107 protein-coding genes and 1 tRNA gene (2 of these 108 cut by a window edge) are annotated in these 112,480 nt (G+C 70.0%); 44 read left to right on the forward strand and 64 right to left on the reverse strand.

All coding sequences use genetic code 11. The features are described 5' to 3' along the window. From C8P66_RS04815 to C8P66_RS04835, 5 genes are all read right to left on the reverse strand, one after another. A protein-coding gene (locus C8P66_RS04815; RefSeq protein ID WP_111397017.1) for an ABC transporter ATP-binding protein crosses the window boundary here: on the reverse strand, positions 1-365 show its 5' portion. Its footprint begins 631 nt before the window's first position; only the first 365 of its 996 coding nucleotides appear in the window; it begins with the start codon at positions 363-365; its stop codon lies beyond the left edge, outside the window. Then, positions 358-1,326: an ABC transporter ATP-binding protein gene (locus C8P66_RS04820; protein ID WP_111397018.1), complete on the reverse strand. Its 969-nt coding sequence runs from the start codon at positions 1,324-1,326 to the stop codon at positions 358-360. The genes C8P66_RS04815 and C8P66_RS04820 overlap by 8 nt, the downstream gene beginning before the upstream one ends. Beyond that, a complete protein-coding gene (locus tag C8P66_RS04825; protein WP_111397019.1) occupies positions 1,326-2,228 on the reverse strand; it encodes an ABC transporter permease in 903 nt (300 codons plus the stop codon). Before C8P66_RS04825 ends, C8P66_RS04820 begins: the two co-directional genes overlap by 1 nt. 4 nt (positions 2,229-2,232) lie before the next feature. Next, positions 2,233-3,210: an ABC transporter permease gene (locus tag C8P66_RS04830; protein WP_111397020.1), complete on the reverse strand. Its 978-nt coding sequence runs from the start codon at positions 3,208-3,210 to the stop codon at positions 2,233-2,235. 112 nt (positions 3,211-3,322) lie between these two features. Next, positions 3,323-4,504 (reverse strand): AI-2E family transporter, encoded by a 1,182-nt coding sequence (locus tag C8P66_RS04835; RefSeq protein WP_245903213.1) that lies wholly within the window; start codon positions 4,502-4,504, stop codon positions 3,323-3,325. Between the two features lie 125 nt (positions 4,505-4,629). Here C8P66_RS04835 and otnI point away from each other — a divergent pair, with 125 nt between their 5' ends. The 4 genes from otnI to C8P66_RS04855 all read left to right on the forward strand — a co-directional run bounded on the left by otnI (position 4,630) and on the right by C8P66_RS04855 (position 7,978). Further along, on the forward strand, positions 4,630-5,409 hold the full coding sequence (otnI, locus tag C8P66_RS04840) for a 2-oxo-tetronate isomerase (RefSeq protein ID WP_111397022.1): 780 nt from the start codon (positions 4,630-4,632) through the stop codon (positions 5,407-5,409). Between the two features lie 20 nt (positions 5,410-5,429). Next, a complete protein-coding gene (locus C8P66_RS04845) occupies positions 5,430-6,068 on the forward strand; it encodes a nicotinamidase (RefSeq protein WP_111397023.1) in 639 nt (212 codons plus the stop codon). 35 nt (positions 6,069-6,103) lie between these two features. Continuing rightward, positions 6,104-6,985, forward strand: coding sequence for a 2-hydroxy-3-oxopropionate reductase (locus tag C8P66_RS04850; RefSeq protein WP_111397024.1), 882 nt, complete (start codon positions 6,104-6,106; stop codon positions 6,983-6,985). A 108-nt stretch (positions 6,986-7,093) separates the two neighbouring features. Continuing rightward, positions 7,094-7,978, forward strand: coding sequence for a helix-turn-helix domain-containing protein (locus C8P66_RS04855; RefSeq protein WP_111397025.1), 885 nt, complete (start codon positions 7,094-7,096; stop codon positions 7,976-7,978). Here C8P66_RS04855 and C8P66_RS04860 read toward each other — a convergent pair. From C8P66_RS04860 to C8P66_RS04905, 10 genes are all read right to left on the reverse strand, one after another. Beyond that, on the reverse strand, positions 7,964-10,555 hold the full coding sequence (locus C8P66_RS04860; protein ID WP_170141555.1) for a bifunctional acetate--CoA ligase family protein/GNAT family N-acetyltransferase: 2,592 nt from the start codon (positions 10,553-10,555) through the stop codon (positions 7,964-7,966). The genes C8P66_RS04855 and C8P66_RS04860 overlap by 15 nt on opposite strands. A gap of 59 nt (positions 10,556-10,614) precedes the next feature. Then, positions 10,615-11,766 carry an amidohydrolase gene (locus tag C8P66_RS04865; RefSeq protein ID WP_111397027.1) on the reverse strand — a complete coding sequence of 384 codons (1,152 nt, stop codon included), beginning with the start codon at positions 11,764-11,766 and terminating at the stop codon, positions 10,615-10,617. A gap of 8 nt (positions 11,767-11,774) precedes the next feature. Next, on the reverse strand, positions 11,775-13,985 hold the full coding sequence (locus C8P66_RS04870; protein ID WP_245903214.1) for a RelA/SpoT family protein: 2,211 nt from the start codon (positions 13,983-13,985) through the stop codon (positions 11,775-11,777). 71 nt (positions 13,986-14,056) lie between these two features. Further along, on the reverse strand, positions 14,057-14,455 hold the full coding sequence (rpoZ, locus tag C8P66_RS04875; RefSeq protein ID WP_111397029.1) for a DNA-directed RNA polymerase subunit omega: 399 nt from the start codon (positions 14,453-14,455) through the stop codon (positions 14,057-14,059). 53 nt (positions 14,456-14,508) lie between these two features. Next, on the reverse strand, positions 14,509-15,255 hold the full coding sequence (recO, locus tag C8P66_RS04880) for a DNA repair protein RecO (protein ID WP_111397030.1): 747 nt from the start codon (positions 15,253-15,255) through the stop codon (positions 14,509-14,511). 3 nt (positions 15,256-15,258) lie between these two features. Continuing rightward, positions 15,259-16,176 carry a GTPase Era gene (gene era, locus C8P66_RS04885; protein ID WP_111397031.1) on the reverse strand — a complete coding sequence of 306 codons (918 nt, stop codon included), beginning with the start codon at positions 16,174-16,176 and terminating at the stop codon, positions 15,259-15,261. 48 nt (positions 16,177-16,224) lie between these two features. Then, the gene (gene rnc / locus C8P66_RS04890) at positions 16,225-16,941 is read right to left on the reverse strand and encodes a ribonuclease III (RefSeq protein ID WP_111397032.1); all 717 of its coding nucleotides are present in this window, start codon (positions 16,939-16,941) and stop codon (positions 16,225-16,227) included. After that, positions 16,941-17,696 (reverse strand): signal peptidase I, encoded by a 756-nt coding sequence (lepB, locus tag C8P66_RS04895; RefSeq protein WP_111397033.1) that lies wholly within the window; start codon positions 17,694-17,696, stop codon positions 16,941-16,943. The genes rnc and lepB overlap by 1 nt, the downstream gene beginning before the upstream one ends. A gap of 53 nt (positions 17,697-17,749) precedes the next feature. Continuing rightward, the gene (acpS, locus tag C8P66_RS04900; protein ID WP_111397034.1) at positions 17,750-18,154 is read right to left on the reverse strand and encodes a holo-ACP synthase; all 405 of its coding nucleotides are present in this window, start codon (positions 18,152-18,154) and stop codon (positions 17,750-17,752) included. Next, a complete protein-coding gene (locus tag C8P66_RS04905) occupies positions 18,151-18,609 on the reverse strand; it encodes an isochorismatase family protein (protein WP_111397035.1) in 459 nt (152 codons plus the stop codon). The genes acpS and C8P66_RS04905 overlap by 4 nt, the downstream gene beginning before the upstream one ends. 301 nt (positions 18,610-18,910) lie before the next feature. On the opposite strand from C8P66_RS04905, the gene C8P66_RS04910 reads away from it, so the two are divergent. Continuing rightward, positions 18,911-21,100, forward strand: coding sequence for an anthranilate synthase component I (locus C8P66_RS04910; RefSeq protein ID WP_111397036.1), 2,190 nt, complete (start codon positions 18,911-18,913; stop codon positions 21,098-21,100). Here the strand turns inward: C8P66_RS04910 and C8P66_RS04915 are convergent. Next, positions 21,067-21,834, reverse strand: a complete 768-nt coding sequence (locus C8P66_RS04915; RefSeq protein ID WP_111397037.1) for a glucose 1-dehydrogenase — start codon at positions 21,832-21,834, stop codon at positions 21,067-21,069. The two genes, C8P66_RS04910 and C8P66_RS04915, sit on opposite strands and share 34 nt — an antisense overlap. A gap of 51 nt (positions 21,835-21,885) precedes the next feature. On the opposite strand from C8P66_RS04915, the gene C8P66_RS04920 reads away from it, so the two are divergent. From C8P66_RS04920 to C8P66_RS04930, 3 genes are read left to right on the forward strand one after another with little or no spacing between them, the layout of a single operon-like run. Further along, positions 21,886-22,827 (forward strand): 2-hydroxyacid dehydrogenase, encoded by a 942-nt coding sequence (locus tag C8P66_RS04920; protein ID WP_111397137.1) that lies wholly within the window; start codon positions 21,886-21,888, stop codon positions 22,825-22,827. After that, positions 22,824-23,867, forward strand: coding sequence for an L-idonate 5-dehydrogenase (locus tag C8P66_RS04925; protein ID WP_111397038.1), 1,044 nt, complete (start codon positions 22,824-22,826; stop codon positions 23,865-23,867). Before C8P66_RS04920 ends, C8P66_RS04925 begins: the two co-directional genes overlap by 4 nt. Before the next feature lie 57 nt (positions 23,868-23,924). Next, the gene (locus C8P66_RS04930; protein ID WP_111397039.1) at positions 23,925-24,785 is read left to right on the forward strand and encodes a c-type cytochrome; all 861 of its coding nucleotides are present in this window, start codon (positions 23,925-23,927) and stop codon (positions 24,783-24,785) included. A gap of 1 nt (position 24,786) precedes the next feature. On the opposite strand, the gene C8P66_RS04935 is transcribed toward C8P66_RS04930, so the two are convergent. Then, entirely contained in the window at positions 24,787-26,100 is a 1,314-nt protein-coding gene (locus C8P66_RS04935; RefSeq protein ID WP_111397040.1) for an NtaA/DmoA family FMN-dependent monooxygenase, read from the reverse strand. Positions 26,101-26,190: 90 nt separating this feature from the next. Here C8P66_RS04935 and C8P66_RS04940 point away from each other — a divergent pair, with 90 nt between their 5' ends. Continuing rightward, positions 26,191-27,648, forward strand: coding sequence for a M81 family metallopeptidase (locus C8P66_RS04940; RefSeq protein ID WP_111397041.1), 1,458 nt, complete (start codon positions 26,191-26,193; stop codon positions 27,646-27,648). 1 nt (position 27,649) lies between these two features. Here C8P66_RS04940 and C8P66_RS04945 read toward each other — a convergent pair whose 3' ends face one another. Beyond that, positions 27,650-28,642 carry a Bug family tripartite tricarboxylate transporter substrate binding protein gene (locus C8P66_RS04945; RefSeq protein ID WP_111397042.1) on the reverse strand — a complete coding sequence of 331 codons (993 nt, stop codon included), beginning with the start codon at positions 28,640-28,642 and terminating at the stop codon, positions 27,650-27,652. Positions 28,643-28,715: 73 nt separating this feature from the next. Next, the gene (locus C8P66_RS04950; RefSeq protein WP_111397043.1) at positions 28,716-29,720 is read right to left on the reverse strand and encodes a tripartite tricarboxylate transporter substrate binding protein; all 1,005 of its coding nucleotides are present in this window, start codon (positions 29,718-29,720) and stop codon (positions 28,716-28,718) included. A gap of 162 nt (positions 29,721-29,882) precedes the next feature. Here C8P66_RS04950 and C8P66_RS04955 point away from each other — a divergent pair, with 162 nt between their 5' ends. From C8P66_RS04955 to C8P66_RS04975, 5 genes are all read left to right on the forward strand, one after another. Continuing rightward, positions 29,883-31,661: a glucan ABC transporter ATP-binding protein/ permease gene (locus C8P66_RS04955; RefSeq protein WP_111397044.1), complete on the forward strand. Its 1,779-nt coding sequence runs from the start codon at positions 29,883-29,885 to the stop codon at positions 31,659-31,661. A 112-nt stretch (positions 31,662-31,773) separates the two neighbouring features. Then, positions 31,774-32,205: a CBS domain-containing protein gene (locus C8P66_RS04960; RefSeq protein ID WP_111397045.1), complete on the forward strand. Its 432-nt coding sequence runs from the start codon at positions 31,774-31,776 to the stop codon at positions 32,203-32,205. Positions 32,206-32,382: 177 nt separating this feature from the next. After that, entirely contained in the window at positions 32,383-33,384 is a 1,002-nt protein-coding gene (locus C8P66_RS04965) for a TRAP transporter substrate-binding protein (RefSeq protein ID WP_111397046.1), read from the forward strand. A 4-nt stretch (positions 33,385-33,388) separates the two neighbouring features. After that, complete coding sequence (locus C8P66_RS04970; protein WP_111397047.1) at positions 33,389-33,925, forward strand: TRAP transporter small permease; 537 nt, start codon at positions 33,389-33,391, stop codon at positions 33,923-33,925. Between the two features lie 5 nt (positions 33,926-33,930). Next, positions 33,931-35,235, forward strand: coding sequence for a TRAP transporter large permease (locus C8P66_RS04975; protein WP_111397048.1), 1,305 nt, complete (start codon positions 33,931-33,933; stop codon positions 35,233-35,235). Here C8P66_RS04975 and C8P66_RS04980 read toward each other — a convergent pair. Further along, complete coding sequence (locus C8P66_RS04980; protein WP_211314031.1) at positions 35,201-35,713, reverse strand: DUF1003 domain-containing protein; 513 nt, start codon at positions 35,711-35,713, stop codon at positions 35,201-35,203. The two genes, C8P66_RS04975 and C8P66_RS04980, sit on opposite strands and share 35 nt — an antisense overlap. Before the next feature lie 80 nt (positions 35,714-35,793). On the opposite strand from C8P66_RS04980, the gene mscL reads away from it, so the two are divergent. Continuing rightward, positions 35,794-36,267, forward strand: coding sequence for a large-conductance mechanosensitive channel protein MscL (gene mscL, locus C8P66_RS04985; protein WP_111397050.1), 474 nt, complete (start codon positions 35,794-35,796; stop codon positions 36,265-36,267). Here the strand turns inward: mscL and C8P66_RS04990 are convergent. Genes C8P66_RS04990 through C8P66_RS05010 form a run of 6 tightly spaced genes read right to left on the reverse strand, consistent with a single transcriptional unit; the run spans position 36,248 to position 44,324 of the window. Then, entirely contained in the window at positions 36,248-40,603 is a 4,356-nt protein-coding gene (locus tag C8P66_RS04990; protein WP_111397051.1) for a DUF4011 domain-containing protein, read from the reverse strand. The genes mscL and C8P66_RS04990 overlap by 20 nt on opposite strands. Further along, positions 40,596-42,173, reverse strand: a complete 1,578-nt coding sequence (locus C8P66_RS04995) for a Na+/H+ antiporter (RefSeq protein WP_111397052.1) — start codon at positions 42,171-42,173, stop codon at positions 40,596-40,598. Before C8P66_RS04995 ends, C8P66_RS04990 begins: the two co-directional genes overlap by 8 nt. A gap of 44 nt (positions 42,174-42,217) precedes the next feature. Further along, the gene (locus C8P66_RS24665) at positions 42,218-42,343 is read right to left on the reverse strand and encodes a hypothetical protein (RefSeq protein ID WP_281271333.1); all 126 of its coding nucleotides are present in this window, start codon (positions 42,341-42,343) and stop codon (positions 42,218-42,220) included. 26 nt (positions 42,344-42,369) lie between these two features. After that, a complete protein-coding gene (gene mobA / locus C8P66_RS05000; protein WP_111397053.1) occupies positions 42,370-42,978 on the reverse strand; it encodes a molybdenum cofactor guanylyltransferase MobA in 609 nt (202 codons plus the stop codon). Beyond that, the gene (gene fdhD, locus C8P66_RS05005; protein ID WP_111397054.1) at positions 42,975-43,856 is read right to left on the reverse strand and encodes a formate dehydrogenase accessory sulfurtransferase FdhD; all 882 of its coding nucleotides are present in this window, start codon (positions 43,854-43,856) and stop codon (positions 42,975-42,977) included. Before fdhD ends, mobA begins: the two co-directional genes overlap by 4 nt. A gap of 36 nt (positions 43,857-43,892) precedes the next feature. Next, on the reverse strand, positions 43,893-44,324 hold the full coding sequence (locus C8P66_RS05010) for a hypothetical protein (protein ID WP_111397055.1): 432 nt from the start codon (positions 44,322-44,324) through the stop codon (positions 43,893-43,895). Between the two features lie 130 nt (positions 44,325-44,454). Between C8P66_RS05010 and C8P66_RS23740 the strand changes: the two genes are divergently transcribed. From C8P66_RS23740 to C8P66_RS05035, 6 genes are all read left to right on the forward strand, one after another. Continuing rightward, on the forward strand, positions 44,455-44,604 hold the full coding sequence (locus tag C8P66_RS23740) for a hypothetical protein (RefSeq protein WP_158537100.1): 150 nt from the start codon (positions 44,455-44,457) through the stop codon (positions 44,602-44,604). 86 nt (positions 44,605-44,690) lie between these two features. After that, a complete protein-coding gene (locus C8P66_RS05015; protein ID WP_111397056.1) occupies positions 44,691-46,229 on the forward strand; it encodes an acetolactate synthase large subunit in 1,539 nt (512 codons plus the stop codon). Continuing rightward, the gene (locus C8P66_RS05020) at positions 46,226-47,005 is read left to right on the forward strand and encodes a short-chain dehydrogenase/reductase (RefSeq protein ID WP_111397057.1); all 780 of its coding nucleotides are present in this window, start codon (positions 46,226-46,228) and stop codon (positions 47,003-47,005) included. Before C8P66_RS05015 ends, C8P66_RS05020 begins: the two co-directional genes overlap by 4 nt. Positions 47,006-47,250: 245 nt before the next feature. After that, on the forward strand, positions 47,251-49,662 hold the full coding sequence (locus C8P66_RS05025) for a putative bifunctional diguanylate cyclase/phosphodiesterase (protein ID WP_456303633.1): 2,412 nt from the start codon (positions 47,251-47,253) through the stop codon (positions 49,660-49,662). Between the two features lie 83 nt (positions 49,663-49,745). Further along, entirely contained in the window at positions 49,746-50,483 is a 738-nt protein-coding gene (locus C8P66_RS05030) for an SDR family oxidoreductase (RefSeq protein WP_111397059.1), read from the forward strand. Between the two features lie 66 nt (positions 50,484-50,549). Next, complete coding sequence (locus tag C8P66_RS05035) at positions 50,550-51,977, forward strand: NAD(P)-binding domain-containing protein (RefSeq protein ID WP_111397060.1); 1,428 nt, start codon at positions 50,550-50,552, stop codon at positions 51,975-51,977. Positions 51,978-52,244: 267 nt separating this feature from the next. Here C8P66_RS05035 and C8P66_RS05040 read toward each other — a convergent pair whose 3' ends face one another. Together C8P66_RS05040 and C8P66_RS05045 are read right to left on the reverse strand one after the other, a co-directional pair. Then, entirely contained in the window at positions 52,245-52,922 is a 678-nt protein-coding gene (locus tag C8P66_RS05040) for an MlaC/ttg2D family ABC transporter substrate-binding protein (protein WP_245903216.1), read from the reverse strand. A gap of 11 nt (positions 52,923-52,933) precedes the next feature. Then, the gene (locus C8P66_RS05045; protein ID WP_245903218.1) at positions 52,934-53,698 is read right to left on the reverse strand and encodes an MlaA family lipoprotein; all 765 of its coding nucleotides are present in this window, start codon (positions 53,696-53,698) and stop codon (positions 52,934-52,936) included. 168 nt (positions 53,699-53,866) lie between these two features. Here C8P66_RS05045 and metF point away from each other — a divergent pair, with 168 nt between their 5' ends. Continuing rightward, a complete protein-coding gene (gene metF, locus C8P66_RS05050; RefSeq protein WP_111397061.1) occupies positions 53,867-54,817 on the forward strand; it encodes a methylenetetrahydrofolate reductase [NAD(P)H] in 951 nt (316 codons plus the stop codon). Next, positions 54,814-55,377 carry a DUF1643 domain-containing protein gene (locus C8P66_RS05055; RefSeq protein WP_111397062.1) on the forward strand — a complete coding sequence of 188 codons (564 nt, stop codon included), beginning with the start codon at positions 54,814-54,816 and terminating at the stop codon, positions 55,375-55,377. Before metF ends, C8P66_RS05055 begins: the two co-directional genes overlap by 4 nt. A 6-nt stretch (positions 55,378-55,383) precedes the next feature. Here C8P66_RS05055 and C8P66_RS05060 read toward each other — a convergent pair whose 3' ends face one another. Then, positions 55,384-56,310, reverse strand: a complete 927-nt coding sequence (locus tag C8P66_RS05060) for a hypothetical protein (RefSeq protein ID WP_245903220.1) — start codon at positions 56,308-56,310, stop codon at positions 55,384-55,386. Positions 56,311-56,390: 80 nt separating this feature from the next. On the opposite strand from C8P66_RS05060, the gene C8P66_RS05065 reads away from it, so the two are divergent. From C8P66_RS05065 to C8P66_RS05075, 3 genes are read left to right on the forward strand one after another with little or no spacing between them, the layout of a single operon-like run. Continuing rightward, positions 56,391-56,927, forward strand: coding sequence for a pentapeptide repeat-containing protein (locus C8P66_RS05065; protein WP_245903221.1), 537 nt, complete (start codon positions 56,391-56,393; stop codon positions 56,925-56,927). Then, complete coding sequence (locus tag C8P66_RS05070) at positions 56,924-59,098, forward strand: ATP-dependent helicase (RefSeq protein ID WP_111397064.1); 2,175 nt, start codon at positions 56,924-56,926, stop codon at positions 59,096-59,098. The genes C8P66_RS05065 and C8P66_RS05070 overlap by 4 nt, the downstream gene beginning before the upstream one ends. After that, positions 59,095-60,027 carry a 50S ribosomal protein L11 methyltransferase gene (locus tag C8P66_RS05075; protein ID WP_111397065.1) on the forward strand — a complete coding sequence of 311 codons (933 nt, stop codon included), beginning with the start codon at positions 59,095-59,097 and terminating at the stop codon, positions 60,025-60,027. Before C8P66_RS05070 ends, C8P66_RS05075 begins: the two co-directional genes overlap by 4 nt. On the opposite strand, the gene C8P66_RS05080 is transcribed toward C8P66_RS05075, so the two are convergent. Continuing rightward, complete coding sequence (locus C8P66_RS05080; protein ID WP_211314032.1) at positions 60,006-60,626, reverse strand: hypothetical protein; 621 nt, start codon at positions 60,624-60,626, stop codon at positions 60,006-60,008. The genes C8P66_RS05075 and C8P66_RS05080 overlap by 22 nt on opposite strands. Before the next feature lie 171 nt (positions 60,627-60,797). Here C8P66_RS05080 and C8P66_RS05085 point away from each other — a divergent pair, with 171 nt between their 5' ends. Beyond that, positions 60,798-62,429 (forward strand): GMC family oxidoreductase, encoded by a 1,632-nt coding sequence (locus C8P66_RS05085; RefSeq protein ID WP_111397066.1) that lies wholly within the window; start codon positions 60,798-60,800, stop codon positions 62,427-62,429. Here C8P66_RS05085 and C8P66_RS05090 read toward each other — a convergent pair. The 8 genes from C8P66_RS05090 to C8P66_RS05125 form a co-directional block, all read right to left on the reverse strand. After that, on the reverse strand, positions 62,426-63,214 hold the full coding sequence (locus C8P66_RS05090; protein ID WP_111397067.1) for an amino acid ABC transporter ATP-binding protein: 789 nt from the start codon (positions 63,212-63,214) through the stop codon (positions 62,426-62,428). The two genes, C8P66_RS05085 and C8P66_RS05090, sit on opposite strands and share 4 nt — an antisense overlap. A 10-nt stretch (positions 63,215-63,224) precedes the next feature. Beyond that, positions 63,225-63,899 carry an amino acid ABC transporter permease gene (locus C8P66_RS05095; protein WP_111397068.1) on the reverse strand — a complete coding sequence of 225 codons (675 nt, stop codon included), beginning with the start codon at positions 63,897-63,899 and terminating at the stop codon, positions 63,225-63,227. Positions 63,900-63,908: 9 nt separating this feature from the next. After that, positions 63,909-64,577 carry an amino acid ABC transporter permease gene (locus tag C8P66_RS05100; protein WP_111397069.1) on the reverse strand — a complete coding sequence of 223 codons (669 nt, stop codon included), beginning with the start codon at positions 64,575-64,577 and terminating at the stop codon, positions 63,909-63,911. A 55-nt stretch (positions 64,578-64,632) separates the two neighbouring features. Next, positions 64,633-65,523: a transporter substrate-binding domain-containing protein gene (locus tag C8P66_RS05105; protein WP_111397070.1), complete on the reverse strand. Its 891-nt coding sequence runs from the start codon at positions 65,521-65,523 to the stop codon at positions 64,633-64,635. Between the two features lie 86 nt (positions 65,524-65,609). Further along, a complete protein-coding gene (locus C8P66_RS05110; RefSeq protein ID WP_111397071.1) occupies positions 65,610-66,335 on the reverse strand; it encodes a transporter substrate-binding domain-containing protein in 726 nt (241 codons plus the stop codon). A 3-nt stretch (positions 66,336-66,338) separates the two neighbouring features. Continuing rightward, positions 66,339-67,403 carry a ketopantoate reductase family protein gene (locus tag C8P66_RS05115; RefSeq protein WP_111397072.1) on the reverse strand — a complete coding sequence of 355 codons (1,065 nt, stop codon included), beginning with the start codon at positions 67,401-67,403 and terminating at the stop codon, positions 66,339-66,341. A gap of 62 nt (positions 67,404-67,465) precedes the next feature. Then, entirely contained in the window at positions 67,466-68,812 is a 1,347-nt protein-coding gene (locus C8P66_RS05120) for an ABC1 kinase family protein (RefSeq protein WP_111397073.1), read from the reverse strand. Further along, a complete protein-coding gene (locus tag C8P66_RS05125) occupies positions 68,809-70,638 on the reverse strand; it encodes a M3 family oligoendopeptidase (protein WP_111397074.1) in 1,830 nt (609 codons plus the stop codon). Before C8P66_RS05125 ends, C8P66_RS05120 begins: the two co-directional genes overlap by 4 nt. 87 nt (positions 70,639-70,725) lie before the next feature. On the opposite strand from C8P66_RS05125, the gene C8P66_RS05130 reads away from it, so the two are divergent. After that, on the forward strand, positions 70,726-72,396 hold the full coding sequence (locus C8P66_RS05130; RefSeq protein WP_245903223.1) for an AMP-dependent synthetase/ligase: 1,671 nt from the start codon (positions 70,726-70,728) through the stop codon (positions 72,394-72,396). Positions 72,397-72,400: 4 nt separating this feature from the next. Here C8P66_RS05130 and C8P66_RS05135 read toward each other — a convergent pair whose 3' ends face one another. The 3 genes from C8P66_RS05135 to C8P66_RS05145 form a co-directional block, all read right to left on the reverse strand. Further along, positions 72,401-72,901, reverse strand: coding sequence for a pyridoxamine 5'-phosphate oxidase family protein (locus tag C8P66_RS05135; RefSeq protein ID WP_111397075.1), 501 nt, complete (start codon positions 72,899-72,901; stop codon positions 72,401-72,403). 56 nt (positions 72,902-72,957) lie between these two features. Next, positions 72,958-73,242: a DUF2312 domain-containing protein gene (locus tag C8P66_RS05140; RefSeq protein WP_111397076.1), complete on the reverse strand. Its 285-nt coding sequence runs from the start codon at positions 73,240-73,242 to the stop codon at positions 72,958-72,960. Between the two features lie 76 nt (positions 73,243-73,318). Next, the gene (locus C8P66_RS05145; RefSeq protein WP_111397077.1) at positions 73,319-73,780 is read right to left on the reverse strand and encodes a TetR/AcrR family transcriptional regulator; all 462 of its coding nucleotides are present in this window, start codon (positions 73,778-73,780) and stop codon (positions 73,319-73,321) included. A 123-nt stretch (positions 73,781-73,903) separates the two neighbouring features. Here C8P66_RS05145 and C8P66_RS05150 point away from each other — a divergent pair, with 123 nt between their 5' ends. Beyond that, positions 73,904-76,018, forward strand: coding sequence for a phytoene desaturase family protein (locus C8P66_RS05150; RefSeq protein ID WP_111397078.1), 2,115 nt, complete (start codon positions 73,904-73,906; stop codon positions 76,016-76,018). A 91-nt stretch (positions 76,019-76,109) separates the two neighbouring features. On the opposite strand, the gene C8P66_RS05155 is transcribed toward C8P66_RS05150, so the two are convergent. Next, positions 76,110-77,354 (reverse strand): Zn-dependent hydrolase, encoded by a 1,245-nt coding sequence (locus C8P66_RS05155; RefSeq protein WP_111397079.1) that lies wholly within the window; start codon positions 77,352-77,354, stop codon positions 76,110-76,112. A gap of 164 nt (positions 77,355-77,518) precedes the next feature. Between C8P66_RS05155 and C8P66_RS05160 the strand changes: the two genes are divergently transcribed. Beyond that, entirely contained in the window at positions 77,519-78,298 is a 780-nt protein-coding gene (locus tag C8P66_RS05160; RefSeq protein ID WP_111397080.1) for an aldolase, read from the forward strand. On the opposite strand, the gene C8P66_RS05165 is transcribed toward C8P66_RS05160, so the two are convergent. Continuing rightward, a complete protein-coding gene (locus C8P66_RS05165) occupies positions 78,295-78,474 on the reverse strand; it encodes a hypothetical protein (RefSeq protein WP_111397081.1) in 180 nt (59 codons plus the stop codon). The genes C8P66_RS05160 and C8P66_RS05165 overlap by 4 nt on opposite strands. Positions 78,475-78,566: 92 nt before the next feature. On the opposite strand from C8P66_RS05165, the gene C8P66_RS05170 reads away from it, so the two are divergent. From C8P66_RS05170 to C8P66_RS05190, 5 genes are read left to right on the forward strand one after another with little or no spacing between them, the layout of a single operon-like run. Next, positions 78,567-81,110 (forward strand): ligase-associated DNA damage response DEXH box helicase, encoded by a 2,544-nt coding sequence (locus tag C8P66_RS05170; protein ID WP_111397082.1) that lies wholly within the window; start codon positions 78,567-78,569, stop codon positions 81,108-81,110. Beyond that, complete coding sequence (pdeM, locus tag C8P66_RS05175) at positions 81,107-81,784, forward strand: ligase-associated DNA damage response endonuclease PdeM (RefSeq protein WP_111397083.1); 678 nt, start codon at positions 81,107-81,109, stop codon at positions 81,782-81,784. The genes C8P66_RS05170 and pdeM overlap by 4 nt, the downstream gene beginning before the upstream one ends. After that, on the forward strand, positions 81,781-83,160 hold the full coding sequence (locus tag C8P66_RS05180) for a cryptochrome/photolyase family protein (RefSeq protein WP_111397084.1): 1,380 nt from the start codon (positions 81,781-81,783) through the stop codon (positions 83,158-83,160). Before pdeM ends, C8P66_RS05180 begins: the two co-directional genes overlap by 4 nt. After that, positions 83,157-83,876 carry a metallophosphoesterase gene (locus tag C8P66_RS05185; protein ID WP_111397085.1) on the forward strand — a complete coding sequence of 240 codons (720 nt, stop codon included), beginning with the start codon at positions 83,157-83,159 and terminating at the stop codon, positions 83,874-83,876. Before C8P66_RS05180 ends, C8P66_RS05185 begins: the two co-directional genes overlap by 4 nt. Next, positions 83,873-84,328 carry a GNAT family N-acetyltransferase gene (locus C8P66_RS05190; RefSeq protein WP_111397086.1) on the forward strand — a complete coding sequence of 152 codons (456 nt, stop codon included), beginning with the start codon at positions 83,873-83,875 and terminating at the stop codon, positions 84,326-84,328. Before C8P66_RS05185 ends, C8P66_RS05190 begins: the two co-directional genes overlap by 4 nt. On the opposite strand, the gene C8P66_RS05195 is transcribed toward C8P66_RS05190, so the two are convergent. The 4 genes from C8P66_RS05195 to C8P66_RS05210 form a co-directional block, all read right to left on the reverse strand. Further along, the gene (locus C8P66_RS05195; RefSeq protein ID WP_111397143.1) at positions 84,329-84,556 is read right to left on the reverse strand and encodes a hypothetical protein; all 228 of its coding nucleotides are present in this window, start codon (positions 84,554-84,556) and stop codon (positions 84,329-84,331) included. 200 nt (positions 84,557-84,756) lie between these two features. Then, positions 84,757-85,395, reverse strand: coding sequence for an SCO family protein (locus C8P66_RS05200; protein WP_245903225.1), 639 nt, complete (start codon positions 85,393-85,395; stop codon positions 84,757-84,759). A gap of 91 nt (positions 85,396-85,486) precedes the next feature. Continuing rightward, entirely contained in the window at positions 85,487-86,527 is a 1,041-nt protein-coding gene (locus tag C8P66_RS05205) for a ribonucleotide-diphosphate reductase subunit beta (protein ID WP_111397087.1), read from the reverse strand. A 421-nt stretch (positions 86,528-86,948) separates the two neighbouring features. Then, complete coding sequence (locus C8P66_RS05210) at positions 86,949-88,814, reverse strand: ribonucleoside-diphosphate reductase subunit alpha (protein ID WP_111397088.1); 1,866 nt, start codon at positions 88,812-88,814, stop codon at positions 86,949-86,951. Positions 88,815-89,133: 319 nt separating this feature from the next. Here C8P66_RS05210 and C8P66_RS05215 point away from each other — a divergent pair, with 319 nt between their 5' ends. Then, a complete protein-coding gene (locus C8P66_RS05215; RefSeq protein WP_111397089.1) occupies positions 89,134-89,742 on the forward strand; it encodes a DUF938 domain-containing protein in 609 nt (202 codons plus the stop codon). Here C8P66_RS05215 and C8P66_RS05220 read toward each other — a convergent pair. The 10 genes from C8P66_RS05220 to C8P66_RS05265 all read right to left on the reverse strand — a co-directional run bounded on the left by C8P66_RS05220 (position 89,732) and on the right by C8P66_RS05265 (position 98,959). Beyond that, positions 89,732-90,283, reverse strand: a complete 552-nt coding sequence (locus C8P66_RS05220) for a pyridoxamine 5'-phosphate oxidase family protein (protein WP_111397090.1) — start codon at positions 90,281-90,283, stop codon at positions 89,732-89,734. The genes C8P66_RS05215 and C8P66_RS05220 overlap by 11 nt on opposite strands. A gap of 110 nt (positions 90,284-90,393) precedes the next feature. Then, entirely contained in the window at positions 90,394-90,642 is a 249-nt protein-coding gene (locus tag C8P66_RS24275; RefSeq protein WP_111397091.1) for a DUF2934 domain-containing protein, read from the reverse strand. 150 nt (positions 90,643-90,792) lie between these two features. Next, positions 90,793-91,989: a hypothetical protein gene (locus C8P66_RS05230; protein ID WP_111397092.1), complete on the reverse strand. Its 1,197-nt coding sequence runs from the start codon at positions 91,987-91,989 to the stop codon at positions 90,793-90,795. Further along, positions 91,986-92,924 carry a metal ABC transporter solute-binding protein, Zn/Mn family gene (locus tag C8P66_RS05235; protein WP_111397093.1) on the reverse strand — a complete coding sequence of 313 codons (939 nt, stop codon included), beginning with the start codon at positions 92,922-92,924 and terminating at the stop codon, positions 91,986-91,988. Before C8P66_RS05235 ends, C8P66_RS05230 begins: the two co-directional genes overlap by 4 nt. 102 nt (positions 92,925-93,026) lie before the next feature. Next, positions 93,027-94,451, reverse strand: coding sequence for an aspartate aminotransferase family protein (locus C8P66_RS05240; protein WP_111397094.1), 1,425 nt, complete (start codon positions 94,449-94,451; stop codon positions 93,027-93,029). A gap of 104 nt (positions 94,452-94,555) precedes the next feature. Beyond that, a complete protein-coding gene (locus C8P66_RS05245; protein WP_146422717.1) occupies positions 94,556-94,792 on the reverse strand; it encodes a hypothetical protein in 237 nt (78 codons plus the stop codon). A 72-nt stretch (positions 94,793-94,864) separates the two neighbouring features. Next, entirely contained in the window at positions 94,865-95,662 is a 798-nt protein-coding gene (locus C8P66_RS05250) for an ABC transporter permease (protein ID WP_245903227.1), read from the reverse strand. Between the two features lie 11 nt (positions 95,663-95,673). Then, positions 95,674-96,600 (reverse strand): ABC transporter permease, encoded by a 927-nt coding sequence (locus tag C8P66_RS05255; RefSeq protein ID WP_245903229.1) that lies wholly within the window; start codon positions 96,598-96,600, stop codon positions 95,674-95,676. Then, positions 96,585-98,249, reverse strand: a complete 1,665-nt coding sequence (locus tag C8P66_RS05260; protein ID WP_245903230.1) for a peptide ABC transporter substrate-binding protein — start codon at positions 98,247-98,249, stop codon at positions 96,585-96,587. The genes C8P66_RS05255 and C8P66_RS05260 overlap by 16 nt, the downstream gene beginning before the upstream one ends. After that, the gene (locus C8P66_RS05265; protein WP_111397097.1) at positions 98,246-98,959 is read right to left on the reverse strand and encodes an orotate phosphoribosyltransferase; all 714 of its coding nucleotides are present in this window, start codon (positions 98,957-98,959) and stop codon (positions 98,246-98,248) included. The genes C8P66_RS05260 and C8P66_RS05265 overlap by 4 nt, the downstream gene beginning before the upstream one ends. A gap of 54 nt (positions 98,960-99,013) precedes the next feature. On the opposite strand from C8P66_RS05265, the gene C8P66_RS05270 reads away from it, so the two are divergent. Further along, positions 99,014-99,946 (forward strand): mitochondrial fission ELM1 family protein, encoded by a 933-nt coding sequence (locus tag C8P66_RS05270; protein ID WP_111397098.1) that lies wholly within the window; start codon positions 99,014-99,016, stop codon positions 99,944-99,946. Here the strand turns inward: C8P66_RS05270 and C8P66_RS05275 are convergent. Genes C8P66_RS05275 through C8P66_RS05285 form a run of 3 tightly spaced genes read right to left on the reverse strand, consistent with a single transcriptional unit; the run spans position 99,924 to position 102,888 of the window. Then, the gene (locus tag C8P66_RS05275; RefSeq protein ID WP_111397099.1) at positions 99,924-101,165 is read right to left on the reverse strand and encodes a hydantoinase/carbamoylase family amidase; all 1,242 of its coding nucleotides are present in this window, start codon (positions 101,163-101,165) and stop codon (positions 99,924-99,926) included. The genes C8P66_RS05270 and C8P66_RS05275 overlap by 23 nt on opposite strands. After that, positions 101,162-102,088: a dihydroorotate dehydrogenase gene (locus C8P66_RS05280; protein WP_111397100.1), complete on the reverse strand. Its 927-nt coding sequence runs from the start codon at positions 102,086-102,088 to the stop codon at positions 101,162-101,164. Before C8P66_RS05280 ends, C8P66_RS05275 begins: the two co-directional genes overlap by 4 nt. Next, on the reverse strand, positions 102,088-102,888 hold the full coding sequence (locus C8P66_RS05285; RefSeq protein WP_111397101.1) for an iron-sulfur cluster-binding protein: 801 nt from the start codon (positions 102,886-102,888) through the stop codon (positions 102,088-102,090). Before C8P66_RS05285 ends, C8P66_RS05280 begins: the two co-directional genes overlap by 1 nt. Positions 102,889-103,023: 135 nt before the next feature. Between C8P66_RS05285 and C8P66_RS05290 the strand changes: the two genes are divergently transcribed. Further along, on the forward strand, positions 103,024-103,347 hold the full coding sequence (locus C8P66_RS05290) for a hypothetical protein (protein ID WP_111397102.1): 324 nt from the start codon (positions 103,024-103,026) through the stop codon (positions 103,345-103,347). On the opposite strand, the gene C8P66_RS05295 is transcribed toward C8P66_RS05290, so the two are convergent. After that, on the reverse strand, positions 103,344-104,408 hold the full coding sequence (locus C8P66_RS05295) for an alkene reductase (protein WP_111397103.1): 1,065 nt from the start codon (positions 104,406-104,408) through the stop codon (positions 103,344-103,346). The two genes, C8P66_RS05290 and C8P66_RS05295, sit on opposite strands and share 4 nt — an antisense overlap. A gap of 59 nt (positions 104,409-104,467) precedes the next feature. On the opposite strand from C8P66_RS05295, the gene C8P66_RS05300 reads away from it, so the two are divergent. Then, positions 104,468-104,776, forward strand: coding sequence for an ArsR/SmtB family transcription factor (locus C8P66_RS05300; RefSeq protein ID WP_111397104.1), 309 nt, complete (start codon positions 104,468-104,470; stop codon positions 104,774-104,776). 13 nt (positions 104,777-104,789) lie between these two features. Here C8P66_RS05300 and C8P66_RS05305 read toward each other — a convergent pair whose 3' ends face one another. After that, the gene (locus tag C8P66_RS05305; RefSeq protein WP_111397105.1) at positions 104,790-106,886 is read right to left on the reverse strand and encodes a hypothetical protein; all 2,097 of its coding nucleotides are present in this window, start codon (positions 106,884-106,886) and stop codon (positions 104,790-104,792) included. Positions 106,887-107,054: 168 nt separating this feature from the next. Beyond that, a tRNA-Gln gene (locus C8P66_RS05310) sits at positions 107,055-107,128 on the reverse strand. Positions 107,129-107,243: 115 nt separating this feature from the next. On the opposite strand from C8P66_RS05310, the gene C8P66_RS05315 reads away from it, so the two are divergent. Both C8P66_RS05315 and C8P66_RS05320 read left to right on the forward strand, forming a co-directional pair. Continuing rightward, the gene (locus C8P66_RS05315) at positions 107,244-108,269 is read left to right on the forward strand and encodes a Ppx/GppA phosphatase family protein (protein WP_111397147.1); all 1,026 of its coding nucleotides are present in this window, start codon (positions 107,244-107,246) and stop codon (positions 108,267-108,269) included. Between the two features lie 3 nt (positions 108,270-108,272). Further along, on the forward strand, positions 108,273-108,968 hold the full coding sequence (locus tag C8P66_RS05320; protein WP_111397106.1) for an RlmE family RNA methyltransferase: 696 nt from the start codon (positions 108,273-108,275) through the stop codon (positions 108,966-108,968). Positions 108,969-108,978: 10 nt separating this feature from the next. Here the strand turns inward: C8P66_RS05320 and C8P66_RS05325 are convergent, their stop codons facing one another. Further along, the gene (locus C8P66_RS05325) at positions 108,979-109,524 is read right to left on the reverse strand and encodes a transposase (RefSeq protein ID WP_158537102.1); all 546 of its coding nucleotides are present in this window, start codon (positions 109,522-109,524) and stop codon (positions 108,979-108,981) included. A 255-nt stretch (positions 109,525-109,779) separates the two neighbouring features. Here C8P66_RS05325 and guaB point away from each other — a divergent pair, with 255 nt between their 5' ends. The 3 genes in view from guaB to C8P66_RS05340 are tightly spaced (at most 3 nt apart) and all read left to right on the forward strand, a layout consistent with a single transcriptional unit that may run on beyond the window. After that, on the forward strand, positions 109,780-111,276 hold the full coding sequence (gene guaB / locus C8P66_RS05330) for an IMP dehydrogenase (RefSeq protein ID WP_111397108.1): 1,497 nt from the start codon (positions 109,780-109,782) through the stop codon (positions 111,274-111,276). 3 nt (positions 111,277-111,279) lie between these two features. Further along, on the forward strand, positions 111,280-111,951 hold the full coding sequence (locus C8P66_RS05335; protein WP_111397109.1) for a haloacid dehalogenase type II: 672 nt from the start codon (positions 111,280-111,282) through the stop codon (positions 111,949-111,951). Further along, positions 111,948-112,480 carry the 5' portion of an RsmB/NOP family class I SAM-dependent RNA methyltransferase gene (locus C8P66_RS05340; protein ID WP_111397110.1) on the forward strand. It continues 778 nt past the right edge of the window, so only the first 533 of its 1,311 coding nucleotides appear in the window; it begins with the start codon at positions 111,948-111,950; its stop codon lies off the right edge, out of view. The genes C8P66_RS05335 and C8P66_RS05340 overlap by 4 nt, the downstream gene beginning before the upstream one ends.

Raw genomic sequence — 112,480 nt, forward strand, 5'->3', positions numbered from 1 at the left:
TCGGCCACGATGTCCCGCACCCGCCAGCGCGGGTTGAGGCTGGCATAGGGGTCCTGGAAGATCATCTGCATGCGGCGGCGCTGCGCCGCCTGTCCGCGCGCCTCGGCGAGGTCGCGGCCGTCGAAGACGACCTCGCCACGCGTCGGGCGGTACAGCCCCACCATCATCCGCGCGATGGTCGATTTGCCGCAGCCGGATTCCCCGACCAGCGACAGCGTGGTGCCCTTGGGGATGGTGAAGGACACGCCATCCACCGCCTTCAACGTCCGCCGCCCCTCGCGCGCGATGAGGCGCTGCACCAGCGGGCGGGAGACATCGAAGTAGCGCGCGATGTCCAGCGCTTCGATGAAGCGCGCGTCAGACATTGTCGTAGAGCCAGCAGGCGGCCTGGGTCGGTCCCGCATCCATCAGATCCGGCCGGTCCCCAAGGCAGCGCCCGAACACCTTGGGGCAGCGCGGGTTGTAGGCGCAGCCTGGCGGGATCGCGGTCAGCCGCGGCATCGAACCGTCGATCTGCGCGAGGCGCTCCACCCTGCGGTCCAGCGGCGGGATCGAGCCCATCAGCCCCTGCGAATAGGGGTGGCGCGCATGCAGCACGACCTGCCGCACCGGGCCGATCTCGGCGATGCGGCCGGCGTACATGACGGCGACGCGATCGGCGGTTTCGGCGATCACCCCCATGTCATGCGTGATCAGCATCATCGCCGTGCCCTTGTCCCGTGCCAGCGTCTTCAGCAGCGCGATCACCTGCGCCTGGATGGACACGTCCAGCGCCGTGGTGGGTTCATCGGCGACGATCAGCTTGGGCTCGGCGCACAGCGCCAGCGCGATCACCACCCGCTGCCGCATGCCGCCGGAGAACTCATGCGGATAGGCATCGATGCGCTGGGCCGCGGCGGGAATGCCGACCTGCTCCAACCAGCCGATCGCGCGGCGGCGGGCCTCATCCGGGGTGATCGGCAGATGCGTGGTCATGGTCTCCACCAACTGCTGCCCCACGGAATAGAGCGGGTTCAGCGTGGTCAGCGGGTCCTGGAAGATCGCGCCGATCTCGCGGCCGCGGATGCGGCGCAGCTCGGCATAGGGCAGCGCGTCGATCCGCCGCCCGTTCAGCAGGATCTCGCCCCGCGCGATGCGCCCCGGCGGTTCCAGCAGGCCGATGATCGCGGCCCCGGTCATGGATTTCCCGGCGCCGGATTCCCCGACCACGCCCAGGATCTCACCGGGTTCGATGCTGAAGGAGACATCGTCCAGCGCCGTCAGGATGCCGCGCCGCGTCGGGAATTCGACGCGGAGATTGCGGACTTCGAGCAAAGGAGCGGCCATCAGCGCAGCCTCGGGTTCAGCGCATCGCGCAGCCAGTCGCCCAGCAGGTTCACCGACAGCACCAGCAACACCAGCGCCGCCCCCGGGAAGATCGTGATCCACCATTCGCCGGAGAACAGGAAGTCATTGCCGATCCGGATCAGCGTGCCGAGCGAGGGCTGCGTCGGCGGCACCCCCACGCCCAGGAAGGACAAGGTCGCCTCCGCCAGCACCGCGAAGCCGAGGTTGAGGGTTGCGATCACCAGCACCGGCCCGGTGACGTTCGGCAGCACATGCGAGAAGATGATGCGCGGCGAGGAGATGCCGATCACCCGCGCCGCCTGCACGTATTCCTTGTTGCGCTCCACCAGCGTCGAGCCGCGCACGGTACGCGCGAACTGCGGCCAGTTGCTGATCCCGATCGCGAAGATGACGACATAGAGCGCGATCTGGTCATGCACCTCGCGCGGCAATGCCGCGCGGACCACGCCATCGACCAGAAGTGCCACCAGGATCGAGGGGAAGGTCAGCTGGATATCCGCGATCCGCATCAGCGCCGAATCCACGAAGCCGCCGAAGTAGCCCGCGGCCAGCCCCACCACCACGCCGAGGCTGGTCGAGAACAGCACCGCCGCCGCCCCCACCAGCAGCGAGATCCGGGCGCCATACAGGATCGCCGAGAACAGGTCCCGCCCCTGGTCGTCGGTACCGAGCGGATACTCCCTGTCGCCATCGGCAGTCCAGGCCGGCGGCTTGAAGGCATCCATCAGGTTCAGGCTGGCGAGGTCGAAGGGGTTGTGCGGCGCCACCACCGGCGCCAGCACAGCGCCCGCGACCAGCAGGATCGCCACGATCGCCGAGACGATGGTCACCGGATTGCGGCTGAAGGAATACCAGAGGTCGCTGTCGAAGAAGCGGCGCATCGTCTCAATGACCCCGGCGGCCGACGCGCAGCCGGGGATCGACCGCGTAGTAGAGCAGATCGACGACCAGGTTGATCGTCACGAAGATCGCCGAGATCAGCATCAGATAGGCCGCCATCACCGGAATATCGGCCGAGCCGACCGATTGGATGAACAGCAGCCCCATGCCCGGCCATTGGAACACCGTCTCGGTGACGATGGCGAAGGCGATGATGGCGCCAAGCTGCAACCCCGCGACGGTGATCACCGGCACCAGCGTGTTCTTCAGCGCATGGCCGAAGTTGATGGCGCGGTTCGACAACCCGCGGGCGCGGGCGAATTTGATGTAGTCGGTGCGCAGCACCTCCAGCATCTCCGCCCGCACCAGCCGCATGATGAGGGTGAGCTGGAACAGCCCGAGCGTCACCGCCGGCAGCACCAGCGCCTTCCAGCCCGTGGCGGTGGCGAAGCCCGTGCTCCACCAGCCGAGCGACACGACATCCCCCCGCCCGAAGGACGGCAGCCAGCCGAGGTTCACGGCAAACACCAGGATCAGCAGGATGCCGATGAGGAAGGTCGGCAGCGACACCCCGATCAGCGAGAAGGTCAGGAAGAAGCGCGACAGCCAGGAATTGCGGTAGAGCCCGGTATAGACCCCCATCGGCACCCCGATCGCGATGGCGATGAAGGCGGCGCAGAAGGCAAGCTCCAGCGTCGCCGGCGCGCGCTCCGCGATCAGCTCCGCGACCGGCCGGCCGAGCCGGTAGGAGAGCCCGAACTCCCCCTGCAACGCATTGCCGACGAAGGTCAGGAACTGCACCAGGAAGGAGCGGTCCAGCCCGAGATTGTGGACCAGCGCGGTGCGCTGCGCCTCGGTGAAATCCTGCCCCAGCATGATCGAGACCGGATCGCCGACATAGGCGAACATCGCGAAGGAGATGAAGGCGACCACCAGCATCACCGGGATCGCCTGCAGCACGCGGGAAACGACGAAGGAAAACACGCGTGCGGGACTCCCAAGGCTCAGGACATGTGAATCAGGCGCAAAGCGTCCCGCTTTCCGGTCGGTTCCATGACAACCGACATACGGGCTGGCGCGGCGGCGCGGAAGGGGTTCAGCGGAGCATCGGCCCACCCAGGGCTTCGGCTTCGGCGCGTTCCTGTGCCGCCGCGGCCTTCACCGCCGCTTCCGCATCCGTCCCCATCATCCAGTCGCGCAGCATGGTGTAGCCCACCGCCAGCAGCACCGGCCCCAGGAACAGGCCGAGGAAACCGAAGGCGAAAACCCCACCCAGCGCGCCGAGCAGCGTGAGCAGCAGCGGCAGGTCGGCACCGCGGCTGATCAGCCAGGGGCGGATGAAATTATCCACAGACGAGATCCCAAGCGCCCCATAGAGCCCCATGAAGATGCCCCAGCCGATACTGCCCTGCCCCAGCAGCCACAGCGTCGCCGGGATCCAGACCAGCGGCGCGCCCACCGGCAGGATGGAGACGACGCCCGCGATCACCCCGAACAGCACCGGCTGCGGCACGCCCGCCAGCCACAGGCCCAAGGCGGTCATCAGCCCCTGGACCACCGCGGTGCCGAGCAGCCCATAGACCACGCCCCGCGTCACATCGCCGATCAGCTTGAACAGCCGCCGCGAGGCGGGGCCGGCCAGCCGGTCGGAGACGCGGCGCGCCGCATCCGCCAGCGCCGGCCCGTCCCGATAGAAGAAGAAGGCGAGCACCAGCGCCACCAGCAGCTCGGCGATGCCCGAGAGCACCGCCAGGAACAGCGACAGCCCCATCTGCGCGATCGAGCCCATATAGGGCTGCACCAGCTCGCCCAGGCTCGACAGGTCGGTCTGCCAATGCAGCCAATAGCTGTGCAGGGTCGGGCCGATCAGCGGAATGCTGGCGATCCAGCCGAAGTCCGGCAGGCCCCTGCCCACCAGCCCGCTCAGCGACTCGCGCAGCCCATCGATCGCCGTGCGGTCCTTGGGCGCGACCAGCACCAGCGGCAGCCCGATGACGAAGAACTCGGCCACCACCATGACCCCGGCCGCGACGCCGGGGGATAGCCGCAGCCGGGTCCGCAGCAGCACGAAGCCCGGCCAGGTGGAGAACACCAGGATCGCGGCCCAGAGCAGCGCCGAAATGAACGGCCGCAGGATCAGCAGGCAGCCGATCACCAGGCCCAGCAGCCAGAGCAGCCCGATCAGGCGGGTCGGGCTCATCCCTTCATTCCGCGCCTCCGGCACGGTGGTGGCCGCGACGATGGTGACGGTCGGGTGCGCGGCGGGCGGTTGATCCACGGGTCTATTCATCCTTCATACTCTGTGTCGGCTGCGGGCCAGTGTCTTGAGCCGCTGTCGCGGGCCTTGCCGTCCAGCCGGCACAACGCCAAAACACGGGCATTCGGGGAAGGAAAATTATCACCATGCCGCGCTTTGCCGCCAACCTCTCCATGATGTTCACCGAATTGCCCTTCCTGGATCGCTTCGCAGCGGCCGGCGCGCAGGGGTTCAAGGCGGTCGAGTTCCTCTTTCCCTACGACTTCCCCGCGGCGGAGATCGCCAGGCGGCTCGCTGACAATGGCCTCTCCCAGGTGCTGTTCAACGCGCCGCCGGGCGATTGGGCCAATGGCGAGCGTGGCACCGCCTGCATTCCCGGCCGCCGCGAGGAATTCCGCGAGAGCGTGAAGAAGGCGCTGGAGTATGCCACCGCCCTCTCCTGCCCGCGGCTGCATCTGATGGCCGGGCTCGCGCCCGCCGGCGTCGCGCATGACACGCTGACCGGCACCTATGTCGCCAACCTCGACTGGGCCGCCGACCTCTGCGCCGCCGCCGGGGTGAAGCCGGTGATCGAGCCGATCAATCATCGCGACATCCCGGGCCTGTTCCTCAACACCATGGACCAGGGGGCGGCGGTGATCGCCGCGGTCGGGCCGGAGCGCCTCGGGCTGCAATTCGACCTCTACCACTGCCAGGTGACCGAGGGCGATATCGTGAAGCGGGTGGAGAAGCACCTGCCGATCATCGCCCATATGCAGGTCGCCGACGTCCCCGCCCGCAACGAGCCCGGCACCGGCGAGGTCAATTGGGGCTTCGTGTTCCGCCGCATCGACGAACTCGGCTTCCGCGGCTGGATCGGCTGCGAATACCGCCCGGCCGGCGAGACCGTCGCGGGCCTCGGCTGGTTCGCACCCTGGCGGGGCTGACGCGGGTGGGCGGGATCGCAGTGAACGCGCAGGAGGACCTGCTGCTGGTCGTCGATCCCCAGCCCACCTTCATGGCGCTCTGCCCGGACGAGCTGCCGGTGCCGGGGGCGGAGGCGGTGATCCCGGCGATCAACCGCCTGCTCGCCGGCCCCTTCGCGCGCGCCGTCGTCACCCAGGACTGGCACGGCCCGGACCATCTCAGCTTCGCCTCGCAGCATCCGGGGCGCGAACCTTATGAGGTGCTGGAGATGGCCTATGGCCCGCAGGTGCTCTGGCCCGACCATGCGGTGCAGGGCAGCGCCGGGGCGGCGATCCACCCCGATCTGGACATGTCCCGCGTCGCGCTGATCCTGCGAAAAGGCATGCGGCGGGAGATCGACAGCTACAGCGCCTTTCGCGAGAACGACCGGACCACCGGGACGGGCCTCGCCGAATGGATGCGCGGGATCGGGGTGCGGCGGGTCTTCATCGCCGGCATCACCCGGCCCTATTGCGTGGACTGGTCCGCCGCCGATGCCGCCTATCTCGGCTTCGATGTCTTCGTGATCGAGGATGCCTGCGCCCGCCTCGGGCCGGGGCAGGCGCTCGACGAGAGCAAGCTTGCCCTGGAAGCCCAGGGCGTAGGTTTCATCACCACGGCCGATCTGCTCCCCGGCTGACACCCCTGCCCAACCAGCGACGAAGGACACGCCCCATGGACATCGGCTTCATCGGTCTCGGCATCATGGGGCGCCCCATGGCGCTCAACCTCGCCAAGGCCGGCCACACGCTCTTCGTGCCGGAGCGCGCCAGCCTGCCCGAGGACATCCGCGCCGCCGCCACCGTGCTGCCGGATGCGGCCGCCGTGGCGGCCAAGGCCGAGGTCGTCATCCTCATGCTGCCCGACACCCCGGATGTGGAGGCGGTGCTGTTCGGCGCCGGCGGCATTGCCGCCTCGCTCAAGCCCGGCACGCTGGTGATCGACATGTCCTCGATCAGCCCGACCGTCACCAAGGGCTTTGCCGAGACGCTCGTCGCCGCCGGCTGCGGCTGGGTCGATGCGCCCGTCTCGGGCGGTGAGGTTGGGGCCAAGGCCGCCAGCCTGACCATCATGTGCGGCGGCTCGGATGCCGATTTCGCCCGCGCCCTGCCGCTGTTCGAACTGATGGGCAAGAACATCACCCATGTCGGGCCGGCCGGCGCCGGGCAGACCTGCAAGGTCGCCAACCAGATCATCGTCGCCCTGAACATCGAGGCGGTGGCCGAGGCGCTGGTCTTCGCGACCAAGGCCGGCGCCGATCCGGCCCGCGTGCGGCAGGCGCTGATGGGCGGCTTCGCCTCCAGCAAGATCCTGGAAATCCATGGCGAGCGCATGATCAAGCGCACCTTCGCCCCCGGATTCCGAATCCGCCTGCATCAGAAGGACCTGAATCTGGCGCTCTCCGCCGGGCGGGACCTGGGCGTGGCGCTGCCGAACACCGCCTCGGCGCAGCAATTGTTCTCCGCCGTGGCTGCGATGGGTGGGGCGGATCTGGACCATTCCGCGCTGGTGAAGGCGCTGGAGACCATGGCGGCCCAGAAGGTCGCCGCGGACTGAGAAAGGTTCCTATTGCATCGCAGCAGTTCCCTTGGCAGTCTCCGCATGGCCTGAGACGTTTCTCGTAAAGAAATGCCTCTTCTCGCCAGATGATTGCCAGGGGGTTGCATGCAATTCGCCGATATTGGGCAGCAGTTGCGCGCCTACCGCCTCGAGTCCGGTTTGCGTGCCGAGGAAATCGCCGCGCGACTCGGGGTGTCCCGCGCCGCGCTCTATCGCTACGAGAAGGGCGAGGTCATCAAGCTGGACACGATCCGGCGGCTGGCGGAGCTGCTGAAAATCTCGCCGCTGTCGCTGCTCGGCATCGGCATCGAGTATTTCACCCGCCCGGCCGGTTTCCAGGAGCGCCTGCGGCAGGTCGAGGAACAGGCTGACCAGATTCTGCAGATCGGCGGCGCGGTCTGCTACCAGGTCGTCGGCGACAGCTTCGACGGTGCCATCGCGGAGGCCTTCACCGAAGCGGCTGATGCCGCCAGCGAGCGCCTGCCGGCCCGCGCCGCGGCCGATCAGGCACTTGGCCTGCTCTCTGCCCGCAGGCGGCTGCACCAGTCGCGCAAGCCCTCGATCACCGCGATGCTGAGCGAGGCGGCGCTGCGCCGGATGCTGGTGGAGGGCGTCGCCCCCGGCCTGCCGCTGCCCGAGCGCAGCCGCGCCCGCTGCCGCCAGGCCGCGCGCAACGAAGCCGAGCGCATCGCCGATATGATGGACAACCTGCCCATGGGCCTGCAGCTCGGGCTGCTCTCGGGGATCGAGCCCACGGCCTGCTTCTTCGTGCTGCGCGGGCGGGAAAAGGCGCATGTCTGCACCAGCCCCTTCCCCCCCGACACCGCCCCCTCCGCCGGCATGGGTGTCGCGACCGTCACCGCGGCCGAGGAAGCCGTGTCGGTGCACCAGCGCGTGGCCGAGGCCGCGTGGCGCGATGCGCTCAAGGGGCCAAACGCCGCCACCCGCGTCCGCGAGTTGCTGCGCGAGACCGCTTCAGCCGAGCGCTGATCCCTCGGCGTCCAGCGCCAGAACCGCCTCGACCACATCCTCCTCCCCCGGCAGGCGGCGGAGGGTGAAGCCGAGGGCGCGGACGAAGGCCTGCATCGGCGCATTGTCGGCCAGGACCAGCCCGACCACCTGCGCCACGCCCACCGAGGCACCCCAGTCCAGGATCCGCCGCATCAATTCGCGGCCAAGGCCGCGGCCCTTCCAGGCGGGATCGACCACGATCGCGAATTCCGCCTCCAGCGGCGCCCGGATCAGGCGCGAGACACCGACGGTTCGCCCCGCGGCATCCACCGCGATGAAGGCCATTTCCCGGTCGTAATCGACCTGGGTCATGCGGGCGATCTGCTCGGCGGGCAGTTCCTTCATCGGCGAGAAGAAGCGCCAGCGGATATCCTCGGGCGCCATGCGGCGGAAAGCATCGGCCTGGGCGGCGGCATCCTCGGGGCGGATCGGGCGGATGGTCAGCATTTCGCCGTCGCGCGAGGTCCAGCTCCGGCTGAGCTCGGCCGGATAGGGCGGGATGGCGAGCTGGCTGCTCTGCCCCGGCTCCCGCAGCACGATCGAGGCATCCAGCGCCACCACCCCGGCGGGGCCCGCGCGCAGCGGGTTGATGCTGAGCCGCTCGATCTGCGGGAAATCCACGGCCAGCTGCGACAGCCGCACCAGCGCATCGGCAACCGCCGCGCGCTGCACCGGCGGCAGGTCGCGATGCCCGTCGAACAGCCGCGCGGCCCGGCTGCGATCCAGCAGCGCCATGGCCAAGGTGAGGTTCATGGGCGGCAGGTCGAAGCTCTCATCCGGCTCGAAATCCGCGGCCGTGCCGCCCCGGCCGAAGCCGATATAGGGGCCGAACATCGCATCATCATCCAGATGCAGCCGCAGCTCCTGCCCCGGCCCCGCCTGGCGCTGCACCAGCAGCCCGTCGATCCGCACGCCAGGGCGCGCCAGCGCCACCGCCGCCAGCATGGTCTTGGCCGCGCGCAGCACCGCCGCGGAATCGGAGAGGTTCAGCATCACGCCGCCGACTTCGGTCTTCCGCGGCAACTCGGGCGAGAGTATCTTCAGCACCGCCGGGAAGCCGAGCCCGGCCGCCGCCACCGCCGCCTGGGTCGGCCCCTGCGCGATGCGGCCGGGAATGCAGGCGATGCCATAGGCGGCCAGCACCGAGAGCCCCTCGGCCTCGCTGAGGCTGCGCCGCCCCTCGGCGCGCAGCCTGGCGAACAAAGCCGCGACGCTGGCGCGATCGGGGGTGATCTCCAGCACGTCGCGCGAGGGCAGTTCGGCCGCCGCCGCGCGGTTGCGATGATCGCGCGCGAGGTGCAGGGCGCCGCGCACGGCAGCCTCAGGCGTGGCGAAGACCGGAAACCCGGCCTCGGCCAGGCGCGATCGCTGCGGCCCCGCCGTCGCCTGGCCGCACCAGCCGATCAGCAGCGGCGCCCGCCCCCGGCCCCGCGCCTGCTGCGCGACCAGGGCGGCGAGCAGGGCCTCACCGGCCTCACCCGGCTCCGGGGCATGCAGCAGGAGGACCGTATCGACCGTGGCAAGGCCGGCGAGGCGCAGCACCTCCTCCGCCATGTCCGGCCCCTCGCCGGGCCGGAGCACCTGGGGATTGGCGGTGCCGGTCACCGCCAGCCGGGCGCCGCCGGCGGCCAGGGCGTCGATCGCGAGCAGCGCCAGCCCCGCGCCATTGGCCAGCACGGCGATCCGGTCGCCCCGTGCTGCCTCTTCTCCGAACCGCTGCGCGGATTTGACCCGGGGCAGGGTCTCGGCGGCCGAGAGCAGATCCTCCAGCCCCTCCACCCGCAGCACGCCGGCGCGGGCCAGCACCGCGCCCAGCACCGCATCCGCCGCGCCGCTGGCATCATGGCTGCCGCCGGGGCGGATCGCGACCACGGGCCGGGTGCGGGAAGCGGCCCGGGCCGCGGAGACGAACAGGCGGCGATTGCGGATCCGCCGCAGGTCCAGCAGCACCGCCCCCGCCGCCGGATCGCGCGCCAGCCAGTCGAGCGATGGGGCGAAGCCGAGATCGGCATTGTCGCCGATACCGATGATATGGCTGAAGCCGAGGCCCTCGGCCGTCGCCCAATCCAGCACCGCGCGCGGCACCGCCGAGCCTTGGGCCAGCAGCGCGAGGCGGCCCGGCCGCACCGGCAGATGCGACAGGCTGGCATTCAGCCCCAGATGCGGCAGCGCCAGGCCGAAGGAGCGCGGGCCCAAAGCCCGCACCCCGGTCGCCCGGCAGGCCGCGGCCAGTTCATCGGGGGGCATGGCCGCGAAGACGATGGCGGCGTGGCAGCCGCGCGCGGCAAGGCCCGCCATCGCCCGCCCCACCGCCTCCCGCCCCAAAGCAATCACCCCGAGGTCGGTGCCCTGCTCCAGCGCATCGAGGCTCTCGATCCGCGTGAAGCCCGGCGCCGCCATGCCGAGGATCGAGAGCTTCCCCCCGAACCCGCCGGCGGCAAGGTTGGCGGCGAGCAGATGCGCCTCCGGCAGCGCCGGATCGGCCAGCAGCACCACGGCGCGCGGCTGGAACAGCGCCTTGGCGGAATAGCCCTCTCGGCGGGTGCGCTTGGTCATCGGCTGCGGCATCGCCGCAGCCTGTGCCGCCGGAACCGGCATCGCAAGCGCCAGAACGTTCAGCTTCCGGCGAGGGACCGCTTGGCGACATCGGCGAGCCAGGCCGAGGCCGCCGGCAGCACCGCATCATTGAAGTCGTAGTTGGAATTATGCAGGTCGCGGCCGCCCGAGGCCTCGCCATTGCCGATCCAGACGAAGGCGCCCGGCACCTGCTTCAGGAAATGCGAGAAATCCTCGCCCGTCATGGCCGGCGCCAGGTCGCGGCGCAGGGTGGTGACGGCGGCGGCGGAGGCCGCGGCAACCTCGGCCTCGGCGGCGTGGTTGGCGGTGACCGGCACGCCGCGCGTGACCTCGCAGCGCGCCTCCAGCCCGAAGGTCAGCGCGGTGCCGGCGGCGATGCGCTCCAGCGCCGCGACGATGGCATCCCCGGTGTCCTCGTTCAGGAAGCGCATCGAGCCCTTGATCACCACCTGCCCGGCGATCTGGTTCTGCGCCTGGCCGCCATGGATCATGGTCAGCGAGACCACGCCCGATTGCAGCGGATCGAGCGTGCGGGCGACGATGGATTGCACCGCGACGATGGCATGGCCGGCGGCGACAATCGGGTCCCGGGTCAGATGCGGCAAGGCGGCGTGGCCGGCATGGCCGTCGATGATGAGGGAGAAGCGGTTGCCCGCGGCCATCACCGCACCGTCATGCACCGCGATGGTGCCGGCCTCCAGCCCTGGCCAATTGTGCCAGCCAAAGATGCGGTCCATCGGGAAGCGCTGGAACAGCCCATCGGCGATCATCTTCAGGGCGCCGCCACCGCCTTCCTCGGCGGGTTGGAACACGAGGCGCACGGTGCCGGACCAGTCCGGGTCCTCCTGCAGCCGGATCGCCGCGCCGAGCAGGGCGGTGGTGTGGCCATCATGGCCGCAGGCATGCATCACGCCGGGCACGGTGCTGGCCCAGGCGAGTTCGGTGTCGGTTTCCTGGATCGGCAGCGCATCCATGTCGGCGCGCAGCCCCACCGAGCGGTTGCCGCCGCCCCGGCGGATGGTCGCGACCACCCCATGGCCGCCAATGCCGGTCTCGATCTCGGTGACGCCGATCTCGCGCAGGCGCTCGACGACGAAGGCAGCGGTCGGCCCCTCATTCAGGGTCAGCCCAGGGTTGGCATGCAAATGTCGTCGCCAGCCGGTCAGTCGTGCGGCGAATTCCATCGTCATCTCTCGTTTCAGCCTTTGCTGCGTTCAACCTCCTCGACGCCCGGACAGGCGCGGAGGGCTGCCATCACATTGGACAGATGGCGGGTATCGGTCACTTCCACATCCACCTCGACCTCGATGAAGTCCGAGGCGCGGTGCTTGATCTTCAGCCGCGACAGCCGCGCGCCATGCTTGCCGACAGCGATGGTGATGGCCGACAGCGCCGGGCCCTCATCCGTCGCGACGATGTTCAGCCGTGCGACATGCACCGCGCCATCGGCCATTTCCCAGTCCACGTCGAGGAAGCGCTCCGGCGTGGCGGCGAATTGCGCGAGGGTATGGCAGTCGGCGCGGTGGATGGTCACGCCCTTGCCGGTGGCGACGATGCCGATGATGCGGTCGCCGGGCACTGGGTGGCAGCAGCCGGCATAGGCGACAGGCATGCCGGCGACGAGGCCGGTGATGCCGGTGGCGGCCTCCCCCGCCCGGCGCGGCGGCAAGGCGACGGTCTGGCCCGGCTTGCCCCGTGCCCGGGTGAGCGAGAGCGCATCGGCGACACGGGGCGGGCCGCGCAATTCGGGCTCGGCGGCATAGACCACGTCGCGAGCCGAGATATTGCCGGCGCCGACGGTCAGGTACAGCTCCTCGGGGCTGCCCTGCTTCAGCACCTTGGCGGCACGCTCGACACGCTCGCCGGTGGCCTCGATCCCTTCCTGCCGAAAAGCGCGCGCGATGGCGCCGCGGCCGTTCTCCTGCTGGTCGGCGCGCTGCTTGGCCAGCACCACCCGGCGGATGCGGGCCCGCGCCTTGCCGGTGACGACAAAGCGTTCCCAGGCCGGATTTGGGGTGCCGCCGCGGGCGGTGATGATCTCGACCTGGTCGCCGTTTTCCAGCGGCTGGCGCAACGGCTTGATCTGGCCGTTGATCTTGGCGCCGACGCAGGCATCGCCGACCGCCGAATGCACCTGGTAGGCGAAATCGACCGGGGTCGCGCCACGCGGAAGGGCGATCAGCTCGCCCTTCGGCGTAAAGCAGAACACCTGGTCCTGGTGCAGCGCGAGCTTGGTGTTCTCCAGGAACGAGGCGGCCTCGTTGCCGGTATTGTCGAGGATTTCCAGCAGGTCGCGCACCCAGGGGAAGCGCTTGCGCTCCGAGCCGGAATGGCCGCCCTGCTTGTAGATCCAATGCGCCGCGACGCCGAATTCGGCGACCTCATGCATCTCGCGGGTGCGGATCTGCACCTCGATCTTGGCGTTGCGCCGCGCCGGCACGGTGACACCCGTGTGCAGCGACTGGTAGCCGTTCTGCTTCGGCGTGGAGAGGTAGTCCTTGAACCGCCCCGGCACGACCCGGTAGTGCGAATGCACCGAGCCGAGCGCCGCGTAGCAGGCGGTCTTGTCCGGCACGATGACGCGGAAGGCCATGATGTCCGAGAGCTGCTCGAACTCGACCTTCTTCTCCTTCATCTTCAGCCAGATCGAGACCGGGGATTTCTCCCGCCCCGAGACATCGGCGCCCTCGACGCCATCCTCGGCCAGCACCCGCAGCAGGTCGGCACGGATCTCCTCGATCAGATCCGCCCCCTGGCCGCGCAGGAAGGAGAGGCGCGCGACGATGGTCTGGTAGGCGTCGGGCTCGATCTCGCGGAAGGCGCGGACCTCAAGCTCGGTCTTGATCGCATCCATGCCGATGCGTTCGGCCAAGGGCGCGTAGATATCGGCGGTTTCGCGGGCGACGCGGCGGCGCTTCTCGGCCCGCTCGACGAAATGCAAGGTCCGCATGTTGTGCAGGCGGTCGGCGAGCTTGACGAGCAGGACACGGATGTCCTCGCTCATCGCCAGTACCAGCTTGCGGAAATTCTCGGCCTGTTTGGTGTGCTCGGATTGCAGCTCGATCCGGCCGAGCTTGGTCACCCCATCGACCAGCTTCGCCACATCCGCCCCGAAGCGGCGTTCCAGCAGCGCCAGGGAGACGGAGGTATCCTCGACCGTGTCATGCAGCAAAGCGGTGAGGATCGAGGCGCTGTCCAGCCGGTAGCCCGCGAGGATATGCGCGACGGCGAGCGGATGGGTGATGTAGGGGTCGCCATTCTCCCGCCGTTGATCGGCATGGGCGGCGGCGGCGAAGTCGTAGGCCTGCTCGATCAGGGCCTTGTCGGCGGTGGGATCGTAGCTCGCGACCAGCGCCGCGAGCTCCGCGCCCGGCCCGGTTCCGCCGGGTTCGGTGGCGCTCTGCGCCACACGTTCGGCCGAAGGCAGGCCCTCGGGCGCCAGGGCCCGAGTGTCGGTGGAACCGAAGGGGCGTCCGGCCGTCAGCGCTTGCCGCCAGCCAATTCGGCGGCGATCGCGGCTTCGATGTCGTCGGGCGAGAGATCCTCGAGGCCCATGCCGTCGGGCAAGGTCTCCTCATTGACGTCCATGACGCCGAAGATGTTCTCGTCGATGGCGATGATGTCGCCGACTTCCTCGTCCAGCGGCTCCGGCTCGGGCGCGCGCAGCAGGCCCTTCACGATATCCTGTTCGAGCAGATTCAGGTCGACGGTCTTCTCGGCGATCTCGCGCAGAGCAACGACGGGGTTCTTGTCGTTGTCGCGATCCAGGGTCAGTTCCTCGCCCCGGCTGAGGTTGCGCGCGCGCTGGGCGGCGATCAGCACCAGGTCGAACCGGTTCGGGATCTGGAGGATGCAGTCTTCGACGGTGACGCGGGCCATTGTGTATCCAGAGTCAGAGGCGCGGCGTATTTCGGCCGCGGGAAGGCACTGATTTAGTCACCAGCGCCGGCCGATGCAAGCAGGCAGACGCGGTCGGCGAAGCGGTCCCGCGCCCCGGGCATGCCCCGGTTGCGCGCACCGAAGACGTCGCGGGCCAGGAACACCCCGGTCAGGCGCAGCCCGGCGGCCCAATCGGCGGGGCCCGAGGCCGCCGCATCGTCGCGCAGGAACGCCGGCAGCGGCAGCAGCCGGTCGCGGAACAGGCCCGCGCCGGCCTCGGACACCGCCCGGCCGGATTTGGGGGAGACATAGGGCAGGACCTCCGCCTCCCCGGTCACGGCGCAGGCGGACAGGTCCAGGCCATAGCCCAGCTCCTGCAACAGCCGCAGCTCCCACCGCACCGCATCCGGCACCGCGAGCAACGTGTCCCGCGCCAGGGTCGCGACCAGGGCCACGGTGTCGTGGAACAGCAGCCCATGCGCCTCGCGCTCCGGCAGCGCATCGGCGGCGATGGCGCAGCAGGAGGAGAGCAGTGCCGTCGCCAACGGATCGGCCATGGCCAAAGCGGCGGCGGCATGGACCAATTCCCCCGAAAGGGCCCCGAGCTGTTCCGGCAGGCGGCCGACCCAACGGGCCTCGATCAGATTGCCCGGCATCCAGAGTGCTGCCTGCCCCCGGCTGGCGCCCCCTTTCACCAAGCCGGCGTGGCGGCCGAACTCCTCGGTGAGGACGGAGACGACAGCGCCCCCCTCACCATGCGGCCGGGCCTCAAGGACGACCGCGGGCGCCTCCCACTCCATGGATCAGCCGAGATCCTCAAGCCCGAGGGCGCGGATGCGCGCCTTCTCCTCATCCCAGCCCGAGCGTTCCTTCACGTTCAGGAACAGATGGATGCGGCGCTCCAGCATGGTTTCCAGCTCGGCGCGGGCGCGGCTGCCGATCTCCTTGATGCGGGCGCCATGGTCGCCGATCAGGATCGCCTTCTGGCCCGCGCGGCCGACGTAGATGGTGCAATCCACCCGGGCCGAGCCATCGGGGCGATCCACCCAGGATTCGGTTTCGACCGTCGCGTGATGCGGCACTTCCTCATGCGTCTGGCGCAGGATCTGCTCGCGCACGGTCTCGGCCGCCAGCATGCGCTCCGGCAGGTCGGAGAGGTCGTCCTCGGGGAAGAGCCAGGGGCCGGGCGGCATCTTGGCGGCGATGGCCTCCAGCAGCTTGGGCACGCCATCGCCCTTGGTCGCGCTGACCATCCAGGTCTCGGCGAAGGGCAGCAGCGCGTTCACCTCGGCGATCAGCGGCAGCAGGCTGTCGGGGGTGATGCTGTCGGTCTTGTTCAGGACCAGCCAGGGGGCGCGGGCCGCCTTGGCCAGGCCGCCGATGATCTTGCGCACCGCATCGGTCAGCCCGAGCTTGGCATCGACGATCAGCAGCGCGAGATCGGCATCCTGCGCGCCGCCCCAGGCGGCGGCGACCATGGCACGGTCCAGCCGGCGGCGCGGCTGGAAGATGCCGGGGGTGTCGGTCAGCACGATCTGCGCCGCCCCCTGCATCACCACGGCACGGATACGCATGCGCGTGGTCTGCGGCTTGGGGCTGACGATCGTGACCTTGGCGCCGGCGATGCGGTTGACCAGGGTGGATTTGCCGGCATTCGGGGCGCCGAGGACGGCAACGATGCCGCAACGGGTGGGCTCTTGACTGGGTGTGGGGTCGGACATGCGGCCTGCTTTACGCGCGCCGGCGGTTCGGCGCCATGCTTGCGTGGCTTAAGGGGCGATCCCGGCGAGCCAGGCCTCGGCCGCCGCCTGTTCGCTGGCGCGGCGGGTTTCGCCGAGGGCCTCGGCGGCGCGGCCCTCGGCCTCCACCCGCATCACGAAGACCGGCGCATGCGCGGGGCCCGCGGTGGAGACCAGCGTATAGGCCGGCAATGGCTTGCCACGGCCCAGCAGGTATTCCTGCAACCGGCTCTTGGCATTCAGCGGCGGCGGCGCGTCGGGGGCCAGGGCATCGGCCCAGGCGGCCCGGATAAAGCGCCGTGCGGCATCCAGCCCGCCATCGACATAGAGTGCCCCGATCAGTGCCTCGGTGCCATCGGCCAGCACGGTCGCGCGGTTGCGCAACCCGGTGCGGCCCTCCGCGGGGGGAATGCGCAGGGCGGAGCCGAGGCCGATGCGTTCGCCGACCTCGGTCAGCGTCTCGGCGCAGACCAGCAGCGACAGGCGCTTGCCGAGCGCGCCCTCGCGCTCCTGCGGGAAGCGCTCGGACAGCCATTCGGCCATGATGAGCCCGAGCACCCGGTCGCCCAGGAACTCCAGCCGCTCGTTGGAATCCAGCTGCTGGCGGGAGGCATCGGCGGCGGAGCGATGCGTCAGCGCCTGCCGCAGCAGCGCCGGATCGGCGAAGTCATGCCCCAGCCGTGCCGCCAGCGCCGCCACCGCCGGCGGATCGTCGGTGGCGCCGCCGACGCCTGGCTTGCGGGCCATTACCGGACGGCGGAGATCAGCCGGCCCCAGCGGATCGAGAAGGGCCAGGTCCAGGGCTGCCACCAGACGGCGCCCTCATCGACCGAGAAGAAGATGAATTCGGCGCGGCCGACCAGATTCTCGACCGGGATGAAGCCGACCATGTTCTGCGCGCGGGAATCCAGGCTGTTGTCGCGGTTGTCGCCCATGGCGAAGACATGCCCGGCGGGGACCACGAATTCCTGGGTGTTGTCGAAGGGCCCGTCATCCGAGGCCTCCAGGATCTGGTGCGAGATGGCGGCCTGGCCGGCGACCGCGGGGATCGTCTCCAGCCAGCGGCGGACGGTGATGCGCGGGCCATCGCCCTCGACCGTATAGGGCCCGAGGCTCTGCCGCTGCACCGCGACGCCATTCACATGCAGGATGCCGCCGGTGACCTGGATGCGGTCGCCGGGCAGGCCGATCATGCGCTTGATGTAGTCGGTGGAATTGTCGCGCGGCAGCTTGAACACCGCGACGTCGCCGCGGGCCGGCAGGCTGCCGAAGATGCGGCCACTGAACAGGTTCGGGCTGAAGGGCATCGAGTGCCGCGAATAGCCGTAGGAATACTTGGAGACGAACAGGTAGTCCCCGACCAGCAGCGTCGGGATCATCGACCCGGATGGGATGTTGAAGGGTTCGAAGGCGACGGTACGGATGCCGATCGCGATCAAAGCGGCGTAAACAATCGTCTTGACGCTCTCGAGCACGCCGCCAGCCTTCTTCTTCGTCACCATGGGGAGGGGATTTCCAACATGCGGCGGCATAGGCGTTGCGCTGCGGGAAACTGTCAAGGAAGCGGGTCCGCCGAGATGATGACCACCGCCTCCGCATAGGGAAACTCATCCGTCATGGTCAGCGCGATGGCCGAGCGCATCCCCTCCGGGGTGATCTGCGCGAGCCGCGCCGCGGCCCCCCCGGTCAGCGCCAGGGTTGGCTGGCCGGAGGGCAGGTTCACCACCCCGATGTCCCGCCAGAACACGCCGCGGCGAAACCCGGTGCCGAGCGCCTTGGAACAGGCCTCCTTGGCCGCGAAACGCTTGGCATAGGTGCCGATCCGCGTGATCGGGCGGCGTTCGGCGCGGGCGATCTCGGTGGGGGTGAAGATGCGTTCGAGGAAGCGCTCGCCATGCCGCTCGATGGTGCGCTGGATGCGGCGCAGGTCGGTCATGTCATTGCCCAGGCCCAGGATCATGCCGCTCCTCCCTGCCCCAGCCCGGCCATCGCCTCCGCCATCGTCAGCACCCGCGCGACCGGGCGCAGGCCGGCGATGGCGGTTTCATGGAGTTCGGCCGAGAAGGCGGCGCAGCCATCCGGGAGCACCGAGGGGGTGAATTCGCGGACATGTGCCTCCCCTACCGTGGGGGCGGCACCGCCATTGGTGACGATCCCGGCGGCGATGCCGCGGCGGATGCCAGCCTTCTGCAAGACCCACTTCCGCAAGACCCATTCCAGCCGTGACATGTGGAAGGCCGAGCAGGCCATTTTCTCCACCATGAAATGCGCGGGTTGCAATGCATCCACCAGCGCCTGGCCCCAGGCGCCGGGGGCGAAATGGCCGCCGCGCGCATAGGCCCCCTCGGGGTGCAGGACATCATTCTGCAGGTCGCAGAGCAGCAGGGCGGTCTCGGCGGCGGGAATATCGCGCATGCGGCGGCGGTGATCCTGGCGACATGGGGGCGGCGTCCCGCCACACATGCCGCCGCACCCATCGTCGTGCAATGGCGCAGTTGACTCAGCCCAGTTGACTCAATCCGGGCGGCGGCGGAACGTGCCGGCATGACCACCCTGATGACCCGCACACTTTGGCGTTGGCGTCGGCCCCTTCCGGGTGGCCCCGGCGCGCGCCTCTAGTCGCACGCCGGATGCCGCCCCCCACCGCGGGCGGCCGAATACTCTCCTGGTTTCCCGCGTGGTCCCTGCCCTTTCCTCCCCAGGATCACGACCCCCCATGACTGAAACCTCCTTCACCTATCGCACCGCGGGCGATGTCGGCGTGCTGCGCCGCGCGACCCGCCTGCCCTATGTCGATGCCGCCGAACCGCTGGTGGGCGAGATCGAGGCGCGTCGCGGCGCGCTCTTCGCCTCCTCCTTCGAGCAGCCCGACCGCTACACCCGCTGGGACATCGGCTTTTCCGACCCGCCGCTGGCTGCCACCGTGCGTGGCACCGCGGTCACCTTCGAGGCACTGACCCCGCGCGGCGCCGTGCTGGTCGCCGCGATCGAGGCGGGGCTGCGCGCCAATGCCCTCGTCGAGGTGACCAGCCCCGCCGGTGCGGCGACCCTGGTCGCCGGCCCCGCCCCGGCGCCGGTGGACGAGGCCGAGGAGATGCGCTCCCGCCGCGCCTCCGCCTTCACCGTGCTGCGCGCGGCCATGGCCGGGCTCGCCTCGGAGGAGGACCACCACCTCGGCTTCTACGGCGCCTTCGGCTACGACCTCGTCTTCCAGTTCGAACCCTGCGAGCTGTCCCGCCCCCGCGCGGCCGACCAGCGCGACGCCGTGCTCTACGTGCCCGACAGCATCCTGGTCGTGGACCACCGGCGCGAGGAAGCGACGCGCTACGACTACGACTTCTCCTTCGCCGGCCAGAGCAATGCCGGGATGCCGCGCCCCCAGGTGCCCGCGCCCTATGTCGCCACACCTCCCGCCGTGCTGCCGCCGCTGCGCGACCACACGCCCGAGGCCTACCAGGCCAATGTCGTCGAGGCCCAAAAACGCTTCGCCTGCGGCGATTTGTTCGAGGCGGTGCTGAGCCAGACCTTCGCGCGGCCCTGCGCCGATCCGCCGGGCGAGGTGTTTCGGCGGCTGCGCGCCAAGAACCCGGCCCCCTATGGCGGGCTCATCAACCTCGGCGAGGGCGAGTTCCTCGTCTCCGCGAGCCCGGAGATGTATGTCCGCGTCAACGGCGCCCGGGTCGAGACCTGCCCGATCTCCGGCACCATCGCCCGTGGCGGCGATGCGCTGGAGGATGCGGCCAGGCTCAAGCAATTGCTGAACTCCGCCAAGGATGAGGCGGAGCTGACCATGTGCACCGACGTCGATCGCAACGACAAGGCGCGCATCTGCCTGCCCGGCAGCGTGCGCGTGCTGGCGCGCCGGCAGATCGAGGCGACCCCGCGGCTCTACCACACCGTCGATCATGTCGAGGGGATGCTGCGCCCCGGCTTCGATGCGCTGGATGCCTTCCTGACCCATGCCTGGGCCGTGACCGTGACCGGGGCGCCCAAGGTCTGGGCGATGCGCTTCGTCGAGAAGATGGAGAAGACCCCGCGCCGCTGGTACGGCGGCGCCATCGGCTGGCTCGGCTTCGACGGCGATCTGAACACCGGCCTCACGCTGCGCACCGCGCGGATGAAGGATGGCATCGCCGAGGTTCGCGCCGGCGCCACCCTGCTGCATGACAGCGACCCGGCGGCGGAGGATGCCGAATGCGGGCTGAAGGCCTCCGCGATGCTCGATGCCGTCACCAATGCCGCGGTGGCGACGCGCCGGACCACGACCATCGCGCAGCCGCTGCGCGGGCGGCGGGTGCTGCTGGCCGATCACGAGGACAGCTTCGTCCATACGCTCGCCGACTATTTGCGCCAGACCGGCGCCACGGTGGAAACGCTGCGGGCGCCGGCCGTGCGGGCGCGTTTGGCGGCGGGCAAAATCCCGGATCTGGTGGTGCTCTCGCCGGGGCCGGGCAGGCCCACGGATTTCGACCTCTCGGCCACCATCGATGCGGCGCTGGCGCGGGATGTGCCGGTGTTTGGCGTGTGTCTGGGCTTGCAGGGGATCGTCGAGCATTTCGGCGGCAGCCTCGGGCAATTGCCGGTGCCGATGCATGGCAAGTCCTCGGCGATCCGGGTGCTGGCACCCGGGCGCTTCTTCGGCGATGTGCCCGATGGCATCGAGGTCGGGCGCTACCATTCGCTGTTCGGCCTGACCCTGCCGAACAGCCTGGTGGTGACCATGGCGACGGAGGAGGACGCGATCCCGATGGCGATCGAGCATGTCGAACTGCCCGTCGCCGCGGTGCAGTTCCACCCCGAGAGCATCCTGTCGGCCGCCGGTGGGCGGGGGCTGGCACTGCTGGCGGGCTCGCTGGCCGCGTTGCTGGAGCCTCAGACGACGGCGGTCATGCCCCCATCCACATAGACCATCGTCCCGTTGACGAAATCCGAGGCGGGGGCTGCCAGGAATACGGCGGCCCCCACCAGCTCCTCCACCCTGCCCCAGCGCCCGGCGGGCGTGCGCTGGCAGAGCCAGGCGGTGAAGGCGGGATCATCGACCAGCGCCTTGGTCAGCTCGGTCGCGAAATAGCCCGGCGCCAGGCTGTTCACCTGCACCCCATGCTTCGCCCATTCGGCGCAGAGGGTGCGGGTCAGGGTGCGCACCGCGCCCTTGCTCGCGGAATAGGCGGCGGTGCCGGGGCGGCCGAGGTCGCTCTGCACCGAGGCGATGTTGATGATCTTGCCATGCCCGCGCGCGACCATGCGCTTGCCGGCGGCCTGGGCCATGAAGAACACGCCGTCGAGGTTCACCGCCATGATCTCGCGCCAGACGCTTTCCGGCAGTTCGGTCGCGGGAAAGCGGCGGGTCATGCCGGCATTGTTCACCAGGATCTCAAGCGGCCCGAGCCGGTCCTCCAGGGCGGCCACCGCGGCCTCGGCCCCGCTGGCCTCGGTCACGTCGAAGGCGGCGATTTCGGCGGTGATGCCCGCCTCGGCCAGGGTCGCGGCGGCCTTCGCGAGCTTGGCCTCGTCCCGCCCGTTCAGCACCACGCGGGCGCCCGCATCGGCAAGGCCGCGGGCCAAGGCGAGGCCGATGCCCTGGCTCGATCCGGTGACCAGCGCGAGCCGCCCGGTCAGGTCGAAGAGGTTCGGTTTCATCTTTTGCACTCCCGCGCCATGCTGGCGGCAAGAGTTTGGGGGGATAGAATGATGAGCGACAAGCCGGGGCTGCTGGTGATGGCCCTTCTGCCGCAGCGCGACCTGGATGCGATGGCCGCGCGGTTCACCTTGCTGAAGCTGTATGAGGCGCCGGAGACCGCCGCCTTCCTCGCCGAACACGGCGCTTCCGTGCGCGCGGTCGCGACCAAGGGCGAGAACGGCATCGATGCCGCCACCCTGGCGCAACTGCCCCATTGCGGCATCGTCGGCTGCTATGGCGTCGGCGTCGATGCGATCGACCAGACTGCGACGCGGGCGCGCGGCATCCCCGTCACCAACACGCCGGATGTGCTGACCGAGGAGGTCGCCGATATGGCCATGGCCCTGCTGCTGGCGGCGGCACGGCGCATTCCGGCGGGCGACGCCTGGGTGCGCAACGGCGACTGGAAGCGGGCCTCCATGCCGCTGACCACGCGGGTCTATGGCAAGCGTCTCGGCATTGTCGGGCTCGGCAACATCGGGCGGGCGGTGGCGCGGCGGGCGGAAGCTTTTCGGATGCCGATCTCCTATTCCGGGCGAACGCCGAAAGCGGATGTGCCCTATGCCTACTACCCCTCGCCCGAGGCGCTGGCGCCGCATGTCGATGTGATGCTGGTCTGCGCCATGGGGGGTGCCACCACGCGCGGGCTGGTCACCGCGGCGGCCATCGGCGCCCTTCGTCCTGGCGCGATCTTCGTCAATGTCTCGCGCGGGACGGTGGTGGATGAGGCGGCGCTCCTGGCCGCGCTCAACTCCGGCGCCATCGCCGCCGCCGGGCTCGACGTCTTCCTCAACGAGCCGGATATCGATCCCGGCTTCCTGCTGCCGCATGTCGTGCTGCAGCCCCACAATGCCTCGGGCACCATCGAGACGCGCAACGCCATGGGCGACCTGCTGCTGGCGAATCTGGAAGCGCATATCGACGGCAAGCCCTTGCTGACCCCGCTGCCATGAGCCGCGCCCTCTTCATCCACGCCCCGCACGACCTGCGCGTCGAGGCATTCGCGCCCGGCGAGCCCGGCCCCGGCGAGGTGCTGGTCCGCATGGGCGCGGGCGGCATCTGCGGGTCGGACCTGCACTACTTCCACCAGGGCGGCTTCGGCGCGGTGCGGCTGCGCCAGCCGATGGTGCTGGGCCATGAGATCGCCGGGACCATCGCCGCCCTGGGCCCTGGGGTCACGAGCCTCGCGGTCGGCGATGCCGTGGCGGTGAACCCGTCGCTGCCCTGCGGCACCTGCCGCTTCTGCCGCGAGGGGGTGCAGCAGCATTGCCTGGACATGCGCTTCTTCGGCAGCGCGATGCGGATGCCGCATGTGCATGGCGGCTTCCGCGACGCGCTGGTCTGCGAGGCGGTCCGCTGCGTCGCTTTGCCGCCGGGCCTTTCGGTCGAGGTCGCGGCCTTCGCCGAACCCCTCGCCGTCTGCCTGCATGCCGCGGCGCAGGCGGGGCCGCTGCTCGGCAAGCGCGTGCTGGTCACGGGCGCGGGTCCGATCGGGGTGCTGTCGGTCGCCGTCGCGCGGCTCGGCGGGGCGGCGGAGATCGTGGTGACCGACCTTGTCGCGGCCCCCCTCGGCATCGCCGCGCAGATGGGGGCCGACCGCACCATCGCCCTGCGTGAGCAGCCCGATGCGCTCGCCCCCTATGCCGCCGACAAGGGGTATTTCGACGTGGTGATCGAAGCCTCCGGCAGCGGTGCCGCGCTGCTCGGCGCGATCGAGGCGGCGCGTCCGCGCGCCACCATCGTCCAGCTTGGCATCGGCGATGATGTGGCCCTGCCGCTCGGCCGGCTGGTCGCCAAGGAGATCACCTTGCGCGGCACCTTCCGCTTCCATGCGGAGTTCGCCGCCGCGGTGGCGGTGCTGGCGCGAGGGGCGATCGACCCGCGGCCGATGGTGACGGCGCAACTGCCGCTGGATCGCGCCGCCGAGGCCTTCGCCCTGGCCTCCGACCGCGGGCGTGCCATGAAGGTACAACTGGCCTTCGAGAAGATGTGATCTCTGTTGCGTAATCGATGCGGTTACAAACGGCGATCCGAATCGGGGGGATAAGGCATGAGGGGATTGGTCTTGGTCGCCGCGCTCTGCGCGGCGTTTCCGGCCATGGCGCAGACCGCGCCACAGACGCGCGCGCAGCTGGTGGCGCGCGGCGCTTATCTGGTCGAGTCGATCGGCACCTGCGGGAATTGCCACAGCCAGCAGCGCATGGTCGATGGCCGCGCCGAGGTCGTGCCCGGCAGCGAACTCGCCGGCGGCATGCCGGATGACGCGCCCTTCGGCCGCTGGATCGGACCCAACATCACCCCCGACCCCGAGACCGGCATCGGCCGCTGGACCGAGGCGCAGATCGCCGTCGCCATTCGGGAAGGCAAGCGGCCGGATGGCTCCACGATCGGGCCGCCAATGCCCATTGGATATCTGCGCCACACCTCGGACGCCGATATCGCCGCCATCGCCGCCTATCTGAAAAGCATCCCGCCGATCCGGCGGGACTCCGGGCGCTCGGAATACCGGATGCCGCTGCCGCCGGCCTGGGGGCCGCCGGTCGGCACCGTGGCCGCGCCCGCCGACACGCCGGTCGCGCGGGGCGAATACCTCGTCACCTTCGCGCATTGCCTGGAGTGCCATACGCCGATGCTGCCCGGCGGGCGGCGGGATGCAACGCGCATGGGCGCCGGCGGCTTCGAGATGATGACCCCGGGCGGCATCGTGGTGACCGCCAACATCACGCCGAACCGCGAGCATGGGATCGGCGATTGGACCGATGCCCAGATCATCCGGGCCGTCACCACCGGGGTCTCGGCCAATGGGCGTCTGCTGTCGCCACCGATGGGCTACGCCTGGTATCGCCGTGTGACCCCGGGGGACCTTGCGGATATCGTCGCCTATCTGCGGACCTTGCCCGCGGTCCCCTGAGCTATCCGGGGTTGCGCAGGTTCTCGCGCAAAGTGCTGCCGGTATAGGCAGAGCGGAACAGGCCGCGCCGCTGCAACTCCGGCACCACCATCCGCCCGAACTCCTCGAAGGTGGTGGGGAAGATTGTGGGGGGCAGGATGAAGCCGTCGCAGGCGCCGGCGGTGAACCAGTCCTCCATCTCATCGGCGATCATCTTCGGCGTGCCGGCGAGCAGCGCGCGGGGGCGGCGCACCGCCTCGGCGAAGGTGATGCCCTTGTCGCGGGCGACCTGCATCATCCGGTCGCGATGGCCCGCCACACCCTGGTTGCTGCCGGGCGCATCCAGCGCCTCGGGCGTGTCGATCTTGCTGAGATCGGCGACCACGGACCAGGAGCTGGCGGCCAGCACCAGCTCCGGATCGACCAGGGATTCGAGGAACTCCGCCTTCTCCCGCGCGATCGATTCGGTTTCGCCCACCACCACGGTGATCGAGGGCAGCACCGCGCACTCCTGCGGCGGGCGGCCGGCGGCGGCGACGCGGGCGCGCATGTCGGCGCGGAAGGCCATCGCATCAGCCTTGGTCGCCGGCGCGCAGAACAGCATCTCGGCCCAGCGCGCGGCGAAGGCACGGCCACGCGGCGAGGACCCCGCCTGCATGATCACCGGGCGCACCTGCGGGCTGCGCGGGATCGAGAGCGGGCCGCGCGTGCTGACGTAGCGCCCGGCGTAATCGGCGGGGCGGATCTTGGCGGCATCGGCGAAGACGCCGCTCGCCTTGTCCAGCACCAGCGCGTCATCGTCCCAGCCGTTCCACAGCGCGTCGCAAGCCTCCATCACCTCATCGGCCATGTCGTAGCGCTGGTCCTTGGGCGGCAGCCCGCCGGGCATGTTGCAGTTCTGGGCTTCGAAGTCGCGCGCGGTGGTGACGACGTTCCAGGCGACGCGGCCCTTGCTCAGCAGATCCAGCGAGCCGAGGTAGCGCGCGATGAGGTAGGCCGGCGTGAAGCTGGTGGAGAGGGTGACGCCAAGGCCAAGATGCGTCGTCACCCGCGCCATCATCGGCAGCAGGGTCATCGGATCGAGCAGGCTGAGCTGCCCGCCGCGCCCGACATAGTCGGCGTAGCTGCCCTTGTAGAGATCGGGGATGCCGAGCCCATCGGCGAAGAAGCAGGCATCGAAACAGGCCGCCTCCATCACCCGCGCGATGTGTTCCCAGCGCTCCGGCTCGAACAGATCGTCGAGCGTCGCCGAGGGATGCCGCCAGGTGCTGGGGTAGCTCGTGGAGGGGCCCGCCTTGAGATAGGCGACCAGGTTCATTTTTCGGCGCGCGGCCATGGCTGCTCCAGCTTCGGCGGTAGGCCCCGGCCATGCAAAGCACGCGCCGGGCGGGCTGGCGCGATGGCCGCAGCCGGTTAGGCTGGGATCATGCCAAAGATCGCGATCGCCCGCCTCTGGTTCGAGGGCAATTCCTTCACCCCCACCCCGACCGGATGGGACGCCTTTCGTGGCCGCGAATGGGCCGATGGCCCGGCGGCGATGACCGCCCAGGCCGGCACCGCCACCGAACTTGGTGCCGCCGGCGCCTGGTTCGCCGCGCGGCCGGAGTGGACGCCGCAGGTGCTGCGCTGCGCCGCCGCCCAGCCCGGCGGCAAGATGGCGGATGAGGTTTTTGAAACCTGGATCGCCGAGGTCACCGCGGCGCTGCGCGCGGCACCGCCCGATGGCGTCTATCTGTCGCTGCATGGCGCCTGCGTCACCGCCTCCGACCCCGAGGCCGATCTGACCCTGCTGCGGGCGGTGCGGGCGGCGGTGGGGCCTGGGGTGCCGGTCACCGCCTCCTTCGACATGCATGCCAATATGGCGCCCGAGATCGCGATGCTGCTCGATGGCGCCAGCGCCTATCGCACCTATCCGCATGTGGACATGGATGCGGCGGCGACACGCGCGCTGGCCCTGCTGGAACGCGCGCTGTCCGGTGCCGCGCCGCTGCATGGCGCGATCCGAAAGCTGCCGCAGGTGCTGCATTCCTTCCACATGCGCGATGCCGGCGGGCCGATGGCCGAGGTCTGGGCCGAGGCGGGCATGAGCGAGACCGGCCCGGTCCGCGACGCCAGCCCGTTCGGCGGCTTCGCCTGGGGAGATTCACCCTATGCCGGCCCCTCGGCCATGGTCTGGGCCGAGACGGCGGCGGCCGCCGAGGCCACGGCGGCGCGGCTGATCGCCTCCCTCGCCGCCCGCCTGCCCCGCTTCGCCGTCAGCCTGCCGGGACCGGAGGCGGCGCTGGCCACGGCCCTCGCCTCGCCGCCAGGGCTGGTGGCGCTGCTGGACCCGGCCGACAACCCGCTCTCGGGCGGCATCGCCGATACGCCGGGGCTGCTGCATCTGCTGCGCGATCCGCCGGTCGAGACGGTGCTGGCCTTCCTGCATGATCCGGCGGCGGTGGCGGCGGCGATCGCGGCGGGTGTGGGCGGGGCGATCGACCGCCCGCTCGCCGGGCAGGTCACCGACGCCTTCGGCCCGCCCATGCCCTTCGCGGGCGTGGTGGAGGCGCTGACCGATGGGCGCTTCGTCAACACCGGCCCGATGGAACGCGGCACCACGGTGGACCTCGGCCCGACCGCGCTGCTGCGCGCCGGGCGGCTGCGGGTGGTGGTGACCAGCCGCAAGGAGGCGGCGGTGGACCCGGGCTTCTTCGCGCTGCACGGGATCGACCTGACCCGGGTGCGGCTGCTGGCCGACAAGGGGAAGAACCACTTCCGGGCGGCGATGGCGCCGCTGTGCAGCGCCATCGTGGAGGCGGATTTCCCGGGGCCGGCCTCGCTCGACCTCGCCGCCCTGCCCTTCCGGCATGTGCCGGAAGGGTGGCGGCGAAGCCTCGGTTAGCTCAGTCGAGCTTGGCGCCCGAGACGCGCACGACCTCGGCCCATTTCGTGTTCTCCGAGGCGATCCAGCGCTCGAAGTCGCTCGCGCCCATCGGCATCGGCTCGGCGCCGAGGTCGCGGAAGCGGGTGATCGTCGTGGGCTCGTTGCAGATCTCCACGATCATCGCGCCAAGGCGGTCGAGGATCGGCTTCGGGGTGCGGCCCGGCGCCTGCACGCCGAACCAGGCCACCGCCTCGAAGCCCGGAACGCCGCTCTCGATGATGGTCGGGGCATCGGGCACCGCGAACCACCGGTCCTTGCTGGTGACGGCCAGGATGCGGAGCCGGTTCTCATGGATATGCGGCAGGTAGGCCGGCAAATTGTCGATGGAGATCTCGACGCGGCCGGCCAGCAGGTCGGCCATGATGGTGGCGCTGCCGCGATAGGGGACATGGGCGATGTCGATGCCCGCCTTCACCTTCAGCAGCTCGCCGCACATGTGGCCGGAGGTGCCGTTGCCCGGGGTCGCGTAGTTGAACTTGCCCGGGTTGGCCTTGACCAGGGCGAGGAAGCTGCGGAAATCCTGCGCCGGCATCGCCGTCGGATGCACCATGACGCCATTGGCGACCGCATTGGCATTGGCGACCGCGACCAGATCGGTGTCCGGATTGTAGGGCAGGCGGGCATAGAGGTAGCGGTTGATGCTGGCGGTGCCGATCGTGCACATCAGCAGCGTGTGCCCGTCCGGATCGGATTTGGCGACGGCATCGGCGCCGATCGTCCCGCCGGCACCTGGCCGGTTGTCGATCACCACCGGCTGGCCGAGCCGGGTGCTCAGCCCCTCGGCCAGGATGCGGGCGGTGACATCGGTGGCCCCGCCGCCGCTGAAGGGCACCACGAGGCGGACCGGACGGCTGGGCATCCACTGCCCCTGGGCCTGGGCCCGCATGGGACGAGCGGCAAGGGCCCCCGTGGCGGCAGCGGCCAAAGCGGTGCGGCGGGTGATCAAGGTCATGTTCGAATCCTCGGCGGGTTTGCGCCTTGGTGGACGCAGCGCCCCGGGGAGGCAACCCCGGGGCGCCCTGTCGTCACTCGAGTTTCACACCGGCGCGGTTAACGATCTCTCCCCATTTTGTAATCTCCGAACGGATGAAGCTGGCGAAGGCGGCAGGGGTCGTGCCGCCATCCGGGGTCAGCGCCGGCGGCATCCCGCCCAGTTCGGCGATCCTCGCCGCGGTCGCGGGTTCCTTGACGATGGCATCGATCGCCGCCCCCAGCCTGTCCAGGATCGGCCGCGGCGTGCCGGCGGGCGCCTGCACGCCGAACCAAGCGGTCGCCTCGACGCCGGGGAATCCCGCCTCGGCCGTCGTCGGCACCTCCGGCAGTGCCGGGGTGCGGGTCGCGGTCGTCACCGCCAGCGCCCGCAGCCGCCCGTCGCGCAGATGCCCGATGACCGAGGGCAGGTTGTCCACGCCGACCTCGACACGCCCGGCGATCACCTCGGCCAGCATCGGCCCGGCGCCGCGGAAGGGGATGTGCGTCATCTCGATCCCGGCCTCCAGCTTCAGCAACTCGCCGGTCATGTGCAGGCTGGTGCCGGCGCCGGAGGAGCCGATGTTGAGCTTGCCCGGGTTCGCCTTGGCATAGGCCACAAGCTCCGCCAGCGTGTTCACCGGCAGCGCATTGGTGACGAAGATGGCATTCGGCACCCGCAGCATCAGCCCGACCGCGGCCAGATCCTCGGGCTTGTAGGGCATCCGCCCCGCATAGAGCCCGTAGTTGATCGCGCCCGAGGAGATCGTCTGCATCAGCAGCGTGTAGCCATCCGGATCGGCCTTGGCGACGACGTCGCTGCCGATGTTGCCGCCCGCCCCCGGGCGGTTGTCGATGGTGAAGGGCTGGCCGAGGCGCGCGTGCAGCCGCTCCGCCAGGATCCGCGCGGCGATGTCGGTGGTCCCGGCCGGGGCGAAGGGCACCACGAGGCGGACCGGCCGCATCGGGTACTGGCCCTGGGCCAGCGCCGGGGATGCGAGCGGTGCGGCCAGCAGGGCGCCGAGCACGATGCGGCGGCCGAAACGGTCGTTTGACGTCATGGTGTTTCCATCCCCAGGTGGCCTCGGGTCTGTTGGCGCCCGGGGCTTCCACCTCTGCCCTTCTCCTGCCGCAAGGATGTGGCGTCTTGCAAGGCTTCATAAGGTGGCGTCCAACCGCGGCGCGGCACGGCGCGCTGTGGGCGCGGATCACAGGAGGGCGGCATGCGCTTCATCGCGACCTATCGGCAGGTTCTGGCGCTGCTTGCGCCCGACCGGGGCGTCGCCTGGTTCCTCGCCTTCGCGAGCCTGGCCCTGGCCGGGCTCTCCTTCCTCGAGCCGGTGCTGTTCGGGCGGGTGGTGGACCTGCTCTCCCGCACCGATGTGATGCCGGCCGACCGGGTCTGGATGGAGGCGACCACCCTGCTCGGCCTTTGGGCCGCGGTCGGGCTGGCGGGCATCGTGGCCGGCGTCGCGACCGCGCTGCTGGCCGACCGCATGGCGCATCGCAACCGGCTGCGGATCATGCACCTCTATTTCCAGCATGTGCTGGCGATGCCGCTCTCCTTCCACGGCGACACCCAGACCGGGCGGCTGATGAAGGTGATGCTGGTCGGCACGGATAATCTGTTCTCGCTCTGGCTGTCCTTCTTCCGCGAGCATCTGACGACCCTGTTCGCGGTGATCGTGCTGCTGCCGTTGACGCTGTTCATGAACTGGCGGCTGGCGAGCCTGCTGATCGTGCTGGTCGCGGTGTTCTGCGTGGTCGCGACCATGGTGGTGAAGCGCACGGAGAAAGCGCAGGCACGGGTCGAACAGCTGCATTCCCGGCTGGCCGGCACCGCCCAGGACACGCTGGCCAATGTGATGGTGGTGCAGGCCTTCACCCGGCTTTCGGCCGAGGCGCGGCTGTTCGGCGACATCATGCGCCAGGTGATCGACAACCAGTATCCGGTGCTGACCTGGTGGGCGATCGTCTCGGTGCTGACGCGCTCGGCCAGCACCATCTGCGTCATCTCCATCTTCATCCTCGGCACCGTGCTGCACATGCGGGGGGCGGCCAGCGTCGGTGAGATCGTCGCCTTCATGGGCCTCGCGACCCTGCTGATCGGGCGGCTGGAGGGGGCTGTCGCCTTCCTCGCGCGCCTCGTGTTCCAGATGCCGGGGCTGGAGGAGCTGTTCGGCATCCTGGCGGCCAAATCCACGGTGCCGGAACGGCCGGACGCGCTGGACCTGCCGCAGGCCCAGGGCGCGGTGGCCTTCGAGGATGTCGGCTTCGCCTATCCCGGCGGCCCGCCGATCCTGACCGCGGTGACCTTCACCGCCGCCCCCGGCCGCACCATCGCCCTGGTCGGGCAGACCGGGGCGGGCAAATCCACCTGCATGGCGCTGCTGCAACGGCTCTGGGACCCGAGCAGCGGGCGCATCACGCTGGATGGCCACGACCTGCGCGACCTGACCCTGGACAGCCTGCGCCGGCACATCGGCGTGGTGTTCCAGGACAGCATGCTGTTCAACCGCACCATCCGCGAGAACCTGCTGGTCGGCCGCCCGGATGCCACGCCCGAGCAGCTTGAGCACGCGGCCCGCATGGCCGAGGCCTGGGACTTCATCCTGCGCCAGCCGAAGGGGCTCGACACCACCGTGGGCGAACGCGGCTCCACCCTCTCGGGCGGGCAGAAGCAGCGGCTGGCGATCGCCCGCGCCCTGTTGAAGGACCCGCCGGTGCTGATCCTGGACGAGGCGACCAGCGCGCTCGACACCGCGACCGAGGCGCGGGTGCAGAAGGCGCTGGCGGCGCTGATGCACGGCCGCACCACCTTCATCATCGCCCATCGCCTTTCCACCGTGCGCGATGCCGATGAGATCCTGGTGTTCGAGAGCGGGGAGATCGTCGAGCGCGGCGGCTTCTCGGAGCTGGTGCAGATGGATGGCCGCTTCGCCGGGCTGGTGAAGACCCAGCTTGCGGTCCAGGCCTTGCCGAAGGTGCCCGAGGCGGTCTGAGGCACCGCGGATGCTGCGCCGCACAGTGAATATCTTGCATGTATGTAATGCGATGGCGCAGGCTTCCCTACCATCCGGCATCGCAAGCCGGGCGGCCGGGAGGCCACCATCCATGATCATCGCCACCATCCTGAGTCAGAAGGGCTCCAACGTCGTCACCGTCCGGCCCGAGGATGACCTCGGCACGATCGCGGCGACCCTTGCCTCCAACCGCATCGGCGCGGTGCTGGTGCTGGATGCCGCGGGCGCGCTCGTCGGCATCGTCTCGGAGCGCGACATCGTGCGCCATCTCGCGCAAGCCGGGGCGGCGGCGCTGGCCCAGCGCGCCTCGCTGGTGATGACCCGCGGTCTGCATACGGTCACGCCGCAGACGAGCGTGACCGAGGCGATGGGCATGATGACCGATCGCCGCATCCGGCACCTGCCGGTGCTGGACGAGGGGCGCCTGGCCGGCATGGTCTCGATCGGCGACCTCGTGAAGGTGCGGATGAGCGAGATCGAACAGGAAGCCGAACACCTGCGTGCCTTCGTCACCGCGGCTTGAGCACAGCGCCGCGCGCAAACGCGCATTATTGTGGGGCAGATGCCGCCCAAGCCGGCGGCATCGGCGTGACGAGGCCGTGGCCCCGGCGTCCGCGGCGCTTGCCTTGCCCCTTGCGGCGGCCTCCCGCCGTCGCTGATACTGGCCGCTGAACATCCAGAAAACTGTGGGAGCCTTCAAATGACGACCCAATTCACCCGCCGCCAGACTCTGGTGGCCGGGGCCGGTCTCGCCGCCGCGGCTTTCATGCCGCGTTTTGCCCAGGCCGCGACCACGACCTGGCAGATGGCGACCGCCTATCCCGACGGGAACTTCCACACCAAGAATATCGTCACCTTCCTCAGCGATCTGAAGACCGCGACCGGTGGCCGCCTCGAAGTGCAACTGCACAGCAACGCCTCGCTGCTGCCGATGCCGCAGATCAAGCGCGGCGTGCAGCAGGGCCAGGTGCAGCTCGGCGAGATCCTGCTCTCCGCCTTTGGCAACGAGGACCCGTTCTTCGAGGTCGACGGCATACCCCAGCTCGTCACCACCTTCGCCCAGGCCAAGCGCCTGGCCGACCTCGCCCGCCCCTACATCGAGGCGCGCTTCCAGCGCCAGGGCGTGTCCCTGCTCTATATGGTGCCCTGGCCGCCGTCGGGCTTCTACACGCCGAACCCGGTCGCCACGATCGAGAATCTGCGCGGCACCCGCATGCGCACCTACAACACCATGACCAACCGCTTCGCGACCGCGGTCGGCGCCGCGCCCACGCTGGTGCAGTCGGCCGAGGTGGCGCAGGCCTTCGCGACCGGCATCGTCAACGCCATGGTCACCTCCGCCGCGACCGGCGTGGACACCCAGGCCTGGGATTATGTGAAGGTCTTCACGCCCATCGGCTTCACCTTCACCCGCAACGCCGTATTCGTGCAGCGCCGCGCGCTTGAGGCGCTGTCCGCCGCCGACCAGGCCGCCGTCCGTGCGGCCGCGGCCACCGCCGAAACCCGCGGCTGGGCCGCCGCCGAAGCCGCCAAGTCCAGCGCGCAGGCCACCCTCGCCTCGCATGGGATGACGGTGTCCGAGCCGACGCCGGAGCTGCTGGCCGGTATGGACCGCGTCAGCGCCAGCATGGTGGACGAGTGGCTGACCCGCACCGGCGAGGATGGCCAGAAGCTGATCGCCGCCTATCGCGCCGGAGCCTGAGCGGGTGCTGCGCCGGGCGCTCGACGCGCTTTACATCGCGAGCGCCGGCCTCGCCTCGCTCTGCCTCTTCGGTATCTTCGCGATGATGATGGCCCAGGTCGGCATGCGCGAAGCAGGGCTTCAGCTGGTCGGCGCCGATGATTTGACCACCTATCTCTGCGTCGCCACCGCCTTCTTCGCCCTGGCCCATACGTTCCGGCGCGGCGAGCTGATCCGGGTCAACATGGTGTTTTCCCTGGTCGGCCCCGCCGGCAAGCGCGTGCTGGAGGGCATGGCCCTGTCCCTGGCCGTGATCGTCGTCGGTACCATCGTCTGGTACACCGCTGCCGATGTCCTGTTCTCCTATGAGATCGAGGATGTCGCCCAGGGCACCATCGCCTTCCCGCTCTGGGTGCCGAAGCTCGCCATGCCGATCGGGGCCGGCACGCTGCTGATCGCGATCCTGGACGAGGCGGTGCGGGTGCTGCGTGGCGAAATTCCGAACTACGTACTCGAGGCCGAGGCCCGCGCCGCGCGCGGCGATTTCTCGGCGGAGGTCTGATCGCCTTGGAACTTCTCGAACTTTCGCTTCTGCTGCTTGTGTTGCTTTTCGCGCTGCTGGGGACTGGGCTCTGGATCTCGATGTCGCTGGCCGCCATCGGCTGGATCGCGATGGCGACGGTGCACCCCGAACCGGGGCCGTTCCTTGCCAGCGCCATGTGGGAATCCACCGGCTCCTGGACCCTGGCCGCGCTGCCGATGTTCGTCTGGATGGGCGAGATCCTGTTCCGCACCAAGCTGTCGGAGGAGCTGTTCAACGGCCTCGCCCCCTGGGTTCGGCGCATCCCTGGCGGGCTCCTGCATGTGAACATCCTCGCCTGCGGCATCTTCGGCTCGGTCTCCGGCTCCTCCGCCGCGACCTCGGCGACGGTCGCCAAGATCGCGCTGCCGGAGCTGCGCAAGCGCGGCTATGACGACGACGTCTCGATCGGGAGCCTGGCGACCTCAGGCACGCTCGGCATCCTGATCCCGCCCTCGATCATCATGGTGGTCTATGCGGTGGCGGCCGAGGTTTCGATCATCCGCATCTTCATCGCCGGCTGCCTGCCCGGGCTTGTGGTGATGGCGCTCTTCTCCGGCTACATCGCGGTCTGGGCGATGCTGAACCCGCACAAGCAGCCGCCGCCGGAACCGCGGCTGTCCTTCGGCGGCAAGATGCGGGCCTCGGCGCAGCTGATCCCCTGCGCGCTGCTGATCATCGCCACCATCGGCTCGATGTTCGTCGGCTGGGCGACGGCGACCGAGGCCGCGGCCTTCGGCGTCGCCGGCTCGCTGATCCTGGCGGCGGTGACCGGAATGCTGACCTGGGAGAGCTTCCTCGACAGCCTCAAGGGCGCGACCCGGCTGTCCTGCATGATCCTGTTCATCCTGGCCGGCGCCGCCTTCCTGTCCAAGGCGATGGCGCTGACCGGCATCCCTGGCGCGCTGGCCGCGGGGGTCGCGGCCCTCGACCTCGGCCCCTATGGCGTCATCGCGCTGCTGGCGGTGGTCTATGTGGTCCTCGGCACCGCGCTCGATGGCGTGTCGATGATCGTGCTGACCACCTCCATCGTCATCCCGATCGTCCAGCACGCGGGCTTCGACCTCGTATGGTTCGGCATCTTCATCGTGCTGCTGGTGGAGATCGCCGAGATCACGCCCCCGGTCGGCTTCAACCTCTTCGTCATGCAGACCATGACCGGCAAGGAACAGGGCGAGGTCGCGCGCGCCTCGCTGCCCTTCTTCGCGATGCTGGTGCTCACCATCGTGCTGATCACCCTGTTCCCACAGACCCTGGTCACGGGCCTGGGGGATTGGCTGCTGGCCCGCTGATCTGCCTCGCGGCCTCCAGGACCGCGAGGCGTTCCAGCGTCTCGTGCAGCATCGCCGTCATCTCCCGCAGTTGCTGTTCGCGCAGCAGATCCATCTTCTCGTGCAGCAAGGCGATGGCGGCCTCCGCCCGGATGTTCACGCGGTAGTCGGCGAAGGCGCGGTGGCGGTCGATCCGCCCCTGGCGGTTCTGGCTCATCATGATGATGGGCGCGGTATAGGCCGCCTGGAACGACAGCAGCAGGTTCAGCAGGATGAAGGGATAAGGGTCCCAGGCGCCTGGCCCGATCCAGGAATTGCCGACCAGCCAGGCGCTGAGCAGCAGCGACTGCAACACCACGAATCGCCAGGAGCCGACGGTCGCGGCCACCAGGTCCGACAGCCGGGGGCCAAGGCCAAGCTGCCGCGCCCGGCGTCGGCGCTTGGCCCGCGCGATGGCGGCGCGCAGGAGGGATTTCTCGACCGCAGTGTGTGCAACCATGTGCCGACTCCGAAGAAGCATGCTGCGCGGCCCGGCGGGCCTGAGTTAAGAACGATGGAACCCAATAGGGAGCGAACGCCATGGCACTGCCAATCACCCTCACGCGGCCCGTCTGGATCGAGGAATTCCGCTCCTTCATCCTGCGCGGCAGCGTTATTGACCTCGCCGTCGGCATCGTGATCGGGGCCGCCTTCACCGCCATCGTCGGCAGCCTCGTCGAGGATCTGCTGAACCCGGTGATCGGCCTGCTGATCGGCGGCGTCGATTTCTCCAATGTCTTCGTCGTGCTCTCGGGCCAGCGGATGCCGAGCCTGGAGGCCACCCGCGAGGGCGGTGCGGCGGTGCTCGCCATCGGCAAGTTCGTCAACGCCATCATCAAGTTCCTGATCGTCGCCATGGCGATCTTCTGGATGCTGCGGGTGCTGACCAGGCTGCACCTGAACCAGCCCAAGGGGCCCAAGCCGCCGCCGGGCCCCACGGCCACCGAGACTCTGCTGGCGGAGATCCGCGACGAGCTGCGCCAGATCCGCGTCCCTACCCCGCCCGAGGGCTGATCCGCCCGGACCCTGCCAGGATCGCGACCCGGGCGGCGATGGCCGGGGCTGCCTGGGGCTCCAGCCCCAGCAGCGCATGGACGGCATCGGCCAGCGCCGCCTCGCCGGCCAGCGGCAGGGTTTCGAGCAGCAGCACCGCCGCGGCCTCGATCTCGGCCGGCGGCACCATTGCCGCGCGGCGCAGATGCGGCGCCGCCGCGCGGCGGTCGCGCGGGGCGATGACGCTATCGGGCATGGCCCAAAATCCCGCCGCCTCGATCGCCCCATGCAGCCCGCGCGCGAGGCGCAGCGCCTGGGCGATGGCGGTGCGGTCCTCGGGCGACAGCGCAGCCTCGCCTGACGCCAGCCGCAGCCGCTCGGCGATGGCCTCGGGGTGGATCGGCGCCTCGGCGGCGAGGATCTCCACGATCACCTCGGCCAGGCTGGCGAAGGGCACCGCCGCCGGCGCCCGCTCCAGCACGACCGTCGCCTCGACATAGGCGCCGGCCAGCCCGGTCGCGGCGGGCAGTGCCGCCACGGCCGGGGCGATTCCGGCGGCGGCGAGCAGCCGCGCGCCCTCCGCCTCCGGCCGTTGCAGCCAGGCGAGGTGCCAGGCCCGATGCAGCCGCCAGCCCATCATCACCAGCGCCTGGGCACGGCCACGCTCGCGGTCCCGCGCTGCGGTGACGGCTGAGCGGTCGGCGCCATCCGCCTCCACCCCGATCAGCCAGGCGCCTTCCCGGCGCGCCGCCACATCCAGGAACAGCCCGGCGAGGCCGATCCGCGTCCCCGCCTGCAACCCGGCACCGGTCAGCGCCGTCGCCATGGTCCCGGCGAGCGGCCCGGCATCGCCGGTCGTCACCGCATCGCGCCCCGGCGCGGGCCCGCCCGCGGCATAGGCGAGGAAGGCGCGCAGCGCCGCCTCTCCGCCATTGCCATCGGTGCGGGCGAGGTCGATCTCCTCCGCCCCGATCGAGGAGAAGACCACAAGCTGCCGCTTGGCGCGGGTGATCAGCACGTTCAGCCGCCGCTCGCCGCCCTGCTGGCCGACCGGGCCGAAGCGCATGGCCATCCGGCCCTCGGCGTCGCGGCCATAGCCGATCGAGAGGAAGATGCTGTCGCGCTCGTCGCCCTGCACGTTTTCCAGGTTCTTCACGAAAAAAGGCTCGGCCGGATGGGCGGCGAAGAAGGCCTCGGCCGAGGGGTCGGCGCGGCGCTTCTCCTCCAGCGCATCCAGGATCGCGTCGCGCTGGCGGATGGAGAAGGCGGCGACGCCGAGGGTTTCGCCGGGGCTTGCCTTGGCGTGGGCCATGACGGCATCGGCGACAGCCGCGGCCTCGACAGGGTTGCTGCCCTGGGTCGCGACGCCCGCGACCCGCACCATCGACAGCCCGAACCCCGCATCGCGCGGGCGCGGTGACGGCAGCACGTTCAGCCGCCCGCCATAGAATTGCGCGTTGCTGACGGCGATCAGGCTCTCGTGCCGGCTGCGGTAATGCCAGCGCAGCAGCGCCGAAGGCATGCCGCGCGCATTGCACAGCCCAAGGATGCTCTCCACCTCCCGCGCCGCCGGGCCGTCGGTTGCCTCATCGGGCGCCTCGTCGTCGTCGGTCATGCGCTGGAAGAAGCGGGTCGGCGGCATCTGGCGATCGTCGCCCACCACCACCAGCTGGCCGCAGCGGGCGATGGCGCCGAGCGCATCGACCGGCTCGACCTGGGACGCCTCATCCATCACCAGCAGGTCGAAGCGCGCATCCTGCGGCAGGAATTGCGCGACCGAGAGCGGGCTCGCCATCACGATCGGCTTGGCCAGCGCGATGGCGTCGCCGGCGCGGCGCAGGAGTTCGCGCACCGGCAGATGGCCGCGCTTCTTCTCCCATTCCCCGCGCAGCACGGCATAGCCGGGGCGCGCGCGCGCGGTGGCGACGGCCGCGGCATGGGCGTGGGCCGTCTCCTCCCGCGCGATGGTGAGGCGCTGTTCCGCGGCCTCTCCGAATTCGGTGACGGTCCGGTCCATGGCCTCGCCATCGAAGCCGGCCAGCGCCGGGCGGTCGCGCAGCGCCACGGCGAGCAGCGCGTCATGCACCGCGCGGTTCCAGGTTCCGGCGGCGGCCTCGGGGGGCAGGCTGCCATCGGCCAGAGCCTCGGCCAGTGGAGCCTCAGCCAGCAGAGCCTCGGCCAGCGGCGCGAGATCGGGGCCCGCCGCCTCACGCGCGGCGCACCAGGCGCGCCAGGCGGGCAGCCCCTCGGGATCGGCGGCCCAATCGGCGAGGCGCAGCGCCACGGTGGAGAGTTCGGGCGTGGCGGTGCCGAAGCCCGCCTCGGGCTCCAGCCCCGTTGCCGCGCGCAGCGCCCTCCAGCTTGTGGCGGCGGCGAGCAGCACAGGGTCGGGCGGCAGCGGGATGCCGCGCGTCTCGACGAAGCCGACCAGCGCCAGCAGCGCCGCTGGATCGCGGCCCCAGAGTTGGCCGAAGGCGGCGCGGCCAAGCGCATCGCCCTGCCGCAGCGCCTGCCCGGCCAAGGCGGCGGCAAAGGCCGGCAGCGCCGCCGCCGGGTCCCGCGCCACACGCGCCGCCACCGCCTGCGCGGCCCGCCGCGTGCCGGAGAGGAAGCCAAACATCCCCGCCGGTTCCGACAGCGCGTCCCGCGCCGCGACGATGCCGTCCACATCCAGCGCGCCTGGGGCGAGCAACGCCGGATTGGCGGCGGCGGCGGCCTCGGCCAGGGCGCGCAGCCGCGCGGGATCGGCCCAGGCGGGATTGGCCATGGTCAGGGGGTCGTGCACGGGCGCGGCCGCGACCAGCGCCTCGGCGGCGAGGGCGGCCTCGGCGTCCGCGACGGTGCCGGGGGTGGCGGCGAGGCTCCGAATCCAGCCCGGCAGCGCGCCCAGGATGCGTTCGGCGCCGCCCGGCCCGGCGCCCACACCGCGCCAGGGGCCACGCGCCGCCGGTGCCAGCGCCGCCAGGGCGGCCGCATGGCGCTGGTTGGCCTCGATCCGCGCCGCGTCCCAGGAGCCGGCGTCGGTGAGGCGGAAGGGCGCCGGCGCCACGCCCGCGGCGCGCAGGGCGACCAGCCGGCCGACCACCTCATGCAGCGGCAGGCCCGATTCCCCTGCCCCCGCCCGCATCGCCGCCGCATGCTGGTTCAGCCGCCCGCGCAAGGCACCCAACCGCCGCACCGCCTGCGCCTTGTCGGGCACCGGCGGCAGCGGCAAGGCGAAGGCGTCGCGCAGCCCGTCGAGAAAGCCGCGGCGGGACGCCGCCTGATCATGCAGGTCGAGGCAGGCGGCGCCGAGGCCGATGGCGCCGAGCCGGCGCTGCACCACCTCCAGTGCCGCCCGCTTCTCGGCCAGGAACAGGACCGAGCGGCCATCCAGGATGGCATTGGCCAGGATGTTGACGATCACCTGGCTCTTGCCGGTGCCGGGCGGGCCCTGGATCACGAGATGCCCGGGCGCCTCGGCCGCCGGCAGGCCACGAGCGGCGCGGAAGGCGGCACCGCCCCGGCGCACGGTCTCATTGGCCAGGGCCTGGCTGGCGTCGAGGTCCAGCACCTGGTCCAGCACCTCGACCGGGATCTCGGCATCGACATCGGCGCTGTCATCGAGCGGCGTGGCGGCAGCCATCGTGCCGCCGCCCACCAGCGCCTGCACCAGCGGATGCACGGCAAGGCCGGGGTTGGTCGCCGGGTCCAGGTCCCGCCACATCAGGAAGCGGGCGAAGGAGAAGATGCCGAGCGACATCGCCTCCGGCTCGACCGACCAGCCCGGACGGCCGGCGACAAGGGCGGCGACCGCCTGCCCCCAGGCCTCGGGCGCATAGGCCTCGGGGAAGGGCGGCAGGTCGAGACCGAATTCCGCGTGCAGCTTTTCGCGGAGGCAGGGGTTGTCCTCGGGCTCGGCGCCCGGTGCGGCACGCAGAGAAAACACCTGCCGCGCCCCGCTGCGTTCCAACACCACGGGCAGGAAGGCGAGCGGCGCCCGGCGCGCGACCGCGGGGGTGCCGGGATCGTGCCAGACCAGCACGCCGATCGCGAGGAACAGCGCCGGCACGCCGGTCTCCTCCCGCAGGGTCCGGGCGTCGAGCGCGAGGCCGCGCAGCCGGCGCGTCGCCATCGCCTCGGGCAAGGCGAGGCGTAGTTTGGTGTCGCTCTGCCAAGCGGTGTCGGTGCCGCCGAGGTCATGCTCGAAGCCATAGGCCTTGCCGTCGAGCAGCCGCGCCAGCACCGGCGCGGCGGCCTCCCCCGCCAGCGGCAGGATACCGGGCGAGGAGGCGGGCAGCGCCAGCAGCCGGTTGCGGGTGGAGAGGTCGAGCAGCGCGCGACGCGCCTCGGCCAAAGCTGGGCCGATCTCAGCCATGGGAGCGCCCGGTGCCGAGCAACTGGCGCAGGCGCAATTCCTCGAAATCCAGATCCTGCGTCACCTTCTGCAGCAGGTCATCGGGCAGGTCGGAGGCCTCGTTGTGCGCCAGCAGCCGCGCCCGCCCGGCGCGCAGCGCGGCGAGGCGCATCTGCAGCCGCGCGGTCAGTTCGGCGCGGCTGGCGCCCTTGGCGACACCGAGGAAGACGCGCGCCTTGTCACGGTATTCCGGGATCAGATCGGCGGCGATGGCACCATCCAGCGGGCTTTCCAGCCGCCCCTGCAGATCGGCCAGCGAGGCATCGGCGACGAGACGCAACACCTCGGCCTCCGCCAGATCCAGCCCGGCAGGCATCGGCTCCTCGGCCCCCATGCGCTTGATCACCCATTCCAGCGTGGTGCCCTGGACCACCAGGGTCGCAAGGATGGCGCAGAAGGCGAGGAAGGCAATGAGGTTGCGTTCGGGGAAATCCAGCGGCAGCGCCAGCGCGGCCGCCAGCGACACCACCCCCCGCATCCCCGCCCAGGCGACGACCATGGTGTGCCGCCAGGGTGGCAAGGGATCGCGCCGCGCCACCGCCGGGATCAGCCGCGCCAGCAAGGTCGCGGGAAACACCCAGATGAAGCGCGAGAGGATCAACGCGACGGACAGCGTCACCGCGACCACGGCGATGAACCAGGGGTTGCGCCCGGCCAGCCCGTCCAGGATGTCGTTGAGTTGCAGCCCGACCAGGATGAAGACCAGGCTGGTCAGCACGAAATCCACGAACTCCCAGACCGCGCTCGCCGCCAGCCGTGTCTGGGGTGAGTAGATGATGAGGAACCGGCGCCCGACCAGTATGCCCGCCGTGACCACGGCGATGACGCCTGAGGCATGCACCGCCTCCGCCGCCAGATAGGCCGCGAAGCAGCAGAGAAACGAAAGCGCGGTCTCCAACAGGGTGTCGTCCAGGCGCCGGCTGATCCAGATCAGCCCCTTTCCGAACCCGTAGCCGATCGCGACACCGCCTAGCGCCGCGATCAGGAAGGCCACCCCGACGCCATCGAGCGAGACGCTGCCCGCCGCCACCGCCGCCACCGCGAAGCGGTAGAGCACCAGCGCCGTCGCGTCGTTCACCAGGCTCTCGCCTTCCAGGATGGTGACGATGCGGCGGGAGATGCGCAGCCGTTGCAACACCGCCGCCGCCGCCACCGCATCGGGCGGCGCGACGATGGCCCCGAGTGCGGCCGCCGCCGCCCAGGGCAGGTCCGGCAGCAGGAACCTGGCGACCACGGCGATGGCGACGGTGGTGAACAGCACCGCCCCCACCGCCAGCACCAGGATCGGGCGGAGCGAGGCGCGGAAGGCGCGCCAGTCGGTCCTGAGCGCGCTGCCCATCAGCAGCGGCGGCAGGAAGAAGGCCAGCGCCAGTTCAGGGTCGAGCGAGACTTTCGGCAGCCCCGGCACAAAGGCCAGCGCCGAGCCGCCGAGCACCAGAACCACCGCATAGGGCAGCCCGGCCCAACGCGCGATGAGCGCGAGCACCACGCAGGCTGCAAGGAGACCAAGGAGCGCTTCGACAATCGCCATGCCGCGACGGTATGGCCAAGCGCACCCCGGTTGGGAAGCGGTGGTTAGAGGCGGACGCCCGAGGTGGCGAAGGCGACATCAACCGGGCGCTGCACCTCGCCCTGCAGCACCACCGAGGCGCCGACAGCGATGACCACCGCGACGACCAGCCCGCTGATGAATGCCTTCATGACTGCTGTCCTCCGTTCCGGCGCCATTACGGCGCGGCTGCGCCTGGATGCAAGAGCGCTTCGGCCTCGGCCAGTTCCTCGGGCGTGTTGGCGTTGAAAAACGGGTCGCGCGGGGTCGCGGGCCATTCCACCGCGACGCAGCCGTGGCGCGCGGTCCAGCGATCGATCTTGCGCTCCCCGGCCGCGATCGCGGCGGCGAGGTCCCCCCGCAGCGCGACCGGCCAGAGGCCGATCGGCGGATGCGTCCAGCCGCCGGAGGCCGCACAAGCCAGCGGCCCCGCCGCCCGCAGCCGCGCCACCAGATCATCCGGCAGGAAGGGCGAATCGCCCGGCGCGGTGACGACGTAGTCCAGGTCGGGCCGCATCGCCGCCGCCCAGTCCAGTGCTGCGAGGATACCGGCCAGCGGCCCCGGGTGGTCCGGCAGGCTGTCCGGCACCACCGGCAGGCCGAAACCCGCGAAGCGCGCGGGGTCGCCATTGGCGTTGAGGATCACCGCCTGCGCCTGCGGCGCCAGCCGTTCCAGCACATGCGCCAGCAGCGGCCGGCCGCCGAGGGTCCGCAACGGCTTGTCCCCGCCACCCATCCGGCGCGCGAGGCCGCCGGCCAGCACGCAGGCCAGCACGTCGCTCGTCATTCCGCCGTCTCGCGGCTGTTGCGGCGCCAGTGGCGGGCGTCCTCGGGCGGGACCTGGTCAGGGTCGGTGTCGAAGACGATCCGCGATTGCCCGGCCAGGGCCACGAAGCGCTTGCCCTTGCAGCGGCCGATCAGGGTCAGGTTCGCCTCCCGCGCCAGATCCACCGCCCAGGCGGTGAAGCCCGAGCGGCTGAGCAGGATCGGGATGCCCATGCGGACGGATTTGATCACCATCTCCGAGGTCAGCCGGCCGGTGGTGTAGAAGATCTTGTCGGCACCGGAGACGCCCTCGCGGAACATCCAGCCGGCGATCTTGTCCACCGCATTGTGCCGGCCGACGTCCTCCATATAGACCAGCGGCGCATCGGCCCGCGCCAGCGCGCAGCCGTGGATGGCACCGGCCTCCAGATACAGCGTCGGCAGCGTGTTGATCGTGCGCAGCAGCCCATAGAGCCAGGAGGTGCGCAGCACCGCATCCGGCGCCAGGGTCACATTGGCAAAGCCTTCCATCAGGTCGCCGAAGGCGGTGCCCTGGGCGCAGCCGCTGGTCAGCGTCTTCTTGCGCAGCTTCTGTTCGAAATCGGTGCGGGTGTCGGTGCGGACGACGACCACGCCGAGGTCCTCGTCATGATCGACCGCCGTCACCGTGTCCTGCGGCCGCAGCATCCCCTGGTTCAGCAGATAGCCGACCGCCAGATCCTCCGGCCGGTCGCCGATCGTCATCATGGTCACGATCTCCTGCCCGTTCAGGTAGAGGGTGAGCGGGCGTTCGACGGTGACCGAGGTCTCGATCTCCTGGCCGGTATGGTCGAGGCCGGTGACGCGGCGGGTCAGCCGCGGGTCGGAGGGGTCGGGCTGGACAAGGAGGGGCGCGGTCATCGCATGCAGATGCGACCGCGCCCCGAATGCCGCAAGCTATCCCCTGATCGACATCGGCCGCATCAGGAACACCGTGCCCCAGCCAAAAGCCCCGTTCAGCAGCAGCGCCCGCCACATCCGGTCGAACACCCAGAGCCCGTCGAAGGGCGGCAGCCCCTTCATGGCGGTGACGACGTACCAGCCGAAGGCGCTGCATACGATGGCGCCGAAGAGGAAGCCGAACAGCAGGTCCGGCACCGGCAGCAACCGCAGGCACAGCGCGATCACGATTCCCCAGATCCCGCCCCAGAACATCAGCGAGAACAGCTGCGGCACCCCATAGGGCGGGACCGGCCGGAAGCTGAACCCCGGTGTAGGCATCAGCCCGGCCAGGTGATGCAGCAGGAACACCGTGCCCTGGTGGAAGATCAGCACGGACAGGGCGCCGGCCAGGAAGCCGAGCGGAATGGCGCGTTTGAGGTGGTTCATCTGCTGTGGTCCCCGATCGTGCGAATCCTGCGCCGCACAGCGAGGAGCGGCAAGACCAGTCGCGCGGACGAAAACCAAGGCGCGTCCGGGGTGTTATGGCAGGAGGCCCGCCCAACGCAGGAGGCTTCTCATGCGCACCCGCAGCACCGCGCCCGCAATGGCGGGCGAGCCGATGCGCGAGCCGCATCTGGCGGCCATCACCGCGGCGCGGGAAGCGGTGCGGCGGCGCGGGGGGCGGGAGGCATTGCGCCAGATCGACCAGGCCCTCGGCGCCGGCTGAGCGCGCTTGGCGTTTTTCCCGCCCGGCGGGGTTGCGGGGCCAGGGAGGCCCGCGCACCCTTGCAAGAACAATCGGGAGCAAACGCAGTGAACGGTGCCGAAAGCCTGGTGCATTCCCTTCTCGCGAGCGGGGTGACGACCTGCTTCAGCAACCCCGGCACCAGCGAGATGCATTTCGTCGCGGCGCTGGACCGGATCCCGGGGATGCGCTGCGTGCTCGGATTGCAGGAAAACGTCGTCACCGGCATGGCCGATGGCTATTGGCGGATGACCGGCGATCCCGCCTGCACCCTGCTGCATTGCGGGCCGGGCCTGGCCAATGGCCTGGCCAATCTGCACAATGCCCGCCGCGCGCGCAGCGGCATCGTCAACATCGTCGGTGACCAGGCGACCTACCATCGCCCATTGGACGCCCAGTTGACCGCCGATACCGAAGGCTTTGCCCGCGGCGTCTCCGCCTGGGTCCGCACCGCGACCGATGCCAAGACCGTGGGCGCCGAGGCCGCCATCGCCGCCCAGGTCGCCCGCACCCATCCCGGCCAGATCGCGACCCTGATCCTGCCCGCCGACACCGCCTGGAACGAGGGCGGCGTGCCCGCCGCGCGCCTGCCCGATCCGATCTCGCCGCAGGCCGATCCGCATGCCATCCAGACCGTGGCGGATGTGCTGCGGACCCGAAAGAACGTGCTGATCCTGCTCGGCGGCCCGGCGCTGCGGGGCAAGGCCCAGGCTTTGGCCCATCGCATCGCCGCCGCCACCGGCGCGCGCATCCTGGCCGAGATGAGCAGCGCCCGCGTCGAGCGCGGCCGTGGCCGCCCGCAGTTGGAACGGGTGCCCTACCCCGTCGATGTCGCCGTCGCCGCACTGGCCGATGTCGAGCATCTGGTGCTGGTGAACAGCAAGGCGCCGGTCGGCTTCTTCGCCTATCCGGGCAAGCCCAGCCTGCATTACCCACCCACCGCCGGGGTGCATGTGCTGACGCGCTACGAGCAGGAGCCGATCGCCGCCCTGACCACCTTGGCCGAGATGCTGGGCGCGCCCGAGGCCGCCATCCCCGACCCCGGCCCCCGCCCCGATATCGCCCGCGGGGCGCCGACGCCGGAGGGCCTGGCCCGCTGCGTCGCCGCCACCATCCCGGAGGACTGCATCATCGCCGATGAGAGCGTGAGCTTCGGCCGTGGCTTTTATGCCGAGACCCATGCCGCCCCCCCGCATGACTGGCTGCAGATCACCGGCGGCGCCATCGGCTGCGGCCTGCCACTCGCGACCGGGGCCGCGATCGGCGGCGGCGGCCGGCGGGTGCTGAGCCTGCAGGCGGATGGCTCGGCGATGTACACGCTCCAGGCGCTCTGGACCCAGGCGCGGGAGAAGCTGCCGGTGACGACCGTCATCCTCGCCAACCGGAAATACCAGATCCTGCTGGGCGAATATCAGGGCGTCGGCGCCAACCCCGGCCGCACCGCCATGGATATGCTGGATATCGGCAACCCGGATCTGGACTGGACCAAGCTCGCGGGCGGCATGGGCGTGGAGGCGGCCAAGGCCCATTCGCTGGAAGAATGCGCCGACCTCATGCGCCAATCCTTCGCCCAGCCCGGACCCTTCGTCGTGGAGTTGGTGATATGAGCTTCGACCTCGGCCTCAGTGGCCAGAAAGTGCTCATCACGGGCGGCAGCAAGGGCATTGGCCTCGCCTGCGCCCATGGCTTCGCCGCCGCCGGCTGCGATGTGGTGCTGGCCTCGCGCAATGCCGAGGCCCTCGCCGCCGCGGCGGATGAGGTGCGCGGCAAGGCGCAGGTCTCGGTCGCGATCCATGCGGGCGACCTCGGCGATGCCGCCACCCGCACGGCCCTGGCCGAGGCCCATCCGGACATCGACATACTGGTGAACAACGCCGGCGCCATCCCCGGCGGCAGCGTGGCGGATTTCAGCTTCGAGCGTTGGTCCGAGGCCTGGGCGCTCAAGGTCATGGGCTACATCCATCTGACCATGCTCTATCTGCCGCGGATGCAGGCCCGCCGGTCCGGCGTGATCCTGAACATCATCGGCATGGCCGGGCGCTCCCCCCGCGCGGATTACATCTGCGGCGCCAGCGGCAATGCCGCCCTGATCGCCTTCACCGAGGCCGTCGGCGGCCGTAGCCTGGACCACAATGTCCGCGTGCTCGGGCTGAACCCGGCGGCGACCAATACCGACCGGATCAAATCCCTCGCCCGCACCCGCGCCAAGGCGCGCTTCGGCGATGAGGAGCGCTGGCAGGAGACGCTGGCGGGGCTGCCGCTGGGCCGGGCGATCGAACCCTCCGAATGCGGCGACCTTGCGGTATTCCTGGCCAGCGAGCGCGCAGGATATATCAGCGGCACTGTCGTCGACCTCGATGGCGGCGGGCGCAACCGGTCCTGAGACGCGATAAGGCCGCGCATCGCCTGAAAGGCGTGGCCCCGCTCACTAAAAGGTGCAAAGCTCAGAAGCATTTTTAGTGCCCCGTTTCTTGTAGGGCCACCCGTCGCGCGCCTGTCTCGCTTTTCCGACCAGCAACCACGCGACAATCGGGGGGTAAGGCCATCGTAGAACAACTCTTTGGGTGGCTGGCCGATTTCTCGGGGCTGGCGCCCCATGGTTACCGCCTGCTCTGGGAGCCGTGGCTGATCTGGACCGATGCGCTGAGCGATATCGCCATCGGCGCCAGCTACTACGCGATTCCGCTGGTGCTTCTGTATGCCTCCCGGCGCCGCCCCGATCTGGCCCATGCGCCGGTCCTCTGGATGTCCGCCGCCTTCATCCTGCTCTGCGGCACGACCCACTGGCTTGATGTCCTGACCCTCTGGGTGCCGGCCTATTCGACGCAGGTCATCGCCAAGGCCGTCACCGCGGCGATTTCATTCCTCACCGCCGTGACGCTCTGGCGCTTTCTGCCACGGCTGCTGGCGCTGCCATCGCCGGCGCAGATGCGCGCCGCGAACCAGGACCTGCAACAGGTCGTGCAGGAGCGTGAGAAGGCGCTCGAAGCCCTCCGCGCCAGCGAAAGGCGCTACCGCGCCCTGACCGAGGTCCGCGCCGGCTCGAGCGCGTTCTGGATCGCCGAACCCACCGGCGCGGTCCGCGAGATGCGTGGATGGGAGGCGCTGGCCGCCCGCCCCGAGGCGAGCATGCAGGGCCTGGCCTGGATGGGCTCGATCCATCCCGAGGATCGCGCGGCGACCATCGAGTCCTGGAAGCAGGCGCGGGCGACGCAAGACCCGCTCGATCTGGAATTCCGCGTGGCCACGGGCGGCCAGGGCTGGCGCTGGGTCGGGTCCCGTGGCGTGCCGGTGTTCGACGAGGACCAGCGCCTCGTCGAATGGGTCGGCATGATCGAGGATGTGCATGAGCGCCGCCAGGCCACCGAGGATCTGCGCCGCACGCGCACGATGCTCGACCAGGTGATCAAGAATATTCCGGCGATGATCTTCGTGAAGGACATGAAAACCGGCCGTTTCACCTTCATCAACCGCGCGGGCGAGGAGTTGCTTGGCGTGACCTCCGCCGCCCTGCTCGGCACCACCGACCATGACCATTTCCCGAAAGAGCAGGCGGATTTCTTCATCGCGCATGATCGGGCGGTCGCCGCCTCCGGCCTGGCACAGGTGATCGAGGAAGAGGCGATCGATACGCCGAGCGGCACCCGGCTGCTGCGCACAACCAAGATCCCGATGCCCGGCAGTGAGGGCGGCCCGAACCTGCTGCTGGGCTTCTGCCAGGACATCACCGATCGCAAGCAGGCCGAGGCGCATATCCGCCACCTCGCGCTGCATGATCCGCTGACCGGCCTCGCCAATCGCCATCTGCTCAACGAGAGCATCCGCGAGGCGGCCGCCAGGGGCGCGAGGTTCGCCGTGCTGTGCCTGGACCTCGACGCGTTCAAGCGGGTCAATGACACGCGGGGGCACGAGGCCGGCGACCGGCTTCTGGTCCAGGTCGCGGAGCGGCTGCGCGGGGTGGTGCGGGAAGGCGATGTCTTGGCCCGCCTCGGCGGCGATGAATTCGTGATTCTGCAGATGGGCGTGACGGAGCCTGAGGCCGTGACCGCCTATGCCCGCCGCGTGGTGGACGAGATGGCAAGGCCCTTCGACCTGGACCTGCAGCAGGTGGTGATCGGCGCCAGCATCGGGATCGCCATGTGCCCCGCTGACGGGACGAACCTGCAAGACCTCCTGCGCCACGCCGATACCGCGCTCTACAAGGCCAAGGCGGATGGCCGGGGCCGGTTCCAGCGCTTCAACACGATCATGAACACCAATCTGCAGGATCGCTACCAGCTCGAAGCCGACCTGCGCGAGGCGATCGAGGCCCGCCATCTGCTGCTGCATTACCAACCGATCTGCGACGCCAAGGACGGCGCCATCCTAGGCTTCGAGGCGCTGGCGCGATGGTGCCACCCGGTCCGCGGCAATATCCCGCCTGGCGTCTTCGTGCCGATGGCGGAGGAATGCGGGCTGATCATCCCGCTGGGCCGCCTGGTCCTGGAGACGGCCTGCGCCGAGGCGGCAGGCTGGGCCGAGCCCGCCCGCATCGCGGTGAACGTCTCGCCGGCGCAGTTCCGCGTGGAGGATCTGGCGGGCGAGATCGCGGAGATCCTGCGCCGCACCGGGCTTTCCGGCGACCGGCTGGAGCTGGAGGTCACCGAAAGCCTGATGATCGATGACCCGGAACGGGTGCTGCGGATCATGCTCGAGCTGAAGCAGCTCGGGGTGCGCATCGCGCTCGACGATTTCGGCACCGGCTATGCCAGCCTCATCTACCTGCGCCGCTTCCCCTTCGACCAGATCAAGATCGACCAGTCCTTCGTGCGGGGGCTGGACCAGGAGGGAGAGGGCCTGTTGCTGTTCAGCGCCATCCTCAACCTCGGCATCTCGCTCGGGCTCGAGGTCCTGACCGAAGGGGTCGAGACCGAGGCCCAGCTTGAGATCATCCGGGGCCTGGGGGGCAGGATGGTGCAGGGCTACCTCTTCGGCCGCCCGGGTCCGGCAGCGGAGGCGCGGGAGCGCCTCGCCCATGGCCACGCCCCCTGTTACCCCTGACCGCCCAGCCCGGTCGCGGGCCCTGCTTCTCGGCTTCGGCTTAGTCTGGTTCAATCCGCCTTCGTGACCCGGGAGGACACACCATGGCCGAAGGCCTGACTGGAAAAATCGCCGTCGTCACCGGAGGCGCGCGCGGGATCGGCCTTGCGGTCGCCGAACGCCTCGCCTCGGATGGCGCGCGCGTGGCGTTGTGGGAGGCGGATCTGGTGGAGGCCAAATCCGTCGCCGAGCGCCTCGGCGGCCATGCCGTCGCCTGCGATGTGACGGATGAGGCGGCGGTGGCCGCGGCCCTCGCCTCGACCGAGGCCGCCCTCGGCCCCGTCGATATCCTGGTCGCCAATGCCGGCATCACCGGGCCGAACCTGCCGGTCGCGACCTATCCGGTCGCGGACTGGCGACGGGTGATCGAGGTGGACCTGACCGGCGTCTTCCTCTGCTGCCAGGCGGTGGTGCCGGGGATGAGCAAGCGGGGCTGGGGGCGGATCGTCAACATCGCCTCGGTCGCCGGCAAGGAGGGCAACCCGAACGCCGCCGCCTATTCCGCGGCCAAGGCGGGGGTGATCGGGCTGACGAAATCGCTCGGCAAGGAGCTGGCGCAATCGGGGGTGCTGGTGAACTGCGTGACCCCGGCCGCGGCCAAGACCGCGATCTTCGACCAGATGACGCCGGAACACATCGCCTACATGCTCAGCAAGATCCCGATGGGCCGCTTCGTCGAGGTGGCCGAGATCGCCGGGCTGGTGCGCTGGCTCGCGGGGCCCGAGTGCGGCTTCTCCACCGGGGCGGTGTTCGACATCTCGGGCGGGCGCGCGACCTATTGAGGCGTGGGCGTTGCGGGATGCGGGCGCGGCCTCCATCCTGCGCGCCTGGCCCACCGAAGGATCGCCATGCCCGCGCGGAGCCTTGTCGCCCTTGAAGCCGAGATCGCGCGCGATCTGGACCTGACCGCCCATCCCCGCGCCCCCTGGCTCGCGGCCAAGACCTGCCAGGGCGAACCCGTCCTGGACTGCCTGATCATCGGCGCCGGGCAATGCGGGATCGCCGCCGCCCATGCGCTGAAGCGCGATCGGGTGGACAATATCCTGGTCATCGACCGCGCGGCTTACGGCCGGGAAGGCCCCTGGGTCACCTATGCCCGGATGCACACGCTGCGCTCCTGGAAGGACCAGACCGGCCCCGACCTCAAGACCCCGAGCCTGACCTACCAGGCCTGGCACGAGGCGCAGTGGGGACCTGAGCATTTCCTGGCACTGCGCTGGATCGCCAAGGAACATTGGAACGATTACCTGCTCTGGTTCCGGCGGGTGACCCGGCTGCCGGTGCGCAACGGCATCACCGCCGGGCAGGTCACGCCCTGCCGCACCGATGACGACCTGCCCTGCCTCGCCATCGAAACCTCGGCCGGGGTTTTGCGTGCGCGCAAGGTGATCCTGGCGACCGGGCAGGAGGGCGCCGGGCGCTGGTGGATGCCGGAGTTCGTCGAGGCATTGCCAAAGCCGCTGCGCAGCCATGCGGTCGAGGACATCGATTTCGCCGCCCTGCGCGACAGGACCGTCGCGGTGCTGGGGGCCGGCGCCTCGGCCTTCGACAATGCCGCGACGGCGCTGGAGGCGGGCGCGGCCGAGGTCCATCTGTTCTGCCGCCGGGCGGAGCCCATGGTGATCCAGCCCTATCGCTGGCTGACCTTCGCGGGCTTCCTGCGCCATATGCATGAGATGGAGGATGCTTGGCGCTGGCGCTTCATGGCCAAGATTCTGGGCCTGCGCGAAGGCTTTCCGGCCGATACCTATGCCCGCGTGCTGAAATTCCCCAATTTTTTCATGCATGTCGGCCGCCCTTGGACCGGGGCGCGGGAGGTTGCGGGACGCGTCGAGCTCGACACCACCCGGGGGCCGTTCACCGCCGATCATGTGATCTGCGGCACCGGCGCGTTGATGGATGCCGGCGCGGTGCCGATGCTGGCCGGCTGCGCCGACAATATCGCCACCTGGGCCGACCGCTACACACCCCCGCCCGAGGAGGCGAATGAGCGCATCGGCCGGTTCCCCTACCTCGATGCCGGCTATGCCTTCACCGAGAAGCGGCCGGGCGAGACGCCCTGGATCGCCGATATCCATCTCTTCGGGATCGGCACCAGCCTGTCCTTCGGGCCGGCCGGGTCCTCGATCAATGCGATGGGCATCGCCGTCCCCCGCCTTGCGGCGGCGGTGACGCGGGGGCTGTTCGCCGCCGACCTGCCCCGGCTATGGGCGGAGCTTGGCGCCTATGACCTCAAGCAGGTGGAGCTGGACCCGAGCCGGATCGCGGCGGATTAGGCCTGGAGCCGTTTCCGTTCGCTTGCGCCCACTTCAACCGCGCCAGCCTGTTGTTTTGTCGTATTTTCCGAGTCGCCAGGCGAGTCTGCCTGACGTGAAATTGCTCTAACAGGCTGCTGAAGAACGACGCTTGGCTCCGGCGAAACCGCAATGTTCGGCAGGAATGAATCCAAAGGCGCTGCGTGTTGAAGGATTCATTCGTGTTGCGCGATCATCGCGAAACAATCGGTCGCCGCTTGCTGGCGAAGGTTCTTTTTCAGCAGCCTGCTAACGGCCTTCGGCGGCCGCCAGGGTCGCGATCTGGCCGCGCATCGCATCCAGCAGCGGCGCGACCTTGCCGCTATTGCGCGTGATCACCGAGGAATACTCGCTGCGCTGCGTCAGGCGCAGCGAGGTGCCCTCGGCGATCACATCCACGACCCTCGGCTGGCCATTGACCTCGCCCACGCGCCAGTCGAGGCCAAAGGGGGCGCTGTTCGGGCGTTCCACGATGGTGCTGACCAACACGTCATCCTCCGCCCGCGCCTGCACACGGCCAAGGGTGAAGCGCACGCCCTGGTACTCGCCGAAGCGGGAGGAGAGGTTGCGGATCAGCATTTCCTCGAACAGGCGCTGGTATTGCTGCTGCTCGTCGGACGTCGCGATCCGCCACCAGCGGCCGAGGATAAAACGGCCCACGCCATCCAGATCGACGGCGCGGCGCAGCACCGCGGCAACCTGCTCCCGGCGCTCGCCGATCGGGGCCTGGGCATTGATTGCCGCGACCAGTTCCTCACCGGTCTTGCGGATGAACTCCCCCGCGCGGCTGGGATCGACCTGGGCGCGCGCGCCCGGGGCGACAAGCGCCAGGCCCAGGCCGAGCGGGAGCAGCCAGAACCGCCGCCGTGGCATCATGGCGGGCGCGCCGGGGCCGGTCACCAGATCATTGTCATCTTTGAGCGTCATAAGACTTTTCCTCAGCGCCGCAGGCCGGAGCCGATTGCACTACCAGTGGCGTCCGCACGCCCGGTTTCGCCCCGATTGCTGATGTCCGCCGCGCGCCGCTGGCGATAGGCCGAACGCAGGGCCGCATAAGGGTCGAGCGAATTGGCGGTCAGCGTATCCAGCGGCTCGATCAGCCCCTCGCGCGCATCCAGCACGCCCGCGACGCTCCGCACGACCATCGCGTTTTCCAGCGCCGTCGAGCCGCTGATCCAGGTGAGCGGCTGGGCCGCGAGGTCCACACCGAAGCCGGTCAGGTCACGCGGGTTGGACGGCCCGAGCACCGGGATGAACAGGAAGGGGCCTTCGCCTGCGCCCCAGACCGCCAGGGTCTGGCCGAAATCCTCCGAATGTGGCGGCAGGCCAAAGTCGGTCGCCACCTCGAAGATACCGCCGACGCCGAGCATGGTGTTCAGCACGAACCGCCCGAGGGTGGTGCCGAAGCGCTGGGTCTCGCCCTGCAGCGCATCATTCAGCAGCACAACGGGCGTGCGGAGGTTGGACAGCACATTGCGGATGCCGGTGCGGATCGGGGGCGCCAGAAGCGTGCGATAGATCTCGGCGGCCGGGCGCAGCGCCAGTGTGTCGATGGCGTTGTGAACGCCATAGGAGACGCGGTTCAAAGGCTCGATCGGATCGTTCAGAGCGTTGAACTCGGCCACCGATTCGGGATCGGAGGCGGGAGGCGGGGTGGCGCAGGCGGCAAGCCCGAGACAAGCCACGACAAGGATGGGGAACATACGGGTCGGACGCATGATGGGGCGGGTCATCCTGAGCGGGGTAGTGGCACGGAAAGCATGGCACATGCCACCGGCCTGCACCCGTCTCATAACGCAACAGCCCGCGATGCGTCACCCCGTCCCTTCATTGCTCTTCTAGGGCGCGCCGGTCACCGCTATGTGTGCGGCATGGACGGCACCCCTCCCCCCCAATCCCCGCCCCCTCCCGGCACCCTCGCGCGCTGGCTGACCGGCCCCCGCTTCGGTGCGCTGCCGGCGCCGACCGACCTGCCGCCGCCGGCGCTGTCCTTCGAATTCTTTCCGCCGAAGACGGATAAGCTGGAGGAACAGCTCTGGGCCTGCATCCGCCGGCTGGAGCCGCTGGCGCCCCGATTCGTTTCGGTCACCTATGGCGCCGGCGGCACCACCCAGGCGCGGACCCATGCGACCGTCGCGCGGCTCGCGGCCGAGACCAGCCTCACCCCCGCGGCGCACCTCACCTGCGTCGGTGCCACGCGCGATGAGGTCGATGCCGTGGCCCGGCAGTATTGGGAGGCCGGGGTGCGCCACATCGTCGCCCTGCGTGGCGACCCCCCGGCAGGCACGGAGACGTATGCGCCGCATCCGGGCGGCTATGCCCAGGCGGCGGATCTGGTCGCGGGGCTGAAGCGGGTCGCGCCCTTCGAGATCAGCGTCGGCGCCTATCCCGAGACGCATCCGACCGCGGTCTCGGCCGAGGCGGATCTGGACAATCTGAAGCGCAAGATCGATGCGGGCGCCAATCGGGCGATCACCCAGTACTTCTTCGAAACGGATGTCTTCCTCCGCTTCCTCGACCGCGCGCTGGCGGCCGGGATCACCGTGCCGATCGTGCCGGGAATCCTGCCCGTGTCCAACTTCACGCAGGTGGCCAAGTTCTCGGCCATGTGCGGCGCCTCGGTGCCTGGCTGGATGGCGCGGCTGTTCGAGGGGCTGGAAGAGGATACCACCACCCGGACCATGATCGGCGCGGTCGTGGCGGCCGAGCAGGCGCGGCTGCTGCAGGCGAATGGGGTGGATGAGATCCATTTCTACACGCTGAACCGGCCGGATCTGACCTATGCGATCAGCCATTTGCTGGGGGCGCGGCCGAAGGCGTGACGACCACGGCGGCGGGGGACCACAACGCGGGCGGCAAGGTCCGCCTCAAGGTCGCGGATCACATTGTCTCTGACGCGCGCTTCGGCGGCGAGCGGAACTGCTACCGCTACTGGCTGGAACGGCGGTGGGACGGCAAGCCCTTCGGCAGCCCCGGCTATGCGGTGCAGATCGGCATGAATCCCTCGGTCGCCGACGTTGATTTCGACGACCCCACCGTGGCGCGCTGCGTGGAACGGGCGAAGCTCTGGGGCTGCGGCGGCATGGTGATGCTCAATGCCTTCGCCTACCGCTGCACGGACAAGCTGCGGCTGCTGGAGGTGGCGGACCCGGTGGGGCCGGAGAATGACGCGACGATCCGCCGCTATGCCGCACAGGCCAAGGTCGTGGTGGTCGGATGGGGCCAGCCGCCGGCAGTACTTCGCGGCCGCGGCGCCGAGGTGGCAGCGCAGCTGCGCGCGGCGGGGGTGATGCCGATGTGCTTCAAGGTGAACAAGGACGGCAGCCCGAAGCATCCGCTCTATGTCGCGATCCGCGCCGGGCTGATCCCGTTTCCGGCCTAGCCGCCCTCAGGCCAGCTTCCGGTAAAACCCCCGCAACATCGCCGGCCCCAAAAACAGCGGAAACTGGCAGATCGCGAAGAACAGCAGCAGATCCTTATCCGCCGTGGCCGGCAGCACCGCCAGGAACAGCGCCAGGTTCCGGTTCCCCCCGAGCAGCCCCGCCGAGAGCGCCAGCCGTCGCCCAAAGGGCGCGAAGACCAGCGCCGTCACGATGTTCAGCCCGAAATTCCCGGCAAAGGCGAGCGCGATGCCGCCCAGCACCCAGCCGGGCTCCCGCAGCAGCAGCGCCAGCATCCCATCCATCACGCCGAAGCCGTAGATCACCACCAGCCAGACCACGCCGCCATCGACCGCGCCGCCCACCCGGCGCAGCCGTTCCGGCCCCGCGAGGGCGCGGATCACCATGGCGATCGCCGCCGGCAGCAGCACCACCAGCGCGAGGCGCCCCATCAGCCCCGCGACCGAAATCGACAGGTCGATCCCGAGCAGCCCCAGCGCCAGCGGTGGCGCGGTGAAGGGCACCAGCACGGTGGTGACGAGCGACACCACCAGCGCCATCTCCCCATCCAGCCCCACCAGCCTGGCGAAGGCGGGCGAGGAGGTGGCGGCACAGGCCGCCGCCATCATCACCAGCCCCGCCCCCATCGGCCCCTGGAAGCCGGTCAGCCACACCACCGCGAAGACCAGCAGCGGCGAGACCAGCAGCACGAAGCCCGACATCGCCAGCATCAGCACCGGCCGCCGCAGGTAGCCCAGCACCTGCACCGGATCGACCCGCAGCAGCACCAGGGTCATCAAGGTCGCGATCATGGGCGTCAGCACGTCGCGGAAGGCGGCGGCCAGCGGTGGGATCAGCAGCCCGCCGAAAATGCTGGCAGCGAGCAGCAGCCCGCCCTGGCGGGCCGACCATTCGAAGAATCGGAGCAGGTGCACCCGGGCAGACTGGCCCCACCCGGCGCCGGCGTGAAGGCGTGCGGCTTGGTGCCTTGTTCGCGGCACTCTATATCCCGACCGTGATCACCTCCCCCAAAATCCCCGCCCTGGCCTCGCTCCTCGCGGCCTTCCTGCTCGTGGCCCCCCTGCTGATGGCCCTCGGCCTGCTCGGTCCGGCCCAGGCTGCCTGCACCGATGCCGCCGGCCCCGGGGTCGATTGGCGCCGCTGCCTGATGGAGGGCAGCAACCTGAACGGGGCAGACCTCACCGGGGCGGTATTGCGCGATGCCTCGCTGACGCGCTCGCAGATGGTGGGCGCCAAGCTGCTGCGGGCGGAGGCGCAGGACTCCCGCTTCGTCTCCGCCGACCTCACACGGTTGGATGCGACCGGGGCCAACCTCCGCGGCGCCGATTTCACCCGCACGACCCTGGTCGAGGCGGTCTTCGCCGGCGCCGACCTGCGCGGCGCCCGCTTCTTCCGCGCCGACCTCACCGGCGCCAATTTCAGCGGGGCGAGCGTCGCCGCGGCCGATTTCTCCGGCGCGACCATGGCCGGCGTGCTCTGGATCGATGGCGTCAAGCGCTGTGCCGCCAATAGCGTGGGTGCCTGCCGATGAGCGAGGAGAGCTACCTCGCGCGCCTGAACCCGGAACAGCGGGCGGCGGTCGAGGCGGTGGATGGCCCGTTGCTGGTGCTGGCCGGGGCGGGCACCGGCAAGACGCGCGTGCTGACGACCCGCTTCGCCCATATCCTGCACAGCGGCCGCGCCCAGCCCTGGCAGGTCCTGGCCGTGACCTTCACCAACAAGGCCGCGCGGGAGATGCGGGAGCGCGTCGCCGCGATCATCGGCCAGCCGGCCGAGGGCCTCTGGCTCGGCACCTTCCACGCGCTTTGCGCCCGGATGCTGCGGCGACATGCGGAGGCGGCGGGGCTCACCTCCTCCTTCACCATCCTCGACACCGACGACCAGATGCGGCTGCTGAAGCAGGTGATGGAAGCCCGCCAGATCGACGTCAAGCGCTGGCCGCCCCAGGTGCTGATGGCCACCATCCAGCGCTGGAAGGACCGCGGCCTCACCCCCGCCCGGGTTTCGCCGACCGATGAGGCGGAGGTCGCCAACCCCCGCTCCATCGCCTTCTACGCCGCCTACCAGCAGCGCCTGCTCGACATCAACGCCGCCGATTTCGGCTGCCTGCTGCTGCATGTGGTGGAGATCTTCCGCGCGCGGCCGGACATCCTGGAACAATACCACCGCCAGTTCCGCTACATCCTGGTGGACGAATACCAGGACACCAACCAGGTCCAGTACCAGTGGCTGCGCCTGCTGGCCCAGGCGCGGAAAAACATCTGCTGCGTCGGCGATGACGACCAGTCGATCTATTCCTGGCGTGGCGCCGAGGTGGAGAACATCCTGCGCTTCGAGCAGGATTTCCCCGGTGCCACCATCGTCCGGCTGGAGAGCAACTACCGCTCCACCGCGCCGATCCTGGCCACCGCCTCGCATCTGATCACGCATAACGAGGGAAGGCTGGGCAAGACCCTGCGCCCCGGCCGCAATGATTCCTCCGGGGAGAAGGTCCAGGTCGTCAGCCTCTGGGATTCCGAGGAGGAGGCCCGGATGGTCGGCGAGCGCATCGAGCAGGCCCAGCGCGAGAAGATCTCCCTCAACGAAATGGCGGTGCTGGTCCGCGCCGGCTTCCAGACCCGGTCCTTCGAGGATCGGCTGATCGTGCTCGGCGTGCCCTATCGCGTGGTCGGCGGCCTGCGCTTCTACGAGCGCGCGGAGATCCGCGACGCCATGGCCTATCTGCGCCTGCTGCATCAGCCGGCGGATGACCTGGCCTTTGAGCGCATCGTGAACACCCCCCGCCGCGGCCTCGGCGACAGCACCATCGCCGCCATGCATCTGGCCGCGCGCGAGCAGGGCATCCCGATGATGGCCGCGGCGCGTGAGCTCGTCGAAACCCTCAAGCCCCGCCCCCGCTCCGCGCTGCGCGAGCTGATGGCCGGCTTCGACCGCTGGCGCGAGGCGCTGGAGACCCATGGCCACGTCCGCACCGCCGAGATCGTGCTGGAGGAAAGCGGCTACATCGCCATGCTGAAGGCGGACAAGTCGCCCGAAGCGCCGGGGCGGCTGGACAACCTCAAGGAACTCACCCGCGCCATGGGCGAGTTCGAGACCCTGGCCGGCTTCCTCGACCACACCGCTTTGGTGATGGAGAACAATGAGGAAGCGGGTGCGGAGCGGGTCTCGCTGATGACCCTGCATGGCGCCAAGGGGCTGGAATTCGACCTCGTCTTCCTGCCGGGCTGGGAGGAAGGCGTCTTCCCGAACCAGCGCTCGCTGGATGAGACCGGCAACAAGGGGTTGGAGGAGGAGCGCCGCCTCGCCTATGTCGGCATCACCCGCGGCCGCAAGCGGGTCATCATCAGCCATGCCGCCAATCGCCGCATCTATGGCAACTGGACCTCGGCGGTGCCCTCGCGCTTCCTCGACGAACTGCCGGAGGCCGAGATTTCCCGCGAGGGCGCCCAGCGCCAGCGGGTCGCGGACTCCGTCTTCAACGGCCCGATGGCCGCCCGCCGCCCGCCCCGCATCATCGAGGCCGATGGCTGGGCCGTCGCCCCCCGCCCGGCCGCGACCAGCACCTACAAGCGCGGCGGCCGCGTGTTCCACCAGAAATTCGGCTACGGCACTGTCACCGGGGTCGAGGACAACAAGCTGGACGTCTCCTTCGACAAGGCCGGCCAGAAACGCGTTTTGGACAGCTTCCTGGAGCCCGGATGAGCCACGCTTTGTATGCCGGACCCCGTGCCCGCCGACCCGCCCTGCTGGAATGCGTCTGGTTGGACGATCTGCCGCATGACGTGCTGGACCATTTCGAGGCCGCCTTCACCGCCGCCTGCAAGACCGTCGCCTTCTTCTTCGACGAGGACGCCGATACCTGGCGGATCGAGGGCGTGCGCGAACAGGGCGAGGATGATGCCACGCTGATCTCGGGGCTGGCCCTGGCCGCGCTGGTCTCGGGCTATGCCGCGCCGCCGTTCTCCCGCGCGCCGGTGGAGGCCGAGGGCTGGCTCGCCCGCACCGCCGCCGCCTTCCCCGAACAGCCGATCGGCACGCGCTTCCTCATCCGCCCCACCCATGTGCCCGACACCAGGCGCTGGGACCGAAAGGTGCTGAAGCTCGATGCCGGCGTCGCCTTCGGCAGTGGCGAACATGCGAGCACCCAGGGCTGCCTGATGGCGCTGGAAGCCATCGCGCATCGGCGCCCCCGGCGCGTGCTGGATCTGGGCAGCGGCTCCGGCATCCTGGCCATGGCATCGGTGCATCTGTTCCACCGCCCGGTGCTGGCGACGGATATCGACCCCTGGTCGGTGCGGATCATCGGCGAGAACGCCATCCGCAACGGCATGCGGAACTTTGTCCGCGGGCGCCTCGCGGATGGCTGGAAGCACCGCCGGGTCGCGGCCGAGGGGCCCTATGATCTGGTCTTCGCCAATATCCTGGCGCGGCCGCTCTGCGCCATGGCGCGCAGCCTGGCGTCGTCGCTCGCCCCAGGCGGCACCGCGATCCTGGCCGGGCTGCTGAATACCCAGGCACGACGGGTGCTCGCCGCGCACCGGCGCTGTGGGCTGACGCTGGAGCGCCGGCTGGTGGTGGGCGCCTGGACGACGCTGGTGCTGCGCGCGCCTCAGTCCACCGCGAAGCAGTAGAACAGCCCCGCCCCGCCCGAGGCCTGCAAGGCCGGGGCGGAACAGCCGCGCGAGGGGTGCGAAGTGTTCCAGGACACCGATTCCGCATCGTCGCGCAGCCCGATGCGATCCGAATGCCCGACCATGGCCGCCCCCTCCGTGCTGCTGGTCCAGTTGCGGCAGGTGCGGTCCTCCCCGGCCGGGAAGGCGGTGCCGTCGGGCTGCGATCCGGTCAGGATATCATGCGTGTTGGGCGTATCGCCGCGCCCGTTCACCACCGCCCCTGCCTCGGTCAGCGCCGTCTGCTTGGTCAGGGCGTTGGCTGCGCTGTGCAGATCGGCGACGCTCTGCGCGATCACCACCCCGCTCCGGTTGCGCCAGGGGCCACGGCCGATGCGGTCCCGCGCATGCACCGCCCCGGCCCCCTGGGTGCTGAGATAGGCGCGCCAGCTATGGCCGCCCGCCCCGGCGGCCTGGGCGAGGCGCTGGCAATGGGCATCGGCCCCGGCCAGCCCGCCCAGATCGGCGCCTTGGCCCGGGCCGGCGCTGGTGACGAAGAAGCTCATCTCGCCCGGTTGCTGCGCGGCTGCCGGCGTGAGAAAGCCCAGGGCCAGAAGCACCGCGGGTAGAGCCCGCTTTCCTGTATGTGCCATTTTCGTTGCACTCCCGTTGGGCGAAGCCTGCGCCATCGCGCAGCCCTTGGGCAAGGCAAAGCCGCATGCCGCGCCCGCCGGCTTGCGGCCCGCCGGCGAGTTCGTATCCTCGGCCAGAGGATCCGAGAAAGACATGCGATGACCAACATCCAGGCCGATGCCTTCGACTATGTCATCGTGGGCGCGGGCGCCGCCGGCTCGGTCCTCGCCAACCGGCTGAGTGCCGACCCGACCCTCACCGTCTGCGTGCTGGAGGCCGGGCCGCCCGACCGCAACCCCTTCATCCATATCCCGGCCGGCTTCATCAAGACGCTGGCCGATCCCTCCGTCACCTGGCAGTTCAAGACCGAGCCGCTGGAGATGACCGGCGGGCGCCGCATCAGCACCGTGCAGGGGCGCACCCTCGGCGGTTCCTCCTCGGTCAATGGCATGATCTACAACCGCGGCCAGCCGGGGGATCTGGACTCCTGGGCGCAGCGCGGCAATCGCGGCTGGGGCTATGCCGATTGCCTGCCCTACTACCGCCGCACCGAGAACCGCATCGGCGAGGCCGGGGAGACGCGCGGCAAGAACGCGGAAGGCATCCCGGTCACCGACATGGATTGGAGCCATCCGGTCTCCGAGGCCTTCATCCAGGGCTGCCTCGGGCTCGGGATTCCGCGCACGCGGGATTACAACTCCGGCGACCAGGCCGGCGTCGGATACTACCAGCGCACCATCCGCAACGGCCGCCGCGTCTCCGCCGCGCGCGCCTTCCTCAAGCCCGCGATGAAGCGGCCGAACCTTGAGGTGCGCACCAATGCCCGCGCCAGCCGCATCCTGTTCGAGGGCAAGCGCGCCATCGGCGTGCAATACCTCTCCGCCCCCGGCGCGCCTGCGCGCGAGGTGCGTGCCCGGCGGGAGGTGGTGCTCTCCGCCGGCACGGTGAACACGGCGCGGCTGTTGCAGGTCTCGGGCGTCGGGCCGGCCGATCTGCTGGGCTCGCTCGGCGTGCCGGTGGTGCATGCGGTGCGTGGCGTCGGGGCGAATTTCCGCGACCACTACGCCTCCCGCTTCGTGATGCGCGCGCGCAAGGGTGTGGAGACGCTGAACGAGCTGTCGCGCGGGCTGCGCCTCGGCAGCCAGATCGCGCGCTGGGCGATGGGCAAGCCGAGCATCCTGGCGACCACGCCATCCCATGTGCATGTGTTCTGGAAGAGTTTTCCGGAGTTGGACCAGCCGGATCTGCAATGCGTCTTCACCCCCGGCTCCTATGCCGAGGGCAAGGTCTATATCCTCGACGATTATCCCGGCGTGACCGCCGGCGCCTGGCAGCACCGGCCGGAAAGCCATGGCTGGGTGCGGGCGCGCAGCGCCAACGTGTTCGAGGACCCGGAGATCAATCCGAACTACCTCTCCGACCCCATGGATGTGCGCGTCCACCTCGCCGGCATGCGGCTGCTGCGGCGGATGCTGGCGACGCCCGAACTCGGCAAATTCATCGAGGCCGAGACCCTGCCCGGCCCGAAGGTGCAAAGCGATGACGAGATGCTGGATTTTGCCAAGAGGAACGGCAGCACCACCTACCATTTGAACGGCACGGCGCGGATGGGGCCGGAGACGGACCCTGGCGCGGTGGTCAGCGACCGGCTGCTGGTGCATGGCATGCAAGGGCTGCGGATCGCCGATGCCTCGATCATGCCGAGCATGCCCTCGGCCAATACCTATGCGACGACCTTGATGATCGCGGAGAAGGCGGCCGATTTCATCAAGGGCGTGGAGGCGGCCTAACCGCCCCCGCTGAAGATCCCATGGAAGCGGCCGAGGAATTTCTGCAGCCGCTCACTGTCGGGGCGGTCGAAGACCTCGGAGGGGGCGCCCGACTGGGCCACCTTCCCCTCGTCCATGAACACGACATGGTGAGACACGTCACGGACGAAGAGCATCTCATGGCTCACCACCAACATGGTCATCCCGCTCTCGGCCAGCGCCTTCATCACGCCCAGCACCTCGGCGACCAGCTCCGGGTCCAGCGCCGAGGTCACCTCGTCGAACAGCAGCAGCCGTGGGTCCATGGCGACGGCGCGGGCGATCGCGACCCGCTGCTGCTGCCCGCCGGAGAGTTGGTAGGGGTAGTGCCCCCGCCGCGCCTCCAGCCCGACCTTGCCGAGCCAGTGGCCGGCGATCTCGCGCGCCTCCGCCTTCGACTTGCCCAGCACCTTGGTCAGGCCGAGCATCACATTCTCCTCCGCCGTCAGATGCGGGAAGAGGTTGAAGCTCTGGAACACCATGCCGATGCGGGCGCGCTGGGCGGAGACCTTGGCCTCGCTGAGCCGGCGGCGGCGAGAGCCGTCCATGCGGTAGCCGATCGGCTCGCCATCCAGCAGGATGTCGCCGGCGTCATGCTCCTCCAGCATGTTCACGCAGCGCAGGAAGGTGGTCTTGCCGGAGCCGGAGGCGCCGATCAGCGACACCACCTGGCCCTGGCGCACTTCGAGGTCGATGCCCTTCAGCACCTCCAGCGCGCCGAAGCTTTTCCGGACGCCCTCGGCGCGCAGCAGAATCTGTTCGGCCATGCCGGTTCCCTCAGTAGCGCAGATAGGAGAAGCGCCGTTCCAGCGCGGCGCCGAGCTGGGCGATCGAGAAATTGATGATCAGGTAGAGCAGCCCGGCGACGAGGTAGAAATCGATGATCATGTAGTTCCGCGCGACGATCTGCTGCGTGGACAGCAGCAATTCGACCACCCCGATCACCGAGAGCAGCGTGGTGCCCTTCACGATCTCCAGCCCGGTATTGACCCATGGCGGCAGCATGCGGCGGATGGCCTGGGGCAGGACCACGTAGCGCAGCCGTTGCGGGAAGCGCAGGCCGATCGCCTTGGCCGCCTCCATCTGCCCCGCAGGCACCGATTGCACGGCACCCCGCAGGTTCTCCGCGACATGCGCGGTGGCGAAGGCCGACAGCGCGATCACCCCGGCCCAGAAGGCCGGCACGTTGATGCCGAACAGCGCGAGCCCGTAATAGGTGAAGAGGATCAGCACCAGCACCGGAATGCCGCGCAGGATATCGACGTAGAGCCTGGCCAGCAGCCGCAGCGGCCACCAGCCATAGGCCAGGATGGTGCCCAGCAGGACGCCCATCACCGTCGCCGCCACGATGGTCAGGCCGGAGGCGAGCAGCGTCGCTGAGATGCCGCGCAGCAGCGAGAAGCGCGCCTGCCAGAGCTCGAAGGTGAAGGTGCCGGGTATCGTGAATCCCATCGCGAGGCCCTACCGGATCGAGGCGTAGCGGCGTTCGAGCAGCCGCAGCCCCATCGCCATCAGATAGGCGGTCGCGAGGTACATGCCGCTCGCGGCAAGCCAGACCTCCATGACCCGGAAGGTGTTCGCGTTGATCTGGCGCGCGGTGAAGGTCAGCTCCGGGATCGCGATCGCCGCGGCCAGGGACGTGTCCTTGAACAGCGAGATCAAATTGTTCCCGACCGAAGGCAGCGTGATGCGGAACATCACCGGCAGCACCACCCAGCGCTGGCGCTGCCAGGGCCGCAGGCCGATCGCCTTGGCCGCTTCCACATACTGCTTCGGAATCGAGGCGAGCCCCGCGCGAAACACCTCGCTCATATAGGCGCCGGCATAGAGCGACAGCGTCAGGATGAAGCTCTGGGTCTTGTCGAGGACGTAGATACCGAACTCGGGCAGGCCGAAATAGACGAAGAAGATCAGCAGCAGCAGCGGCGTGCAGCGGATCACCTCGACATAGGCCCAGACCGGGGTGGAGAGCCATTTGTTGCCCGAGACCCGGGCATAGGCCGCGGCGAGGCCGATCACGCAGCCGATCGCCAGCGACACCACGGCAAGCCCGAGGCCGAGCCCAAGGGCCGCCACGAACTTGTCCGCATTGCGGGTGATGACGGTCCAGTCGAAATGATAATCGATCATGGAACCGCAGCGCCCGGTGGATGGGAGGGGCGATGCCCCTCCCGGCCCAGCGTGATCAGGAGAATTCGGCCGGGAAGCCGACCTTGGGCGTGGCGAGCTCGATGCCGAACCAACGCTTGTAGGAGGCGGCGAAGCCGTCGAAATCCACCCCCATCATGGCTTCCTTGTAGACGGTATTGACCCAGTTCAGCCAAATCGGATCCCCGGGCTTCACCGCCGAGGCATAGGAATTCGGCATCCAGCCATAGCCGCCATCGACGAAGCGGCCCGGCGCCTGGGCCATCAGCCAGCGCATCGCCGACTGGTCGGCCATATAGGCATCGACACGGCGGGCATTCAGCGCCTGCAGGGTGGCATCGGGGCTTTCGAAGGCATCGACCTTGGCCAGGGGCAGCGCCTTGTGGATCCACTCCTCCAGGAAGACGTTCTGCATGCCGCCGATCTTGGCATCGGCGCCTGCCGCCTTGACCTGGTCGAAGGTGGTGAAGCGGCCGCCGCGGGCCAGCATCATCAGGCCAACGCCCTCACGGTAGTAGGGGATGGTGAATTCCACCTGCTGCGCGCGGCCGGGCGTCACCGTCATCCACTGCACCACGATGTCCACCTTGTCGGTGATCAGCGAGGGGATGCGGGCATCCGAGCCCTGGAGCACGAATTCCACCTTGGTGGGGTCATCGAACAGCGACTTGGCCAGCAGCCGGGCGAGGTCGATATCCATGCCGACCAACTGGCCGCTCGCATCCTCGAAATGCCAGGGCGGGTTGGTGCTGCCGGTGCCGACGATCAGCTTGCCGCGGTCCTTGATGGTCTGCAGCTTGCTGCGCGGGGCGGTCTGCGCATGGGCGATGCGGGGGGCGAACAGGGCCGCGGCCCCGCCCAGCGCCGCGCCGGCACCCAGCAATCCGCGCCGCACCGTGCTCGCGTTCTTGTCTTGAGTCTCGTCCATACGTGATCCCCTTTCGGCAGCCGCCTCGGCCTGAACGCCAAGTCTGGCACTGGATTGGGGGGGAACGCCACCCTCAAGGCGCGGGCTCAGCCGGCGGGCGCGACCGAAAGGCCGCGGACCCCGTGGCGCTCGATCAGCCCGGCGACGAAGCCGGAGGCCTTCGCCTCCTCCACGAAATCGCGCAGGAAGGCCGCCGCCGCCACGTTCCGGCGCGGGGTGCCGATGGCCTGCTGCACGGTCATGAAGTACCCGGGCAGGATACGCGCGCCGGGCAGCCGCTCGACATCGGTCAGCAGACGCGGGCGCAGCCCGGCCAGGACGTCGAGCTTCTGCGTCGTGAAGAGTTCGTAGGCGCCATCGATGCTTTCGGCGCGCAGCACCTCGGCCTTGTGGATGTTGCGCTCCAGCCAGAGGTCATAGGCGGCGCGCGCGGTGCTGGCGATGCGGAAGCCCGCGCGGTCCACATCCGCCAGGGTTTCGGCCGGGGAGCCGGCGGGGACCATGTAGGTCGCCTCGATCTCGGCATAGGCGGCGGAGAAGGCGATCTTCTCGGCCCGCTGCGGCTCGGCGCCGATCAGCCCGATGTCCCAGACACCGTCATCCACCGCATCGGCCAACTCGCCCGGCCGTGGGAAGGGCACGTAGCGCACCTCCACCCCCAGCCGCTCGGCCACCGCGCGGGCCATGGAGGGCGAGACGCCGGCCGGCTCGCCGGAGGCGGTCTTGCTGTTCACCAGCAGGAAGTTGCTCATGTTGATGCCGGCGCGCAGGACGCCGGTGGGGGCAAGCTGGGCGAGGATCTCGGGGGTCATGGCTCAGTTCAACCGCAGTTCGAGGATGTGACGGGGATCGGCCGCGATCTCGCCGCGCTCGATGCGCTTGACCAGATCGGTCAGCGCCGCATTCGCCGGGGTCGGCAGGCCCATCGGCTTGGCCTGGGCGGCGACGAAGCCGTTGATGTATTCGATCTCGGTGCGCCGGCCCTTCATCATGTCCTGCCCCATCGAGGGGCGATGCGCGCCGCCGCCCGGCTTGTTCGCCTCGGCGATGCGATGCGAATCGTAGTCGGCCTTGGCCGCCGCATCGCCCTCACCGGCGCGGGCGATGATCTCGGGGTCGAGGTGGTGGATATCCTCCAGCGCATAGCCGAGCGCCTGGCCGACGCGGATCGCCTCGCTGCCCAGGCGCGCGGTGAAATGGCGCAGCCTCTCGTCCAGCAGGATGTCGCGGCTGACGAGGCCGGTCGCGGCCGACATGCCATTGGCCATGGCATTCGTCACGAGCTTGGACCAGCGCTCGCCCCAGAGATTCGCCGTCACCAGCGTGCTGTCGGACAGCGCGGTGAGGCGCCCGACCTCCCGCGCGCGATCGGTGATGCGGCCATGCACCTCGCCCACGCGATAGACGGTATGCGCGGCGCCCCCCTTGCCCGAGGCGCGGCGCACATGCCCCGGTTCGCAAAGCTCGACGGTGATGGAGCTGGCAATGGCGCCGAGGGTGCGGCCCCAGCCGACGATGCCGGCGATCGTCTCCTCATTCATGCAGTTCTGCAGGCTGACGACATAGCCGCCGGGTGCCAGATACTGCTGCGCCATCATCGTGGCCCAGGCGGTGTCGTAGGATTTGACGCAGATGAAGACGATGTCGAAGGGGCGGCCCCTGGCGATGCCCTGCAACTCGGTCAGGTGCAGCGCCCGCACCTTCACCGTGAACTCGGGAACATCCTTGATGTGGGAGATGCGCAGGCCCTGGTTGCGCATGACCTCGACATTCTCGGGCCACATATCGACGAAGGTCACATCCTCCCCCGCCTGCACCATATGCGCGCCGGCATAGCCGCCGACCGCGCCGGCGCCGATGATGGCGATTCGATTGCCCATGGATGTTTCCCCTGACCGCGGCGCTTGTTTCGCGGCAGGCTAGCGTGGCCGAATGCCGGGCGCTACAGGGCGGCCGGCACCCCCGCCGCGGCCAGGGCCTGGGCCTGACGTTCCGCGACCTCGGCTTCCTTCAAATCATGGGTCAGCTCCTCGAACATGCGGTGCCAGTTGATCTCCGCCTTCAGCCGCAGGAACACGCTGCCAAGCCCGATCGCCGCGCGGTCCATCAGCACGAATTCGCGCGGGATGGTGACGCCGCCGCTTTTCTTCAGCCCGGCATGGACGGTTTCGGCGACCTTGCGGCCGAATTGCGGATCGTCGGATTCCTGGATGGGCCGCACGCGATCCTGCATCAGCGGCTCGTACAGGAAGCGCGCCCAGAGCGAGAGCACCTGCATCGTCTCGCGCGACAGGTTCACGAAACCCCAGACGCGGTACGCCTCGGCGGCCTTCTCCTCGTCATTGTCGCGCACCGCTTCGTAAAGCATGATAACGCCACTCACGAATTTCGGCGGGAAGACGCGGATGGCGCCGTAGTCGAGCAAATTGACCCCGTCCCGCCCCGGCCGCGCCTGGTAGTTACCGAGATGCGGATCGCCGTGGATCACGCCATAGCGGTAGAACGGCAAATAGTAGGCAAGGAACAGCCCGCGCGCATAGGCAGCGCGTTCCTCCGGCGGCGGGTCTTCCTCCAGGCGCTTTTGCAGCGAACGGCCCTCGACCCAGCTCATGGTCAGCAGCCGGTGAGTGGTGAATTCCGGCACCGGGACCGGCACCGTCACCTCCGGCGTGTCGCGCAGCATGTTGCCGTAGAGCCGCATCTGCGCGGCCTCACGCGTGTAATCCAATTCCTCGCGCAGCCGGGCTGCCAACTCGTCATAGACCTCGTGGTTCTTCAGCGCCGTGTCCATGCGCCCATAGAGCGAGATCGCGATCTTCACCTGCTTGAGATCGGCCTCCACCACGCTGGCCATGTCGGGGTATTGCAGCTTGCAGGCGACGTCGCGCCCATCCGGCAGGATCGCGCGATGCACCTGGCCGAGCGAGGCGGCGGCCGCCGCCTCCTGCGAGAAACTGGCGAAGCGGGACTGCCATTGCGGCCCCAATTCGCTCGCCATGCGGCGGCGGACGAAGGCCCAGCCCATCGGCGGCGCATTGGCCTGCAAGGTTGCAAGCTCCGCCGCATATTCCGCCGGCAGCGCGTCGGGGACGGTTGACAGGAACTGCGCCACCTTCATCAGCGGCCCCTTCAGCCCGCCCAGCAGCGCCTTCAGATCCTCGGCATGGGCCGCCTTGTCGGTCTTGATGCCGAGGAAGCGCTCACCGGCGACGCGGGCGGCGATGCCGCCGACCGCGCCCGAGGTGCGGACCATGCGCCGCATCTCGCCAAAGATATTGCTGCCGCTCATGCAGGGTCCTGCTCAAGCTCATCGATGAAGCCTGAGATGACATCGAGACCCTTGGCCCAGAAGGCGGGCTCGGAGGCATCGAGCCCGAAGGGCGCCAGCAGCTCCTTGTGCCGCTTGGTGCCGCCGGCCCGCAGCAGCTCCAGGTATTTCTGCTGGAAGTCGGGGATGCCGCCCTCCTGGAACACGCCATAGAGCGCGTTCACCAGGCAATCGCCGAAGGCATAGGCATAGACATAGAAGGGCGTGTGCACGAAGTGCGGGATATAGGCCCAGTAGACCGCATAATCCGGCGTGAAGTCGAAGGCCGGGCCGAGGCTGCGGACCTGCACCTCCATCCAGATCTCGCCGATGCGCTCGGGGGTCAACTCGCCCTTGCGGCGTTCGTCATGCAGCGCCGCCTCGAACTGGTAGAAGGCGATCTGCCGGACGACGGTGTTCAGCATGTCCTCCACCTTGCCGGCCAGCAGGGCGCGCCGCTTGCGGACATCCGTGGTGGCATCGAGCACGGACCGAAACGTCATCATCTCGCCGAAGACGCTGGCGGTTTCGGCCAGGGTCAGCGGCGTGCCGCTCATCAGATACCCCTGTTCGGCCGCCAGCACCTGATGCACGCCATGGCCCAACTCATGGGCCAGCGTCATCACATCCCGCGTCTTGCCGTGATAGTTCAGCAGCAGATAGGGATGCGCCGAGGGCACTGTCGGATGCGCGAAGGCCCCACCCGATTTGCCCGGACGCGGCGCCGCATCGATCCAGGCATGGTCGAAGAACTTCTGGCCCACCTTGGCAAGCTCGGGCGAGAAACCCGCATAGGCATCCAGCACCCGCTTGGTGGCGACGGGCCAGGGGATCTTGCTGTCATCCTCATCCGGCAGCGGCGCGTTGCGGTCCCAATGCTGCAACTTCTCCAGGCCCAGCCACTTCGCCTTCAGCGTGTAGTAGCGGTGGGCCAGGCGCGGATAGGAGGCCTCGACCGCCGAGACCAGCGCATCGACAACCTCATCCTCCACCATGTTGGAGCGGTTGCGGTAGGAGGCGGGGCGCGGGTAGTGGCGCCACGCGTCGATGATCTGCTTGTCCTTGGCCAGCGTGTTGGTGATCAGCGAGAACAGTTTCTGGCGCTCGGCAAAGGCCGCCGAGATGCCCACGGCCGCGGCGGCCCGCACCGAACGATCGGCATCCGACAGCTTGTTCAGCGCGGCGGAGACGGTCAGGCTTTCCTCCCCCACCTTCACCCGCATGCCGGCGACGGTCTCGTCGAACAGCCGGTTCCAGGCGCTGCGGCCGGTGACCTCCTTCTCGTGCAGCAGCCGTTCCAGCTCGTCGTCGAGCTGATGCGGGCGGAACACGCGCAGGTCGCGCAGCCAGGGCCGAAACCGCGAGAGCGCGGCCGAGCCCGCGAATTTTTCCTCCAGCACCGAATCCTCGATGCGGTTCAGCTCCAAGGTGAAGAACAGCATGTGGGAGGAGATCACCGTCCCCCGCTCCTGCATGGTCTGGTAGAAGCGGCCATTCTCGCCATCCTCCGCATTCTCGGAGAATTTCAGCCCGGCGAAGGACATGACGCGGCCGAGGACCTCCTCCATCCGCTCATAGACCTCCAGCGCCAGGGCCAGGGCATCCCCCGGCAGGCCCGCGAGCTTATCGACATAGGTGGCCCGGAAGGCGCTGGCCTCGTCCTCCACCCGATCGAGGTCGGCGGCGAGCTTGGGGTCGTCGAAGCCAGCATAGAGGTCGCTGAGGTCCCAGGCGGGAAGGGCTTCATGGCCTCCCCCACCCTGGACGGCGGCATCGCGGGGAATCGGCTGGCGGGTCTGATGGGTCACGGTGGCTCTGGCATCCGACTGGGGTTCCCTCCGATATAAGCGTGCAAACGGCCGGGCCAAGCCGGTCAGGACGGGACGGAGACGCGCGTGGCCGAAAACGAGTGGAACAGCCTGCCGTCGATGCTGTTCGATTGCGCCCGGCGCTGGCCGGATCGGCCGATGCTGCGGGTGTGGCGGGGCGGCGGCTGGCAGACGACCTCCTGGGGCGATTTCGCGCTCTCCGTGGCCCGGATCGCCGCCTGGCTGCGGGCCGAAGGGGTCTCGCCGGGGGATCGCGTGCTGCTGGTGGCCGAGAACCGCCCCGAATTCCCCATCGCCGATACCGCCATCATGGCGATCGGCGCGGTCACGGTGCCGACCTATGTGACCAACACCGTCGCCGACCACGCCCATATCCTGCGCGATTCGGGGGCCAGGGCCGCGATCGTCGCGACCGCCCGGCTGGCCGGGGCGATCGACCAGGCGGCCGAGGCCGGGCTCGACCTGAGGCTCTGCATGGAGACGGCGGAAGGCTGGCATGGCTGGGCCGAGGCCGATGCCACCCCCGCGGACGCCGCCATGCTGATGGCCGAGGCCGAGGCGATCCCGCCGGGGCGCCTCGCCTGTCTCGTCTATACCAGCGGCACCGGCGGGCTGCCGAAGGGGGTGATGCAGCCGCATCGCGCGCTTCTCGCCAATCGCGCCGGCGTCGCGGAGGTCGCCCGCAGGCTTGGGCTGGATGGCACCTGCTACCTCAGCTTCCTGCCGCTGTCGCATTCCTACGAGCATACCGTCGGCTGCTTCCTGCTGCCTTCGCTCGGCATCGAGGTGGTCTATTCGCGCGGTGCGGAGCGCCTCGCGGCGGAACTCGCCGACATCCGCCCCAGCATCGTGACCGCGGTGCCACGGTTGTTCGAGGTGCTGCGCGCCCGCATCCTGGGCCAGATGGAGAAAGCGGGCCCCATGGCGCGCTGGCTGTTCGACCGCGCGTTGGCCCAGGGGCTGCGGCGGATGGACGGCCCCCCGCTGAACCCCCTGGAGCGGCTGCTGGACCTGGTCCTGGACCGGCTGGTGCGCCGCAAGATCCAGGCGCGCTTCGGTGGGCGGCTGGTGGCCATGGTCTCCGGGGGGGCGCGGCTGGACCCTGACCTCTCGGGCTTCTTCCTCGCCCTCGGCGTGCCCGTGCTGCAGGGCTATGGCCAGACCGAGGCCGGGCCGGTGATCAGCGTCAACTTGCCCTGGGACAACCACCGCCGCACCGTCGGCCCGCCGCTCTCCGGCGTCGAGGCGCGGATCGCCGCGGATGGCGAGTTGCTGGTGCGCGGCCCGCTGGTCATGGATGGCTATTGGAACGACCCCGAGGCCACCGCCAGCGCCATCCAGGATGGCTGGCTGCATACCGGCGATGTCGGGGTGCTGGAGAACGGGCGGCTGGTCATCACCGACCGCAAGCGCGACTTCATCAAGACCCTGGGCGGGGACATGATCAGCCCGGCCAAGATCGAGAGCCTGCTGATGGCCGAGCCCGAGATTCTCCAGGCGGTGATCGCGGGCGAGGGCCGCCCGAACCTCGTCGCCCTGGTGGTCCCGGCCGAGGGCGCGGATGCCGAAGCCGCGTTGAAGCGGATCAACGCCCGCGTGTCGCCGGTGGAGCGCATCCGCCGGTTCGCGGTCGTCCCCGCCTTCACGCTGGAGAACGGCCTGCTGACGCCAACCATGAAGGTAAAGCGGCGCGCGGTGCTGGAGGCGCATGAGGGCGGCATCGCCGCCCTCTACTGAGGCGTCAGAAGCGGGCGGTGCCGGACTCCGCCGTCTGCTCGGGCTCGCCGGTCAGCGCTGCACGCACGGAGCCGAACAGCCCCGCCATGGCGCCGGACCGCCCATCCCAATACTCGGCCGAAATCGCGGTGACCTGGAGCAGCGCCAGATCGGGGCTTTGCGCCCCCTCCGGGAACCAGGGGCGGGCCTCCTCGGTCCAGAGCCGTTCGGCCATCGCCGGATCGTGCCGCACCGCGGCGGTGCCCTGGACGGAGACGTAATCCTGGTTGGCCGGATTCGCGTAGGTCAGCAGGACCTCGCGATCGGCCGCGATCTCCGAGGTCTTGCCGGTATGGCCCTTGGTGAAGAACCAGAGCGTGCCGTCGGGATCGGTCTGAAGCGCATGCATCGGCCGCGCCCGCAGGCCGCCCACGGCATCGTGGGTGACCAGCATGGCCACGCGGATGTCCTTGATCATCTCCAGCGCCTTGGCGCGGGCCGCGGCGGGATCGGTTGGCTGGGTCATCGCGTTGTCTCCTCTGCGGTGTCAGAGGAGACAACGGCGCGCGACGCCCCTGGTTGCTACATGCCCAGGGCGCGGCGGTAGAGGTCGAGCAGGGTCTCCTGCTCCTCCACCTCGGCCGGCTCCTTCTTGCGGATGGAGATGATCTGGCGGATCACCTTGGCATCGAAGCCGGCCGACTTGGCCTCCTGCATGATGTCCTTGATGTCGCCGGACAGGGCCTTCTTCTCTTCTTCCAGGCGTTCCACGCGCTCGATGATGCTGCGCAGGCGATCGGCGGCGATGCCGCCGACGTCGGCGTCCTTCTCCGGCGTGTCCTGGATGCTGGTGGGTGGGTTCGCCATGGGATGCTTTCGGCCTGGGTCAGAAGGGGGCGGGATATACCCCCCGCCCGGCGCCGCGCCAACCAGGGGCGCGGCCCTAGGGGATGAGCCGCGCGATCAGCGCCTCCTGATCCGGTGCCGGGATGGCGCCATCCAGCAGCAGATGCGCGAGCCCGTGCACCAGGCCCCAGGCGCGCAAGGCCTCATCCGGCGAAGAGGCGGCGGCGCTCAGTGCCGCAAAGGCGGCGCGGGAGGCCGCCGCCAGCTCGGGATGCGCCGCCGCGCGCGCCAGCAGCGGGCCGAACATCAGCCGGAACCGCCCCGGCCGGGCCAGGGCGAAGCGGATATAGGCACGGCCCATCCCCGTCAGCGACGCCCCCGCCAGGGCCGTGCCGAAATCGGCATAGTGCCGCGCCGCCAGCGCCGCGAGCAGCGCCTCCTTGTCCGCGAAATGGCGATAGGCGGCGGTGGCCGAGACCCCGGCGGCGCGGGCGACCTCCCGCAGGCTGATCGCGCCATCGCCGCCGGCGTCGAGCAGCGCATCGGCGCGGTCGAGCATGGCCGCGCGCAGATCACCGTGATGGTATGGGGATCTTGATGTTGACACCGATCACATAACCCGCATGTTTATGATGTCAACTTCCCCGCGAAGGAGGGCCATGTCCATGGGCCGGCACCGCAAGTGAAGACCTTTCTCCGCGTGCATCTCGGGCTCGGGCCGATGATTCTCTACCTCGTCGGGCTCTGGCTCGGCTGGGCCACGGCCGCGGCGGGGCTGGCGGCGGCGATGGCGCTGGCGCGCGCCCTCTGGCTCTGGCGCCGCGGCACATGGCGGCCGCTGGAGCTGGCCATGCTGGCGGGGCTGGCGAGCCTGCTGGCCGCGCATCTGCTGCCGCTGCCGCTGGTGGAACGCCATGCGATGGCGGTGCTGATGGGCTGGCTCGCGCTGGGAGCCGCGGCGAGCCTGGCGCTCGGCCGTCCCTGGACCGCGGATTTTTCCAGCGCCGATTACGCGGGGGCGACGCAGACCCCGCTGTTCCTGTCGATGAACCGGGCGATTTCGGGGCTCTGGGCCGGGCTTTTCGCCTGGCTCGCGCTGACCGATGTGATGGCCGCGCCCGGCTGGCTGCATTGGGGACCGCTGGCGCTGGGCAGCCTGGCCTCGGTGGCCTTGCCGCCCTGGCTGGTGCGGCGGGGCCTTGCCGCCATGGTCCGCGCGCGGGACCCCGAACCCTGGCCCGCCCCGGCCCTGCTGCGGGCCGGCGCACCGCCGGTGCGCATCATCGGCGCCGGGATCGGCGGGCTGACCGCGGCCGCCCTGCTGGCCGATGCCGGCGTCCAGGTGAGCGTGCATGAACAGCACGACCTGCTCGGCGGCTTCGCGCACACCTGGGTGCGGCGGGCGCGGGGGGGTGATCCGGCGACCGGCGAACCCCTGCGCTTCCGCTTCGATTCCGGGGTGCATGACATTTCGGGCTGGCAGGAAGGCGGCCCGGTGCGCGCGGTCTTCGAGCGTCTGGGCATCGCGGAGGACGTGCCGATGCGCCGGCTGGACCACCGCTTCTGGACGCCGGAGGGCAGTTTTGACCCGCCACGCGACCCGGCCGCGCATGTCGCCGCCCTGGCCGCGCTGCACCCCGAGGATGCGACCGGGCTGCGCGACTTCTTCGCCGAGCTGCGCATGATCTATGATGCGATGTTCAGCACCGGCGCCGGACGCTGCGGGATTCCGGGGACGCCGGCTTCGCCCCAGGCGCTGCTCGGCTTCGCCCGGGCGCATCCGCTGGCGGTGGCCTGGATGCCGCGGCTTTGGGATGAGTTTGTCACGCGGCATCTGCGGGGCGAGGGCGCCAAACACCGCGTCTCGGCGCTGGCCGGCTACCTCACCGACCGGCCGGAGACGCTGACCGTCGCGCGGATGGTCCCGCTGTTCGGCTATGCCTTCCACGGCGGGGTCTATCCGCTGGGCGGCTCCGGGCGCCTGGCCGAGGCGCTGGCCAGCGCCATCCGCGCCCGTGGCGGGGAGGTGCACCGGGGCCATGAGGTCCGGCGCATCCTGGCCGAGGGCGGGCAGGCGAGCGGCATCCTCCTCCGCGATGCCTCGGGCCGGGACCAGGAGCTGGCGGCCGCCGCGGTGGTGCTGAACGGCGATCCCATCGCCGCCGCGCGGCATCTGCTGCCGGCGGGCGCCCTCTCCCCTGCCCTGGCCGCCGCGGCGCCGGCCTGTTCGGCCTTTGGTGTGCATCTGGGGCTGCGCGGGGCGCTGGACCTGCCGCCGGTGCTGCATGCGCAGACGCGGCTGGGGCCGGTCGGGATGGTGGTGCCCTCGGTGGTGGACCCCTCCGCCGCCCCGCCCGGGCATGCCACGCTGGAACTGCTGGTGCTGCTGTCGCAGCGGGAGGCGGCGGAGTGGATGCCGCCGGATCCGGGATTTCCGCCGGCGCTGGAGGCCTGGCGGCGCTCGGCCGACTACCGTGCGCGCAAGGCGGAGATGGGCGAGCGGCTGATCGCCCGCGCCGCCGAGGTGATCCCCGACCTGCGCGAACGGATTGTGGCCCGCGCCGATGCCTCGCCGGTCACCTTCGCGCGCTATGCCTGGAGCACGGGGGGCGCGATCTATGGCATCGACCATACCCTGCCCACGAAGCAGCCGCTGCCCGGGCTGGTGCTGGCGGGGGCGGCGACGCATGGCGCGGGGATCGAGGCCGTGGTGATTTCCGGCGCCCTGGCCGCCGAGGCGCTGGTGCCGGGGCTGCTGGGGCGGACACCGGCGCGCCGCGTGCTCGCGGACGCCTAACCTGGGTCCGGGGCCTCAACCAGCGGGGTTCCAGGGGCGGCGCCCCTGGCCTCAGAGCGGTTTCCGTCCGCTTGCGCTCACGTCAACCACTCTAGATCGCCCGGTTCGCCCGCGCCACCACCGCCTCGAACAGCACCTGGCAGCCGGCGGCCGCCTCCTCCGGCAGGATGCTTTCGGCCTCGTTGTGCGAGAGCCCATCCTTGCAGGGGGTGAAGATCATCGCCGTCGGCACGTGGCGCGCGACATAGACCGCGTCATGTCCCGCGCCGCTGACCATCTCCCGCGCCGGCAGCCCCAGCCGGGCGGCCGCCTGGCGCACCAGGGCCACGCAGCCCGGGTCGAAGGGCTGGTGGGGGAAGCGGAACAGCTCGGTCAGGGTCAGACCGAGGCGCAGCTCATCGGCGATGCCCTGGGCGAGCCTGGGGAAATCCGCCGCGAGCCGCTCGATCTCCTCCGTGTCGGGGTGGCGGAACTCGACGGAGAAGCGGACCTCGCCCGGGATCACGTTGCGGCTGTTCGGCACCACCTGAAGGAAGCCGACGGTGCCACGGCCCTCCTCGCCCCGGGCGCGCATCATGCGGTCCACCAGCTCGATGACCCGTGCCGCCCCCAGCAGCGCGTCGCGACGGGTGGAGGGTGGGGTGGTGCCGGCATGGCTGTCCTGGCCAATGAGGACGGCATCCCACCAGACCTGGGCCTGGGCGCCGGTGACGATGCCGATCTGCTTGCCCTCGGCCTCCAGGATCGGGCCCTGTTCGATGTGCAGCTCGAAATAGGCATCCGCCGGGAAAGGGGCGGCGGGATGCGGGCCATGGTAGCCGATGGCATCCAGCGCCTGCCTGACCGAAACGCCATCGACATCGCGCAGGCCGAAAACCTTCTCCTGGCCATAGACCCCGGCCCAGACGCCGCTGCCCATCAGGGAATGGCCGAAACGGCTGCCTTCTTCATCGGTCCAGTTCACCAATTCGATCGGCGCCTCGGTCTCGATGCCGAGGTCATGCAGCGACCGCATCACCTCTAGCCCCGCGATCACGCCGAGCGCGCCATCGAATTTTCCCCCGGAGGGCTGGCTGTCGAGATGGCTGCCGAGCAGCACCGGCAGCCGCGCGGGGTCGCGGCCAGCGCGGCGGGCGAACATATTGCCGATGGAATCGACGCGCAGGGTCAGCCCCAGCTCCGCGCACCAGCCGGCGAAGCGGTCCCGCCCCTGGCGGTCCACCTCGGTCAGGGTCAGGCGCTTGACGCCGCCCTTGGGCGTCGCGCCGATCTCGGCCATGGCCATCAGGCTGTCCCACAGCCGCTGCGCATCGATCTTCCGGTTGGTGCCGCTCATCCGTCTGACCTTTCAAGACATGGCTGTTGTCTGCCCGCCGGGGGCGCCAAGGGCAACGGCCCAGCGCGGGATTCCGGCGGGCCGGGGTGCCATGGGCCGCCTTGCCTTGCCTCACCGCGCCCCGGCTGCTTCTGTGGCAGGCTCATTCACCCGGACACCTCGCCATGGCCCATGCCCTTGCCGCCCCCAAGCTGAACAACATCGGCGATCTGGACAGCCCCGAGATCCGCGCCGCCCGCGTGGATCTCGCCGCCTGCTTCCGGATGGCGGCCAGGCTCGGCATGCATGAGGGCATCTGCAACCACTTCTCCGCCGTGGTGCCGGGGCGGGACGATCTGTTCCTGGTGAACCCCTATGGCTGGGCGTTCTCGGAGGTCACCGCCTCGCGCCTGCTGATCTGCGACTATGCCGGCAATGTCGTCGCCGGGGAGGGGGTGCCGGAGGTGACCGCCTTCTTCATCCATGCGCGGGTGCATCTGAAGGCGCCGCGCGCCAAGGCCGCCTTCCACACCCACATGCCCTTCGCGACCTCGCTGGCGATGCTGGAAGGCCCGCCGCTGGTCTGGGCCGGGCAGTCCTCGCTGAAGTTCTGGGGGCGGACCTTGGTGGATGAGGATTACAACGGCCTGGCCTTCGACGAGGCCGAGGGCGACCGCATCGCCGCCAGCCTCGGCGACGCCGATGTGGTGTTCATGAAGAACCATGGCGTGCTGGTGGTCGGCGAGCGGATCTGCGACGCCTGGGACGACCTGTACTACCTGGAACGCGCGGCCGAGGCGCAGGTGCTGGCCATGTCCACCGGGCGCGTGTTGAAGCCGGTGCCCGAGGCGCTGGCGCGGAAAACCTATGAGCAGATGCGCGCCACGGACGGCGAGGCGGCGCGGCTGCATCTGGAAAGCATCAAGCGGATTTTGGCGAAAGAGGCGCCGGAATTCGCGGATTAGCTCTTCTTGCGGCGCGTTTTCGTGCCGGTCTTCCAGAAGTCGTTGATCGCCTTCCGGGTCATCGCCGCCTGCTGACGGCGGGCGGCGGCGGTCCATAGCCCGAGCCCGGCGCCGGCGGCGCGGTTGGCGGCGCTGAGCCATAGGCTCATGAACGGGTTCTTCGTCACGCGGCGCATGGGTCGGTCTCCTTCGGGATCGAAACGCGGCAGCCCGCCCCGGCGTTGCCCCCTTCCCGCCCGCCCCGACCCCTGGCATATCTGGCGGGCTGATGGGAACATTGCCGGAACTCTTTGCCGCCTGGTTCGCCGCCCGAGGCTGGTCGCCACGGGCGCACCAGCTTGCCCTGCTGGAGGCCGCGGGCGCCGGCCGCTCGGCGCTGCTGGTGGCCCCCACCGGTGGCGGCAAGACCTTGGCGGGCTTCCTGCCCTCCCTGGTGGACCTCGCCAAGAACCCGCGCCCCGGGCTGCACACGCTCTACATCTCGCCGCTGAAGGCGCTGGCCGTCGATATCGCCCGCAACCTGACCGCGCCCGTGGCCGAGATGGGCCTGCCCATCCGCATCGAAGCCCGCACCGGCGACACCCCCGTCAACCGCCGCCAGCGCCAGCGGGCCGATCCGCCACATCTGCTGCTGACCACGCCCGAAAGCCTGACTTTGCTGCTCGCCTCGCCGGAGGCGGCGCAGATGTTCGCCGGGCTGCATGCGGTGGTGGTGGATGAGATCCACGCGCTGGCCGGCACCAAGCGCGGCGACCAGCTGACCCTCTGCCTGTCGCGCCTCGCCACCCTGGCCCCGGCGGCGCGGCGGGTGGGGCTGTCGGCGACCGTCGCCCACCCCGATCCGCTGCGGGCCTTCATCGCCCCGGACGGGCAGGCGGAGAGCGTGGCCCTGGTGCTGGGCGAGGATGGCGCGCCGCCGAAGCTGGAGATCATCCTCCCCGAAGGGCATCTGCCCTGGGGTGGCCACATGGGCCTCGCCAGCGCGCCTGAGATCTACCGCCGCATCGAGACCGCCGGCGTCACCATCGTCTTCGTCAATACCCGCGCCCAGGCCGAACTTATCTTCCAGGCGCTGTGGCGGCTGAACGAGGCGGTGCTGCCGATCGGCCTCCATCACGGCTCCCTCACCGTCGAGCAACGTCGAAAAGTGGAGGCGGCGATGGCCGTGGGGCGCCTGCGCGCCGTGGTCGCGACCGCGAGCCTGGACCTCGGCATCGACTGGGGGGCGGTGGACCAGGTGATCCAGGTCGGCGCCCCCAAGGGCGTCGCCCGGCTGCTGCAACGGGTGGGGCGCGCCAATCACCGTATGGATGAGGCCTCCAACGCCGTGCTGGTCCCGGCCAACCGCTTCGAGGTCATCGAATGCACCGCCGCCATCGAGGCCATCGCCGCGCATGAGCTGGATGGCGACCCGCCCCGCCCCGGCGGCATCGACGTGCTGGCGCAGCACATCTTGGCCATGGCCTGCTCCGCCCCGTTCCTGCCGGACGAGCTGTATGCCGAGGTCTTGCGCGCCTCCCCCTATGCCGCGCTGACCCGAAAGGATTTCGACGACTGCCTGCGCTTCGTGGAAGATGGTGGCTACGCCCTGCAAGCCTATGAAAGGTTTCGGAAACTCTTCCGCGACGCCGAGGGCCGCATCCATGTCCGCGACACCCGCGTCGCCCGCCAGCTACGCATGAACCTCGGCACCATCGTGGAGACGCCGCTGGTGAAGGTGAAGCTGCGCGGCGGCCCCATCCTCGGCGAGGTCGAGGAATGGTTCATCTCCACCCTCACCATCGGCGACTGCTTCATCTTCGCGGGGCAACTCCTGCAATACGAGCGGCTGGACCCCACCGCCGCCATCGTCTCCCGTGGCGGCGAGGGCTCTCCGCGCGTGCCCGCCTATGCCGGCAGCCGGATGCCGCTGACCACCTGGCTGGCGGCGCGGGTGCGCGCCATCCTCAGCGATCCGCGCCGCTGGGGCGGGTTGCCGGAGCCGGTGCGGGACTGGCTGGCGATGCAGCGCCTGCGCAGCGAACTGCCCCCGCGCGACGGGCTGCTGGTGGAGACCTTCCCCCGTGGCGGGCGCTGGTTCCTGGTCGCCTATACCTTCGAGGGCAAGCTCGCCCACCAGACCTTGGGGATGCTTCTGACGCGGCGGATGGAGCATGCGGGGCTCGGCCCGCTCGGGTTTCTGGGGACCGATTACGTGCTGGCGATCTGGAGCGCCTTCGAGCCCACCGATATCGCGCATCTGTTCCAGGAGGACATTCTGGGCGAGGAGCTTGAGGAGTGGATCGCCGACAGCTCGATGCTCCGCCGCACCTTCCGGAACATCGCGACCATCGCGGGACTGCTGGAAAAGCATCACCCCGGCGCCGAGAAATCCGGCAAGGCCATGACCATGAACGCCGATCTGATCTATGACGTGCTGCGCCGGCACGAGCCCGACCACATCCTGCTGCGCGCGACCCGCGCCGAGGCCGCGGGCGGGCTCACCGACATCGCCCGCATCGCTGCCCTCCTGGCCCGTGCCCGGCAGGGCGGCATCCGCCACCGTGTCCTGGAACAGGTCTCGCCCTTGGCCGTGCCCGCGCTGATCGAGGAAGGCCGGGAATGGATCGCCGGCGGGGCCGAGGATTCGCTGCTGGCCGAGGCCGAGGCGCTGGTCGCCGAGGCCACCGACGGCACCGACCACTTCTACGGGCTGCTGGCCGAGGTGACCGATGCCGTGCCCTCCCGCGGCGAACGCCATGTGCCGCGCCGGGGCGGAGGCCCGCGGAAAAGCCGCTTCATCCGCCATGCCGGCAAGGCGGTGACCGGGTGATCGCAGCACCTTTGCATCTGGCCGGCGAGCGGCTGGCGCTGGACCCGGCCGGGGTGCTGGCCTGGCCGGCGCAGCGCTTGCTCGCCGTGGCCGACCTGCATCTGGAGAAGGGCAGCGCCGCCGCCACCCGTGGCCGCTTCCTGCCGCCCTATGACACGCGCGAGACCTTGTCGCGCCTCGCGCCCCTGCTGCGCCGCTGGTCGCCGCAGGTGCTGGTCTTCCTGGGCGATTCCTTCCACGACCGCGACGGCTCCTCCCGCCTCGCCGCCGCCGAGCGGGGGATGCTGGCGGCCATGCTTGCCGGCATCCGGGTCATCTGGGCCTTGGGCAATCACGATCCGGTGGCGCCGCACGACCTGCCGGGCGAGGCGGTCGAGGAGCTGAGCCTGGGTCCGCTGGTGTTCCGCCACATCGCCCGATTGGGAGCGAATGCCGAGATCAGCGGCCATTTCCACCCCAAGGCGACCATGCCGACCCGGGCCGGGGGCGTGACCCGGCCGTGTTTCCTCGCGGATGGGCGGCGGGTGGTGCTGCCGGCCTTCGGCGCCTTCTGCGGGGGGTTGGACGTGCGCGACCCGGCGCTGGCGGCGCATTTCCCGCGCGGCGGGCGGGCGTTCCTGCTGGGGCGGGACCGGCTCTATTCCTTCCCGACCCGGGCGCCCGCGCTGGCATGACCGCACCCGCCCTCCTGTGGTTCCGCAATGACCTGCGCCTCGCCGACAACCCGGCGCTGGCGGCGGTCGCGGACCGGCCGATCCTGCCCGTGTTCGTGCTGGATGACGCCGCCGCCGGCCCCTGGGCGCATGGCGGCGCGCAGCGCTGGTGGCTGCATCACAGCCTGGCCCGGCTGGGGGCGGATCTGGCTGCGCTTGGCGCGCCGCTGGTCTGCCTGCGCGGCGATGCGGCCACCATCATCCCTGCCCTGGCCGAGGCCATCGGCGCCGCCGAGACCCATGTCGCCCGCCGCTACGAGCCCTGGGGCCGGCGGCAGGATGAGGTCGTGGCCATGGCGCTGGCGGCGCTGGGCCGGCGCCTGGTGCGCCATCGCGGCAGCCTGCTGCATGAGCCGGAGGCGGTGAAGACCGGCACGGGCGGATACTACCAAGTCTATACCCCCTTCGCCCGCGCGGTGCTGGCGGCCGGCGACCCCGGGCCGGCGCTGCCGCCCCCGACCCGGCTGCAAGCCGCGCCCGGCGCGCCAGCCTCCGACGATCTGGCGCTGCTGCCCCGCCGCGACTGGGCCGACGGGTTCGCCGGGCCTTGGCAGCCGGGCGAGGCCGGCGCGGCACGGCGGTTGGAGCACTTCATCGCCGGCGGGCTCGCGTTCTATGCCGCGCAGCGCGACCTGCCGGGGGTCAGCGGTGGCACCTCCGGCCTTTCGCCGCATCTGCGCTTCGGGGAGGTCTCGCCGCGCCAGGTCTGGCAGGCCGTCGCGGCCAACGGGGTGCAGGCCACGGTGTTCCTCAAGGAAATCCTCTGGCGCGAGTTCTCCTACCATCTGCTGTTCCACCGCCCGGAGATGCCGGAGCACCCCTTGCGGCCTGCCTTCGCCGCTTTCCCCTGGGCGCCGGATGCGCGGCTGCTGCGCGCCTGGCAGCAGGGGCGCACCGGCTATCCGATCGTGGATGCGGGGATGCGGCAGCTCTGGCAGACCGGCTGGATGCACAACCGGGTGCGGATGATCGCGGCCTCGCTGCTGGTGAAGCATCTGTTGCAGCCCTGGCAGGCCGGGGCGGCCTGGTTCTGGGATTGCCTGGTGGATGGCGACCTCGCCTCCAACAGCGCCTCCTGGCAATGGGTCGCGGGCTGCGGGGCGGATGCGGCGCCCTATTTCCGGGTGTTCAACCCGATCCTCCAGGGCCGGACATTCGACGCAGCGGGCGATTACGTGCGGCGCTGGGTGCCGGAACTGGCCGGGCTGCCGGACGCCCTGATCCATGCGCCCTGGGAGGCGCCGGCCGCGCTGCGGCGCGGCTACCCGGCCCCGGTCATCGGCCATGCCGAGGGCCGCGCCCGCGCCCTGGCGGCCTATGCCGAGGTGACGGCGTGAGCTGGCCGCCCGACCGCCAACGCTTTGCCGGGCTGCGGGTGGTCGGGGATGTGCATGGCGAGGCCGAGGCCTTCGCCGCCGCCGTCGCGGGGGCCGAGGCGCTGGGGCTGTTCGTGCTGCAACTCGGCGATCTGACCGACCACGGGCCAGATAGCCCTTCCGTGCTGCGCGCCATGCTGCGCCTGCTCGGGGCCGGGTCGGGCATGTTCATGCTGGGCAACCACGACCACCGCCTGCGCCGGGCGCTGACCGGGCGCGGAGTGGCGCCGACCCATGGGCTGACCGCGACGCTGGCGCAGCTTTCGGTGGCACCGGATCGTGATGCCCTGACCGCCGCCACCATCGCGGCCATCGCCACGGCGCCGGCCTGGGCCGGGCTGCGCGCCCATCGCTTCATCCACGCCGCCTGGCACCCGGCCATGGAGCACGGCCTGCCGCCACCCGATGCCGGGGCGCGGCGCACCACGCCAGCGGTCGCGCGCGCGATCTATGGCGAGGTGACCGGGCGCACCAACCCCGATGGCTTCCCCGAACGGCGGCACGACTGGATCGACCTGCTGCCGCGCGGGATCACCGCCTATGTCGGCCATGAGCGGCGCGACGTGCCGACAAGCTGGCCGGGCGCGGCCGGCGGGGTCGCGCATTTCCTCGACACCGGCGCCGGCAAGGGCGGGTTCCTGTCCTGGCGGGACCTGCCTTGGGAGGAGATCGCGTGAGGATCATCCCGCTCGGCGGCAGCGGCTTCGAGGCGGAGGTCTGCGGCTGGCTCCACCGCGCCTGGTGGGAGGAGGATGGCTGGAGCCTCGCCGAGACCATCGAATATTGCGCCGGCGCCCGCGGCCCCGGCATTCCCATGGTCTGGGTCGCGGTCGCGGGCGGGATGCCGCTCGGCACCGTGGCGCTGGATGAAGATGATCTGTTCGACCGGGCCGATCTGAACCCCTGGCTCGCCAGCCTCTACGTCCGCCCGGATGCGCGGCGGGAGGGGATCGGCGCGGCGCTGGTCCGCATGGTGGAACGGCACGCGGCCGCAGCCGGCTTCGCGCGCATCTGGCTGTTCACGCCCGATGCGGCGGAATTCTATGCAAGGCTTGGCTGGCGCCCGATCGGCATGGATGCCTGGCACCAGCAGGAGGTCACGCTGATGCAGCGTGACCTGCAACCATGATCAGCGCTCGTTCGCCTCGGGGTGGCGCAGCAGCCAGAGGCGCTCATGCGCCGCCACCAGGCTCTCGATGTTTTTCCGGCGATTGACGTCCGGCGTCATTGGCCGGCGCGTCAACATCATCTCGAGGACGCGGAGCAACTCATCCGCTACCTCGAAGTCCCCCTGGTCACATGCGTGATGAAAGGCGATCAGGATCTTGTCCGACAACCGGCGCGTGTGGCGGGGCATCGTGACCGTGCCGCGTGGGGCTTCCAGCACGGCATAGGGATCGTTCAACTCGGCCGACATACCTTCGCTCTCCTTGCGTGAGCCGCGACTCGTTGGGCCACGATCCTCAGTGAAGCCAGAATGCGTCGGGCCCATGGCAGTATTTCCACTTTTCATTCGAATGTCATCTATTTCGCGACGGTCAATTGGTCACTGTCTGGTTATCCGGCCCGAAGTGCGCCCCGTACGGCCTCGGCAATCGCCTCGGGCGCCGAACCGGGGCGGAACAGGCCGCGTACACGGCCGTCGGATCCGACCAGATAGATGAAGGACGAATGGTCCATCAGATAATCGGAATTTTCCGCGTTCCGCACTCTCTGGTAATACACGCGAAATTTTCGCGCAACATCGGCGATCTGCGCCGCCGTCCCAGTCAGCCCCACCATTTTCGGGTGGAAATTCACAACATAGGCAGCAAGCACCTCGGGCGTGTCGCGTTCTGGATCAATCGTTACCAAAATTGGTGTGACACGCGAGGCATCCGGCCCGAGTTCCTCCATCACCTGCCCGATGATGCCGAGTTCCGTGGGGCAAACATCGGGGCAATAGGTGAAGCCGAAATACATCAGGCTGAGCCCACCGGCGTAGGTCGCCTCGGTCACCGCGCGGCCGGTCTGGTCGGTCAGGCTGTAGGGACCGCCGAGGGTCACGCCCTCCGGCAGGGTCACGCCGCCGGCGGAGGGCGGCGGCAGGCCGGCCCCGCTGAAGAAGGCGAGCTGGCGGACGAAGGATTCCGCGATCCCCTCACCCGGGGCGCGCAGCACCCAGGCGGCCCCCCAGAGCCCGGCGAGGAGAAGCATGAGGACCAGAGCGATGGCGCGTATGGGACGGAGCATGGCCGCTAGATAGGCCAAGCCGGGCGGCACGGAAACCATGCCGCCCGCGCGGCGGTCAGACCGTGGGCAGGATGGCCCCACCCGGCTGCGGGGTGGTGAAGACGCCCTCCGCGAAGGCCTCTTCCCAGGTGCCGCTGGTCGCGGCGCGGGAATATTCCGTGGCGCGGCCCTCGAAGAAGTTCATGTGCTCGACCGCGTTCAGCATCTCATCGAGCCAGGGCAGCGGGTTGCGCTCGATGTGGTACATTTCCTCCAGCCCCAACTGCTGCAAGCGGCGGTCGGCGATGAAGCGGATGTAGCGCTTCACGGATTCCGCATCGAGGCCCTGCACGCCGCCCAGTTCGAAGGCGAGGTCGATGAAGGCGTCCTCGTGATCCACGATGGTCGAGCAGATCTGGTACAGATCGGCGCGGAACTGCTCCGTCCAGATCTCCGGGTTTTCCTGCACGAAGGTGCGGAACAGGCGGATCACCGACAGGCAATGCAGCGTCTCGTCGCGCACCGACCAGGAGACGATCTGCCCCATCCCCTTCATCTTGTTGAAGCGGGGGAAGTTCATCAGGATCGCGAAGGATGCGAACAACTGCAACCCCTCGGTGAAGGCGCCGAAGGCGGCCAGGGTCTTGGCGATCTCGGTCTTGTTCTCGACCGTGAAAGCCTGCATGTAGTCGTACTTGTCCTTCATCTCCTTGTACTTGAGGAAGGCAGTGTACTCGCTCTCCGGCATGCCGATGGTGTCGAGCAGATGCGAATAGGCGGCGATGTGGATCGTCTCGGTATTCGAGAACGCCGACATCATCATCAGCACTTCGGTCGGCTTGAAGACCTGTGAATACTGCTTCATGTAGCAGTTGTTCACTTCGACATCGGCCTGGGTGAAGAAGCGGAAGATCTGCGTCAGCAGGTTCTGCTCGGACGCGGTCAGGTTCTTCTGCCAGTCCTTGACGTCATCGGCGAGCGGCACCTCTTCCGGCAGCCAATGGATGCGCTGCTGGGTCAGCCAGGCATCATAGGCCCAAGGATAGCGGAACGGCTTGTAGACCGGATTGGCGGTCAACAGGTCGAATTTTGGGGGGGGCTGGGTGCCGTCGGGCATTGTGGTTCTCTCATTCCTTCGATGTTGCGTCGGCGAGGGGCGCTGCCCCTCGCGCACCCCGGCAAGACCCTGACGGTCTTGCATCCCGCAATTAAAATATATTTTTCACCAGACCACTCGCGCCGATCTAAAATTAAGTAAATCAAATTGGGCAATCTTTACTTGATTTCACATTTTATTCGCGCGCTGGAAATGTGTATTTTGTATATTGTTCAGCCGCTTCGAATTTATCCACCGCTTCAGGTATACGTCGGCTCACTCAAGAAGCATCGTTTGCACGCGCCACAAAAATTTCTACTGTTTCGTCATTGGATTGGCAGCCCCTGCGAATTTCACATTTGAGAGCAAAAGGGGAAGGTCCAGGAAACTCAGTTTCCTGGCGGGAGGGTCCGGGAGGGCGGCGCCCTCCCGGGGGCCGTCATCACTGGCAGGCCAAACATTCCTCGTAATCCGTGCTTTCCGCCTTCACCATCAGCGACAGCGCGATCGGCTGTGCCACATGGGCCGCCATCACATCGCCCTGCCCCACCACCTTCTCGCTGATGGTATCGGCGCGCTGGATCGACAGCGACCGGCAGTAATAGAGCGACTTCATCCCCTTCTTCCACGCGGCCATGTGGATCTGGTGCAGGTCGCGCTTATGGATATCGGCCGGCAGGAACAGGTTCACCGACTGGCTCTGGCAGATGAAGGGCGTGCGGTCGGCGGCATGCTCCACCACCCAGCGCTGGTCCAGCTCGAAGGCGGTCTTGAACACCGCGCGCTCCTGATCGGTCAGGAAGTCGAGGTGCTGGACCGAGCCCTTGGTGACGGTGACCGAGGTCCAGGTGTCGTCGTCATCCCGCCCATGCTTGGCCAGGACCGTCTGTAGATACGGGTTGCGGACGATGAAGGAGCCGGAGAGCGTCTTGTGGTTATAGACGTTGGCCGCGATCGGCTCGATCCCGGGGCTGGCGCCGCCGCAGATGATGCTGATCGAGGCGGTCGGCGCGATCGCCATCTTGTTCGAGAACCGCTCCATGAAGCCGTATTCGGCCGCATCCGGGCAGGGCCCGCGTTCCTCGGCCAGCAGGCGGCTCGCCACATCCGCCTGATCGCGGATGTGCTTGAACATCCGCTTGTTCCAGACCTTGGCGATCGCGCTCTCGAAGGGCACGCCCATCTTTTGCAGGAAGGAGTGGAAGCCCATCACCCCCATGCCGACCGAGCGTTCCCGCATCGCGCTGTATTTGGCGCGGGCCATGCTGTCGGGCGCGGTGTCGATGAAGCCCTGGAGCACATTGTCCAGGAAGCGCATCACATCGGGGATGAAGTGGGGATCATCCTTCCACTCGAACCAGGTCTCCAGGTTCAGCGAGGACAGGCAGCAGACCGCGGTGCGCTCCCGCCCATGCTGGTCGACGCCAGTCGGCAAGGTGATCTCGGAGCAGAGGTTGGAGGTCTTCACCTCCAGCCCCGCCAGCTTGTGGTGCTCGGGCCGGGCGTTGTTCACCTGGTCGGAGAAGATGATGTAGGGCTCGCCGGTCTCGATCCGCGCCGTGAGGATGCGGATCCAGAGGCTGCGCGCCGAAACCTTGCGCACGATCGCGCCGTCCTTGGGGCTCGTGAACGCCCAATCCTCACCATTCTCCACCGCGCGCATAAAAGCGTCGGAGAGCAGCAGCCCGTGGTGGAGGTTCAGCGCCTTGCGGTTCGGATCGCCGCCGGTGGGGCGGCGCATCTCGACGAATTCCTCGACCTCGGGATGGCTGATCGGGAGGTAGCAGGCGGCCGAGCCGCGGCGCAGCGAGCCCTGGCTGATCGCCAGCGTCAGGCTATCCATCACCCGGATGAAGGGCACCACGCCGGAGGTCTTGCCGTTCTGGCCGACCTTCTCGCCGATCGAGCGCAGATTGCCCCAGTAGGAGCCGATGCCGCCGCCCTTGGAGGCGAGCCAGACATTCTCGTTCCACAGGCCCACGATGCCATCGAGGCTGTCATTCGCCTCGTTGAGGAAGCAGGAGACCGGCAGCCCCCGCTGCGTCCCTCCGTTCGACAACACGGGCGTCGCCGGCATGAACCAGAGCTTGCTGATGTAATCGTAGATGCGCTGCGCATGCGCGGTGTCGTCGCCATAGGCCGAGGCCACCCGCGCGAAGAGGTCCTGATAGGATTCCCCTGGCATCAGGTAGCGGTCATCGAGCGTGGCGCGGCCGAAATCGGTCAGCAGCGCATCGCGCGACCGATCGATCCTGACCTGCCCCTGTCCTGCGAGCTGCACGCCCGCGGCATCAACAGCCTCAAACACGGGTGACGAATCCCCTAATGCGGCATCCAACACGGTCACATCCCCCAACTCGGTAATCCCCAGGGACGGATCATGCGCTTTTCCCCCAGGACGACACAAGATGTTGACACATGATGTGAAGAACACCCCGGATATAGTGTGTCGATCCGCTCTCACCAATACGGCCGGCAGCCGCGGCCAACTGCCGATGTTCCTGTTTTGATCCATGCCGCGCACCACGTCCAGCCGAATCACCACGGCCAGACCCTGACCCATCCCTGACGAGCGGCACCGGATTCGGGTTGCATCACATCCGGCCCAGGCGCAGGTCGGCGCTGCCATGACCGATCCCCGACGCTTCGCGCCCTCCGCCGCACGCAACCGTAACCCTATCCTGGAGGCCCTGCGGCCGCATCTGCCGCAGGCCGGGCTGCTGCTGGAAATCGCGAGCGGTTCGGGCGAGCATGCGGTGCATCTCGCCCGCGCCATGCCGGGGCTGGTGGTGCAGCCATCGGACCCGGAGCCCGGCGCGCGGGCCAGCATCGACGCCTGGGCCGCCGGGTCCGGCCTGCCCAATCTGCGCCCGGCCCTGGCGCTGGATGCCGCGAGCCCGCCCTGGCCGATCGTCCGGGCGGATGCGGTGCTCTGCATCAACATGATCCATATCGCCCCCTGGCCGGCCGCCGAGGGGCTGGTGCGGGGTGCGGCGGCGCTCGGGGCGCCGCTGTTCCTCTATGGGCCCTACCGGCGCGAGGGGCGCCACACCGGGCCGGGCAATGTCGCCTTCGACGCCGATCTGCGCGCCCGCAACCCCGCATGGGGCATCAGGGCGCTGGAGGATGTCGCGGCGCTCGCGGCCGCCGCGGGCTATGCCCCGCCCGAGGTCACCCAGATGCCGGCCGACAACCTGCTGCTGGCCTTTCGACGCGGCTCGCCGCTCACCCCGTGAGGCCCGTCTCCAGCCCATCCATGCTGCGGCTGTTCTTTTCCGCGCGGTAGGCGCGCAGGCCCGCCTCGCCCTTGGCCCGGGCCCAGCGGTCCATGCTGTCGCGTTCCCCCGCGTAATCGAAGAAGGGCACGCCATAGCCGCAGGAGGTCTGCACCAGATCGATGTCCAGCCGCACGATCTGCCGTGCGCCCATCGGCTCCACCCCGTCGTATCGCGCGGCCAGCAGCGCCGCATAGGCCTCGCTGCCCCATGGCAGCACGGTGCCGCGGCCATAGAGGCGCAGGATCAGCGGCGCCCCCTCCACCGCGCAGAACATGATGGTCATGCGGCCATCGGCCAGCAGATGCGCCGCGGTCTCCATCCCGCTGCCGGTGCGGTCGAGGTAGCAGACGGTGGTGGCATCGAGCACGCGCAGCGCGCTCCCCTCGCGGGGCGAGATGTTCACCCGGCTTTCCGCCGTCGCCGTGGCGGTGAAGAAGATGTGCTGGCGCCCGATGAAGGCGATCTGCTGGTCATCCAGCGCCGGAAACTGCCTGGCCATGGGCGCCCTGTCCTCGGTGAGCGCCAATGATCGGGCGGCAACCGGGTGTGGGCAATGGCCCAAACCCGGCGTGTGGAGGCTGAACGGCGGGGCGTGCCCCGCGGCCAGCTTCAAACCGCCTGTCGTCCGTTCCTCTTGCGGGCGACCTGCGGCCCGATGATCCCGGAATTGGCCGGCGGATCGCTGGCCGGGAAGCTTTCCTCCACCGTCTCGTCGAGGGCGTCTTCCTCATGCTCGGTCGCGGCAATGGCCTGCTGCCAGAAGCGATCGTCCTCGCCCTCGGGCGAGCCGGCCTCCTGCCAGAGCTGATAGGCTTTTTCCCGAAGCCGCTGTTCACGTAGGGTCTGCTGGTCGGACATCGCGTTTCCCGTCTTGCCTGAGCCGAGGCCTGACTGGCCCCATTGAAGAAGGACCTGCAGGCCCTCCCCTGGCTGGCTAACGCATGAGAGGCGACGGCGTTGACCCGCCCGCGCAATTTTCCGGGCGCCTTTCTGATCAGAAGGGTCCGGTCAGAAGGTCTGGCGCCAGCGCAGCACCCCGATCGCGGCATTGGACTGGCCGCGGCCCCCCTCCTCCCGCGCGTAGCGGGCGTATTGCCAGCCGACATCCACCCCGAAGCCCCAGCCGATGTCCCGCCCCACCGACCATTCGACATAATCCTCCGTCGGCACGGCATTGGCGGTGCGTTTGCGCTGGTCCTTCTGCCAGGCCAGCGTGCTGCGCCAGCCCTCCCAGCTCGTCCGCGCGCCGAGGGTCGAGAAGACCCGCCGCTCGCCGACGCCGGCGGTGTCGTAGGTTGCATCGCCCGCGGCATCGATGCCGGTCTCGATCTCCTCCGCCGGCCGGCCACCGGCGTTGCGGAAGGCGGCGGCCTCGGCGAAGACCAGGGTGCGGAGCGTCTCGGTCCAGGCCAGATCGTAGCGCAGCGCGCCCGCCACCCCCCATTCGCGCGCGGTGCCATCCCGCCCCGCCCCACGCGACAGCACCGAGGCATGGTAGGACAGCCCCGGCAGCCAGCCGAAGTGGTCGCCATCCAGCGCCACGGCAACGCTGTCCATCTGGCCGGTGTTGCCGGCGCCGCCTTGGTCGCGGGTGTTGCGGCGGTAGCGCTCGAAGCCTTCGCGGCAGCAGCGCTGCCGGGTGATCAGCGTGTTGGAGAGCGGGCTGGTGTCATAGCCGAAGACCGCGACCGAGAGATCGTGCTCGCCGAGGACGGCATCGGAGAGGAAGGTCCAGCTCCCGCCCGCGCCCACCGATTCCTTGATGAGATAGACTTCATGCGCGCGGATCGCGGTCAGCACCCCGGGAAAGTCATGATGCCCCCGCCCGAAGGGGGCGGAAAACTTGCCGGCATAGAGCATCACCGTCTCGCTCGGCCGCCATTCGGCGAAGAGCGCCTCGACCGAGGCGGCGGCGTAGCGGAAGCCGGTGACGCCGCCATTCGGCTCGGTCTCCCCGGCCGGTTCGGTGTTCAGCACGCCCTGGATGGAAAAATTGGGCGCGAGGTGCAGCCCGGCGGCGATCTCGCCGAAGGCGAAGGCATTGGTGCCCTGCCGGCGCGGCGCCGAACCGTTCAGCGTGTCGATGGCATAGAGGCCCATATCGACCTCGCCGGTGATGTGTGGCCGGAACCCCTCCAGCCGCACCTCCTGCGCCGCTGCCGCCACGGGGACGAGCAGCGCGAAGGCCAGAAGCGCGCGCCTCATGGCACGCTGCCCAGCATCGCCGGCACCAGCAGTCCGATATTGTGGCGGAACATCGCCTCGTAGCTCGGCGCCGGCCCGTCGGGGGCGGAGAGCGCATCGACGTAAAGCCGCCCGCTGACCCGCACATTCGCCTCCGCAGCCAGGCGGTTGACCAGGGCGGGGCTGGTCATGCTTTCGATGAAGACGGCGGTGATGTGCTCGGCGCGGATCTGGCGGATCAGCCGGGCGACATCTGCGGCCGAGGGCTGCGCCTCGGTGGAGATGCCCTGGGGTGCGAGGAACTCCACCCCGTAGGCCGCGCCGAAATAACCGAAGGCGTCGTGGCTGGTGACGACGCGGCGGCGCTCGGGCGGCACCGTCCCGATTTGCGCGCGCACCCAGGCGTCCAGGGCGGCGAGCCTTGCGAGGTAGGCCTCGGCATTGGCGGCATAGGTTGCGGCCCCGGCGGGATCGGCCGCGGCAAGCCCCGCGGCGATGGTGCGGACATAGGACTGGCCAAGTCGCAGATCCTGCCAGGCATGGGGATCGGGCGTGAGACCGGAGGGCACGGTATGCGCCCGCCGGCGTTCGGCGCCATCGCCATGATCGTGATGATGGCCCTCCATGGCATGGGGGGTGATGCCCTCGGTCGCGGTGATCATGCGGCCCCGGGCATTGTTGGCCAGGCGGTCGAACCAGGGATCGAAGCCCAGCCCGTTGCGGATGATCGCCGTGGCATCGCGGATGGCGACAGCATCCGACGGGCGCGGCTGGAAGCCATGCGCATCCACATCCGGCCCCGCGATCTGGCGCACCGAGACGCGCTCGCCCCCGATGGTGCGGGCCATGTCGGCCAGGATGGTGAAGGAGGCGACGACGGGGACGGCCCCCTGGGCGCGCAGGGGAAAGACCGGCAAGCCGACGGCAAGCCCGGCCAGGAGGGAACGTCGGTGCATCGGAAGGCCTCAATCGCAATGTTATACTATAATGCTTTGAGGTCCGCAAAAAGGCAAGCGACCGAAGCCGCCTGCCTTGTTGCATGCGCAGGGCCTGTGGCGTCAGACCGCCGCGAGGCTCTCCCGCCGCAACTCCACCGCGAGATCATCCACCGCGCGGCCGAAGCGTTCGACCATCTCATCGACCTCATTCTCGACCATCACCAGCGGCGGCGAGATCGCGATGCTGTCGCCCGGGGTCGAGCGCAGGATGATGCCGTGCTTCTCGCCATATTTGACGAGGCGCGGGCCGATCTTGGCGGCGGGGTCGAAGTTCTTCCGACCCGCCGGGTCGGGGGAGAGTTCCACCGCCGCGACCATGCCGATGCCGCGCACTTCGCCGACCAGCGGATGCGCGCCGAAGCGCGCCTTCAGGGCTGCCTGCATGTAGGGGCCCACGCGCTGGGCGTGGCCCACGATATCCATCTCGTCATAGATCTTCAGCGTTTCCACCGCGACGGCGGCGGCGACCGGATGGCCGGAGTAGGTGAAGCCATGGCCGAAGGTGCCGATGGTCTTGCTGCCATCCGCGAGGCCCTGGAAGACGCGATCGCTGACCACAACCGCCGAGATCGGCAGGAAGGCCGAGGACAGCGCCTTGGCGCAGGTCAGGATATCCGGGGTGATGTCGAAGGTCTGGCAGCCCCAGTAGCTGCCGGTGCGCCCGAAGCCGCAGATCACCTCATCGGCGACCAGCATCACGTCATACTTGCGCAGCACCGCCTGCATCTTGGCCCAATAGGTGCGCGGCGGCACGATCACGCCGCCGGCGCCCATCACAGGCTCGGCGAACATCGCGGCCACGGTGTCCGGCCCCTCGCGCAGGATCAGCGCTTCCAGGTCGTCGGCGCAGCGGGTGGCGAAGGCCTCCTCGGTCTCGCCCTCCTGCCCCTCATGGTAGAAATGCGGGGTGGTGGTGTGGAAGATGCCGGCGATCGGCAGGTCGAACAGCTTGTGGTTCGCGGGCAGGCCGGTCAGCGAGGCCGCGGCGATGGTGACGCCGTGGTAGCCCTTCACCCGGCTGATGACCTTCTTCTTCAACGGGCGGCCGGTCGCGTTGTTGAAGTACCAGATCATCTTCAGCGCGGTGTCATTCGCCTCCGAACCGGAGTTGGCGAAGAACACCTTGCTCATCGCGGCCCCGCCATTGGCGAGCGGCGCGCGCTCCACCAGCATCTCCGACAACTCGATCAGCGGCCCGTGCGAGCGGCCGGTGAAGGCGTGGTAGAAGGGCAGTTCCTTCATCTGCTTCGTCGCGGCCGCCACCAGGCGGTCGTTCGAAAACCCGAGCGAGGCGCACCAGAGCCCGGCGATGCTTTCGATGTAGTCGCGGCCCTGGTCGTCATAGACCCGCACGCCCTCCCCACGCGCGATGATCAGCGGGCCGTTCTCGGCATGCGCGCGCAGATCCGTATAGGGATGCAGCGCATAGGCGACGTCGCGGGCGGCGGGGGAGTTGGCGCGGATGGGCGTGGCGGGGGGGGTCATCGACCTGGCCTTTTTGTCGCGTTCGGATGCCTGGGACTCTACGCCTGCGCCGGAAAAGCGGCTAGGCCGCAGCCTGGGTCATTCCACGCGCGAGGCGTGGAGAATCAGCCCCGCAAGGCGCCGCGGATCAGGGTGGTGAGCAGGAACAGCACCGCCCCCACCGGGATCAGCAGCCCGAGGATGGTGGCGATGCCCATGGCGCAGCCGCCGGAATCCGAGGGCTGGGTGCAGATCGGCTCGAAGATGGTGAAGACCAGCATCGCGGCCCCGACCCCCAGCGGCAGCAGCACCGCGCCGGCCAGGCCCCAGAGCAGCGATCGTCCCAGCAGCTTCATCATCATCCCCTCGGCTCGTCCCGGGGACCCGTTCTATCGTTCCGGTATCGTTACGCGATGCACGGCTGCGTGATGCCGCTACCGCCGCGCCCCATCCGCGACCAGCCCGGCGCCTGCCACCGCCGCCATGATGCAGAGCCCCGGCCAGACCGCCTGCCAGGGCGCCTCCAGCACCATCTCCTGCGCATTGGCCAGCATGTTGCCCCAGGAGGCGAGCGGCGGGCGGATGCCGAGGCCGAGGAAGGAGAGCGTGCTTTCAGCCAGGATCGCCCCCGCGACCGCCAGCGCCGTCGCCACCGCGACGGGCGGGACCAGCGCCGGCAGCACATGACGCCACAGCACCCGCGCCTCCCCCGCCCCCAGGGCGCGGGCCGCGCGCACATAGGGCAGCGCCAGCGTGGAAAGTGCGGCCGCCCGCGCCAGCCGCGCGACCCCCATCCAGCCGAAGATCGCCAGCACCAGCACGATGCGCCCGATGTCGCCCCCCGGCAGCCAGGGCAGGTCGGCCGCCGCCAGCACCAGCAGCAGCGGCAGCGCGGGCAAGGCCAGCATGGTCTCGGCCAGCCGCATCAGCGCCGCGTCCGCGAGCCCCCCCGCCCAGGCCGCCAATAACCCGATGGTGGTGCCGATCGCCGCCGCGACCAGCGCCGTGACCAGGCCCACGGCCAGCGACACCCGCGCGCCGGCGAGCAACCGCAGCAGCGCGTCCCGCCCCAGCGCATCGGTGCCGAGGGGGTGGGTCCAGGAGGGCGCCTCGAAGCGCGCGAACAGGTCCGGCAGGTTCGGGTCATGCCCGAGCCAGCCCTGCGCCAGAGGCGCGGCCAGCGCCGCCAGCGCCAGCATTCCCAAAATCGCCAGGCCAAGCCGCAGCCTCACAGCCCGGAGCCTCACAATCGGGGGTCCAGCGCGCGCTGCGCGACATCCGCCGCCGCCGTCGCCAGCATCGTCGCCAGCGCCACCAGCAGCACCGCGGCCAGCGCCAGCGGATGGTCGTTGCCCATCACCGCGTCATAGAGAAGCTTGCCCATGCCGGGCCGGGCAAAAACCGTCTCGGTCACCAGCGCGCCGCCGACCAGCCCGCCGATGTCGAGTGCCGCGAGTTGCAGCAGCGGCACCGCGGCATTGGAGAAGGCATGGACCCAGGCGATGCGCGCCTCGCCTGCGCCGCGCGCCCGCGCGGTGACGATGAAGGGCGCCAGCAGCACCGCGCCCATCGCCGCCGCCGTATGCCGCGCATAGGCGGCCAGCCCGCCGATCGCGAGCGTCGCCACCGGCAGCACCAGGAACCGCCAGGGCGCATCGCCGAAATCCGCCATCCCGCCCGCCGGCAGCCAGCCAAGCTGGATGGCGAAGACGATGATCAGCAGGATCCCCGCCCAGAAGGCCGGCACCGCCTGGCCGAGCACCGCCAGCGCCTCCACCGCCGGCGCCCAGCGCGGCCGCAACGCCGCCAGCGCCCCCAGCGCGATCCCGCTGCCCGCCGCCAGCAGCAGCGCGAGCCCGACGAGTTCCAGCGTCGAGACCAGCGCCGGGACGAGCACCTCGACCACCGGCCGGGCAAACAGCCGCGAGGGGCCGAACTCGCCCTGCACCGCCCCCAGCAGCCAGGCCCACCAGCGCGTCAGCAACGGGCGGTCCAGCCCATGCAGCGCCCGCATCCGCTCGGCATCGGCCGGCGTCAGCCTGGGGTCGGCGGCCATGGCGAGGTCGATGGGATCGCCCGGCATCAGCCCGATGGCGATATAGGCAAGGAAGGACAGCACCAGCAGCGCCAGCGCGATCTGGACGGCGCGCAGCCCTATCGCACGCGCCACTGCTCGACCCAGAGCGAGGAGGGCGCCAGATGCCCGGTCGGCCGCACGCCATCGAGCCAGAGCGGCCAGAGATGCGCATCGGCCCGGTGCCACAACGGCAGCACCGGCAGGTGTTCCGCCAGGATCGCCTGCAGGCGGTGCCACATCGGCAGGCGGGCCGTGGCCTCCAGCGTCACCGGCAGGTCTTCGAGCAGCCGGTCCATCTCGGCATTGCGAAAGCCCGGGTAGTTCTGGCCGGACCAGTTGCGGGCGGCATCGGGGATTTCATCGGAATGGAAGATGCCGCGCGGCACGTTTTCCGGTGCGCTGATCCAGGCGAAGAGCGCGAGTCCGTCGAAGCGGCGATGGCTCAGCGTCTCGCCGAAGAAGACGCGGGGCGGCTCGTTGCGGATGCGGGCCTCGATGCCGGACTGGCGCCACTGGCCTTGCAGCACCTGCTCCACCTGCTCGCGGCCGCGATTGCCGGCGGTGGTCATGAATTCCAGCGAGAGGCGCTCCCCGGCCGCGTTGCGCCGGATGCCATCCTCGCCGCGCACCGACCAGCCGGCCGCGTCCAGCAGCCGCGCCGCCCCGGCCGGGTCATAGGGCGCGGGGGCGAGCGAGACGTCATACCCCGCATCCAGCGGATGGATCGGCCCATTCGCCACCGGCTGCCTGCCGTCATAGAGACGGGCCGCGATGGTCGCGCGATCCGAGGCCAGCAGCAGCGCCCGCCGCACCCGCGCATCCGCCAGGATCGGATTGTCGAGCTTCAGGTCGATGTGTTCATAGACCAGCCCCGGCTGCACATGCAGCCGCAGCCGCGAGGCCGCCCGCCGCGCGAGCGCGATGCCCTGGTCCAGCGGCAGGCCCAATTCGCCGGCGATCATGTCCACCTGCCCGGTCATGGCCTGGGCTTCCAGCGAGGGCGTGCTCTCGATGGTGCGGATCAGGATGCGGTCGAAGGCCGGGCGCGGCCCCGCCCAGGCGTCGTTGCGCAGCAGCCCGACCGCCGCACCCGGCGTCACCGAGGCGACGCGATACGGCCCCGACCACAGCCCGGGATTGGTGGGTTCGGTGTCATACCCCGTGCGGCTGCGGTAGCGGGCGCGATCGGCCTCCCAGCGCGGGCGCTCGATGCGCGCGGGCAGCGGCTGGAAATCGCCGAGGCTCGCATAGTCGAAGGTCACACGGTCGAAATGCAGGGTGATGCTGCGGTCATCGACCACATCGAGCGCAAAGGCGCTGCGGTAGAATTCGGCCGAGCCGAACCCGGTCTCGAAGGCGCGCCCGGCCTCCCAGGCGAAGCGCAGATCCTCCGAGGAGACCGGCGTGCCATCGCCCCAGCGGGCATCGGCGCGCAGGCGGATGGTCAAGGCGAGGCCGGCTTTGCCATCCGGCGTGGTCTCGCGCACCGCAAGCCCGTTCTCCAGGCTCGGCAGCGTCTCGCAGAGCAGGCAGACGAGGCGCCAGTCGGCATCGTAGGTCGTCAGCGGCCGCCGCGTGAATCCCAGCACATAGGATTTGGCGGCCATCTGGTCGATGTTGGGATGCAGCGTGGAGGGGTATTGCGTGATCCCGATGGTGAGCTGCGGATGCGTTTGGGCCTGCGCCGAGGCGGCCGCGAGCAGCACCGCCCCGGTCAGACAGAGGCGGCGCAGACGGCTCAATCCTCGGCCTTCGCCTCGACCGCATTGCCGATGCCGCCATGCGACCGCGACCAGGACACGGGGTCCTCCAAAAACTTGCGGACTTCCTTCAGCGCGCTTTCCTCGAAATACGGCCGCTCGCGGCAGACCTCCAGCACATCCCACCAGGTGCAGAGGTGATGCAAGGTGAGGTTCATCTCCTTCATCGTCTCGAACGAGCCCGGGAAGACGCCGTAGAAGAACACCACAAAGGTATGGTCGCAGATCGCGCCGGCATCGCGCAGCGCATTGGCGAAGCGGATTTTCGAGGCGCCGTCGGTGGTCAGATCCTCGACCAGCAAGGTGCGCTTGCCCTCCGGCACATCGCCCTCGATCTGGGCGTTGCGGCCGAAGCCCTTGGGCTTCTTGCGGACATAGGCCATGGGCGACAACATGCGGTCGGCGATCCAGGCAGCGAAGGGAATCCCCGCCGTCTCGCCACCCACCACCGCCTCGATGCTCTCATAGCCGATGTGGCGGCCGATCTTCTCCACCGCCAGGTCGCAGATCTTGCTGCGGGCGCGGGGGAAATAGATGATCCGGCGGCAATCGATATAGACCGGCGACTTCCAGCCGGAGGTGAAGGTGTAGGGTTCCTCCGGCCGAAAGTTCACCGCCTTGATCTCAAGCAGGATGCGGGCCGTGGTCAGGGCCGCGTCGCGGTCCCAGTCGGAGGCGTGGGTCAAGGCCATGGTCGGGTCGGTGCTCCTTTCCGGCCGGATTACCGCCCGCAGCCGGCCGCGTCCATGACAGACGACGCGATCTGGGTGCTGGCCGACCCCCGCGCGGGCACGGCGGCGCAGGCGCTCGGCATCGCCGAACGGCTGGGGCGGCCGTTCAGGGTCGTGCCGCTGGAGTGGGGGCCGATGGCCCAGGCGCCGCTGCGCTGGCCGAGCCTGTGGGGGCTGACCGCCACGGCGCGTGCGGCGTTCCACCCCCCCTGGCCGAAGCTGGTGATCTCCGCGGGGCGGCGCTCGGCGCCGGTGGCGCTGTGGCTGGCGCGGCGGGGCGCGAAAACCGTCCATTGCATGCGGCCCGGCTTTGGCGCGGCGCGGTTCGACCTGCTGGTGCTGGGGCGGCATGACGAGGCGCCCGCCGCGCCCAACATCCTGCCGATCCTGGGCGCCACCCATCGCATGTCCCCCGCGCGGCTGGCCGAGGCGCGGGCGGCCTTCACCGATCTCCGCACCCTGCCCGGCCCCCGCGTCGCATTGCTGCTCGGCGGGCCGGTGCGGGCGGTGGGGATGGACCCGGCCATCGCCACGGCCATCGCGCGGCAGGTCGCGGGGCTCGGCGGCAGCGTGCTCGCCACCGCCTCCCGCCGCACCGGGGCGCAGGCGACGGCGGCGCTGCGGGCGGCGCTCACGGGCGTCCCGCATCGGGTGTTTGGCTGGGGCGATGCGGGGCCCAACCCCTATGCGGGCTTCCTGGCCTCTGCCGACATCATCGTGGTGAGCGGCGATTCGGTGTCGATGCTGTCGGAGGCGCTGGCGACCGGGGCCATGGTCCTCATCGCCGATCCGGGCGGCCTCGGCCCCCGGCACCAGCGCCTCGCCAAAAACCTGATCGCCGCCGGGCAGGCGCGGATGCTGGGCGAGGCGCCCGTCCCGCGTACGCCACTGGATGAGACCGGGCGGGTCGCGCAGGCCGTGCTGGCTAGGCTGCCTCCACCGCCCTGATCGCACCCCACAGCGCCTCCACCCCGGCCATCAGATCGGCGACCTCCATCGCTTCGGCCGGGTTGTGGCTGCCGTTGCGGTTGCGGACGAAGACCATCGCCGCCGGCACCCCGTGCCGCGCGAATTCGGCGGCGTCATGGCCCGCCCCGCTCGGCATGGTGTGCGGCCGCGGCAGGGCATCGGCGATGGCGGCGGTGCGGGTCGCGTCCAGCACGATCGGCGCGGTGCGCACAGCGCGGCCAAGCTGGAACTCCACCCCTCGCCGGCGCCCGATCTCGCGGCAGCGGTCCGCCAAAAAACGTTCCATGTTCTTCAGCACCAGCGGATCGGTGCTGCGGATATCGAGCGCGAAGGCGACCTCGCCGGGGATGCGGGTGGCGGTCGCCTCGCCGGCCTCGGTCGCCATCACCCCCGCGGTCAGCACCAGGTCGAAGCCCTCCTGCTCCTGCCGCGCCCAGACGGTGTCGAGGTCGTTCAGCAACTCGGCCAGCGCCATCGCCGGATCATGGCGCAGATGGCGGGGGACGACGCCGGAATGCCCGGCCTCGCCGATGCAGCGCGCGGCGGGCAGGCGCAGATGGCCGCGCACGGCGCCGACGGCGGCGGCCGGCAGGTCGCGGTCCAGCAGCACCGGCCCCTGTTCGATGTGCAACTCCCAGAAGGCGGTGACGGCGGCGAATTCCGGCAGCGGGCGCCCGGCCCCGGCCAATGCCGGATCGCCGCCGACCGCGGCGATGCAGGCGGCCAGGCTGCCGCCGCCACCCCGGCGCTCCACCGCGAGTTCCGCCGCATCCAGCGCCCCGAAGCCCGCGCGGGTGCCGACATAGGGGCCGCCGAACCAGGGGCTTTCCTCGCCGCGCAAGGCCACGGCGCGCAGCGGCAGCCCGATCCGCGCGGCGCGGATGGCGAGCAACAGCCCCGCGACCGCCCCGGCCGCGCCATCGAAATTCCCGCCGCGCGGCACGCTGTCCAGATGCGAGCCCGTGGCCGGCGCCGGCCCCACCAGCCCGGGCGGGGCCAGCCAGAGGTTGCCCACCCCGTCCATATGGCTCGCCAGCCCCTGCGCGGCGCCGGCCTCGGCGAGGATCGCATGGCAGGCGGTCTCGGCCTCGCCCCAGGCGGGGCGGGTGAAGCCGCCGGCGAGGTCGGCGCCGATGCGGGCGAAGTCTTCCAGCAGGCGCGTGGCCAAAGCGGCCTCGTCGCGGGTGATCGCGTTCATTCGGCGGCAATCCGCTGGAGGCTGGGCAAGGCGATCCCGGTCAGATCCGACACGCGGGAAAAACCGCGGGCCGTGCAGAAGGCGCTGATGCCCTCGATCACTTGCAGCATCGCGGCGGGCTGGATGAAGCTGGCGGTGCCGACCTGCACGGCGGTGGCGCCGGCCGCCAGGAACTCCACCGCATCCTGCCCGGTCGCGATCCCGCCGCAGCCGATCACCGGGATCCGCACCGCCTGCGCGCATTGCCAGACCAGGCGCAGCGCGATCGGCTTGAACCCCGGCCCGGAATAGCCGCCCATCCCCGCCCCCAGCGCCGGGCGCAGCGTCGCGAGGTCGATCGCAAGCCCCAGGATGGTATTGGCCACGACCAGCGCATCCGCGCCCGCCTCCTCGCAGGCGCGGGCGACGGCGGCGGCATCGCCGGTGTTCGGCGAGAGCTTGGCCCAGATCGGCAGCCGCGTGGCGCCCCGCATCGCGGCGATGGCCGCCGCCGCGGGCCCCGGCTCTGCGGCGAAGGCGCGGCCATCGGCCTCCAGATTGGGGCAGGAGATATTGGCCTCGATCGCCGCCACCCCCTCGACCGTCAGCGCCCGCGCGGCCTCGGCGAAGGCGCTCGCGGTGGGTGCGGAGAGGCTCACCACCAGCGGGGCCGCGAAGCGCCGCCACACCGGCAGGTCATAGGCGATCCAGGCCTCGATGCCCTTGCCCGGAATGCCGATGCTGTTCAGCAGCCCCTGCCCGGTCTCGGCCACGCGCGGCGTCGGGTTGCCGCGGCGCGGCTCGGGCGTCACCGATTTGGTGACCAGCGCGCCGAGGCGGTCGAGGTCGAACACCTCCCCAAGCTCCGGGCCGAAGGTGCCCGAGGCCGGCATCACCGGATTGGCCAGCGTGAGCCCGCCGATGCGGACGGAAAGATCCGGCATCACCACGCCTCCACCGATTGCAGGTCGAAGACCGGGCCCTCGCGGCAGACCCGCAGGTCGCGGGGGCCATCGGGTGTCGCGATCCGTCGCACGCAGGCGAAGCACAGTCCGAGGGCACAGCCCATGCGCTGCTCGATCGCGGCCTCGCCCAGCACGCCATGGCGGGCGGCGATCTCCTGCAACAGCCGCAGCAGGCGGTCCGAGCCGCAGGTGAAGACGGCATCGGGGCGGGCGCGGATGAACTCGGCCTCGATCATCATGCCGACCGCCGCCGGATCGCTGCTGCCGTCGCTGTCATGGACGAGGCGCAAATCCATCGGCACCGCGCCGCAAAACGCCTCGGCCATCATGTCGGCGGGGTCGCGGGCGGAGAGGATGGCGGTCACGCCGATGTCCAGGCTCACCGCCCGCCGCGCCAGCAGCGAGAGCGTCGCGAGCCCGACCCCGCGCGCCAGCACCAGGATGCGACCCCAGCCCGGGTCCAGCGTGAACCCGCGGCCGAGCGGGCCCATGGCGTCCAGCGTGTCACCCTCACGCAGCCCGGCCAATGCGGCGGTGCCGGGGCCCGCGACGCGGAAGAGGAAGCCCAGCGGCTCCTGCGCCCCGGCGCGCCAGACGCTCATCGGCCGGCGCAGATAGGCGCCGGGGCAGAGCAGATGGCAGAACTGCCCGGGTTCGACGGCGGCGGAGAGCGCTGGCGCCTCGGCCAGCAGGCGATGGTAGCGGGCGCCGACCGGCACGCTGGCGATGACCCGCCCGAGATGGGTGGTCACGGGAAACGGGCCGGCGCTGCCGTCCATAAGGAATGGCCTGATCGTGAGGCGGTACGCTGGAGCAGGCAGCCCCGCTGCGTCAACCGGATTGCTGCACTGCCGCGCGGGGCAACCCCACCGGAAGGGCCGCGTTTAACCCGCTGACGAAAAGGGAGGCCACCCATGACGACCCTTCGGCATCAGAACCGGCTCTGGCGCGCCGGCCTTTCGGCGACGCTGGCCAGCGTGATCCTCGCGGGGGCTGCCCTGGCCCAGGGCGGCGTCGTGCCCCGGGACGGCGCGGGGCCGCCGCCGTTGCCGGGCCTGACGCCGCCGGAGCGGATCGAACCCCAGCCCGTGCCGGTGCCCGCGCTGCCGCGCAGCGGCGTGCTGCCCCCGCCGGATATCGTCGTCCCCATGCCCCGGCCGGAAGTGCCGACCCCGCATCCGGAGACGACGCCGGTGATCCCGCCGCCGCCTCCGGTCGAGCCGGCCCCCCGCCGTTAGGCCATGGCGGGCGAAAGCGCCGGGTAGTCGCTGTAGCCGTGCGGCCCGCGCGCGTAGAGCGTCGCGCGATCCACCTCGTTCAGCGCGGCCCCGGTCCGCAGCCGCAGCGGCAGGTCCGGGTTGGCGATGAACTTCAGCCCGAAGGCCACGGCATCCGCGGTGCCGGCATCCAGCGCCTGCTGCGCCTGCTCCGTGGTGTAGCGCTCGTTGACGATATAGACGCCGCCGAAGGCACGCTTCAGATCGGGGCCAAGCTGCGCGGATTCGGCATTCTCGCGGGCGCAGAGGAAGGCGATCTTCCGCCGCCCCAGCTCGCTCGCGACATAGCCGAAGGTGCCGGCCATATCGACGCTGCCGACGTCATGGCTGTCGCCGCGCGGGGCCAGATGCATGCCGACGCGATCCGCACCCCAGACGGAGACCACCGCATCGGTGACCTCCAGCATCAGCCGGGCGCGGTTCTCGATCGGGCCGCCATAGGCGTCGGTGCGATGGTTGCTCTTGTCGTGCAGGAACTGGTCGATCAGGTAGCCATTGGCGCCATGGATCTCGACACCGTCGAAGCCGGCGCGCCTGGCGTTCAGGGCGCCGAGGCGGAAGGCCTCGATCACGCCGGGGATCTCGGCCGTCTCCAGCGCGCGGGGCAGCGGGTAGGCGCGCTCGGGGCGCAACAGGCTGACATGGCCGCGGGCCGCGATCGCGCTCGGCGCGACGGGGGGCAGGCCGTCGAGGAAGCTCGGGTCGGAGATGCGGCCGACGTGCCAGAGCTGCAGCAGGATGCGGCCGCCGGCGGCATGCACCGCATCGGTGATGACGCGCCAGCCTTCGACCTGCGCCTCGGACCAGATGCCCGGGGTAGCGGCGTAGCCGACGCCCATGGGGGTGACCGAGGTCGCCTCCGACAGGATCATGCCGGCCGAGGCGCGCTGCACGTAATAGTCGCGCATCAGGGCCGTGGGGATGCGATCATCGGTGGCCCGCGAGCGGGTCAACGGTGCCATGATGATACGGTTGGGCAGCTCGAGCGCCCCAATCCGCAAGGGGTCGAAAAGGGTCGGCATGGCGGCGTCCTTGTAGCTTGTTCGACAAACGTCGAAGGTGACATGGGAGGCAATGCTGCATGGCACAAGAGGACTACACCCACCCGTCGATGGAGGAGGTGACGCTGCCGGATGTGCTGCACGCGCTGAGCGATCCGCTGCGGCTGCGGATCGTGGCGGAGCTGCGCGAAAAAGGCGGCGAGCGCGGCTGGGGCGAGTTCGACACCCAGGTCTCGCCCTCCACCCTGAGCCACCACATGAAGGTGCTGCGCATGGCCGGGCTGATCCTGTCGCGGCGGGATGGCACGCGCTGCCAGGTGTCGCTGCGGCCCGAGGTGGAGGCGCGGTTTCCGGGGCTGCTCGCGACGGTGACGCGGCTGGCGGGGTGAGGCGCGCGCCACGTCACGCGCCCCCCAGGCCCAGCGTCAGCGACCGGATAAAGAGCCCGAGCCGCCGCCGGTCCGGCGAGCCGGGATAGAACTCCGACGGGCGATGCGTCCCGTCGATCTCGAAGCGAAGCGTCGCCGCGCCATCGGCGCCCAGCAATGCTGAAGGCACGATGGCCCGCAGACGCCCCGGCGCGCCATCGACCAGCCGCCATGTCGCGACGGAACTGCCGTTGACCAGCAGGCGCACCCGCACCTCGGTGACGCCGGCCGGCAGGAAGGGGTTGGCGAGGAGGTCCAGCACCAGCGGCCGGCCGCCCAGCTCGGCCAGCGACACGCCGAAGCGCAGGACCGACAGGGGACCATCGGTCCAGCGGCCCTCGGGCTCGGCCCCGGACCAGCCGGAGCGCAGGATCGGCCCTTCCTGCCGCCCAAAGGTCAGTGTGCTCCCGATCGCCAGGCGGGTGGGGGCCAGGACCTCGTCCGGCACGCAGGCGCTGCGCCGGGACCGCAGCAGGCAGGGCAGGCCGAAGACGATCGCCTGCCGCACCGCCACCGGGGCCAGGCCGCGGTCCACGGCCAGCGAGGGCGGCCGCACCTCCAGCACCAGCGGTGCCTCCGGCAGCGGGCGCAGCGGGGTCAGCATCAGCCCCCCGCCTGCCGGCACCGTCTTGTGATCGCTGTTGAAGACATGCTCGGCGGAGGGCGCGAACAGGCGGCTGCGGCCCATGAACATGTCATCCCAGGAGCCATCCGCCGCGAAGACCACCGCATCGCCCATCTCGGGCAAGGCACCGGGGATCAGCAGGCGCCCATCCGCCTGCCAGCGCGGCGCGCCCGCGGCGTCCGGCCGGAGGTGCAGCTCCGCGCGCCAGGGCAGCAGCAGCGCCATGGTGCCGAGGCCCAGCGCCAGCCGCCGCCAGCGCAGGCGCCGCTCCGCCGCCATCAGCGCTACCCAGAGCAGGGTGTAGAGGCTGGCGACCGGCACGACCCATTTGAAGTAATGGTGGTTGAAGTAGAGCCACATCCCGCCGGAATGCAGGTCGCGGTAGCAGAGGTAGAGCGCGACATGGCAGGCCATGGCGCCGCCGAGCGCCAGATGCGGCGCGCGCCGGCCGGGGCCCCGGCTCGGCAGCAGCATGAGCGCCAGCGCGCCGGCCAGGCCCGAGACGATCCAGGGAAAGGCGGAGATCAGCCCGCGCCCCTGCGGCAGCAGCGGCCGTGGATCGAGCATCAGCGTCACCCAGCGCAGCGGCAGCAGCCGCCATTCGAAGCCGGTGCGGGCGGAACCCGCCATATAGGGGCTTTGCGCAAAGCCGTAGATCGGCACGTAGAAGATCGCGAGGAGGCCCAGGGCCAGCGCGACGCCGGCCACCCCCGCCAGCCCGGTGCGCGCCCAGGCCCGCCAGGAGGCCCGGCTGGTGGCGAGCGCCCATCCCGCCAGCAGCGCCGCCGGCACCAGCGCCACGGCCATGTCGGTCGGGCGGAAGGCCAGGATCGCGGCACCGGCAAATGCGGCCACAAAGGCCCAGCGCGGGCGGTCCGGCGCCGCATGGAAGCGCAGCGCGGCCCAGAGGCAGAGCAGGATCAGCGCCGTGGCCGGCGAGGTGCTCCAGGGCACGACCCAGGCGTCGAGCGATTGCGGCGAGGAGAGCATCGCCGTGACGAAGGCCAGAGTGCCCAGCAGCCCGGCATGGCGCAGCCCCGGTGCCAGCCGGACCGCGATGCCGGCCAGCAGCCAGAGCGAGGCGAGCAGCGAGACGAGGTTCGCCGGCAGGAACGGGTCGGCGAGCGGCAGGCCCAGCAGAGGCACGTCTTGCAGGAACGGGACCGCGAGCAGCGGGTAGCCCGGCATGTAGAGGTGGCGGGCCACGTCCAGGTCGCCGCGCTGCCAGGCGAGGGCGGCCTCCAGGTAGCGGCCCTGATCGTGCCAGCCGAACCAGTTGTTTGCCGCGACCGGGGCCAGCGGCAGCATCTCCCGCACCCAATGGGCGTGCAGGAAGGCGGCGGCGATGACCAGCGTCGCGACGGCCAGCCCCAGCCTATCGACCCGACACGCCGTCGGGGCAGCACCGCCCGCGGCGCGGGCCGGAGGCGAGAGGAGCTTTCGCATGGGAAGACCGCCTGGACAGGAGGAAGAGCGCCTGGTTGGCGCCAGGCGCCTCCGGCGTCGGTTTAGCGCGTCTTTCGCATCCCGGTCAGCCGTGCGGGGCGGGGAACAGACCGCCGCCGGCGCAGCGCGGCGCGGGTCTGAGCCAAAATGATGCGGGCTGGGATGCCGTGGCTGGGGGACCTGGATTCGAACCAAGACTGTCCGAGTCAGAGTCGGAAGTTCTACCGTTAAACTATCCCCCAACGGCGCCGGCCGGATACCATGCGTCTCAGCGGGGCGCAACCCGACCCTCACACGACACCTTTCGTGACGAAATCCCTTGCCCCGGGACCCCGCCGCGCCGACTCTATGGTGATCATGGATTTGCCGCCGCCCGCCCTCGCCGCGCCGCAGCGGACACCGACCCTGTCCGGAGCCGCTTTCGCCGCTCTGGACCTCGGCACCAACAATTGCCGGTTGCTGGTGGCTGCCCGCGGTGGACCCGGCGGATTCCGCGTCATCGACAGCTTTTCCCGCGCCGTCCGCCTCGGCGAGGGGCTGGAAGCCACCGGCCGCCTGTCCGAGGCCGCGATGGACCGCGCCGTCATCGCCTTGCAGGCCTGCGCCCAGAAACTCGGCCGGCGGCAGATTCGCGGCCTGGACGCGGTCGCCACCGAAGCCTGTCGCCGCGCCGACAATGGCGCCGAGTTTCTGGCCCGCGCCCGGGCCGCGACGGGGCTTCCGCTGCGGGTGATCGGCGCGCGAGAGGAGGCGGCGCTGGCCATGACCTCCTGCGCCCCGTTGCTCGCCCCCACCGACCGCCGCGCGCTTCTCTTCGACATCGGCGGCGGCAGCACCGAGATCGCCTGGGTCCGCGCCGCCAGCCGCGAGCATCCGCCGGAGCTGATCGGGTACACCTCCCTCCCCCTCGGCGTGGTGACGCTGGCCGAACGCGCCGGCGCCTCCTGCTTCACGCATGAGGGCTTCGAGGCGGTGGCCGAGGAGGTCGCGGCCGAGCTTCGCCGCTTCGACACCGTGCATTCCATCGGGCGCGAGATCGCGGCCGGGGGCGTGCGGATGCTCGGCACCTCCGGCACCGTCACCACGCTGGCCGGCGTCGCCCTGGCCCTGCCGCGGTATTCCCGCCAGGCGGTCGATGGCCAGGTCATCGAGATGGATGCCGCCGACAAGGCGCTGGCCGAGCTGTTCTCCCTGGGGCGGGAGGGGCTGGTGGCCCACCCTTGCGTCGGGCCGGAACGGGCGGAATTCGTGCTGCCGGGCTGCGCCGTCTTCGCCGCCATCCGCCGCGTCTGGCCGACCGCAACGGTGACCGTCGCCGATCGGGGGTTGCGCGAAGGCATGCTTCTGCGGCTGATGCGCGCCCCATCTCCCCGAAGGCGCTGACGCATGGCCAAATCCCCCCCGTCCGCGGGCCCCGCGGCGGGCTCGCGCCTGCTCGGCACCCGGCTCAAGACCGCCAAGGGCCGCACCACCGCGAGCCAGTCCTGGCTGACCCGGCAGTTGAACGACCCGTATGTGATCGCCGCCAAGGCGGATGGGCTGCGCTCCCGCGCCGCATACAAGATCACCGGGCTGGATGACCGCTTCAAGCTGTTCAAGCCGGGGCTGCGGGTGGTCGATCTCGGCGCCGCCCCTGGTGGCTGGACGCAGATCGCCGTCGCCCGCACCGGCGATACCGGCCGGGTCGTGGCGCTGGACATCCTGCATATGGAGCCGGTCCCGGGTGCGACCGTGCTCAAGGGCGACTTCGAGGATGCGGCGACGGAGGCCGCGGTGCGCGAGGCCATGAAGGGGCCGGCCGACCTCGTGCTCTCCGACATGGCGCCGAACACCACGGGCCATACCGCGACCGACCATCTGCGCATCATCGCCCTGGTGGAACTCGCGCTGCATTTCGCCGAACAGGTGCTGGCCCCGGGCGGCGCCTTCGTCGCCAAGGTTTTTGCCGGCGGCACCGAGGCGGCGCTGCTGGCACGGATGAAGCAGAGTTTCGCGGACGTGAAGCACGCCAAGCCCCCCGCCAGCCGGAAGGACAGCGCGGAGATGTTCGTGGTGGCGCGCGGGTTCCGCGGCCGGGCCTGACCCCGGCTCATCAATCTGGCCAGAGGCAGCGCGGGATGCGCCGGCGCCCGCCGACGAAGGTGAGCAGCCGCCCGCAAAGCGCGAAAACCCCCTTGGGCACGCTGTTCCGGTCCTTGAGCAGGCGGGTGAGGAAGAATTCGGTGATGCGCCGGTAGCGTTCGGACAAATCCACATCGGGCAGCAGGAAGGACGGGCCGCGCAGGGCGGTCAGGAAGCCCAGGCGCTGGGCGGCGGTGATGAGGCTCATGCCGGCGCAGCGCATTGCCCGCTGGCAGGCGCGGCAGATCCAATGCTCCAGCGCCCGCAGCCCGGGCGAGGCGCCGGGTTCGGCCAGCAGATGCAGCAGCTTCTGCCAGAGGTGCCGCTGGGTCAGGCGGCGGAACTGGCGGGAGACGGTGTCTGGCTTTCCGAAGGCCTCGGGCAGGTCCTTCCAGGGGCGGCGGGAGGTGGCGATCCAGAACATTCCGTCCACGCGCGCGCGCAAATCCTTCACCGGCCGCCCTGCGCCGAGCCAGAGGATGTGCGGGCGCAGCGCATCCCATTCGGGCTGGCTCATCGGTTGCCAGGGGCGGGGTGGGGTGTAATGGCTGGGCATGGGGCGGAACATATCCGGCCTCGCGCCCAAACTGTTGCTTATTTTCCTATCCCTGCCAGGGGCTGACCGGCGGCCGATCCCAGGCGCAGGTCCCCTCGCCCACCCCCGCCCCCACCGCGCATCTGCCACCCCGTCCCGAACCGCACCCTATGCTTGCACCCCCCCGCCCCAGCGCGTAGGAGGGCGCGCCAAGGCACCGATACCGAAAGGTCAGCCATGGCCCCCGATGTTACCCCCCGCACCCGCAACCGCGTCATCATCGAGGAGGCCTATGCCTTCGACGATGTGCTGCTCGTGCCCGCCTATTCCCAGGTCCTGCCCGGCAAGACCGATGTCCGCACCCGCCTCACGCGGGAGATCGCGCTGAACATCCCGCTGGTCGCCGCGGCCATGGACACCGTCTCGGAGTCCAACATGGCGATCGCCATGGCCCAGGCCGGCGGCATCGCCGTGATCCACAAGAACCTGTCCCCGCAAGACCAGGCCAGCCAAATCCGCCGCGTGAAAAAATTCGAGAGCGGGATGGTGGTGAACCCCATCACCATCGGCCCCGAGCAGACCCTCGCCGATGTCCGCGCCATCCAGGCGAGCCACAACATCAGCGGCCTGCCGGTGGTCGAACCCGGCACCGGCAAGCTCGTCGGCATCATCACCAGCCGCGACGTGCGCTTCGCGACCGACCCCTCGACCCCGGTCCATACGCTGATGACGCGGGAGCTCGTGACCGTGCCGGGCGACGTCGCCGCCGACCACGCCCGCGACCTGCTGCATCGCCACCGCATCGAGAAGCTGCTGGTCGTCGATGACCAGAACCGCTGCATCGGCCTCATCACCGTCAAGGACATGGAGAAGGCCGAGACCAACCCGAACGCCGTGAAGGATGCGCTCGGCCGGCTGCGCACCGCCGCCGCCACCGGCACCGGCGAGGACGGGCTGTTGCGCGCGCGGCTGCTGGTCGCGGCGGAGGTCGATGTCATCGTCGTGGACACCGCCCATGGCCATAGCGAGGGCGTGCTGCGCGCGGTCGAGATCATCAAGCGCCTGTCCAACACCGTGCAGGTCGTGGCCGGCAATGTCGCGACCCCCGAGGCCTGCGAGGCGCTGATCCAGGTCGGCGCCGATGCGGTGAAGATCGGCATCGGGCCGGGCTCCATCTGCACCACGCGCATCGTCGCCGGCGTCGGCGTGCCGCAGTTGACGGCGGTGATGGAATGCGCCGCGGCCTGCCGCGAGCATGACGTGCCGGCCATCGCCGATGGCGGCATCCGCACCTCGGGCGACATCGCCAAGGCGATCGCGGCCGGTGCGGATTGCGTGATGATGGGCAGCCTCTTCGCCGGCACCGATGAGGCGCCGGGCGAGGTCTTCCTGTACCAGGGCCGCTCCTACAAATCCTATCGCGGCATGGGCAGCCTGGGCGCGATGGCGCGCGGCTCGGCCGATCGCTACTTCCAGGCCGAGGTGACCGACAGCCTCAAGCTGGTCCCCGAAGGCGTGGAAGGCCGCGTCGGCTACAAGGGCCCGGTCGGCAATGTCGTGCATCAGCTGGTCGGCGGGCTGCGCTCGGCCATGGGCTATACCGGCAACGCCACCATCGCCGACATGCAGGCCAATGCCCGCTTCCGCCGCATCACCGGCGCGGGCCTGCGGGAAAGCCACGTCCATGACGTCGCCATCACCCGTGAAGCGCCCAATTACCGGATCGACGGCTGAGCCATGGCACTGCCCCGCGTTGTCGTCTTCGATGCCTATGGCACCTTGCTGGATGTGCATTCCGCCATTGCGCGCCACACCCAGCGCGTGGGGCCGGCGGCGGCGGCGGTCTCCGCGCTGTGGCGCCAAAAACAGCTGGAATACAGCTGGATCCTCTCCGCCACCGGCGATTACGAGGATTTCGCGGCGCTGACCGATCGCGCCCTTGGCCATGCGCTGGCAACCCATGGCATCCATGATCGCGGCCTGCGCGCGGTCTTGCTCGATGCCTACCAGGCGCTCGACCACTACCCCGACGCCGTGGTGGCGCTGGGTGCGCTGCGCGGCCGGGGCTTGCGGCTCGGCGTGCTCTCGAATGGGGAGCCGCGGATGCTGGCCGCGGGAATCGGCTCGGCCGGGCTCTCGCCGCTGCTGGATGCGGTGCTCTCGGTGCATGCGCTGCGGCGGTTCAAGCCGGACCCCGCGGTCTACCGCCTGGCCACCGCGCATTTCTCCGTGCAGCCGCATGAGGTCGCCTTCGTCTCCGCCAATGCCTGGGATGCCTATGGCGCCGCGCGCTTCGGCTTCCGCGCCTTCTGGGTGAACCGCGGCCGAGGGCCGGTGGAATACTGGCTGGATGGGCTCGCGACGGTGCTGCCGGATCTGGCCGCCTTGCCGGGTGCGCTCGGGGCATGACGCCCGCCGCCCGCATCGCCGCCACCGTCGATCTGCTGCAAGACATCGAGGACCGCCCCCGCCGCCCCGCCGATGCCACCGTCAACGACTTCTTCCGGGCGCGGCGCTACATCGGCTCGGGCGACCGGCGCGCCGTCGCCGATCGCGCCTTCGCCATCATGCGCCAGCGCCAGCGGCTGGACTGGCACCTGAACCGCACCGGCATGCACAGCAATGCCCGGGCGCTGGTGGTCGCGCATATGGCGCTGTCCGAGGCCATGCCGCCGGACCAGATCGCCGCCCTGTTCCCCGGCGGCCAATATGCAGCGACCCCGCTGATCCCGGCGGAGCTGCGCATGCTCGGCAAGATCGCCGGGCGCAGGCTGCCGCATCCGGACATGCCGCCCGAGGTTCGGCTGAACCTGCCGGGCTGGGTGATCCCCGGGCTTCAGGCGCGCTTCGGCGATGATTTGCAGGCGGCGGCCTCGGCCCTCGACGAGCCCGCACCGCTCGACCTGCGCGCCAATATCCTCAAGACCACGCGGGAGGA

Origin of the sequence: Humitalea rosea (assembly GCF_003253705.1) — a bacterium.
Classification (GTDB): Bacteria; Pseudomonadota; Alphaproteobacteria; order Acetobacterales; family Acetobacteraceae; genus Humitalea; species Humitalea rosea.

Coding starts and splice junctions, on each gene's coding strand:
- C8P66_RS04820 (WP_111397018.1), bottom strand. CDS start 1,326: ATGGCCGCTCCTTTGCTCGAAGTCCGCAATCTCCGCGTCGAATTCCCG.
- C8P66_RS04825 (WP_111397019.1), bottom strand. CDS start 2,228: ATGCGCCGCTTCTTCGACAGCGACCTCTGGTATTCCTTCAGCCGCAAT.
- otnI (WP_111397022.1), top strand. CDS start 4,630: ATGCCGCGCTTTGCCGCCAACCTCTCCATGATGTTCACCGAATTGCCC.
- C8P66_RS04850 (WP_111397024.1), top strand. CDS start 6,104: ATGGACATCGGCTTCATCGGTCTCGGCATCATGGGGCGCCCCATGGCG.
- C8P66_RS04855 (WP_111397025.1), top strand. CDS start 7,094: ATGCAATTCGCCGATATTGGGCAGCAGTTGCGCGCCTACCGCCTCGAG.
- C8P66_RS04860 (WP_170141555.1), bottom strand. CDS start 10,555: ATGACCAAGCGCACCCGCCGAGAGGGCTATTCCGCCAAGGCGCTGTTC.
- C8P66_RS04865 (WP_111397027.1), bottom strand. CDS start 11,766: ATGACGATGGAATTCGCCGCACGACTGACCGGCTGGCGACGACATTTG.
- rpoZ (WP_111397029.1), bottom strand. CDS start 14,455: ATGGCCCGCGTCACCGTCGAAGACTGCATCCTCCAGATCCCGAACCGG.
- recO (WP_111397030.1), bottom strand. CDS start 15,255: ATGGAGTGGGAGGCGCCCGCGGTCGTCCTTGAGGCCCGGCCGCATGGT.
- era (WP_111397031.1), bottom strand. CDS start 16,176: ATGTCCGACCCCACACCCAGTCAAGAGCCCACCCGTTGCGGCATCGTT.
- rnc (WP_111397032.1), bottom strand. CDS start 16,941: ATGGCCCGCAAGCCAGGCGTCGGCGGCGCCACCGACGATCCGCCGGCG.
- lepB (WP_111397033.1), bottom strand. CDS start 17,696: ATGGTGACGAAGAAGAAGGCTGGCGGCGTGCTCGAGAGCGTCAAGACG.
- acpS (WP_111397034.1), bottom strand. CDS start 18,154: ATGATCCTGGGCCTGGGCAATGACATGACCGACCTGCGCCGCATCCAG.
- C8P66_RS04905 (WP_111397035.1), bottom strand. CDS start 18,609: ATGCGCGATATTCCCGCCGCCGAGACCGCCCTGCTGCTCTGCGACCTG.
- C8P66_RS04910 (WP_111397036.1), top strand. CDS start 18,911: ATGACTGAAACCTCCTTCACCTATCGCACCGCGGGCGATGTCGGCGTG.
- C8P66_RS04915 (WP_111397037.1), bottom strand. CDS start 21,834: ATGAAACCGAACCTCTTCGACCTGACCGGGCGGCTCGCGCTGGTCACC.
- C8P66_RS04920 (WP_111397137.1), top strand. CDS start 21,886: ATGAGCGACAAGCCGGGGCTGCTGGTGATGGCCCTTCTGCCGCAGCGC.
- C8P66_RS04925 (WP_111397038.1), top strand. CDS start 22,824: ATGAGCCGCGCCCTCTTCATCCACGCCCCGCACGACCTGCGCGTCGAG.
- C8P66_RS04930 (WP_111397039.1), top strand. CDS start 23,925: ATGAGGGGATTGGTCTTGGTCGCCGCGCTCTGCGCGGCGTTTCCGGCC.
- C8P66_RS04935 (WP_111397040.1), bottom strand. CDS start 26,100: ATGGCCGCGCGCCGAAAAATGAACCTGGTCGCCTATCTCAAGGCGGGC.
- C8P66_RS04940 (WP_111397041.1), top strand. CDS start 26,191: ATGCCAAAGATCGCGATCGCCCGCCTCTGGTTCGAGGGCAATTCCTTC.
- C8P66_RS04945 (WP_111397042.1), bottom strand. CDS start 28,642: ATGACCTTGATCACCCGCCGCACCGCTTTGGCCGCTGCCGCCACGGGG.
- C8P66_RS04950 (WP_111397043.1), bottom strand. CDS start 29,720: ATGACGTCAAACGACCGTTTCGGCCGCCGCATCGTGCTCGGCGCCCTG.
- C8P66_RS04955 (WP_111397044.1), top strand. CDS start 29,883: ATGCGCTTCATCGCGACCTATCGGCAGGTTCTGGCGCTGCTTGCGCCC.
- C8P66_RS04960 (WP_111397045.1), top strand. CDS start 31,774: ATGATCATCGCCACCATCCTGAGTCAGAAGGGCTCCAACGTCGTCACC.
- C8P66_RS04965 (WP_111397046.1), top strand. CDS start 32,383: ATGACGACCCAATTCACCCGCCGCCAGACTCTGGTGGCCGGGGCCGGT.
- C8P66_RS04980 (WP_211314031.1), bottom strand. CDS start 35,713: ATGGTTGCACACACTGCGGTCGAGAAATCCCTCCTGCGCGCCGCCATC.
- mscL (WP_111397050.1), top strand. CDS start 35,794: ATGGCACTGCCAATCACCCTCACGCGGCCCGTCTGGATCGAGGAATTC.
- C8P66_RS04990 (WP_111397051.1), bottom strand. CDS start 40,603: ATGGCTGAGATCGGCCCAGCTTTGGCCGAGGCGCGTCGCGCGCTGCTC.
- C8P66_RS04995 (WP_111397052.1), bottom strand. CDS start 42,173: ATGGCGATTGTCGAAGCGCTCCTTGGTCTCCTTGCAGCCTGCGTGGTG.
- C8P66_RS24665 (WP_281271333.1), bottom strand. CDS start 42,343: ATGAAGGCATTCATCAGCGGGCTGGTCGTCGCGGTGGTCATCGCTGTC.
- mobA (WP_111397053.1), bottom strand. CDS start 42,978: ATGACGAGCGACGTGCTGGCCTGCGTGCTGGCCGGCGGCCTCGCGCGC.
- fdhD (WP_111397054.1), bottom strand. CDS start 43,856: ATGACCGCGCCCCTCCTTGTCCAGCCCGACCCCTCCGACCCGCGGCTG.
- C8P66_RS05010 (WP_111397055.1), bottom strand. CDS start 44,324: ATGAACCACCTCAAACGCGCCATTCCGCTCGGCTTCCTGGCCGGCGCC.
- C8P66_RS23740 (WP_158537100.1), top strand. CDS start 44,455: ATGCGCACCCGCAGCACCGCGCCCGCAATGGCGGGCGAGCCGATGCGC.
- C8P66_RS05020 (WP_111397057.1), top strand. CDS start 46,226: ATGAGCTTCGACCTCGGCCTCAGTGGCCAGAAAGTGCTCATCACGGGC.
- C8P66_RS05030 (WP_111397059.1), top strand. CDS start 49,746: ATGGCCGAAGGCCTGACTGGAAAAATCGCCGTCGTCACCGGAGGCGCG.
- C8P66_RS05035 (WP_111397060.1), top strand. CDS start 50,550: ATGCCCGCGCGGAGCCTTGTCGCCCTTGAAGCCGAGATCGCGCGCGAT.
- C8P66_RS05040 (WP_245903216.1), bottom strand. CDS start 52,922: ATGACGCTCAAAGATGACAATGATCTGGTGACCGGCCCCGGCGCGCCC.
- C8P66_RS05045 (WP_245903218.1), bottom strand. CDS start 53,698: ATGTTCCCCATCCTTGTCGTGGCTTGTCTCGGGCTTGCCGCCTGCGCC.
- metF (WP_111397061.1), top strand. CDS start 53,867: ATGGACGGCACCCCTCCCCCCCAATCCCCGCCCCCTCCCGGCACCCTC.
- C8P66_RS05070 (WP_111397064.1), top strand. CDS start 56,924: ATGAGCGAGGAGAGCTACCTCGCGCGCCTGAACCCGGAACAGCGGGCG.
- C8P66_RS05075 (WP_111397065.1), top strand. CDS start 59,095: ATGAGCCACGCTTTGTATGCCGGACCCCGTGCCCGCCGACCCGCCCTG.
- C8P66_RS05085 (WP_111397066.1), top strand. CDS start 60,798: ATGACCAACATCCAGGCCGATGCCTTCGACTATGTCATCGTGGGCGCG.
- C8P66_RS05090 (WP_111397067.1), bottom strand. CDS start 63,214: ATGGCCGAACAGATTCTGCTGCGCGCCGAGGGCGTCCGGAAAAGCTTC.
- C8P66_RS05095 (WP_111397068.1), bottom strand. CDS start 63,899: ATGGGATTCACGATACCCGGCACCTTCACCTTCGAGCTCTGGCAGGCG.
- C8P66_RS05100 (WP_111397069.1), bottom strand. CDS start 64,577: ATGATCGATTATCATTTCGACTGGACCGTCATCACCCGCAATGCGGAC.
- C8P66_RS05105 (WP_111397070.1), bottom strand. CDS start 65,523: ATGGACGAGACTCAAGACAAGAACGCGAGCACGGTGCGGCGCGGATTG.
- C8P66_RS05110 (WP_111397071.1), bottom strand. CDS start 66,335: ATGACCCCCGAGATCCTCGCCCAGCTTGCCCCCACCGGCGTCCTGCGC.
- C8P66_RS05115 (WP_111397072.1), bottom strand. CDS start 67,403: ATGGGCAATCGAATCGCCATCATCGGCGCCGGCGCGGTCGGCGGCTAT.
- C8P66_RS05120 (WP_111397073.1), bottom strand. CDS start 68,812: ATGAGCGGCAGCAATATCTTTGGCGAGATGCGGCGCATGGTCCGCACC.
- C8P66_RS05135 (WP_111397075.1), bottom strand. CDS start 72,901: ATGACCCAGCCAACCGATCCCGCCGCGGCCCGCGCCAAGGCGCTGGAG.
- C8P66_RS05140 (WP_111397076.1), bottom strand. CDS start 73,242: ATGGCGAACCCACCCACCAGCATCCAGGACACGCCGGAGAAGGACGCC.
- C8P66_RS05145 (WP_111397077.1), bottom strand. CDS start 73,780: ATGCTCGACCGCGCCGATGCGCTGCTCGACGCCGGCGGCGATGGCGCG.
- C8P66_RS05155 (WP_111397079.1), bottom strand. CDS start 77,354: ATGAGCGGCACCAACCGGAAGATCGATGCGCAGCGGCTGTGGGACAGC.
- C8P66_RS05160 (WP_111397080.1), top strand. CDS start 77,519: ATGGCCCATGCCCTTGCCGCCCCCAAGCTGAACAACATCGGCGATCTG.
- C8P66_RS05165 (WP_111397081.1), bottom strand. CDS start 78,474: ATGCGCCGCGTGACGAAGAACCCGTTCATGAGCCTATGGCTCAGCGCC.
- C8P66_RS05170 (WP_111397082.1), top strand. CDS start 78,567: ATGGGAACATTGCCGGAACTCTTTGCCGCCTGGTTCGCCGCCCGAGGC.
- C8P66_RS05180 (WP_111397084.1), top strand. CDS start 81,781: ATGACCGCACCCGCCCTCCTGTGGTTCCGCAATGACCTGCGCCTCGCC.
- C8P66_RS05195 (WP_111397143.1), bottom strand. CDS start 84,556: ATGCCCCGCCACACGCGCCGGTTGTCGGACAAGATCCTGATCGCCTTT.
- C8P66_RS05200 (WP_245903225.1), bottom strand. CDS start 85,395: ATGCTTCTCCTCGCCGGGCTCTGGGGGGCCGCCTGGGTGCTGCGCGCC.
- C8P66_RS05205 (WP_111397087.1), bottom strand. CDS start 86,527: ATGCCCGACGGCACCCAGCCCCCCCCAAAATTCGACCTGTTGACCGCC.
- C8P66_RS05215 (WP_111397089.1), top strand. CDS start 89,134: ATGACCGATCCCCGACGCTTCGCGCCCTCCGCCGCACGCAACCGTAAC.
- C8P66_RS05220 (WP_111397090.1), bottom strand. CDS start 90,283: ATGGCCAGGCAGTTTCCGGCGCTGGATGACCAGCAGATCGCCTTCATC.
- C8P66_RS24275 (WP_111397091.1), bottom strand. CDS start 90,642: ATGTCCGACCAGCAGACCCTACGTGAACAGCGGCTTCGGGAAAAAGCC.
- C8P66_RS05230 (WP_111397092.1), bottom strand. CDS start 91,989: ATGAGGCGCGCGCTTCTGGCCTTCGCGCTGCTCGTCCCCGTGGCGGCA.
- C8P66_RS05235 (WP_111397093.1), bottom strand. CDS start 92,924: ATGCACCGACGTTCCCTCCTGGCCGGGCTTGCCGTCGGCTTGCCGGTC.
- C8P66_RS05240 (WP_111397094.1), bottom strand. CDS start 94,451: ATGACCCCCCCCGCCACGCCCATCCGCGCCAACTCCCCCGCCGCCCGC.
- C8P66_RS05245 (WP_146422717.1), bottom strand. CDS start 94,792: ATGATGATGAAGCTGCTGGGACGATCGCTGCTCTGGGGCCTGGCCGGC.
- C8P66_RS05265 (WP_111397097.1), bottom strand. CDS start 98,959: ATGGCCTTGACCCACGCCTCCGACTGGGACCGCGACGCGGCCCTGACC.
- C8P66_RS05270 (WP_111397098.1), top strand. CDS start 99,014: ATGACAGACGACGCGATCTGGGTGCTGGCCGACCCCCGCGCGGGCACG.
- C8P66_RS05275 (WP_111397099.1), bottom strand. CDS start 101,165: ATGAACGCGATCACCCGCGACGAGGCCGCTTTGGCCACGCGCCTGCTG.
- C8P66_RS05280 (WP_111397100.1), bottom strand. CDS start 102,088: ATGCCGGATCTTTCCGTCCGCATCGGCGGGCTCACGCTGGCCAATCCG.
- C8P66_RS05285 (WP_111397101.1), bottom strand. CDS start 102,888: ATGGACGGCAGCGCCGGCCCGTTTCCCGTGACCACCCATCTCGGGCGG.
- C8P66_RS05290 (WP_111397102.1), top strand. CDS start 103,024: ATGACGACCCTTCGGCATCAGAACCGGCTCTGGCGCGCCGGCCTTTCG.
- C8P66_RS05295 (WP_111397103.1), bottom strand. CDS start 104,408: ATGCCGACCCTTTTCGACCCCTTGCGGATTGGGGCGCTCGAGCTGCCC.
- C8P66_RS05300 (WP_111397104.1), top strand. CDS start 104,468: ATGGCACAAGAGGACTACACCCACCCGTCGATGGAGGAGGTGACGCTG.
- C8P66_RS05305 (WP_111397105.1), bottom strand. CDS start 106,886: ATGCGAAAGCTCCTCTCGCCTCCGGCCCGCGCCGCGGGCGGTGCTGCC.
- C8P66_RS05315 (WP_111397147.1), top strand. CDS start 107,244: ATGGATTTGCCGCCGCCCGCCCTCGCCGCGCCGCAGCGGACACCGACC.
- C8P66_RS05320 (WP_111397106.1), top strand. CDS start 108,273: ATGGCCAAATCCCCCCCGTCCGCGGGCCCCGCGGCGGGCTCGCGCCTG.
- C8P66_RS05325 (WP_158537102.1), bottom strand. CDS start 109,524: ATGAGCCAGCCCGAATGGGATGCGCTGCGCCCGCACATCCTCTGGCTC.
- guaB (WP_111397108.1), top strand. CDS start 109,780: ATGGCCCCCGATGTTACCCCCCGCACCCGCAACCGCGTCATCATCGAG.
- C8P66_RS05335 (WP_111397109.1), top strand. CDS start 111,280: ATGGCACTGCCCCGCGTTGTCGTCTTCGATGCCTATGGCACCTTGCTG.